Origin of the sequence: Gaetbulibacter sp. M235, from assembly GCF_043876835.1 — a bacterium.
Lineage (GTDB): Bacteria > Bacteroidota > Bacteroidia > Flavobacteriales > Flavobacteriaceae > Yeosuana.
Genome location: NZ_JBAWJZ010000002.1, coordinates 403,699 through 519,041, shown reverse-complemented (window position 1 = coordinate 519,041; position 115,343 = coordinate 403,699). Strand labels below are relative to the sequence as shown.

Below are 115,343 nucleotides of genomic sequence, written 5' to 3'. Positions count from 1 at the left end.
AAAGCTTTCAGTTGGTTTTCTCGAGTATTCATTCAAAAAGTGTTTTTGTAAAAGTACAATTATATACACTTATATTTGTGTTTACAAAACAAAAAATCCAGCTTTTTAGCTGGATTTTTCACTATAATTCCCATCTTAAATTAAGATGCGTTTTGTCTTTTAATTAAATTCAAAGCAGAACCTGCATTATACCAATCAATCTGAGATTGATTATATGTGTGATTTAATTTGATAAGATTTTTGCTTCCGTCTGCATGAACAGCTTCAAGTGTCAATTGTTTACCTGGAGCAAATTCATTTAAATCAATAAAGTTGAATGTATCATCTTCTTGAATTAAATCATAATCAGATTCATTTGCAAAAGTCAATCCTAACATACCTTGTTTTTTAAGGTTAGTTTCATGAATACGAGCAAATGATTTTACAATTACTGCCGCTACACCCAAAAATCTAGGTTCCATGGCAGCATGTTCTCTTGAAGAACCTTCTCCATAGTTATGATCACCAACAACGATCGTTTTAATTCCCTTTGCTTTATATTGACGTTGCACATCTGGCACACCACCATACTCACCCGTTAATTGATTTTTCACAAAGTTTGTTTGTTGGTTAAACGCGTTTACGGCACCAATTAAACAGTTATTAGAAATATTGTCTAGATGGCCACGGAAACGTAACCAAGGTCCGGCCATACTAATATGGTCTGTAGTACATTTTCCAAAAGCTTTGATTAATAATTTGGCACCATTGATAGTATTCCCAATAGGTTCAAAAGGTTCTAATAATTGTAATCTTTCAGAAGTTGGAGAAACATTTACTTGCACATGGCTTCCATCTGCTTCTGGTGCTAAATAACCATTATCATCTACAGCAAAACCTTTTGGTGGTAATTCCCATCCTGTTGGCTCTTCAAACATAACTTCTTCTCCATTTTCATTGATTAACTTATCAGTCATAGGGTTAAAGTCTAATCGCCCTGCAATGGCAATTGCAGCAGTGATTTCTGGTGAAGCGACAAAAGCATGTGTGTTTGGATTACCATCAGCACGCTTAGCAAAGTTTCTATTGAAAGAATGTACGATGCTGTTTTTTGGAGCATTTTTAGGATCACTATAACGTGCCCATTGTCCAATACATGGTCCACATGCATTTGTAAATATTTTTGCGTCTAATTTTTCAAAAACCTGAAGAATGCCATCACGTTCTGCGGTATAACGAACTTGTTCAGAGCCTGGATTGATTCCTAATTCTGCCTTCATTTTTACACCTTTATCTAACGCTTGTTGAGCTATTGAAGAAGCACGAGATAAATCTTCATATGATGAGTTTGTACAAGATCCAATTAGTCCCCATTCGACAGCAATAGGCCAATCGTTAGTTTTTGCTTTTTCACTCATAGCTTTACCAACAGTTGTTGATAAATCTGGAGTGAAAGGACCGTTTAATAATGGCCCTAATTCTGATAAGTTGATTTCTATAACTTGATCAAAATATTTTTCTGGACTTGCGTAAACTTCAGCATCAGCAGTTAGATACCCTTTTATAGCATTTGCTGCATCAGCAACATCTGCTCTATCTGTAGAACGTAAATAACGTTCCATAGATTCATCATAACCAAATGTAGATGTCGTTGCACCTATTTCTGCACCCATATTACAAATAGTTCCTTTCCCTGTACACGACATAGCTATAGCACCAGGTCCAAAATACTCAACAACTGCTCCTGTTCCTCCTTTTACGGTTAAAATTTCGGCTACTTTTAAAATAACATCTTTTGGTGCAGTCCATCCAGATAATTTTCCCGTTAATTTTACACCTATCAATTTAGGGAATTTCAATTCCCAAGCCATACCAGCCATAACATCTACGGCATCTGCTCCACCTACTCCGATGGCAATCATCCCTAAACCTCCAGCATTTACAGTATGAGAATCTGTACCAATCATCATACCTCCTGGGAAAGCATAGTTTTCTAAAACAACCTGATGAATAATCCCAGCTCCTGGTTTCCAGAAACCAATACCATATTTATTTGAAACCGATTCTAAAAAATTAAATACTTCACTACTTACTGAATTGGCATGTTTCAAATCGATAGTTGCTCCTTCTTTAGCTTGTATTAAGTGATCACAATGTACTGTTGTTGGTACTGCAACTTTAGACTTTCCAGCTTGCATAAATTGCAATAAAGCCATTTGAGCTGTTGCATCTTGGCAAGCTATACGGTCTGGAGCAAAATCTACATAATCTTTACCTCTTTCAAATGCTTTAGCAGGATTACCATCCCAAAGATGAGAATATAAAATCTTTTCAGAAAGTGTTAATGGTCTACCTACAATATTACGTGCTTTATCAACGCGTTCAGCCATTTTGGTGTAAACACCCTTAATCATATCGATGTCAAATGCCATGAGTTTTGTTTTATTTTAATTTTGTTTATAAAAAGTACTGCAAATTACGAAATTAATACAAAGTTTTAAAAATAAACCCAGTATTACAGCCATGAATTATGCTAATTTATTATAGTTATATAAAATAATTATATCATTGGGTTTTTAATAATTATTGATATAAAAAATTGAGTAATTAATAATTTAATCGTCAAATTTTTGCTTAATAATTTGTAAATCTCTGATATCTGTTATTGGTTTTTCAAAAAACTTATATAAAATGTAAGATAAACTAAAGGTCAAAATCCAAAATAAAATCAAAACAGAGAACTTGATAAGAATTGATGCTAGGTTTAAATCAATAAAATATTGAATTGTCAATAAAACTATAGAGTAATTAATTAGATAGATTGCATAGGATATTATACTTATAAAAGTGATTTGCTTTTTAAAAAAATTTCCCTTTAACCACGCAGAACAAATAGGAAAAATCTAACGTATTGATTTAAGCAAAAAATAAAACACATTGTAAAATTACATGGAATTACAGGTAGAAAACTAACCCAAAAATTCTATGTTTATAATCAATATACATAGAGTTTTTTTAGAGGTTTTATATTTAAAATAAACTTTTTATAATAAAATCATCTGTAATTCCTTCAGCTTCTGCCTTATAATTCTTTATGATTCTATGCCTTAAAATACTGCCAGCTACAGCCTGTACATTCTCAATATCTGGAGAAAATTTACCGTTTATTACTGCGTGTGTTTTGGCTGCCAAAATTAAATTTTGTGAAGCTCTTGGACCTGCTCCCCAATCTAAATAGTTTTTAACCAAACCACTTGCTGATTGACTATTTGGACGAGTTTTGCCAACCATAGTAACCGCATATTCAATAACATTATCGGCTACTGGAATACGACGAATAAGATGCTGAATATCTACTATTTGTTGTGCAGTGAAAAGATGGGTTATTTTTTCTTTACTATCAGTTGTTGTTGACTTAACTACCTGAACTTCTTCTTCAAAAGATGGATAATCTAAGTTAACTGCAAACATAAACCTATCTAATTGTGCTTCAGGTAATGGATAAGTACCTTCTTGTTCAATTGGATTTTGAGTAGCTAATACAAAATATGGTAAACTTAAATCATAGTGATGACCCGCAACTGTGACAGAACGCTCTTGCATGGCTTCTAGTAAAGCTGCCTGGGTTTTTGGAGGTGTTCTGTTAATTTCATCTGCCAAAATAATATTAGCAAAAATAGGACCTTTAACAAAATGAAAATGCCTGTTTTCATCTAATATTTCACTTCCTAGAATATCACTAGGCATTAAATCTGGTGTGAACTGAATACGTTTAAAATCTAAACCTAAAGCTTGTGCAATAGTGTTAACCATTAAGGTTTTTGCTAGCCCAGGAACACCTATAAGTAACGCATGACCACCGGAAAAAATTGAAATTAAAATTTGATTTACAACTTCTTCTTGCCCAACAATTACTTTGGCTATTTCAGATTTTAAATCTTTATATTGTTTTACAAATTTTTCTACAGCAGTTACGTCTGACATATTTTTACTTTTTTAACCAATTGCTAGCAAAATCACAATCTCTATAAGAACCACTAATTTTTATATAAGTATCTTTAATTTTTTCATTTTGCCAAGCTTCGATAGCTTTTAATTTTTTCTCATTAAGAGCCTGGTTTTTAATTTTCAAATAATCACGTGCATAGTCAGCTTCATGCTCATTAACTCTATCGGTTACAGTTAAAATTTTAAATTTTATTTTGTCTGTTCTATCTTTTTCTGTTTGTACCAAACTCACTTCTCCATCTTTTAAATTTTGAATTTGAGCATATAATTCAGGATCCATTCTGGTTAATTCAAAATTATAGTCTTGAGTTTCGGGATTTATAAGTTGTCCACCGTCATTTCTAGTTTCCTTTTCATCACTTGATTCTTTTGCCGCATCAGCAAATGAAATATCGCCATCAACTATACGCTGTCTTATTTTATCTATGCGCTCCTTTGCTTCTTTAATGGCCTCTGTTGATACTTTAGGAATTAAAAGAATGTGGCTTACATCATATTCTTGTCCTCTAATTTTTTCGCAATACACAATATGAAAACCAAACTCTGTTTCAAACGGCTCTGAAATCTCTCCTTCTTGAAGTGAAAATGCCGCTTGCCTGAATTCTTTAACCATTCTTGGTTTCTTTCTATTTAATGTATATTTTCCACCTGTACTAATAGATGCTTTATCGTCAGAATATAAAACCACTTTGGAACGGAAACTAGCACCATTTTCTAAAACATCTGCCCTAAATTGTTTTAACTGGTCAATAACACGTTGTTTTTCTTCTTGAGTTACTTTTGGTTCAACAACTATTTGGGCCACTTTAAGCTCTGTTCCAAACGTTGGGCGTTCATCTTTTGGTATTTTATTAAAAAATTCTCTAACCTCTTCTGGAGTCACCTCAACATCTTCAACAATTTTAGCTTGCATTTTTTTGGCTAATTCATTGCTTTTATTGATTTCAAAAATTTCATCTCTCAAGCTTTTTTCGTCCTCTTTTTTATAGATTTCTAAAAGTTTTTCCATAGAACCATTTGTTGACTGCAAGAACTGTTGGACATAATAGTCTACATTTTGACGAATTTCAGCATCTGAAACAGGAATACTATCTTGAATTGCGTGATGCGCATATAATTTATCTTCCAGTAATTTACCAAATAACTGACAACGCGTAATATCGGAAGTATTGACTCCTTGCGCTTGTAATTGTAAATAAGATTTATCGACATCAGAATCTAAAAGAATATAATCTCCAACAACAGCAGCCACACCATCAACTTTTTTGGCAACAAATGTGTTGGTTGTGTCAATTGATTTTGTAATCTCTGTTGGTTTTATGTCTTCTAAAGCTTTAATACTATCATTTACTGCCTCTTGAATAATTTCTTGAGCAGATATAAAATTTACAGTAATAAAAGTTAAGAATAAAGCTAGTATGTGTTTCAAATTAATTGTAAACTTCAAATTGTTTGTTTTTAATGGCATCCTTGGTGATATCTTTTTCTAATTCTTTAATAAGTTCAAGTTTTCTTTTATTAATGACTATTTGGTCTATTGTTGGTTTTACATACTCTAAAGGTGCTGTGTCACTTCGCAATAAAACATCATTAATCTGCATCAAATATACTCCTAATGAATCTTTGAGTTGTACAAAATTAGATTTTTTTAACAGTTCATTTTTATTTTCAGGAGTTATGATTGAAATTTTATCAATTACTTGACTGACTTTTATCCAAATGGAATCATTTAATGAATACGATTTAAACTGAATTGAAATGGAATCTAACTCTTTTTGGTCTTTTTTATTAAAACGTTTAAACTTTTCCTGAATTTTTTTAAAGTCAAACATGTTTTCATCAACATGCACGTACCTGAATTTTATGAGGTCTTCGTTTAATTTAAAAATTTCTTGATTGGCTAGGTAATACTCTTTAGCTTCTTCACTAGTAACTGTTGTATCAATACTTCTTTTTACCAAGGCTTCAATATAGGCTTTTGTATATAAATCGTTTTTGTATTGATTTACCAACTTATTGAAAGTTTCTTGCTGGGCTTCACTTAAATTTATCTTAGCGCCATCGACAAATAATTGTTGAGTTGCCCATCTATTAATAAAATTTTGAACCAATAAAATACTGTCTTCTTTGGTGGTACCTTCAGAAACTAAATCTTTTATATCGTCATAATACAAATAGGTATCATTAACTCTAGCTACTTTAATCCTGTCGTCTGTTTCTTTAAAAAAAAAGGTACATGAAGTTAAAGATATAATTAAAAGCAGTATGTAAATTTTACTTTTCAATTATTGATTTTTAATTAATGACTTAACGTGATTTAAAGCCTCTTGATTTACAACTACTTTATACTTATCTCTTAAATCCTGCATCCAAATATTTTCTTTATAAGTCTGATAATCGCCAACCACATTTCCTTTAGCTTCATCAAATAATTTTTGTGCAATTGGATATATGTCTTTTACCTGAACTACTACAAAACCATCATTATGCTTATAAATTTTTGAAACTCCTTTTTTAAATTCAAAATTAGATGGCAATGCCTGATCTTTAGCATCCATAAGACCTGAAGTAAAGATAACATTAACTTCATTATTTATATTCAACTTGGTTTTTATAGCTTCTGGATCTGTTCCTTTTTCTAATAATTTAGCTGATTTTTTTAAAACGCTTTCATTTGAAGAAGAAGCCACAACTGCATGCACTCTTTCTGGCCACATGTAACTACTTTTATGATCATTATAATAGTTTTTAATAGCTACTGAATCTGTTCTGGATGCATTCCAAATAGTTGATTCCATTAAATCAAACAACAATAATCCATCTCTGTATTCTTGAATTATATTGGCATAATCTTTATTTTCTTCTTCTAAATGATCTTCTTTATATTGCATTAAATTACTATCTAAAAAAGCTTCATACTGTGTAGAAACAATATTATCGAAAGGAGATTTTCCCTGAACACTACGTTGGTTTTTAATTAAGTAATCACCAAAATCCTGATAAGTAAATTGCTTATCACCAATTTTAACCAAAGGTTTTTCACCTTTAAAATCGATAGGTAAAGTCCAAGAACGTTTAAAATAATCGTTATTTAAAATAGATGAAAAATATTTTAAAGCTGGTTGTTCATTACTTACATGATAATGTTCTTTTAATTTACTAACCAAAGCATCATCAATTAAACGAGAACGTTCGTCGCGTTTCACTTTCATTTCTAATTCTGGCTTCATATCAAGAAAAGGCTGCACTGGTTTTTTATCATATAGTTTTAAAATATGCCAGCCATATTGTGTTTTTATGGGTTTTGAAATATCTCCAATATGTTCTAAACCAAATGCGGTATCTTCAAATACCTGAGAACTTAACTGACCAGCAGTAAATGGTGGAAGCAAACCACCTTTATTAGCTGTACTTGCATCTTCAGAAAATTGTCTGGCCAACGACTCAAAATCTTCTCCTTGGGATATTTTTTTATAAATGTCATTAATTCTTGCTTCTGCGCTATCAGAAATCGAATCTTCTGGTTTGGATTTAACCATTATATGGGCAATTGTAACTTCTCCTCTTGATTTTCTTTTATCATACACTTTAACAATATGATAACCAAAACGCGTTCTAAAAGGTTGAGAAATATCGCCAATTGGTGTATTATAAGCGGCATTCTCAAACGCATAAACCATTCTGAAACCTGAAAAATAGCCTAATTCTTCACCGAAAAGTGTTTGCCCGTTATGGACTTCTTTCATAACTTTTTCAAAACCTTCATTTATGGCCCGTTCTCTAATTTTTAATATGTTATTATAAGCTACCAAAGTATCTTCCGGACTCGCATTTTCAGGCAAACGAACCAATATATGATTTGCTTTTACCTCATAAGAAACTCTATCGTAAGCCTCTTCTACTAAAGCATCAGTAACCTTATTGTCTGTAATAAAATTTTTGGCTAGTTGTTTTTTATAACTATCTAATTCACTAATATATGATTGCTTTTTTTGAAGTTCTAATGCGTTTGCTTCTTTAATTTTTAGCTTATAATTTGTGAACAGATTTAGGTACTCATCTACATTTTTTTGAGATTCATCTTGAACAAGATCTAAATTTTTATTATAAACTCTAATAAATTCTGACGTATAAACAGGCTCTTCATTAATAGTAAAAAGCACCTCATCTATAGACTTTTGGGCATTTACAACTGATACTAATAAAATAAGCAATGCTGTTGGGAAATATCTTAATTTCATTTAAAAAAATTTAAATAGGATTACAAAAATAGCAATATAAAGCTATATAACAAGTTGCTTTAACAAACGGTTTAAAGATTACTTTAGTATCTTTATTTTTACAAATTTAATATTAAATATTTGATGAGGAAATTAAAACTTATTTGGGATTTTCGTGGTCCAGATGCCACTAAAATTGCTCTACACCATGAGATTCATTTAAAACAATATATAGAGTTAGAAAAGTTAGATATACCTTTAACAGGGGTTGAAACCATAAGTGATCTATATACTATTGCTTACCTGGTTGTGGATGAAAAAGACATGATACCTATAAGAGATGTTTTAAAACCACATCGTGGCGTAGTTTATTCTGAATAATTTAATTTTTATATATGAAAAAAGATAATGACATAAAAGACATTCTAAATGCAGAGAGTGTTCAAATTAAGAAACTTCAGGAAATTGTTAGAAAAACTATTGAGGATGAAAATTTAATTATTCAAAATTTATTAAACCCTCCTAAAGAAATTTTAACAAAGGGACAAAAAATATCAGATAAAGTAGCAAGATTTGGTGGTAGTTGGGCTTTTATTATTTCTGCATTGATATTTTTATCTCACAAACAAATAAAGACATATTTAAATAAATCTTAAAATGATGATTCAGCTTAAGAAAAAAAAATAGATGGTTACCTTGAATAATTAGGAGATTCATTAGTAATAGTTACATCATGTGGATGACTCTCATTAATACCACTAGCTGTAATTTTAACAAACTGCCCTATTTCCTTTAATGTTTCAATATCTTTTGCTCCACAGTATCCCATTCCAGCACGTAATCCGCCAACAAATTGATGAATACTTTCATACAAATCGCCTTTATATGGCACACGACCTACAATACCTTCAGGAACTAATTTTTTAATATCATCTTCCACATCTTGAAAATATCGGTCTTTACTACCTTGTTTCATTGCTTCAACAGATCCCATTCCACGGTACGATTTGAATTTTCGCCCTTCATATATAATAGTTTCTCCTGGCGATTCTTTAGTACCTGCCAAAAGAGAACCTAACATAACACAATCAGCACCTGCTGCAATTGCTTTAGGGATATCTCCTGTGTAACGAATACCACCATCTGCTATAACTGGTACACCACTACCTTTTATCGCGGCAGCTACTTCTAAAACTGCTGAGAATTGAGGAAATCCTACACCTGCAACAACACGAGTAGTACAAATAGAACCTGGACCAATCCCTACTTTAACAGCATCTGCACCCGCTTCAACTAAATATTTAGCTGCGGTACCTGTTGCTATATTTCCAACAATAACATCAAGATTTGGGAATTTTGATTTTATTTCTTTTAAAACTGTCACCACTCCTTTTGTATGTCCATGAGCTGTATCAATAACAATGGCATCAACACCTGCATTTACCAAAGCTTCTGCTCTTTCTATAGCATCAGCAGTTACACCAATAGCTGCTGCAACACGCAATCTGCCATAAGCATCTTTATTTGCCATTGGTTTCAATTTAAGTTTAGTAATATCTCTAAACGTAATTAATCCAGAAAGTTTAAAATGCTCATCGACAATAAGTAGTTTCTCTATTTTGTATTGCTGAAGAATAATTTCAGCATCTTTTAAAGAAGTTCCAACAGATGCTGTAACCAGATTTTTACTGGTCATTACCTCAACTATAGGACGTTTGTTATCATGCTCAAAACGTAAATCACGATTAGTAACAATTCCTTTTAAAGTACCATTATCATCAACAATTGGAATACCGCCAATACCATGCTCTGCCATACTTTTTTTAGCATCATTTACAGTAGAGGTTAACGGTAAAGTAACAGGGTCTATTATCATGCCACTTTCGGCACGCTTTACCTTTCTAACTTTTAAGGCCTGAGCCTCAATAGTCATGTTTTTGTGCAATACACCTATTCCACCTTCTTGCGCCATTGCTATAGCCATTTTGCTTTCAGTAACCGTATCCATAGCCGCTGAAATAATAGGCACATTAATAGTAATGTTTCTTGTAAATTTTGTTTGAATATTTACTTCTCGTGGAAGTACTTCAGAAAAAGCTGGAACTAAAAGGACGTCGTCGTAGGTTAAACCTTCTCCTACTATTTTATTTTGATGTGAAGTCATGATGCAATTACATTATAATTGCGTGCAAATATACAATTAAATCTAAGAATAACTATAATTTTAAACTGTTCTTAACATAAAAACATAATACTTACAAAAAGTTTTGCTATAGCCTTTTTTGAAGCAATTGCTTTAAAATAATAACAACTGAAAGTATAAAGGAAAGTGTCATTAAAGTTCCAGAAAACATAACTATATATTTCATCCAGATTAATCCTGTCCAAAGAAAATATAACCCACCAAAAGTTAAGATAACCGATACCAAAGGCTCAACCATTAAAAACGTTTTCAGTTGCTTTTTAATATTAGTTATAGACACTATAAGTGCTAAAATGAAAAAAATAATAGACATTGATAATACATGAGAATGCACTAGTGACAGCATTTCCTGTTCACTTTTTTTAAATTTCATGACTTCAGCATCCTCATCATGTTCATTTCCTAAATATTGTTCTTCTATACCATTAGGATTGGCAGATGATGTTTCTCCTACAAACAATAATCCAGAAAAAAAACCGATGCTTAAAACAATAATAAAGACCCCAATCAAAATCTTGATTTCTTTTGGTAAACTATATATTAAACCATTGATTTGCATTTATAATATGTTTTTGGAATGAAGTTTTTTTAATGAAATTAATAAATTATTTATAGCATCTGTAAACGATTTAACCGAAATAGTTGCTCCAGATATAGCCACAATATTGTCACCATATCTTAAATCATCATTTTGGGTTTTACCTATAAATTGTTTTAGCCAGCGCTTACTACCTATTTCACCTCCATAATCTTCGCGATACACCAATACTTTGGTCTTTATAATTATCAATTCGGGATCCAATAACACCAAATAATCAAAATTATCTGTTTTGCTTGGAGCTTTTGAGACATAAGCATAGCCTAACAAGGAATCTTTGGATTTAATCTCAAACAAGTTATCATTTCCAAACTTTGAAGGCAGGTCTTTTCTTTGTTCCAAAGGAATCGATACTCCTGAAAATTCAAAAGTCTCAATATGGAACGTTTCCTTAATTTCACTATCTACCTTCTTTTGAATAGCCTTAGGAAGACCAGAAGAAATCAATAGCAATGATGGAACCAAGAAAAGTATATGTTTGATATTCATGAAGTAAAAGTAAATATTAATTTTTAAAATGTCACGTCATCATGATGAACAAAAAAATTCTATCACAATGACGCTTCATTTACCTATGCTCTTTGTCTTTTAAAACCAAACACCCAATCCAAAATTTAATTGATTAGGCACATCAATAGAAGATGCATTGTCCTTAATTTGGTAATCTGCTTTTACAACAGCACCTGGAGCTATTTTATAACTCAATCCAAAAGTCAAATCATTTCTATCATAAGCGCTATTTTTTACTAAACTTCCTTCAACCCCAGCCTGTGTATTATAATCTTCATAACGTGCAAATGCAAAAAGTTGTTGCGCCTTATCTTGAGGTAATAAATTATAAGCTCCTTCTACATACCATCCTTCAAGCTTGCTTCCTAAATTAGTTCCGTTTAAATTATTATATGCTTCTGTATCTGAAATGTTTGCAGTAATGAATTGGCCTCTGGCTGTAAAACGTTGAAAAGCATAACGCGCGTCAACGCCAATCATAGAAATTCCAACATCTGCGCCATCAATCATATCAACATCATCGCCTGCTTGAGTACGTCCAAAATAACCTGATAATCCTAAACGCAACCCAGGTAATCCATAATAATCCAGTTTAGTAGAAAAAGTTGGTTTGTTTATGGTTGATTCAATACCTTTTTGGCGACCACCTCTTAAACCATTGCTGCCGCCCAATAATCCTGCTGTTATATTGCCATTTCCATCAGAATTAACGGATTTAAATCCGTTGAAAACATAGGCTTGGTACCCTAATGATATCTCATTAAATCTTCCAGACACCCCTACACCAACTTCTCTCCACGTTGATGGTACTATACTTTTATCTACACTTGGTCTATCTACACCATTAAATGTTGTAGGTTCGTGATACTCATTTACAATTCCCATTGGCACTAACATTAAACCTCCTCTAAGATTCACATAATCATTAAGGCTATATTGTAAAAATGCTTGTTCCACATAAACTTCTTCAACATGCTCCAGTTCTACTTCTGTCACAAATTGCACTTTATCATTAAACTTATAACCAAAAAGCAAGACCAAGCGATGTACGTCTAAAGTACCATTATCTCCTTCTGGTTGGTTATAAACAATTTCTCCATAACCTCCCACTGTAACACCACTATTAATATTGCCAGACAAGATACGCTGAGCGGCATTTTGTTGATTTTGAGGATTGGTTTGTAAAGAATCTGGTACTGTTTGTGCAAAAGTAAATGCACTTATAAAAATTACTAAAATTGTTGTAGTTGTTTTCATTTGTTTTTATTTAGACTAATTATAAATAGGTTTAATTTTCGATGACAAATATAACACTGAAAAACAATTTACGCAACACTATTTAGAATTATTTTAAATAAAATTAATGATACACAGAAAAAATCTTGGTAGCCTCATTAAAAGCACTTTCAAAACTTAAAGCATCGAGATTATTGTTTTTTTTAGAAGTAAAATAAGACAATAACTTTTCTGTAGGCATATTACCCGTTAGTTCATCTTTAGCCATTGGGCAGCCACCAAAACCCTGAATAGCTCCATCAAAACGTTTGCAACCAGCAAAATAAGCAGCGTCAATTTTTTCAAACCAGGAATTTGGTGTTGTATGTAAATGAGCTCCAAATTCTATGCTTGGATAACGTGGAATTAAATTTGAAAATAGATAACGTATGTTTTCAGCATTTGAACTTCCGATAGTATCACTTAAAGAAATTATTTTAACACCCATTTTGCTCAATTTTTCTGTCCAATCAGCAACTATATCAACATTCCAAGGATCGCCATAAGGATTTCCAAATCCCATGGAAATATAAACCACAACTTCTTTTTGCGATTTATCTGCTATATTTAAAATATTATCTAAAATTAAAACCGATTGTGCAATGGTTTTATGAGTATTTCTCATTTGAAAGTTTTCTGAAATTGAAAATGGATATCCTAAATAATCAATTTGTGAATGCGTTGAAGCATCTTCTGCTCCTCTTTCGTTTGCAACAATAACCAATAACTTACTAATGGTTTTCCTTAAGTCTAGTTGCTCTAATACTTCTGCTGTATCAGACATTTGTGGAATGGCCTTGGGAGACACAAAACTACCCACATCAATGGTATCAAATCCAACCCTTAATAAAGACTGAATGTATTGCACTTTACGCTTTGTTGGAATAAAGTTTTTAATACCTTGCATGGCATCTCTTGGGCATTCTATAACCTTTATGTTGTTGGACATTACTAAATGAAATAAATGATGATAAAAATAATATTATTGCTTAAGAAAACACAAAAACTATCGATTTATTAAATTTTAAGCTTTTTAATAAGCATGTAAAGCCTTATAACTTAATCAAAACGAAAAAATTAGCTTATTAACGTTTTTATTATAAATAGCATTTTTTTGCTTTTACATTTGAGTAAATGTTTCGCCCCAATGAAGATTTTCACTCAATTCTTTAGCAATTTATCTTTTTTAATTCTACTAACGACATCATTTTCTATGTTTTCACAAGTAAATTCTGAACCAATTTGTGGAACAATAACTACTGGTAAAGACCTTAAATTATTCGAAGAATTAAAACCTGTATTTAAAAAGTATCAATCTAATTTTTTGAGTTCTAAATCTACTAATAGCAAATCAAATTCTATAGCAAAAAACTATATTCCTATCAAGGCACATATAATCAGAACTTCTAATGGAAAAGGTGGTATTGATGAGTATGAACTAAATGAAGCTATTAACGACTTAAATAATACGTTTTCTGGAGCATTTTTAGAATTCTTTTTGTGCAATGATTTAAACTATATTGACAATAATAATTTTTATAATTTTAAAAGCAGTGATGAAAAATCATTGGTTGAAGCAAACAATGTCCCAAATGTTATTAATATTTATTTTACAAACCATATTGTAAATTCATCCGATGAAGATATTTGTGGGTATACATATAACAAACCCAACTATGATGTAATTATTATTCAGAATGAATGTGCAACAAATAATTCTTCATTGGCACACGAAGTTGGTCATTTTTTATCCTTAATACATACTCACGGTGCAGACAATACTTGTTTAACCAAAGAGTTGGTAAATGGAAACAATTGTAGTAGCGAAGGCGATCAAATTTGTGACACTCCTGCCGACCCAAAACTGACCAATAAAAATGTAAACAACTTTTGTAGGTATATTGGCACTGAAACCGATGCCAATGGCGATTCATTTTTGCCGGACACTAGCAATATTATGTCGTATTCTATGAAAGGTTGTCGCTCACATTTTTCTGATCAACAACTAGCAAGAATGTATGCTTATTATATGTCTACCAAAAATTATTTGACTTGTGGGGATTCTTCAGGTGTTGCCGATTCATATGAACCTGTTTCTTCTGATGATTTAGATTTCAAAATCTATCCAAATCCAATTTCAGGAGATGTTGTTTATGCAAAACCTATGAATACAACAGAAACTTTCTCTTATAAAATTTCAAATTTAATAGGACAAACCTTTTCATCTGGCACACTTACAAATCAACCTATTAATGTTGGGTATTTAGCTTCGGGAACATATTTAATGACAATAAGCAATAATCATTCAAAGATTATAAAAAGAATTATTAAATAAGGTTATACCCTTTTTAGTAAGGATTTATTGATTGATTTAATAAGTTGAGGGCCTTCATAAATAAAACCGGTATACACCTGGATTAAATCTGCTCCAGCATCTAATTTTTCTAAAGCATCTTTAGCAGAATGGATGCCTCCAACACCAATAATAGGAAACGCTTTATTACTTTTTTCTGAAAGATATTTAATAACACGTGTGCTTTTATCTTTAATTGGCTGACCACTTAAGCCTCCATTTCCAATAGTTTCTAAATGCTCTTGAGATACTTTTAATCCACTTCTGTCAATTGATGTGTTGCTGGCTATAACGCCATCTAATTTTGTAGCAATAACCAATTCAACAATTTCATCTAATTGATTATCATTTAAATCTGGTGCTATTTTTAAAAGTATTGGTTTTTGCTTTTCAAAATCTTTATTAACTTGTTGAACCGCACCAATAAGCTCTTCTAAATAATCCTTATCATTTAATTTGGCATGACTACTAACATTGGGACAACTTACATTGAGCACAAAATAATCAACATATGGATGCAATGCCTTAAAACATTCTAAATAATCCTGTGTATAATCATCGGGCTTTGTATGAGTATTTTTACCAATATTTCCGCCAATAATTACATGGCCTTTATTCTTTTTAAGATTACTAATTGCTGCTTCTAAACCATCATTATTAAAGCCCATTCTGTTAATTATACCTTGATCTTCTTTCAGCCTAAATAATCGTTTTTTAGGATTTCCAGCTTGCCCTTTTGGAGTTACAGTTCCAATTTCAATAAATCCAAATCCAAAACTTGATAATTCATTATACAACACAGCGTTCTTATCAAAACCGGCAGCTAATCCAACAGGGTTTTTAAAAGTCAACCCAAAAACTTGTTTTTCTAATCTTGCATCTTCGATTGTATAAAGTTTTTTTATTATTTGGGACACCAAAGGGATTTTATTTAAAATCCTAATAAGAGAAAATGTAAAATGATGTACTTCTTCAGGATCGAACCAAAATAAGATAGGACGTATAAGCGATTTGTACATATAGGTTGAATTGCTGTGCAAAAATACTATTCATTTCTCAAAAAATACCAATAAGCTTTTTAAAAATTAGTAGTATTTTTGATAGAACAAAAAATAACGTCATGCAAAACATTATAGATAGATTTATTAGCTATGCAACTATCGACACGCAATCAGATCCAACCTCTAAAAGTACTCCAAGCACAAAAAAGCAATGGGATTTAGCAAACAAGCTCGTTGAAGAACTAAAAGCAATAGGTATGAAAGAGGTAACTATTGACGAGAATGCTTATATCATGGCTACTTTACCAAGCAATGTTGATCATGAGGTTCCAACCATTGGTTTTATTTCTCATTTTGATACGTCTCCAGATTTTACAGGGACAAATGTTAAGCCTCAAATAATTGAAAACTATGATGGAAAAGACATTATTTTAAATGCAGAACAAGATATTATCTTATCTCCAGACTATTTTGAAGATTTACACCTTTACAAAGGTCAAACCTTAATAACAACCGATGGAACGACCCTTCTTGGTGCCGATGATAAAGCAGGTATTTGCGAAATTGTATCGGCTATGGAACATTTAATAAACCATCCTGAAATCAAACACGGAAAAATACGTGTTGGTTTTACACCAGATGAAGAAATTGGCCGTGGAGCACACAAGTTTGATGTTGCAAAATTTGGAGCCGATTGGGCTTATACTATGGATGGTAGTCAAATTGGAGAATTAGAATACGAAAACTTTAATGCAGCTGGTGCAGTTGTAAAAGTAAAAGGAAAAATAGTGCATCCTGGTTATGCCAAAGGTAAAATGATAAACTCCATGTACATTGCTCAAGAGTTTATAAACTCATTACCACGCTTGGAAACACCAGAACATACTGAAGGTTATGAAGGCTTTTTTCATTTGTGTTCAATGAAGGGAGAAGTAGAAGAAACCGAGTTGGAATATATTATTAGAGACCATAACAGACGTCATTTTGAAGCCAGAAAAGAAGTTATGCAAAAATTAGCTGATGATATTAATGAACAATATGGAAGAGTAGTTATTGAGATTAGTATTAAAGATCAGTATTTCAACATGAAAGAAAAAGTAGAACCTGTCATGCATATTGTAGATATTGCTGAAGAAGCTATGAAACAACTTCATATAAAACCATTGATTAAAGCCATTCGTGGCGGAACAGATGGCTCTCAACTAAGCTATATGGGTTTACCTTGCCCTAATATTTTTGCTGGTGGCCATAACTTTCATGGTCGATACGAATATGTGCCAGTTGAAAGTATGCAAAAAGCAACCCAAGTGATTTGTAAGATTGCAGAATTAACAGCACTAAAAAAATAGCATTGAATTAACTTCGTTTAAAAGTTTATAAAATAATTGTACAAACTAACCTAATAATTTAAAACCCATGATAAGACCTTACATATTGGCCGAAACAAACTGGAAACATTTAAAAAATGCCAAGTTTGAATTAGCTGTTTTACCTTGGGGAGCAACAGAAGCTCATAACTACCATTTACCTTATGCCACAGATGTTATTGAAGGGGATTTTATTGCAGCAGAATCAGCAAAAATAGCTTGGGAAAAGGGTGCGAATGTAATTGTTTTACCTTCCATTCCATTTGGCACTAACACTGGGCAATCAGACATTTATTTAGATATAAATTTGAATCCAAGTACGCGATTTGCTATTTTAAGTGATATTATTGAAGTGTTAAATAGACAAGGAATCTATAAATTAATGATTCTCAATAGTCACGGTGGCAACGACTGGAAATCGATTGTTAGAGAGCTAGGATTAAAGTATCCGAAAATGTTTATTTGTGTTACTAATTGGTTTAAATCATTAGACAAAAATCTTTATTTTGAAAACTCAGGTGACCATGCTGATGAAATGGAGACAAGTCTTATTCTATACTTAAAACCTGAATTAGTGTTACCAAAAAAAGAATGGGGAGAAGGAAAGGAAAAAAAGAACAAAATTAAAGCATTTTCTGAAGCGTGGGCTTGGACCGAAAGACCTTGGTCACAAATAAGTGAAGACACCGGTGTAGGAAATCCAAAAGCGGCATCCAGCGAGAAAGGCGAGAAATTCTTTAAAGATGTTTGCGAAAAAATGGCAGAGTTGTTAATTGACATTTCAAAGGCCGATACTAACGACCTATATAAATAAAATTTTACATCTTTGATTTGCTTTATATTGAAAAATCATTAGCAATTTTTAAACAATCTTCTTAAAACCAACTTTTATGAAAAAACCAAATTCAGTAGAAGAATACATTGAGGACCATGAAAAATTTAGAGATGCATTAACAATTTTACGCTCTGTTATCAACTCTGCTTCAGAATTAGATGAAGCCATCAAATGGAACGCTCCAATTTATTCTCTTAATGGGAAAAATATAATTGGTTTAGGGGCTCATAAAAACCATTTTGGCATTTGGTTTTTTAATGGTGTATTCTTGAAAGATGAGCAAAAACTATTGGTAAATGCTCAAGAAAAAACCAAAGGACTTAGACAAATGCGCTTTGAGTCAATTCATGATATCGATAAAAATATTGTGTTGGCATATGTTAAGGAAGCTATAGAAAATCAAAAATTAGGCAAAGAAATTAAACCAGAAAAAACTAAAACGGTAGTTATTCCTGAAGCATTAAAAAATGTTCTCAAAATTGATAAAGAATTTAATAATAGCTTTAATGTGTTAACCCTTTACAAACAAAAAGAATACTGTGAATTCATTGAAACGGCGAAAAGAGAAGCAACCGTTTTAAGTCGTTTAGAAAAAATTAAACCTATGATTTTAAATGGCATTGGTTTAAATGACAAATACAAAAATTGTTAAATAAAAAAGCTTCCTAAATGGAAGCTTTTTTTATAATATGCTTTTTTAAATTAAGCTGTTTTTGATGGTGCATTTACAGCAGTGCTCAATTCCATTGAAATCGCTGAGCGCTCAAACTTTACTTTACCAGACATGGTTTCAATAATACAAGTATTATCTTTTTCTCCAAGTTCTAGTATTTTACCATGCAAACCACTTTTAGTAACAATTTTGTCGCCTTTTTTTAATTCTGCAGCAAACTTTTTTTCTTTTTTAGCACGTTTCATTTGAGGTGCAATCATAAAGAAATACACTACTACAAACATTAATATAAACGGTAAAAACTGTCCCATATCACCCATTTTTTATTTTTTTTATTTTTTAATTAATTAGTTGTTACTGGAGCTGGTTTTACAAATGCTGTAATTTTAACAACTTCAGAACCTTTTTCTGTATTAGCTGTTACAGTAATTGTTTTAGTAATTTTATTAGAACCACTTCCATTAAATTTCACTGAAAATTTACCTGATTCTCCTGGAGCTAATGGCTCTCTACTCCAATCTTTCGGCACTGTACAACCGCAAGAACTTTTAATATCTGTAATTACTAACGGAGCATCTCCTGTATTCGTGTAATTAAATTCTGTTTCAACAGGTGTGTGTGCTTCAATTTCACCAAAATCATGTTCCATTTTGTCAAATGAAATAATTGGAAACTTTGATGCGTTGGCATCTCTTTCAGCAGCAGCAACTACATTGTTTTCAACAATTTTTTTAGTTGCATCTTCTTTACATGAAGTAAAAGATAATATACTTAAAGCAGCTAAACCTAATATAACTTTTTTCATAATATATATTTTTCTAATTGGTTTGTAAAAGTAACAATTATTTAATCTATTAAAAACTATTTAGTCCTTTCTTAACAGAAAATTACATCAATCCTCTGCCTATTTTTTTAAGTTTTCCATCGTTTTCATATTCCTTAACCAGTTTATCTAAAATACCATTTAAAAAAATACTGCTTTTTGGTGTGGAATATTCTTTGGCAATTTCTAAATATTCATTTATGGTAACCTTTACTGGTATGGAAGAAAAATTTTGAAGCTCACAAATGGCCATTTGCAGCAATACAAAATCTACATTGGCAATTCTATCTGAATCCCAGTTTTGGGTTTTTAATTCAATTTCTTTATTTAATGCTGTTTGGTTTAAAATTGTTTTCTTAAACAAATCAATAGCGTATTGCTTATCGTCTAGATCTTTGTATAATTTAGGTGTAAAAAAACTATCTGATGATGTTGGTTTAGCCTTACGCAATAACTTTAAAATGGTGGTGTTTACTGTAGGAAGATCGTCAAGCCAGGTAAGGTTTTTATCTTCAATATATTCATAAAGTTTTTCGTTTGGCGCTATAATATCTTTAAAAATATCAACCATAAACTCTTTGTCTTCCTTAAAATCAGAGATTCTGGTTTTCATGTACTCTTTGTACAAATCACTGGAAATAATGGCTTTAAAAATAACATCAACATATTCACTATCCAGTTCCCAATCAACAGATTTAAAGTTCTCTAATTGATGTTTTAATTGAATGTTTTCTTTAATGATTTGTAACAGTTCGTTGTTTACAAATTTCCGGTTTGGATCTTTGTCTTCTTGAGTTGCGAGATGCTTTTTTTGTTTTTTACTTATATCATCTTCAGCTCTTTTTTGAACTTCAAGTAATAACGATATTAACAACAAATACAGATTGTACATATTATCAATACTGAATAATAAAAACTTTTGATTTTTACTCAAATCATCGCTTTCATTTCCTTTAAACGCATAAATGGTTTGCATCACTTTTACACGAATATGTCTTCTGTTTAGCATATATACAAAGAACTTAATTTTAATTAAAAGGTAAAAGAATCATTTCTTTTGAACGGCAAAAATAATACTATTTTAAAAAAGTATAACACCTTATTTTATTTTTATTGCATCAAATTTAGTTTAAGTAATTTTTAACAGCTTAGATAGGCTTTCCAACTATGTAATTGTTTTTATTGCTGTATCTTTGTGCCTGCTCTTTAATAAAATTGCAAAACCAAAGAAAAACACTAAACCTGTAAATGAAAGAATTACAGCATTTAAATAAATATTTTTTAAAATATAAATGGCACCTTGTAATTGGTACTATCATCACCATTATAGCAAGAATATTTTTACTTTTCACGCCACGTTACGTAAGAGAAATTTTTGCGGTTGTAGAAAAGTACAAAAAGGGGTTACAATCTGGCGAAAGCACACTTCAAGCAGAATTAGCCGAAATAATTTTTTATATTATTGGAGCTGCTATAATTGCTGGCTTGTTAAGTTTTTTAATGCGCCAAACTATCATTAATGTTTCAAGATATATTGAATATGATTTAAAAAATGAAGTGTACGAACACTACCAAAAACTTTCTTTAAATTTTTACAAAAAAAACAGAACCGGCGATTTAATGAACCGTATTAGTGAAGATGTTGGAAAAGTAAGAATGTATGTTGGTCCCGCTTTAATGTACAGCATCAATACCATAACACTTTTCATTATTGCAATCATATATATGTATAATGAAGCTCCTACACTTACACTTTATACCATTATACCTTTACCAATATTATCCATTGCTATCTATAAATTAAGTAAAGAAATTCATAAACGCACTACTATTGTTCAAGAGTATTTATCAAAACTATCAGCTTTTACACAGGAAGCATTTAGCGGTATTTCGGTTATTAAGGCTTACGGGATTGAACAACAAACATCAACAAATTTTGATGACCTTTCAACAACAAGTAAACAAAATCAACTTAACTTAGTAAAAGTTGAGGCTTTCTTTTTTCCTATGATGATTTTACTAATTGGGGTAAGCAATTTAGTAGTAATTTATATAGGTGGTTTGCAATACATTAATGGGCAGATTGAAAGTTTAGGAACCATTGCTGAGTTTATTATTTATGTGAATATGCTTACTTGGCCTGTAGCTACTGTTGGTTGGGTAACTTCAATTATACAACAAGCAGAAGCTTCGCAAAAACGAATTAATGAATTTTTAAAAACGGAGCCGGAAATTAAAAATACGGTTAATGAACACACAATAGTTACTGGTGATATTATTTTTGATAATGTAGTTTTTACTTATGATGACACGAATATTAATGCATTAAAAGGCATTAGTTTTAACATTAAACAAGGACAAACTCTTGCCATTTTAGGAAAAACTGGTGCAGGGAAATCAACAATTTTAGAATTAATAGGAAGACTCTATGACATTAAAGAAGGTTCTATTCTAGTTAATGGAATTGAAATAACCAAGCACAATTTAACAGATTTAAGAAACAGTATTGGCTATGTACCACAAGATGCCTTTTTGTTTTCTGACACCATTAAGAACAACATTAAATTTGGCAAAGAAGAGGCAACCGATGAAGAAGTTATTGAAGCCGCAAAACTAGCACATGTACATAAAAATATAGTAAAGTTTAATAATGGCTACGAAACCATTCTTGGTGAACGGGGCATCACGCTTTCTGGTGGACAAAAACAGCGTATTTCAATTGCAAGGGCACTTATAAAAGATCCAGAAATTTTATTGTTTGATGATTGTCTTTCAGCTGTTGATACAGAAACTGAAGAAAAAATATTAAAAAACTTAAACAAAGCATCAAAAGGAAAAACGACCATAATTGTTGGCCATAGAGTTTCTTCAGCAAAAAATGCCGATAAAATTATTGTGCTCGATAATGGAAAAATTGTTCAGGAAGGCACACATGACTCTCTTGTAAATGAAGAAGGTTATTACAAACACCTCTATTTAAAACAGTTAAGCGAAAATACTGTTGTTAATAATTAATCTGTCCCTTTATTTTATTTTAATTTAAGATTAGATAAAATAATTAATAGAATTTGATATTAAAAGAATCTTAATAAATTGTTGTTTAGTATCTGTTTTTTTTAGATTTTTGATACATATAATTATAATCCTATAAATTTTAATACAACTATGAGTACAAATGACATGATGGAGAAAGAGGATATTTTTTCTAAAGTATTAAGAGCCGGAAGACGCACGTATTTCTTTGATGTAAGATCAACAAAAGCAGACGATTATTATCTTACAATCACAGAAAGCAAGAAATTCACTAACGATGATGGTTCTTTTCACTATAAAAAACATAAAATATACATTTACAAAGAAGATTTTTCTGAGTTTAAAGATATTTTAAATGAAATGACTGATTATATTATTAATGAAAAAGGTGACGAAGTGATTAGTGAACGTCATCAAAGAGATTTCAAAAAAGAATATGATTCAGAATCTGTAGAAGTTGAAGATGATGAAATTAAACCACCTGGAAGTTTTACTGACATTGATTTTGACGATATTTAATCTTCAAATACATTTTAAAATTTTAAACCGTTACAAATTGTAGCGGTTTTTTTATGCGTATTGTTATTGTTTTACTGTAATTAATGCCAAAATCAATACAGCGAACAAATAAAATAAGGCATAAGGCCAACCAATATTTAAACCCAATATTACAGTTATTGCCAACAAATAAATTGGGACAAGTGTGATTCCAACAGCAAATCTAAAAGTTGAAACAAATTCAATTTCTTTAATTTTAGGCACAATAGCCTTTTTCCAAATCAAATAAGGAAGTAATACATTTATAATAAGAACAGCTTTAAGAAATCGCTTTATTAATGAAGGTTTTTCAAGCCCTTTATTAGTACAATTCTTAAAATTACTTGAAAGACAAGCATTAACAGATTCTGGATTTAAAAAATCAACATGCAAATCTTTTAATTTCTTTAAAGAATACTCATAATCCTCGTGTGGAATATGGGTTGTAAGTTTTGATAGAGATTCATGCACAGTTTCTTTCAATTTTAAAACATCATGATTTCTTTTATTAAAAACATAATCATTGGCCGCGATTGGCTTTCCAATGTATATAGCAACTTCATCAGCAAAACTTTCAGGGTTTTTATAATTAAATCCAATAGGAACTAACTGTAAATTCAAATTGGAATATGTTTCAAGAGTATCAAAAACAAGTCTTGTAAACCCTTTGCTTAAAGGCCTAACAGTTCTTTTTAAATTATGATTCCCTTCGGGGAAAATCACAATGGAGTTATTGTTATGAAGTAACTGTGAACACCATTTAAAAATGGTGTTATTTTTAGTAATTGTTTGAATCCCGTCACGCATTCTATAAACCGGAAGCATTCGCAAACTCCTTAATAACTTAGCAAAAAAAGGAGAATTAAACACTGAAGCTCTAGTTAAAAAATATGAAAAGCGATTGCATGTTGCTGCTATTATAAGAGCATCTAAAAGTGCATTTTGGTGATTAGCTAAAATTAAAACAGGTTGGTCTTTAGGGATGTTTTCAAGACCAAAAACATGAATTCTTTTATAATAAAAAAATAAGCCCAAACGAATATAGGCCCTAACACTGTGCAACCATATTTGTTTTAACACGCTATAAGTTTTTCAGATTTTTTTGACCAAAACAATGCCAGAATCAGTCCAGACACTATATGCCAAATACCCCAGAATGCTGCCATGATTGCCATTCCGCCTAAACCATTGAAAAAAGTAAAAATCAATAATAATCCCAATCCTGAATTTTGAATGCCCGTTTCGATAGCGATCGTTTTTTGGTTTATAAATGATAATCCAAACAATTTAGCAACAAAAAGTCCAAGAAAAATCGCTAAAGCGTTATGACTGATTCCTAAAATTAAAACGTGCTGAATATAATTTCTAAATACATCTAAATTATTTACAAACGCAATAACAACAATAAACACAAATAGGATAATAGAAAATGGTTTAAGTATTTTTGACACTTTATTTGCAAACACTTCATTCTTACTTCTTAAAAACATACCAAAAAACAAGGGTACTCCTAATATTAATAATACCAGTTTAACAAGTTCAAAAGGGTTTAATTCTACACTTTTTATAATTTCAGAGGTAGGCTTATATAAATTGCCATAAAATTCAAAATTAAAAGGTGTCATAAATAAAGCCAAAAATGTGGCAAAAGCTGTTAAGCTAACAGATAAAGCAGTATTGCCTTTTGCTAAATGCGTCATAAAATTAGAGATGTTTCCACCAGGACATGCTGCAACCATAATCATTCCCAAAGCTATACTGGGTTGTGGCTTAATTAAAAGAATTAATAAATAAGTAAAAAATGGCAATAGTACAAATTGTGATAAAACACCAATAAGAACCAATTTTGGTTGTACTAACAGCCGTTTAAAATCGTTTAAAGAAATACCTAATGACACACCAAACATAACAATAGCCAATGAAAAATTTAAAATCCAGAGGCTGTTATTATCAAAATGTATTTGAACACTATCAAGTTCATTCATATAATCTTACACTACGGTTGAACCATTTTTTACTTTATTTTCTGGATTTAAAAGAATGACATCTTTCCCGTTAACTGCTCCAAGTACTAAACATTCGCTCATAAATTTGGCAATTTGCTTATTTGGAAAATTTACAACAGCTACAATCTGCTTATTCAGTAAATCGTCTTTAGTGTACAAGGTTGTAATTTGTGCCGATGATTTTTTAATTCCTAATTCCCCAAAATCAATAGTAAGTTGGTAAGCAGGATTTCTCGCTTCGGGAAAATCATTAACTTCAATAATGGTTCCTACACGCAAATCTACTTTAGTAAAATCTTCAAAGGTTATTGTCTTAGTCATTTTTTAAAAATACAAATAATCACGAACTTAGCATAAAACTTTTAAATTATGGCACAAACGCCTTCAAACATGCTTCCTTTAGGAACTAAAGCTCCAGATTTTTTACTTTTTGATACAGTTTTTGGTGATACTTTTAACCTAAATGATTTAAAAGGAAAAAAAGGAACAGTAATTATGTTTATTTGTAACCACTGTCCTTTTGTAATTCATGTGAATCCCGAACTTGTGAAAATCGCTAAAGACTATTCAAAAAAAGGAATTGGATTTATAGCAATTTCCAGTAATGATGCTATAAAATATCCACAAGATGGACCAAAAAACATGAAAATCCATGCTAAAAACGAACATTATCCTTTTCCTTATTTATATGATGAAACACAAGTAGTTGCCAAAGCTTATAATGCAGCCTGTACACCAGATTTATATTTGTTTGATGCAGATTTAAAGTTGATATATAGAGGTCAGTTAGATGATTCCCGTCCCGGAAATAACATCCCTCTTACAGGGAAAGATTTGCGTTATGCTCTGGATTGTTTAATTGAAAACAAGAAAAATACAAGAAATCAAAAACCAAGTATTGGCTGTAACATTAAATGGAAACTTTAATTAAAATGTTAATTGCCAAAACCCTACATCCTGCCAATTGCCAAATTTTAAACCTACTTCCTTTAAATGTGCCACTTGTTTAAAACCAAATTTTTCATGAAGTTTTACACTGGCATCGTTTGGCAATGTTAAAACCCCTAATACCACATGAACATGCTTTAATTTTAATAAAGACAGTAATTCACCATATAATTTAGAGCCAATTTGTTTTCCTTGTTCACCGTGTTTTAAATAAATAGTAGATTCCACAGTATCATTATAAGCTGGTTTAGGCCTGAACTTACTGCCATAGGCATATCCTAAAATTTCATTGTTCTCTTCATAAACAATAAAAGGATAATTGGCACTAATTGTTGTGATTTTCTCTTTAAAGGCATCTAATGATAACGCTTCAAGATCGAACGTAACAACCGTATTTACAACATAATAATTATAAATATCCAGAAGTTTTTGAGCATCATTAATGTGAACATTTCTAATCATAAAAACACCATTAAATCCAGTTATTTCGCTTTAACAGGTTTTCAATATGTGCATAATGATGATTACTATGCCATGCATAAATACCAATATTTTGTTTTAACAAAACTTCCTTTTTAGTTTCAGGATGAATAAACAATTTGTTTAAATCATTTTCGTTTAAACGTTTCAACAAATAAACCAGTTTAAAATGAATAGCTTTAATATGTTGAATGGACATGTCAATCGGTGCCGTTTTAGAATCTATCAATTCCGCCCAACGATCTTCATAATAGGCTTTAATAACAGGCTTATCTTCAGTTAAAGCCCATTTAAATCTTGAGTAACTATGATGATGGCTATCGGAAACATGATGTACGACTTGCCTAACTGTCCAGCCATCTGGCCTGTAAACTGTATCCAGTTGATTATCAGTTAAATTTTTAACTAAACTCTCCAATCTGTTTGGGAAATGCTCTAAAATTGAAATCCAACTTTTAATCTGGCTTTGGGTTATTGAAGTAGGAATTTCAAATTTCCCGATAGGATACTGCAATTGATGTAATTCTTCTTGTGTCATATAACAAATATAAGATTATGTCGACTTAAATAAATATTGACTATTTACTTTTTTTATTATAAAGTTCAACATAATTTTTTGCTCTTTTGTTTCCCGAATTGTATTCCAAAGCTTTACTATAATTAACAAATGCCTGCAAACTATCTCCGCTTCTTAAACAAGCATCGGCTAAACTATCATATACATTATCACTCTCAGGATATAGTGCCACATTCATTTTAAATACACTTATGGCATCTTGATATTGGTTCTCTCTTAAAAAATCGTATCCAAGCCTGTTAAAATCTCCTTCATTGATAAAAACACTTGTGGAATCTTGCTTTTGAATTTCCAAATATCCTAAAAGAGCTTTATCATAAACCTTGTCTTTTAAATACATACTTGGTGTTTTAAAAGAATCTGCAACTTTTAAATAATCATAAGAAACTTCATTTTCATGATCATCAGTTATTTCAGATAAATACCATTCTTTTTTTTTAGGATGCTGAACAAATTGGAATTTTTTATACATATCTGCCACAAAAAATGTGTTATTGTCTAAAGCTATCGTTTTGATTTTGTCTTCTCCTTTCCATTTTAAAAACAATTTATTATTATCATAAAACACATCAATAACAGCGTCTTGGTTGAATAAATAACGTCCGGAAGTTTGTTCTATAAATTCTGGAGAATAGTCAATACGTTTTGAACAGCTTGAAACAATAATGATAAAAAATAAAGACAATAGGAATGCTTTAGTTTTCATTTTTGATAGAATTTAAATTAGAAGTAAAATATAAGCAAAAAAAAGCGCCTCATAAAAATGAGACGCTTTTTTAAAATTATTGTTACTACTTTTTTTAAAAAATATTATTTAGCATCCATTAATTCTACATCAAAAATTAAGGTGGCATTTGGAGGAATGACACCACCTGCACCTCTACTGCCATACCCCAGATCACTTGGTATTACAAAACGAGCTTTGTCACCTACTTGTAAAAGTAAAATACCTTCATCCCAACCTGAAATGACTTGTCCAACTCCCACTTGAAAATCAATAGGCTCATTGCGTTTATATGAAGAATCAAAAACAGTTCCATCAGCTAATTGTCCTTTATAGTGCACTGAAACCATCTTGCCTTTTTCTGCCTTTTTACCAGTTCCTTTTTGGATGATTTGATAACGCAATCCGCTTTTGGTTTCATTAAACCCTTTAGCTAATTTATCCAATTCGGCTTGAGCTGCTTTTCTGGCTTCTTCAATTTTCTTTTCTCTTGCACCTTCAAAAGTTCTGAATGCTTCAACAGAATTAAAGGCTTCAGCTTCTGCTCCTACTCTAATGATTTCTAAAGTTTCAATTTTGTCACCTTGAACAATAGCATCTACAACGTCTTGACCTTTAACAACTTTACCAAAAACAGTGTGATTGTTATCTAACCATGGCGTAGCAACATGCGTGATAAAAAATTGACTTCCATTGGTTCCAGGACCAGCATTTGCCATAGATAAAATACCTGGGCCATTGTGTTTAAGGTCAACATGAAATTCATCATCAAACTGGTAACCAGGATTTCCTGAACCAGTACCTTGTGGACATCCCCCTTGAATCATAAAATCTGGAATTACTCGATGGAATTTTAAACCATCATAATAAGGTGTTCCTTGTGGTTTTACAGCATTTTCTAAATTGCCTTCAGCTAAAGACACAAAATTACCAACCGTTCCCGGTGTTTTTTTGTATTCTAAAGCAACTAAAATTTCGCCTTTCGTTGTATTAAATTTTGCGTATAATCCGTCTTGCATGGTTCTATATTTTTATTGAAGTTGCAAAGATAAGAAACTAAGTTAGAAGCACGAAGTTTGATGAAATAAGTTTATATACTTAGTTTTGTTCAAAATTTTATATATGAAATTATTTATAACAAGACTTAAAGCTGCATTTGGAAATCCTAAAACTATGGAAAAACAACATGTAGATAATTATACTGAAGATATTATTAAGAGTATAGATAATGACCCTTTTGCTGTTTCTGAACAAAATGTCATGTATGCTGGCACAAATGAATTGGGTGGTTATTATTACTTTCTAACGGTTATTGTTGGTGCTTTTAAAATAAAAACCGTAAAAGGTGCACAACTTAAAATTATATACAATAATGAAGAATTAGTACTAGAGTCTGATATGGTAGAGTTAGAGTCAGATTCTTCTAATGTTTCAAATAGATATATTACAAAAATAGATTTTATATTAAATGAAAGTGATTTACCAAAACTTGATAAATCACTTGTAAAAAATCTTATTCTTACTTCTCAAAAATGTAAAATAGTGTTTTCTAAGATTGAAGTTGTTGAAGAAATACAACCTTAATTAGCTACTTCACTAATGAATTTTATTCTGTATAAGCGAAGTTCTTCATCGTCATAATCACCATCAAACTCATTAATTGCGGTTTCAATATTATCAGTTTTCGATTCCATGAAATAATCATGGATTTCCTCTTGCTGGTCTTCATCTAAAATCTCATCAATCCAGTAATTAATATTCAATTTGGTTCCTGAATATACGATGGCTTCCATCTCTTTTATAAATTCACCCATTGACATCCCTTTAGAGGATGCTATATCGTCTAGCGGCAGCTTTCTATCAATATTCTGAATGATATATAATTTGATCGCAGAATTACTTCCGGTCGATTTAACAACTAAATCATCAGGACGAATGATGTCATTTTCTTCAACATATTTTGAAATTAATTCAATAAAATCCTTGCCATATTTTTTTGCTTTTCCATCACCAACACCATGAACATTTGCCAGTTCATTCATAGTCATCGGATATTTTAAAGCCATATCCTCTAATGATGGGTCTTGAAAAACAACAAACGGAGGTACTCCTAGTTTTTTAGCATTTACTCTGCGTAAATCGCGAAGCATACCCATAAGTACTTCATCTGCAGAGGCTCCACCTCCTTTTGCTGATGTAATTACGTTTGGATCTTCTTGATCGTTATCATAAACATGATCTTCTGTCATCATAAAAGATACCGGCTTTTTAATAAACTCTTTTCCGCTATCGTTCAATTTGATGACTCCGTAAGTTTCAATGTCTTTTTTAAGGTATCCAGCCACCAAAGCTTGTCTAAGCAATGCCATCCAGTATTTATTGTCATGGGAGTGACCTTTACCAAAAAATGGTTGTTCGTCTGTTTTATGGGATTTTATTAAGGCATTTTCCTTCCCTGTAATAACATTCACTAAATCTTTAGACTTATATTTCTCATTCGTACTTTGAATGGTTTGCATAAGTAACTTAGCATCATCTTTAGCCTCATGCTGCGTTTTTGGAAAACGTACATTGTCATCCATATCACCACCTTCACCAGTTTCGTTGTCAAATTCTTCTCCAAAATAATGAAGTATGAATTTCCTTCTGGAAATAGATGTTTCTGCAAACGCTACAACTTCCTGTAACAAAGCCTGACCAATTTCCTGTTCTGCTACAGGTTTTCCAGCCATGAATTTTTCTAATTTCTCAATATCCTTGTACGAATAAAAAGCTAAACAATGTCCTTCGCCTCCATCACGTCCTGCTCTACCAGTTTCCTGATAATAACTTTCAATACTTTTAGGAATGTCGTGATGTATTACAAAGCGAACATCTGGTTTATCTATTCCCATACCAAATGCAATAGTGGCTACAACGACATCTACATCTTCCATAAGAAATTTATCCTGATGGCTCGTACGGGTTTTGGCATCTAATCCAGCATGATAAGGCACTGCTTTAATACCATTTACTTGCAAAACCTGGGCTAGTTCTTCAACGCGTTTTCTGCTTAAACAATACACTATTCCAGACTTACCATTATTCTGTTTTATAAAACGAATAATATCTGCATCAACGTTTTTGCCTTTTGGCCTTACTTCATAATATAAGTTAGGTCTGTTAAAAGAAGCTTTAAAGGTTTTGGCTCCATTAATTGCTAAATTTTTAATAACATCCTCTTGTACTTTTGGAGTGGCTGTTGCTGTTAATGCTATAATTGGAATATTATCTCCAATTCGTGAAATAATCTGTTTTAAATTTCGATACTCTGGTCTAAAATCATGACCCCACTCACTAATACAATGAGCTTCATCAATAGCCATAAAAGATACTTTTACAGAACGTAAAAATTCAACGTTTTCCTCTTTAGTAAGAGATTCTGGTGCTACATATAATAGTTTTGTAATACCGTTTACAATATCCTCTTTTACTTTTTTTATTTCTGTTTTATTTAGAGAAGAATTTAACACATGAGCAACACCTTCTTCATTTGAAATACCTCTTATAGCATCTACCTGATTTTTCATCAACGCAATTAACGGGGATACTACAATAGCTGTTCCTTCTTGCATTAATGCTGGTAGCTGATAACATAGGGATTTTCCTCCACCTGTAGGCATAATCACAAAAGTATGTGTGCCTGATAAAATACTTTCAACCACACCTTCCTGAAGCCCCATAAACTTGTTGAATCCGAAAAACTTTTTTAGTGCAGCATGTAAGTCACTATTTGTTATTGACATAAATTTTAATAAAAATTAATTTATAAAAATGAAAACCACTCTAAACATTTTAATGCTATTAATTAATTTAGTAGTGAATTTAGAGAACCCTCTTTTTTTCGTTAGTTTTGTAACCGAAATTAAAATTAAAAACTAATTTTAATTTGACCAACTATTAAAGATAGTAAAATCTTTAAAAGCATCAATTAAAAAAAAATTAAATTTTGAGTAATAATAAGTCTATCATTAATACTGCAATACAAGCTATAGAACTTGAAAGTCAGGCTATTTTAAATTTATCTAAACTAGTAAATGATGATTTTGCAGAAGCTGTAAATCTTATTCACAAGTCAAAAGGCAGAGTAATCATAACTGGAATTGGAAAAAGTGCCATCATAGCTACCAAAATTGTTGCAACTTTAAACTCAACAGGCACACCTGCTATCTTCATGCATGCTGCAGATGCCATTCATGGCGATTTGGGTTTAATTCTTGAAGATGATATCGTAGTCTTCATTTCAAAAAGCGGAAACACTCCAGAAATAAAAGTATTGGTTCCTTTTATTAAGAGCGCTAAAAATAAAATGATCGCTATAACAGGAAATAAAGACTCCTATTTAGGTCAGCAAGTGGATTATGTTTTAAATGCTTTTGTTGAAAAAGAAGCTTGCCCTAATAATTTAGCACCTACTACAAGCACAACCGCTCAATTGGTAATTGGTGATGCCTTGGCAGTATGCTTATTAGATCTTAGAGGTTTTTCCAGTAAAGACTTTGCTAAATACCATCCTGGTGGCGCTTTAGGAAAGAAATTATACCTGAGGGTCCATGATTTGTCATCAATAAACGAAAAACCCCAAGTAACCCTTGAAACGTCTATAAAAGATGTTATTATTGAGATTACAGAAAAAATGTTGGGTGTTACGGCTGTTGTTGAAGACAATAAAATAATCGGTATTATAACCGATGGTGATTTGCGTAGAATGTTAAGTAAAGTAGATAATATTTCTTCCGTTAAAGCGAAAGATATCATGAGCAAAAATCCTAAACGAATCAATGGCGATGCGATGGCTATTGATGCCATGGATATTATGGAAACTTATGAAATATCGCAACTTTTAGTTGAAGAAAATGGCAACTATGCAGGTGTGGTTCACTTACACGATTTAATAAAAGAAGGCATCATATAATGGCAAAAAAAAATGTAAACGAGATGTCTTTTTTAGATCATCTTGAAGAATTAAGATGGCATTTAATTAAATCTGTATCAGCTGTAACAATAACAGCTACTATAGCATTTTTAGCTAAAGGCTTTATTTTCGATGTTTTAATTTTTGGCCCTTCAAAGGCTAGCTTTATCACCTACGAATTGTTATGTAAAGCTTCAAAATATTTAGGAATGGAAAGCTTTTGTTTTACAAAGCTGCCTTTTGAAATTCAAAGTAGAACCATGTCTGGTCAATTTTCAGCCCATATCTGGACGGCAATAACCGCTGGTTTTGTCATTGCTTTTCCTTATGTGCTTTATCAATTATGGAAATTCATAAGTCCAGGATTGCATGAAAACGAGCGTAAACATTCCAGAGGATTTATCATTATTTCATCGCTATTGTTTTTTATAGGTGTACTGTTTGGGTATTATGTCATTTGTCCTTTATCCATCAACTTTTTAGGAACGTATCAAGTAAGCGATCAAGTACATAATGATTTTGATTTAAGTAGTTATATTGGTCTCATCAGATCATCGGTATTAGCTTCCGGTTTGGTGTTTGAATTACCCATAATCATCTATTTTTTAACTAAAGTTGGTTTGGTAACACCTCAATTCTTAAGAAAATACAGAAAATATGCGCTTATTTTGGTGTTGGTAATTTCTGCAATCATTACACCACCAGATATTGCAAGCCAAGTTATTGTAGCAATTCCAATACTTATCCTTTATGAAGCGAGTATTTTTATTTCGCGAATAGTTATCAGAAATCAAAAACGAAGAGAAAAAAAACATGCCTGATATTGTTTCAGAATTCAACGAATATCGTTCAAGGATGAATGATAAAATTCTATCTGATAATAACAAAATTATCAAACGTATATTTAATTTAGACACGAATGCGTACACCGAAGGCGCTCTGGATGTTAAAACTAAAGAACTTTTAGGATTAGTGGCTTCAGCTGTATTACGTTGTGATGATTGTATAAAATATCATTTAGAAACCAGTTACAAATTAGGTTTAACAAAAGACCAGGTAGTAGAAGCACTAAGTATAGCAACCTTAGTTGGTGGTACCATTGTAATTCCACATTTACGTCGTGCCTATGAATTTTGGGACGCTTTAGAAGAACAGGATAAACCAATTTAAAACCATTACAGCTTTAATAGTAATATGATTTTACTATTTTTAGCGTTATCAATGAGCATATGATTTTAAGAGCTGAAAATTTAATGAAGTCCTATAATGGACGAAAAGTTGTAAAAAATGTTTCTCTGGAAGTTAACCAAGGAGAAATTGTTGGGTTATTAGGTCCAAATGGTGCTGGAAAAACTACAAGTTTTTATATGATTGTAGGGTTGATAAAGCCAAATGGTGGAAATATTTTTCTTGATAATACCGAAATCACAAAATATCCTATGTATAAACGTGCTCAAAACGGGATTGGATATTTGGCTCAGGAAGCTTCCGTTTTTAGAAAGCTTAGCATTGAAGATAATATTTTAAGTGTTTTACAACTCACTAAACTAAGTAAAAAGGAACAACATGATAAAATGGAGTCTCTTATAGAAGAGTTTGGTTTAGGGCATATCCGCAAAAATCGTGGGGATTTATTATCTGGCGGCGAGCGTAGACGTACTGAAATTGCTCGTGCTTTGGCCACTGACCCAAGTTTCATTTTATTGGATGAGCCTTTTGCTGGTGTCGACCCCGTTGCTGTTGAAGATATTCAACGTATTGTAGCGCATTTAACAAAAAAAAATATAGGTATTTTAATCACTGATCACAACGTACAGGAAACGTTGGCGATTACCGATAGAACTTATTTGATGTTTGAAGGAAGCATTTTAAAAGCCGGTATTCCTGAAGAATTAGCTAGTGATGCTATGGTACGTAAAGTATATTTAGGTCAGAATTTCGAGCTGCGCAAAAAGAAAATCAGAGATTAGCTTTTTATTTTTTAAAGATTTTAAATGACTTTTTAAATGACTCTACAATTAAAAAAGCAATAAATCCTACTGTTAAACCAACAATAGTATCTTTTATAAATAAAGGTATTTCTTCCAAAAAATGATGAAGAAAGTCTATATTATGAGTAAAAATACCACCAGCCACTAAAATCAGGGCTATCGTACCAATAACAGATAAACTTTTAATGACTACTGGAAGTGATTTAATTAGAAAATTTCCAATGACACTTAAAAAGTTTTTTTGATTTTTACTTTGCTTTAAAAGTTTAAAACCCAAGTCATCCATCCTTACAATAAGCGCTACAATACCATAAACCCCAATAGTTGCCAAAAAAGCTACAAAGGAAACAACAAGTATTTGAGATGAAATTGGCTTCCCTAAAACAGTTCCTAAAGCAATAATTACTATCTCAACAGACAAAATAAAATCAGTTACTATGGCCGATTTTATTTTCTTTTGTTCGATAACAATTGGATCTTTTTCAGTAAGACTAAAATCATTATTAGTTGCAGAATGCTTTTTGTGAGGAACAAAAAAATCAACTACTTTTTCAACACCTTCATAGGCCAAATAAACACCTCCAAAAATTAAAATTATGGTAATGGCCCAAGGTAAAAAAGAACTTAACAAAAACGCAATGGGCAATATAATAAGCTTATTAAGTAGAGATCCTTTGGTTATGGCCCATAATACCGGCAATTCTCTGGACGACACAAAACCAGTAGCTTTCTCGGCGTTAACAGCCAAATCATCTCCTAAAATACCTGCTGTTTTTTTAGTGGTAATTTTACTCATTACCACAACATCATCCATTAGGGCTGCTATATCATCCAGCAATGCAAAAAAACCTGAAGCCATTATTTATTGTGTTTAAATTTCAAAATTATTTAATCGTCAAACTATCCAAAAGAGACATGGAGATATAAAGCAAAATAATAATCGGAATGGCAGCAAATTGAAGAACAATTAAAAAAATAATGCATAGCATGATAAAAATATATCTGGATGCATTGGCCTTAAATCCCCATTCTTTAAATTTTAGTGCAAACAATTTAATATTTGAATTTAATAAATAACAACTAAGCAATGTTAAAACAATTAAGAACCATTTATTCAAAATAATGGCATTCATCAAATCACTATTTTGAAATTCAAGAATTAACGGTAACGAAATAATCAATAAAGTATTTGCAGGAGTTGGTAAGCCTTTAAAATAACTTTGTTGGTCTTCATCAAGATTGAATTTTGCTAATCTGTAGGCCGATGCTAAAGTTATAAATAGGCCTATAAATGGTAAAGGCGATATTTTAAACCCAGTCCAAAACATAGAATTGGACCACTCATTACTTGAGCCTAAAATGTCACCAGAATTAATTGTTAAACTTAATAATTTAAACATAATAACACCTGGTACCACACCACTGGTTACCATATCGGCTAACGAATCCAGTTGCACACCCAAAGGACCTTGAACCTTAAATTTCCTGGCAAAAAATCCATCAAAAAAATCAAAAAATATTCCAAGAAAAACAAAAATTGAAGCTGTAATAAAATCATTGTTTACAGCAAAAACAACAGCGATACTTCCACAAAATAAATTTAAAAGTGTTAATGCATTTGGAATATATTTCTTCATATACAGATATTTGTAGCTGTAAAAATAACAAACATTTTTCGTCTAAAATAACTAAGAAACAATATCTATTAACATTTCAAGTTTATAGGTAATAAATTATGTGCATATTTGTAAAAAAATTGCGTTTGAAGTCATTTATAACAACATTATTTTTTATAATTTCAATAACCCTTTTTAGTCAAACCACTAGAAAATATTCTAATGAGTTTATGAATATTGGTGTGGACGCTGCTGCTTTAGGAATGAGCAGTGCCGTAACATCACAATCTGCCGATGTGAATGCTGGCTATTGGAATCCTGCCGGATTGGTGAATCTTGAAGACAATCAATTGGCATTGATGCATTCCAACTATTTTGCCAATATTGCTAACTACGATTATGTTGCTTTTGCAAAACCTTTGGATGACAGAAGTACCATAGGGATATCATTGATTAGATTTGCAGTTGATGATATTTTAGACACCACACAACTTATTGATGACCAGGGAAATATTAATTACGACAGAATAAGCTTGTTTTCAACCGCCGATTATGGTTTAACGTTTTCTTACGCCAGAAAATTACCTGTTCATGGGTTGAACTATGGTGTGAATGCTAAAGTTATCCGTCGTATTATTGGTGATTTTGCATCTTCTTGGGGATTTGGACTGGATTTAGGAGTTCAGTTTGAAAGCAATAATAAATGGAAATTTGGGGTCATGGCAAGAGACATTACCACAACATTCAATGCCTGGAGTATTAATGAAGATGAATTTGCTAAGGTTCAAAATGCGGTTGAAGGTCAAAATCAGGAATTACCAGAAACTACAGAAATCACGATTCCTAAGCTTCAAATTGGAATTTCAAAATTGATGACGTTTAATTATGATTACACCTTTTTAACAGCTTTAAATTTAAATGTGCGCTTTGAAGAAAACAATGATATTTTTTCATCGTCTTTGGCTAGTGTAAATCCAGCATTAGGTTTTGAATTTGGGTATGTTGACATGATTTATTTAAGAGCGGGTGTTGGAAATTTTCAAAACGAATTGCAAATTGACAACACAGAAAAATTAAGTTTTCAACCAAGTTTTGGTGTTGGCTTTAAGTATAATGGTATACAAATAGATTACGCATTTACAGATATAGGCGACCAAAGTGTAGCCCTTTACTCCAATGTATTTTCTTTAAAAATCGATTTCAGTGTCTTTAGATAATTTCATATAGCTTATGTTTAAAAAATTACTTTTTACAGCTTGTTTTTTCTGTTTAACCTTTACGTTTTCACAGAATTACAAATTATCTCCTGATACAGAAATTAGCATCATTACTGTTGGTCCTGGAAATTCATTAAATGATGCCTTTGGCCATAATGCCATTAGAATACAAGATGCAAGTGGTCGTTTGGATGTATGTTTTGATTACGGCCGATTTGATTTTGATGCTCCTAACTTTTACCTAAATTTCGCTAGAGGCAAATTAAATTATTCCATTGGAGCCGTTAACTATTATGATTTTATAAGGTTTTACGAATGGCAAAACAGGACTGTTGAAGAACAGAAACTAAATTTAAATCAGGAACAAAAACAAAAACTTTACGAGTATTTAGTAAACAATTATAAACCGGAAAACAGGAACTATTTATATGACTTTTTTTATGACAATTGTGCCACTAAAATTAAAGAAGTACTGGATATAGCTACAAATAATGCTTTAAAATATAACAATCCAAAAGATTTTAAAGCGGAAACATTTCGAACCTTAATACAAAACAAACTCAATCGCAACTCTTGGGGTAGTCTGGGTATTGATGTTGCGCTGGGTTCTGTAATTGACCAAAAGGCAACACCCGAAGAACATATGTTTTTGCCATCATTCATACATGCCTTTTTTGATGTTGCAACTTTTAAAAGTAGCAATGAGCCTTTAGTTAAAGAAAGCAACACGGTTTACAAGGAAAAACCAACACCAAAATCAGGCAATTTCTTTTTAAGTCCATTATTTGTTTTTGGAATTATTGGAGTTTTGATATTATTCATAACCTATAAAGATTTCAAAAAGAATCAAAGAACAAAATCGCTGGATATCATTTTATTCTTACTTACCGGAATTATTGGGGCTCTTATTGTATTGCTTTGGTTTGCTACAGACCACAAAGCTACGCACCAAAACTACAATTTACTTTGGGCCTGTGTATTAAATCTACTGGTTATTAAACAGGTTTTTAAAACTAGAATAAGTCCTTGGTTTATAAAATATCTAAAGTTTTTGGTGATCTTATTATGCCTTTTAACATTGCATTGGGTTATTGGGGTCCAGATTTTCGCTATTGGATTAATCCCCTTTCTAGTGGCTCTTTTTATACGATATATATATTTAATAAAATACTACAATCAACACTTATTGCCCTCTGAAGTAGAACAGGGTCGTTAAGGTTTTTATTAGAATGTTTATATCCAGAAAAAAACCTCTGTGTTTGATATAAAACAAATCATATTGCAATTTAACCAGACTATCATCAACCGATGATCCGTACCGTGTCTTAACTTGTGCCCAACCGGTTAGTCCTGGTTTAATAATGTGGCGGGTTTCATAAAAAGGCAATATCTGGGATAATTCCCTAACAAAATAAGGGCGTTCTGGTCTTGGACCAATCAAACTCATCTCATCTTTTAAAATATTGATAAATTGAGGTATTTCATCCAATCTGGAATGCCTTAAAAATTTACCAAAAGCAGTGATTCTAGAGTCATTTTTTTTAGCCCAAACGGCACCTCCTTTTTCGGCATTTTCAATCATGGTTCTGTATTTTACCATTTTAAAGGTTTTCCCGTTTTTACCAACACGTTCTTGAACATAAAAAAGCGGTCCTCTATTTCCAATAATATTACCTAATAAAATAAAAGGCAGCAAAACCAAACCTATTAAAACACCTACGAGAGATATAATAACATCAAAAAAGCGATGAAAAAACAGGTACATCTTGTTTTGGTTGTTCCTGCTAAAAGGGAAGTATTTATAAAAATCTTTCCCAACAAATTGAACAGGCACACGCAACGTCATTTCCTCATATACTTGCGTATATTCCTTAATGGAAAATCCCGACTCTAAAAGTGTTATTAAGTCATAATAAATATCTGAGGTTATGGCTTCAGAATTATAACTGGCAACCACAATTTCAGAAATGTGTTTCTCTTTAATAATATTATATATTTCGTTGGAAGGATACTCCGTGATCCCCGAAAATTTAACGGCATTGGTTTGTTTAGCTTCACAATCAATAAACCCAATAATATTATAATTAGGGTCGGCATCTTTAAAGGCATTAATAATATATTCTATATTGCTGGTTTCCCCAATAATCAAGGCGTTTTTAAAAAATCGAGGAGAGGCTATAAAAGTAATGTATGTCCAGCGCCAGATAAAAATAGCTGTTAAAATAGCAAAATAAAAATACAGGATTTGCAACCGGTTAGCTGGTAAAAAAGGCGTATAGATGGGTGTTAAAAAATAAAATAACACGGTAACAGACACGGTAAGAATGATGCCTGGAATAACCTTCTCTAACTTACTGGATTTCTGCAGGTCGTATAACTCAAAAACGGTTCCAAATATGGACAAATAGAGGATTAAAACAAAAACCCATGTCCAGTTTTCTTTTGCTATTGTAAAGTAATCAAAATCAAAAGCTGTACTCACCAAATACAATAAAGCAAGCGTAAAAACAATATCAAAAATACGCAACAAAATTTTGCGTTCAGAAATATTGAAATGAATGCTGTGATTTGACATGTTTGAATTGGGTGTTTTTGAGAGACTATAAATATAGTGAGTAATTCCTAATGAGCCATAAAATTATTGAAATAGTGCTAACCATTGTTGTTTTACAATGTCCCGGTCAAATTGCTCAACCTTTAACCTGGCTTGATGTGTCATCTTTATGGCTTTTTCTGGATGATGAATGATGGTTTTAATGGCATCCACAAAAGCATCCACACTGTTGGGGGCAATAAGCAACCCATCAACCTCATTTTCAATTAAAAAAGGCATGCCACCAACGTTTGTAGAAACTACCGGAAGCCCTAATGCCATGGCTTCAATAACACTTACGGGCATATTATCAAAATTGGTCGTATTAATAAAAACAGTATAATCTTGTGAAAGGGCGATCCATTCTGGTTTTGTAAGCTTACCTGTAAATATCACGTCCACGTGTAGTTTGTTAGCCAATGCTATAACCTCAGCCAACGATCCATCTGCATCGGGTCCTACCATACACAAGGAGGTCTTTATACCTTCGTCTTGCAATGCTTTAAGGATTTTTACAGCCAATGTCGGATTGTAAATGTTTGAAAAAGCACGCACCCAAAACAGCTTGACCTCTTGTAAATCACGTTGTTTAAAAACGTATTGCTGTAATTCTATGGTGTTAGGAATATAAATAATGTTTGAATAACCAAATGCTTCAAAAGCTTTCTTCAAATATTGTGAGGGCGACACATTCTTATAGGCGTTATTAAAAATGAGTCGACAAAATAAGGGGTTTTCTCTCAGGCGTTTTGGTAGATTGCCGCCATGAAGAATTGGAATGTACTTTAATTTTAAAATTCTGCATAACTGGGAAACGAAAAAAGCATAGAAAAAATTTAAGGTACTATAGGTGTCTATTAAAACAACATCCACTGTTTGTCTCAGTTTAAAACAAGTCCATAGCATATCCAAAAACCGAACAAACTTATTAGTCTTTGCAGAGGCATAAAACACCTGATACCCTTCTTGCTTAAGTAAAGGGCACAGGATATCTATAGAAGTTAGGTTCCCTGGCTTACTGCTTAACTTGTTTCCTATGTAAAGGATGTACTTCATAAGTTATATGTAATAAAGCCAAAGCATAAATGAATGCAGGAGCTGCTATGCGCATTGAAGAATGATTAATAGTCGCAAACCAAAAACATAAAAAAGCATAAAAATAATAATTGCTTTTATCCCTGGTTCTAATATCCAAAGGTTTAAAAATCAAAATTAACAAGATTATAATACCTAAAATGCCATGTTCAGCTAAAGTTCTACTTACTTCATTATGCGATGTCACTCCTTGTCCCTCTATTTCAAAACGCATATCTTTAGCGCGGCTAGAACCTATTCCAAAAAAAGGACTAGTAATAAACCCTTCTAATTCATTCATAAATAGAGTACCACGACCAGTTGTTACATCTGTTTTTTCTCTTCCTAAATGATCTTTATTACTATACCTTAAATCTATAAATCCATCTGTTTGATAAGAGCTAATAACCCAAGTAGCCATCAAACTAAAACTCAAAAGCATGAACATCATAAAAACTTCATTTTTCTTGCGCCTAGAAACCTTAAAAAAATATATGAATAAAAAAGCTACAATAGTAATTATGGCTGTAACCACCCCACCACGACTAAAAGTAACTATCGCCCGGAATGAAATTAAAATAAGCAAAACAGTATTTAAAACCTTTAAGCCCAAAGTAGGGGATTTTGTAAAAAGACGAGTTGTCAAAATAAACATCCCCAAACCCAAAGCCGTTGCTACTTGATTGGGGCCAAACCCACCAGAAGCTGCTCGATTAGACTCTGTACTAGATAATACATCCCTAACACTTGGGTTATAAAAAAATATATAGGCAGTTAAAGAAATAATAGGTAAAAGCACATACAATAACACTTCAGACAATTGGTTATTGGATATTTTTTTTTCATACGTAAATAAGGATGCTATACCTAGACATACTGGGCCACTCAGCACAAAGGCAATATTAGTTCTAAAATGGGCATCAAAACTTAAAGTTGTTGATGCTACAAAAATAGAAGGAACTAAAAACATTAAATAAATAAAATAAGGGTACGCTTTACCAGAAATGCCTTTATAATACATGCCCATCATCATAAACAAAATGACCAAATACTTTGAAGCCTCATAAGATATATTTGCTTTAGTCATACGTAGAAGCACTTCAGCTCCTACAAAATAAGCACACGCTTTTAATATTTCAAATATTTTTAAAGCATTTGGTGATAATACAATACGGTAAATAAAAAATATCAAAGCCAAACCAAAATAAAGTTTTCCTAATGCTTCATTAAAATAGATAAGTATTCCTATTAAAACATGCAGTATTATGGCGCCTATATATGTAATATTATAATTCAAAAACTTCTATATAATTATAATTTTTTTTTAAAAGTAAATATAAAATAATCCCTGTTTACAATTGGATTTATATTTAAAGAATATGCCTTGAAATGAAGACAAAGAAAATCTTTAAGAAAACCTTTAACCCTTAAGAAAATATTTTTTTATAGTCGTCCAACGGAAATCGATAATGATAACTACGTTGCATAACGAAAATCAAAAAATGAATTACAAATATTGGAATATAGGGTCTGGTAAATTTTAAAAATCTGTCATAAACACTGTTTCTATAATCACAAATTAAAAATGGGGCAATATTAGGATTCAAATAGTTATTTTCAATTGTTGTTATTTTCACAACATCGTCAATATAAAAAGACTCAAAATGTACCTCTTTATTAGCACGTTTAAGTTGATAGACTTCTATAACAGATAAAGGATTTTTCATATGATCATAAAATAAAAAACACCAATACACATCCACCAGCAACCATTTACCTAATTCCTTACTATATATTTCATTAAATGAATGCCCTCCAAAGTCTTTGTTAAAAGGAGCGCTCGTAGTACCCCATTCACGTACATATATATTGTTAATGACACAAAAATTATTAAATACCTGGGCTATATCACTACAAACACCTCCTTTGCCAGACAACATGGTATGCAAAGATTTTGCTGAAGGTTCACTTAAACCGGGACCTCCCTTAATGTTTGTTTTTAACCATAAGCTTATTTGTTTAACAATATCAATATCTGCATCTGGTTTTCCTTTCTTAAAAATAAGTTTATTAATTTCGAAAAAGTACGAAGGAATATTCTCTTTAGTATTTAGTTGATTGTAATGAAAGCTTTCAATCTCTTCTATATTAGAGTTTTTAGATAATAAACGAAACCTCGAAAGATATAGAAAAGGATGGCGTCTAATTGCTTTTTGAAGTTTTTTTAATATCATTAACTAATTGTCTTATATAAAATTAGCTCTAAAAATATCACTTATTTTTTTGATAGCCAGTTATTATTATGCAAAAAACAGCTAAATTAAAATTTCGTTTAGCAGATGTTTATTGTAATACGAATAACTAAATTGCTCAATAAATTCCAGAGAAGTTGTTTTTATGTTCAAATATTCATGTGGTTTTAAAATAAATATAGCAGAAATACAATTTTTTAAACTGGATACATTAAGCTGCTTCAACAAAAAACCATTCTCATTATTTTTAATATAATGGCCAAGGGATGAAATATCAGAAACTATTGGGATACATCCGTAATTCATCGCTTCTGCAATAACCTTCGGAAAACCTTCGGAAGCCGATGGTAGTAAAATGACATGAGATTTTTTATAAATATCATGAACAGCAGCTCTCGATAAAAAACCATGAAATTTAAAATCTATACCACTATCTAAAACTTTGTTTTTATATTCTTGCTTTGCTTTTCCATTGCCAACTATATGAACAGTCTTCACTTTTAATTTTTCTTCGCTAGATAGTTTTTTAAATGTTTCAATTATTAAATCAAGCCCTTTGGCTTCTTCCAACCTACCAACAAAACAAAAACTAATCGCTTGTTTAGTTAAATCTTTATTTCTCATAATTGTTTGGCCTTGGCTAATTTCATCTTCAGTCAAACAAGGATTTTCAAAAGTCAAACAATGGTTTGGTTGGTCTGGCCATCTGCCATTAATTGTAACGGTTCGCTTTTGTTTCTTTAGCAACCAACGCTGAAAACTATAAGCTAACGGTGCATTATGCTGCTTCCAATTACCTGCATATTTAAACCATCCTTTTTTAGTACAAAATAAAATCAAATACGGAATAACATATACACCAATGCCTGTAGGCGCTCTAAATTGAAAATAATCCGTTTGATCAATGGCTTTTTTTATTGTTTTTAATATTTCTGGAGCTTTAAAAACTATAGCTAGTTTATCTCTAAGGCTTGTTCCGCCAACTGCTGGTAATGCTATAAATGTAATTTTATTAGAAACATAAGGTAAAGCACTTAAAGGTGCAGGTGTATTGTGCAGCATCGCAACATGAATAATCGCATCAAATACTCCTAATAAATGGTTAATTTCTGTAATTGTCGAACCCAATCCAACAATGTTACCATCCGTTTTTTTATAATGTTCTGTATGTGAAATAATAGTTAACGTTCTCATGGTAATAAAGCAATATAACGTTTAATAATATCTGACCAGTCATGCTGTGTTGCCCAATGTTTAGATCCTTTTTTATAACTGTCTTTGGCTTGTAATATGTTCGCTATACTTTTTATTAGTTGCTTCGTATTTCCAGTATCTATTAAAACACCGGAAACATTAGGTTTTATAGCATCTTCAATGCCACAATGCTTTGAACCAATTGCTGGAATACCTAAAGCATTTGCTTCTAATATCGCAATACCAAAACCTTCAACATCACCTGTTTCGCTTTCCGAACTTAACATCACAAAAATATCTGTAACATTAAGTATTTGTTTTAACACTAAATCTGTAACACTCCCATGAAACGTAATATGCGTTTCCACTCCCAACAATTTAGCCTCTTCAAGAAAAGTATCAGCCTCTGTTGGAATGCCAACACAGTGATAATGTAATTCTGGAAAAATTTTTATAAGTTCGGGCAACTGCTTAATAACATTTAATTGTCCTTTTCTTGAACTTACTCTGCCTACTGTGGTTAAAACGGGGTTGCCTTGTAAGGGCATTTCTTCTAAATCATGCGTAATCCATTGTTCTAGTTGTATGCCATTTGGTATAACAATAATTTCTCTTTCTAAATGCTGCATTAAACTTTTTGTATAATGGGAAACGGCTACAATGGTATCAAATTGCTTTAAGGCTAAATCTATAGAGTGTCTTAACAGAAAGGGGTTAAAGTTGACTTCAGAACCATGAACTATGGCTAACGTTTTGTTTTTATGAAACAGACTAACAAAAGCAACATTCCAAAGTGAAAACTTTCCAGTCGCTAGCACATGAGATGCATCATTAAAACACTTAAAAGTGACCGCTAATCGTTTTAAATACATTCTAAATCGCAAGGAATAACGCTTTATCCTAACAACAGCAAAAGGTAAAGTGGCATCAAATAGTGCTTCTTCCTCACCTGTTAACGAACGTTGATCTGCAATAACTCGTACACTATAGTTTTCTTTAGATAAATACAAGGCTAAATGATACGCATGATTGCCTATCCCTCCGGGTTGAGGTGGGAATTCTGAACTCACAATAAGAATGTTTTTTTTTACAGAACTCATTCTAATATTTTTATTAAAGGCCCTTCCCCTATTTTTTTACTTGCCAATTGCCAAGACCTATAAACTTGTACAAATACGATTGGTAAAATTATAAATGAAATAATCCCTCCAAAAACTAGCATGAATCTATTTCTTTTAAAACGATAGGGCAATATAGACAATGGAATTGATTTTAGTAATTCATATCTTGATTGCACATTCCCAAAATAAGTACGGAAAAAATAAAGAACACTTGGAATAGGCCTAGGGGCAAAAAGCTTTGTTGGTCTAAAGGCATCCCAACTACCCATTTGGCGCAAACCACCAGTAGAAACTTTTAAATGTAAGCGCTTTGCATAGGGATTAGATATGTTTAAAAAACCATTTAAAAAAGCTCTTAGCCCAAACTCACCATCTCCCATGCGTTCCTTCTCAAATTGCCTATCAAAAAGACCAATTGCTTTAAACACCTCTTTTTTAATAAGCACATTACCAGTATCTATTTGATCTGAGACTCGAAATAAAGAATATTTCTCGGGTATTTCTGCACCAACAACAGATAAGGATATTCCCGAAGAGATATCAGCATTAAAATAATCTAAAGTTTTTAAATGCGCTACAATCCAATCAGGATCAATTAACGAATCATCATCATATAACAGGATATAATTGCCTTTAGCAACCTTTATCGCTTCATTTCTTGCCTTCCATAAGGCTTTCTCTTCTTGAAACCAATATCTTAAATCCAATTTCCACTCCTTGTAAAAGTCTGCTCTAAAATCGTCTGTTTGATCCACAACAATAACTTCAAAATTTTTATAAGTCTGTAGCTCTAAATCCCTTAAAACATCTTTTAAATAAGTATACCTGTTTAAGGTTGGGATTACCACAGATACCAAAGGTGCAGATTTTAACAGGTTACTTTTAAAATCGTTATAGGTGCTATAGTCTATTGGCTTTTCAGTATAAATAATTCGCTTTACGTTTCGGGTTTTAAAAAACCCAACAATATCTTTAATTGGATTTTGAAAACTCAACAATCTGAAAACAAATACATAAAATACCCATGCTTTATTAAAATTTTTTCTAATAAAGCGATAATTGTCTTGTATAGATACTTTTTCAAAAACAGAATAAGTTGGTGTTTTCCCAATATAACCTCTTTGAATGGCCTGCCATGACATATCATATGTTTGTGCAAGTATAGATTCGTAACCGGCATCCCTAATTAATTCATTAATAATTGAATCTGGCAATAAATCAACATTAGGAAATACAAAACTTCCTGCTTTTGTGCGAAGTTGAAAATAATGTGTTGGCTGCAAATATTTTAAAAAACTAAAAGGCATATTAAATTCTATAATAAGTTACTAATTCCACACACATAATACATTGATTATTTCTATTTAGTCCTTTCTTTTAAGAGTAAATTTTTAATCTTTAAATAAATCTCATTTTTGTTAAAGTTTTCTCTGTATAAATTTCTGAATTTTTCCTTTTCAATACCATGACCAATAAAATAAGGAATTAATTTATCTACAAGTGACTCAACAGATTCTGGATTAAAAGTAATGTTTTCTAGTATGTCTTTGTTATCTTTAATAAACATTAAGGCCCCAAATCTAGACGACACTATAACTGGAACTCCTAAAGCCAATGCTTCAATTAACACCAGCCCAAAGGCTTCATGTAAACTTGGTAAAACAATAATATCCATGCTTTTATAAAAATTCACCATTTCCCCAGGGGAAAGCGATCCTATAAAAGAAACTTCGTCTGTTAAATTTAAGTTTAACACCAATGTATTCAAACTGTTTTTATTATTGCCGTTTCCAGCAAAATATAAATGAAACTTATGGTATTGGTTTTCCTTTATTCTTGATAAAGCCTGTACTACAATATTTTGATTTTTATGAGTTGTTAATCGTCCAGGACAACCGATCTTTAAAATGTCAGAAGAATTATAAATTTTAGTACTAACATATTCTTTCTGCTCTGAAATGTTTGTCCAGAAAGGCACCACTTCAAGCTTTGGTTTAGGTACTTTATAGACTTCGTTTAGCTGAGTCTCAGTAATAAAAGAATTAGCAATAACGGTATCTGCTAATTTTAAAAATTGTTTTTTTATAAAAATATTTTTGAAAGAAGTATTCATTTGCTCATTTAAGGAATGAAACCAAGTAAGATTATGTCTTACGCCTAATAATTTACCAAAAAGTAACGCAGGATTAGAATAACTAAAATTTGAAAGAATAACATCTGGTTTTTCGCTTTTTATAGTGGTATAAACGTTATAATAATTAGTGAAATAACCTTTTTTTTTCTTTACAATTACTTTTACACCATCTATAATACGTTCACTAGCAGATGTTTTCCAAGAAAAGTTAACTACTTCATATCCTTCTTGAGTTAGCTTAACAGAAAGCTCATGAAAAAAATTGGAGAGGTATCCTTGATTATAGGTATGAAATAAGAGTATTTTCAAGAGTGCTTTTAATAGTTTTTTTTAAAATTCCAATACAGAGAACGTAAATCTCGATATAACTTATAGTTTGGTAATATCCTTTTACTATGATGTCTTTCATGAGGAAAATTTTCATTAGGCAAATTCTCAATACCCAAAAAGTAGCATAAAGCTTCATAATTAAAATTTTGTTTCGGCTCCATTAATAAGAAATTATTCTTGTCACTAAAAAAATTTAAAACGTCCATATTATGCTTGTTGTAAATGGCCTTGTATTCTTTTTCATAGCCTTCGGCACAAGGTACTCCATAAATCTTTTTATGAAATGGAAATCTAATACTTCCAAAAAATCTAACTACACTATTAAACCATTCTTCACTATCTCTATATGTGAGAATAAACTTAGCTATAGGATATAACTTATATAAATTTTTATAAATTAATGGCCAAGGCATTTCTTGTACAGCATCCCATTTTTCCAGTTTAGTTTCTATATATTCATTTAAATCTTCTTTATTTTTAAACTTCAATAAATTCTTATCAACACCGCATACCTTAAAACCCAGTTGCTTTAAAGCCAATTCAAGTGATGTAGTTCCCGTTTTATGAAACCCAATAACAAAAACTTTAGTTTTCATAAGTGTCTAATGTTCTATTCTCATCAAAGGGTTGAAGGCATTAAAAAACAGGCTTTTGTTTAATTTTTTAATTAAGAAACTATCTTGTTTATTTACACAAATCCAGTTTTTATTTGATCTTACTTTAAAATCGTTCAAAACAACTTTATGGATTCCTAAGCGTCCTATATAAAAACAAAAATAATTCAGAGAAACTAAATAATCATAGAGTTCAATTAATTTAATTCGCCCTCTCTTCTCTAAATAAGATTCATTAACTTCCAAAATTAATACAGGTTTATTTTTTTTTATTAAATCTTCTCCTCCCTTTAAAACATGATACTCAAACCCTTCAACATCTATGGCAAGTAATGAAATTATTTCGTTTGTAAATTCAGAATCCAAAGTAGTTACTTCAAACTCTTTAGCAGATTCGGAACTCTTTTGATGAGTTATATAACCTGAACCTGAATTGTTACCAGAAGGTATGTTAAAAAAAGTTCGCCCTTTTTTATTAGATACAAGACTATTGTAAATATCAAGATTCTGTATGCTACTTTTATTTTTATTTAGAATAAGAGATTGTACATTTGAAGGAACAGGTTCAAAAGCAAAAACTTTTGAATCATACTTTCTTGCGATATCACAAAAGGATATAGTTTCAGTACCTATATTAGCTCCAACTTCAATAATATTACCAATTTTATGAGCTAAAATTTTGTTGGTCAAAACAATATTTCTCCAATCAAAATAACCGTGAACACTAAATATAAACGCATGAAAATCAGATGTATTTCCAAAAAAATAACTTCCTGTAAAACTTTTCTTAACAAAATCTATGTTTAAAACCTCTCCTTCAGAAATTGAAATAATTTTATTACGAATCGTCTGCGAAATTATAGGAGGTAAAAATGCACATATCAACTTTGCAAATTTATATTTAGTAATCATACATCATCAGGTCTCTAAAAAATTTAAAATTTCGGTATTAGTCTGCTCATAAACTTCTTTATATCGATACTCATAGCCTTCAGTACAAGGTACTCCATAAATCGTTTTATGTAATGGTATTCTAATACATGCAAAGTAAGTTAACACACTTCTAATCCATGTATTAGTATCTTTAATAGTCAAGATATACTTGGCTTCAGGGTAAATCTCATAAAGTTCTTTATAATATAAAGGCCAGGGCATATTTTGCACAGCGTCCCAGGAATCTATAGTTTTTCTTATATACGTTTTTAAGTCGTCCGAATTCGTATATTTCATTAAGTTTTTATCCCCTCCATAAACACGATATCCTAAAAACTGTAAGGCATGTTCTAAAGAAGTCGTTCCCGTTTTATGAAACCCAATAATAAACACTTTTTGTTTCATGTTTTATTTATAACCAATAGCAATTAAATGTGCGGTTTCTTTCGAAGTGTTTTCTATGCCTTTAGATTGAAACCTGTTTACAATATTAGAATAAATAGATTTTAGGGTTTGCAGTGGTCTTTTCAAACTATAACTTTTTAAGCCTTGTACACGATACGTTCCGGTCTTTACACCATAATGCACATCTACTTTATCAAAATAGGTTTCTAACAAGGTTTGCAATTCAAAGCGTGTATAGTGCCTCACATGATCTGGATTTTTATTTGGCCCTTCATTTTTAATATAGTCACCATTGGGTGTCGTAAAATAGGCCCAACCTCCCTTTTTTATAACTCTTGAAATATGTTCTACAAAAACATCATCGTCTTTAACATGCTCAATGACCTCAACACAAATTAAAGCATCGTAAGATTCATCCTTTAAAGTGGATTTTGTCATATCTTGAATTATAATTTCAGAAATATTACTCCTCCTTTTTTTAATAAAAGATAAGATACTATCTGTTAAACCTAAATTTAAATCTTCTTTAGTACCACGTTCTTGAGGTACATCCAGCAATGTAATATCAGCCGGAATGTTTATGGTATAGGGTGATTTGCGTCCTCCAACATCTAATATTGACATTTTCGCCGTCCCCCTTTTAATATAGGCTTTTATAAGCTTTTTTATATCGTTTCTTACCGTTACTAGATGGGTTGGCATAATCGGAAAAGTAATCCATCGAATAAATTCGTAGTTTGTCATATAACCTTCTCGTATGATATTTTATTATCTAAAACTACAATATTAGACATAATGAATTAAAAAATATTAAAGTTTAATTAAAAGCTGTTTCTATTTTAATCGTTATAAAAGCCAGCAAAAGCTTTATTCTGGCTTTCCAAATTAAATTCTTGTCTCACACGACTAATGGCAGCTTCTCTAATATTTTGTTTTTCTTGTGAACTCAAAAGAATCACTTCTTCAATTTTTTGTGCCAATAGTTTTGGTTGTCGTTTTGGCACTACCCAGCCCGTTTTACCATCCAATACATTTTCAGCTAAGCCTTCGGCATTAGACACTATACATAATAAACCCATAGCTTGAGCCTCTAATACGGCATTGCAAAACCCTTCCTGAATACTATACTGCAAATAAATATCTGTGTTCTGTAAATGTTCCTTAACCTCGTCATGATTGAGCTGGCCCTTAAATTCAACGTTGTGAATTATCCCTAACTGATGGGCTGCAAAAATAAGGCGCTCTCGTTCCTCACCATCACCAATTATAGTAAGTGTAAAATCAATGCCTTGTTTTTTTAATAGAGACAATGCTTCTAAGGTGTACTCCAACCCTTTTTTCCAATGTAAGCGCGCTACCGTGGTTAGCCTTAAATTCTTATCTGACCTAAGAACACTTTTGTTTTTAAAAAAATGAACATCTATAGCTGGAGTTATAACTTGAATAAGCTTTTCATTAACCTGATAGGCTATAAGTGTTTGTTTCATTTCTTGAGACAATACATGATATTTTACAGCTTTAGTAAATAACAGATCATAACAGTTATTGTGCTTTAAAGGGGTAAGATATAAGTCTGAACCTCTAAAACTCACCGCCATTTTAGCGCCAATGGCACAAGCCACATTCTCTCTTTTTATAGCATGCATACCAAATCCAAAATGCAACCAATCCAAGCTTTTTGTAAATAAAAACTGATTGAGAATGATGTTTTTAATTCTATGAGTAAACGAAATGTCATCGCGTTTATCGAGTTTGTAAAGATTAATGGATTTTTTGGGATATAGAATAAAAGCTTTAATTAGTGAACTAAAACCATTAATTAAAGCTGTAAAAGTATTGCCATAGAGTTTAGGTGCATAAACTATGTCACATTCAAAATGATAATCGTCTGGTTTTTTATAATCTACAAATAAAATAACACGATAGTTGCTTTTTTGCAGCCCTAATATTTTATTCTTAAAAAACGTTTCAGAATATCCTGGAACATACGACAAAACAAGACCTATAGTTTTTATATGTAAATTTTCAGTTTTCAAATCAAATCAATATTAAAATAGGGTTGTGTATAGATCAAGCATACGGTCTACCATCAATGTCTCGCTATGATTGTTGTTAATGGTTTCAAAAGCATTATTAAGAATTGTTTCTTTCTCGTTATCAGATAGGGTCATCACTTTTTCTATAGCCATAACGATTGCTTCAGAATCTCGAATCGGGACTAAAAAACCATTATATTCATTTGTAATAACTTCTTTCATACCGCCACAATAGGTACTTACAACTAATGTTTTTAAGGCCATGGCTTCAAGAACGACATTGGCTATACCTTCTTCTAAACTAGGCAGCAATAATAAGTCTGATGATTGAATTTGATCAACCACATCTTCAAATGCCAACTGTTTTGCTAAAGTCACATATTGTTCCAATTCCAAATCTTTTATTTGATAAGCCAACTCAATATTATTTTTTCCTCCAACAATAGTATAATGAAACATTAAACCATGGTTCTTCAATAATTTAAAAGCATCTAAAGCATATACATATCCTTTTTTCCAATGAGGTCTCCCAACAGATAGAATTTTAAAAACTTTATTTTTTGTTTTAGGCTGTTCTGGAAATGTTTCTAAATTAACCCCACTATAAACCACCTTAATGTTGTCTCTTATGGCGCCATACTTTTGTGCTTCTAAACTAATGGCTTCACACACAGCATGAAAGGCGTCAACATTAGGAAAATATGTGTTATAAATAGAGGCTAATGTTTTATCTGCTAAAGGAGAGTAATTAATATGGGCGCCTCGTAAACTCACAACCAATTTCATTCCAAATGCTTTAACCCACATCCAGTCATCAATACCTTTGGCCCACTGCAAATGAAAAACATCAGGTTTATAATATAAAACCGGATAAAACTTTACTTTATAATAAAGCGTATTATAATGTTTTTGCTTTAATAATACATCCAATTGTCTTTTGTTCTTTGGCTTAAATATTAATAATAAAATGGAATATTTAAGTAGGACAAATAGTTTGCTCAATCTACCGCTATAGGTCTTATAAATTATGTTTTCTGATGATTGATTTCTACCATTATCCAACCCAAAAACATAAACAATCATTTTTTTTTGGGCTAATCCACTAATTAAACGCTCAATAAAAGTAGTACTGGTGCTAACACCAGAATATATGGCTATTTTATTTCTTTTACTCAACGTGTTTATCTTGATTTTTTGAACATATTCCCTTATATAAATCTGTGTGTGATTTTATAAACCTTTCAATAGAATAATTTGTTTCCACTCGAGTTCTCATTGCTTTTCCTAATTGAATACACTCTTCTGTGCTCATGTTCAAAATACTTAAAATACTATCTTTTAAGCTCTCTACATTATTGGGCTCAAACAAACAATTCTGAAAAGGGTTTAATATATCTTTTACACCACTAACATTTGAACCAATCACAATTTTTCCTGAAGCCATAGCCTCTAAAGGGGCCACAGGAAGCCCTTCACCTAACTCCAATGTTGGAATAACAAATACATCGGCAATAGCATGGTACGGTCTAACATCGGCTTTCTTTCCTAAAAATTGAATTGAAGAAATCCTTTCAGTCATTTTTTTCAATGAACAGGCATAGTCTCCTTTGTCATGTCCAACAATAAGCAACTTTATATTGGGTTTATCTAATGCTACTACTGCTTTTATTAATACTTCTATGCCTTTAACGGGAATTAAATTCACTACCGAAACAATAACAAAATCACTTGTTTTAATATCGAGGTCTTTCAAAAGTGTTATATCTTCTTTTGTTCGAGGAGTATAATAATTGGTGTCAACGCCTAAAGGAATCTCTTCAACTTTTTCAAGAGCTTTTACAGAGTAAAATGATTTCATATCCAAATTGATCGTAATAATTTTAGAACTTAAGGCAGTTCTCCATCTCCAAGCTTTATTACCCCATCCCATAGATTTTTTAGTATAAATCCAAGGAATACCAGCTAATTTTGCTGCTAAAGGTTCTGAAAAATCACTACTCCAGTGCCAGGAATGTATCAAATCAAAATTGTGTTTTCTAAAAAAGCGAATGGTGTTTATAAGCCTAAACGGAAACGTTAAAAATGGACGGTAATTAATGGCAAAAGGAAACAAATGGATTTTTACATGCAACGCTTCAACCTCCTTAAAAAAAGCACCTCCATCATGATAACAACAAATTTCAGGCTCAAAAAATCTTTTGTCCAAATTATTTACTAAATCATATACTACTTTACCGCTGCCTGCTGTATCAAAATTAGGTATAGTAAATAATATTTTGATTTTCTTCTGAGCCATATATATAAAGTATAAATATAAAATTAATTTAGCTCAAAAATGTTTTATTAGCATCTAATAATTGCTTGTTTATAATTACTAAATATTAAATTTTTCCTGAAACAAAGCCAATGTGAGCAACATACTTACAGGATGAGAATAAGTAACCGCATCTCTCTCTTTAAAATTATCATAAAATTCCTTTATGGTCTCTTTTGGAACAAGATCCTTTAATTTCGAATCAAACAACCATGTCTTTAAATGTTTATCATTTTCTTTTCCTACAAATTGCAACTCCCAATTTCTTGAGATATAGGGGTTGCCAATAAGCTCATTAAATGCTCTTTTTAATTTATTGGTTATCTTATATGGTAAATTATAGGGTGACTTATTTAAATGATAAGTATTTAAATTGAAAGGCCTGTTTCCCTGCCAAGTAATCCTTGCTAAATCGGGAGCATGTTGCTTAATATATGCAATCTGTAATTGTCGATTAGCTAAATACTTTTCAGGCACTGAACACATAAATTCAAACATTCTAGTATCATAATAAGGTAATGTTACGGGATGTATGGCATCGAAAACCGATAAATTATTAGATGACCATCTTGCAACAGAATAATGTGTTTTAAAAGCACGCAATTTGGCATTTGTGTTTTCAATTTTAAATGCCTTTAAGGATTCTGTTATTCGAGAAACCATATATTTTTCAAATGTACCGTCCAAGCCCCAAGTTGTCCATAACGAGCTTGCTAATTCAAGCCCTCCCTTTTTTACTAGCATTTTAACAAGTACATCTACTTCTTTTTCAAAAGATAATTGTGGCAATCCAAAGGAGTCAAACATAAGATCACCCATATGTCCTAAAGAAAAAATATCTCCCATGGTTTTAAAACTATCAAAAAAAGCCATCTGTCGCGGATGTGTAAATTCAGAAAAACATTGATTGATTTCTGCTAAGTCTTCTATACAATCCCACAAATAGCCCCTTTTAACGGTAAACGATGTAAATGGAAAATGACAGGCATCAGCAATGTTCTTTGCTATTTTGGTTTCAGGATAACCTCCTTCAAAATCATAACTATACGAGGTTAAATTAGGGTGATTCCTTAAAGCAACAGCTTGGGTCCTACTATCTAATCCTCCAGACAGTGGTAAAATAACCTTCTTATCACTTGTCTGCTCTTTAACAATGGTTTCAAACAAATTGGTGAATTCGCCAAGTGTGGTTTCAAAACTAATGTCTCTGGGGCTATAATGCCATTCAAACCATTTTTCAGAAGAAATTACATTATTTTGGGCATCTAACTGATATTTTTTTCCTGGTGATAGAGCCACTTCATCTTTCCAATAGGTATCTGTATCGAAAAAAAAACCAAAAGCAATAAATAAACAAATAGCTTCAAGGTCTAATTCATGGTTCCCTTCTACCTTAGCTAGGGTATTTCTTATTGGTAGTATAGGTGTTTTAATTGTTTTCATTACAACGGTTTATGCATAAAGTTTGGCATTTTAACTCACCCTACTTTAAATTTAACTCTATGTTAATTTATTACTATCATCTCCAATTTTATCACTAACTCCCAAATGCAGTATTTTTTTTGTTGTGTGCTTTAATTTTCGATACAACCTTATAAAACTAAAATTATACGCTTTACGATGTTTTACATTTTTTTTTATTTTATTATAATGAAAAATTGCTTCTGCCATTATACCAGTTAATTCTTTGTAATTATTAAGCATCGTATTATTTGTAACTCGGTCTTGCATTTCATTCCTTACTATGTTCAAAATTTCATTTTTTGAATACTTTTTTGATAGTGCAAAATAGCTTTTATCTAAACCATACTTATTACAAAAATTAAGATTTGATTCATAAAAATAAGAATCAATATATTCTTTAAGAGGAATTATTAGCGTATTGTTGAAATCAATATTTGTATTAATAATTTTTGAAATATCTTGGAGAATATTATTATCCTCATCTGGACCAGGAACTTTAAATCCAAACTCAAGTGCATTATTTATACTTTCAGTCAAATGAGAGCTAAACTGAGTGTTTGATTTTATATCAATTGATTTATATTTATCTTGAAGTGTTAAATCAGCTTTATTACAGAAGTCTTGTATTAAGGTTTCAGATGAATTTCTATTTGAAAGAATACCAGCTCTCATTTTAACTTTGTACGGAGTAACAAGTTTCTCTATTTGGCCATAAGATTTGCCCCAATCCATTTCTTGAGATGTTAGTAAATTAAAATCGTTTAGGATTGATGAAATTAAATGCCTCTCAATTCCATAAAAATGTAAGGGATTGATTTCATTTTCCAACATTATTTTTTTTGTTAACTTACATACATATGGGTTTCTAAACCCCCATTGATTATATTCTGAAACTACAAAATCTGATGATTTTCTACTAAAGCCAATAATAATAATTTTGGATACTTTGTTTGATGAAAGGCTACATATATTTTTAATTGCGTAGGGTTTTATAAAAAGTGATTCGTGACTTAAAATCAACGAATCATTATTCTCAAGGTTTTTATCTAGAAGATTAATAAAATCTGTATTATCAATTTTATTATTTGAATTTAAACTATTAATCATTTGGGGATTCAGCATTACGAACCTTGTTTTTTGAGCACAAGGATTTTTATAAGTTTCGAAGAACTGTTGAATCGATGATGATCCACATTTTGGAGGACCTACATGAATTATTAATGTTTTCATCTTAGTTTTAATCAATATTGCTCACAACAGGCTTGTATAACATTAGTAGCGTTGTTTAAGTTCCTAATTTAGCAAAAACAAACTGAGTAGAAAATCTGCCAAGAGTTTTGTTAGTATGTTTGTATTAGCCATTAATTTAATTTACTGTTAAACAAATATTTTAACTTTTTTTATTTTTTGATTTAATCTCTTTATAATGGCTAATAGTCTATTTGTAAAAATATCTATTCAATCTCAAAAACAAATCACTGGAGATTAAATTGCTTTTATATAACTTCAAAAAAGATAAAGCTCTTACATAACTGAAATACGACATATAGCTTTTCTTAAAAAACAATTTTAAACTGTTTTGAACATACTCAATAGCTTCCTTATTATCAGAGCGGTTAAAATAACGTATGCATAAATAATAATAACCAGTTACCAAATTTCTTTGGCGCTTATCCAATTGGTAATTATCATCCATATAAGTAATTAAATAATCGACGGCTCCACAAATTACTTGGATGGGCTTTTTATTAATATCTATAGGCACAACATTATAAAAAAAGTCAACTTTATTGTCTATTACTTTATAGTTAGTACTTAAAATAAGGGCTCGAATAAATAACTCAACATCTTGCAGTCGTTTTAAATTAGTGTTAAATTTTCCAATCTCAATAAAAAAATCTTTGTTCCATAAAATAGCAGACGTTTGCCAAATAAATTTTGCTTGTAAAAAGTAATCTAAATAATTAGAATCTGCTGAAGGTGCAGGTTTATTATTTCCTTTCTCATCTAAAAGATTAAAATTCTTAAATACTACAAAATCTTCAACTTCTATTGCTCTGTTACTTACAAAATCATCAGATATAATATCATCGGCATCTAAAAACACCAAATGGTTATAAGTTGCTTGGTCTGCACCAATATTTCTACAAACAGATCCTGTTGTTTTTTCATCATTTAAAACTAACTTAATGTTTGGGCTAGCATATTGTTCAAAATATTGAACTATCAATTCTTTTATAGAAGCATCCGAAAAATCATCAACAATAATCCATTCCCAATCTTTAGAATCTTGCTTCAACAAACAATTATAGATTTGTTTTAATCCTTCAAAGTCGTTAAAATGTGGGGTTATGATACTAATACTCATAATTGTGAATATTTTTCTGCTCTAAAAATTATATTAAAAATATGCTTTAAACTTATTGATGTTTGTAAGTCATAATAAAGACTAAAAAAGCTACATATTATGGTTAACCGATTCTTCTAATATCTGTTGAATACCATTGATATGCTTTTCAAAACTAAAATGAGATTTTATGCGCTCTTTACCTGCATATCCTAGCTTTTTTGCATAGTCTTTATCATCTAATAATTTAATAATGTTTTGACTCATAGCATCTACATCATGTTCTTTACAAAGTAATCCTGTAATTCCATCTTCTATTACATCAGAAATACCCGCATGAAATGTTGAAATTACCGGTAGACCAGAAGAACTTGCTTCTAAAATTGAAATGGGCATGCCTTCCGTATCACCATTCTCGGCAGTTATTGAATGTTGTATGTATCCAATTGATTCCTTAAATAAATTGCATAACTCATTTGGAGATATAACTCCTAAAAATTGAATACTACTTTCAAGCTGATAATGTCTAACTAGGTTTTTACAAACCTCCAACAATAAACCATCTCCACACATTAATAACTTGGCATCAGGGTGCGTTTTTAAGGCTTTTTTAAAAGCCAAAATCGTGTAATAAGGTGCTTTCTTATTAGCAAATCTACCTACAGAAATTAACTGTTTTGATTCGTAACTTGATTCAATGTTAATGAAATTTGACTGTGCAGCATTGGCATTGTAAATTAATTTTTCTCTCGGACAACCTATGTTTAATAATTGATTTTCCATTGCCTTCGAAACAGCAATTATTTTTGAAGCATACTGAAAGACTTCTTTGTAACTATTATGTTCTTTTATAATTTTTCTAACTGTGGCATCAAAACCATGAAAATGAACCACTAAGGGCAAATTAAGATATTTAATTGCAGGTAAAATATGATCGGCGTGAATTCCATATTCTACAAGCACAACATCTATCTTATGTTTTTTTAATGATTTAGATAATAACTTGACTAAAACGAATGAATTATTTTTTTTAAATATAATTTTAATTGCTTTTAATAGTTGTTTTTTTAATTTACTTGCTAATGGTGGATGGTTTTCAATTGTAATATCTTCACCTATTCCATAATAAAAAAATATATTTCCTTTTAAACCTTTTTTATGTGCTTGAATAAATGTCTCAGAATAAGGATCCTTATTAGGTGAAAACAGCGCTATATTAAAATTATTTTCCATTCTTTTATATATGTTCTTATGAAAAAATTTGATACTAGTTTTAATAGCCTAGTAATTTATACTTTATACCATTTATAAATTATTTACTTTTCTAAAAATACCCACATAATTCTTTGGATACCCACTTTTAGTATACTTAACTTTCACTTCTAATTTGTGGAAAAATATTGACAACCCCCAGCTAAATATTTTCAAAAAGAACATTATTGGACTCATGAAGTAGCCCATAATTCCCTTTCCCAAATCTTTAGGATTGGTTGGTAAGTATATTGCCATTCTATTTAATTGATAACCTATGGTTCCAAAATACCCTTCCAACCAATCCAATCGTTCAATTTCAAAACCTGACTCAGAAAACATTTTTTTTAAACTAAATTGAGTATATCTAAAAAAATCATATGGAATTTCATGTTCTTCATAGAATAAAGGTCCTGTGTAAATAATTTTACCATTGGATTTTAAAACTCGATTAAGCTCTCTCAAAACTTTATTCGGTTCTGGGAGATGCTCCATCACCTGATTAAATAGGATATAATCAAAATGGTCATTTTCAACAGGTATATTTTTTAGATCACAGACATAAGTTGATTGAGCGTACTCTTTGTCTACTTTTTCAAAATCAGCAGATTCATATTGAGCATGCTTCAATAAATGTTTATAAAATTGGGATCCTGCACCCGCATCTAACACGATGGATTTTTGGGGAATAGACTTTGCAAAATTCCTGTTTTCCTCATAAAGTCTAAAGCGAGAAGAATTGAATAAAGACAGTCTTTTTAATAATCTAATCATAAGTATTTAAAATTATGTTCTACTTGTTGACTAGCCTCAAAAATTATATTATCAATTTTTTTTAGATAGTTATTGTAATCATCTATGAAATAATCAACTTTAGTATTCCACACATCTAATTCTTCTTTATATGAAAAACAATAATCATCTAACCCTAAAGATTTAAAAATCCCTAAACTCTTATCTTCATAAGCAATATTTAATGCTGGAATCCCTGCTAACAATGAAAGTATGGCCCCATGTAACCTCATTCCAATATATCCGTCTTGTTTACTTAAAGTTACTATTAATTCGTCTAGTGAAAACTTTTCTTTTAATACAACACATGTTTGTTTCATTTCAGCTGGTAATAAATCAACTACTTTCTCAGCATATTTTGAATCATCCATATAGTCTTCTACTCCTTGACAAGTTGAAATAAAAGTTAATTGAAAGCCTTCATTTAATAGCTTTTCGCATAAAGAAGATGCTTTCTTTAAATTCTCTTTACTCTTATCCTCATACTTCCAAACTCTAAAATTAACGGCAATACTTTTCAATTTTTTGTTTAAATCTACTTTCTTAGCATACTCTTTATACAGATAAAAAGCAATATCGTTGGCAACCACTACATTATTACAATGATAGCCAATTGCTTTTAAATGGCCTAAAGAATAGGACTCTCTCAATATAACTTGCTTTGCATTATTAAAAACATGATTTAGCATTGCAAAATTTTCAATTTTCCAAAATGGCCCAACAGATTGAGAAAATATATAATATGGTTTTTTTAAATGGGAGTGAATAAAATCTAAGGTATCAACTCTTTTTTTATATCCATAAAAATCATGAAAATAACCTCCTGCTGAAACAATTACTTTATCACATTGTAATAAATGTCGATAAACTCTTTTTTCACTTTTAGATGCAAACATTCTAGAAAGAGTACTAAAGTATGAAACCTTAAAGAATTTATTCAATAAATGTCTGACACGTTTTTTAACTTTAAAAGTAAAGTAGTCTTTAGCATTTGGAGATTTTAAATAGGTGTATTCCCAATCCCAATCTAATTCTAAGTCTGGAAAAAACTTCTTATATAACTTAGGGTTATCACATAAAACCAAAATAGAAGAGTTTTCAAAATACTTTTTTAACCCCAATAATGTCGCTTTTAGTAGAGCCTCATCGCCTCCATTAATTGGTACTGCATTTATAATTACTATTCTCGTCATCAAATGCTTAAGGGCAGATTATTTTTAAAAAAATTATTTTATTTTTTAGGTATGTATAAAAATGTTTGAATTCTACTCTCCCTCTATTAATATTACTTATGTTTTATTATTCAAATAAAACATATTTTCTTTATTTCAATAAGCTTTTTGCTTTACAATATAATTTAAATTTTGTCCTGATTAAATTTAATGTAATTAGTGATTTAAAAAAACTCCTACGGTAACTTTCTAATATCGTTTTCCTTAATGTATTGGCCAGTTCTATTGAAAAATATTTTTTGCACATCAGGTAAGTATGAACATCCAACATTAAAGTTCTGCTACCAACATCTCTCGATCCCCCGGTAGTCGCCCCTATATGATACAATTTAGCGTTGGCATTGTACCAGGTCATATAACCTTTATTAAAAAGCCTTAAAGCAAGATCCCTATCTTCCCCTGCCCCAGTAGGATCAAATTGTTCATCGAATCCTCCAATTTCATCAAAAACGTTTTTTAATATAGCCGAACAACATCCTGGAAATGAAATACAGATTCTAGATGTGTTAGAGTTTGGGTTTCTAGTTAATGCTTTTATAAAATTGTCAACTTTATAATTAAAATAATCATTGTTATTTGACAAATAATTTCCATTAATATCACAATTTGCACCTGCAACAGCAGCAAATTTATCATGTATTATAGGATGTGTAATTTCACGAATAAAATTCGGTTCAATTCTGGCATCATCATCTAAAAAAACTAAAATATCACCTTGAGCTTCTTTCGCCCCAATATTTCTAGAAACACAAGGTCCAGTTGAATCCAATACGATATGCTTACAATTTTTAATTTCAATTGGGTTTTCCGATTGATCTACAACAAGTATTTCAAAATCAGAAATATCTTGGTGTAATAAATCCTCAACTAGTTGATTAATATAATGTATTCTATTTCTAGTAGGAATGATAACACTTATATTCATGTTTTAACTTTTATTTACTACTCATTTTAAAATACTTATCGCTTTCTTATTAATTTTTCTAATCTATAACTCCTAATATGAATACTCAAAACAACTTTTAAATAACAAATTAACAACCCATATTTAAAAACTCCTATATCTTTATAATACTTTCTAATGCCTTTTAAAATAAAATTATAAGTGTTTTTATCTTCATTATCCATTGCAAGAAATAACAGGTTTAACAACGCTTTATAAATAAAATGTATCATGTCTCTATCACCGATAGTTATAACGCGTTTAAGATTTTCATATTCAACATAACTTTGCGAAAATCTATTTTTAAAATTATAGCTTCCTATTTTATCGCTCCCAATAGAATTATCATGTTTTCTGTATAAAAATAATTTGTCATCAACATATACATACTCATCTGCTTTTAAATTAAAAAGAAATCTATGAAAAAAATCGGTCTCTTGGGCATCTGTTAAATTAACATTGAACAACTCTCTAGAATTTAAGGCTGTTCTTTTAAATAAAATGGAAGGTGTCAATACATCCGATTTTCTTAAAGTAAATGCTTTAAATAAATTCCCTTCATTAAAATATGCTGTTGGTCTTAAAATATTCAATTTAGGGTCTGTTAAAAATCCCGAACAAATAATGGCCTTTATATGTTCTGAATGTAATAACTGCATTTTTTTTTCTATAAACTCCTTCAACATGATATCATCACTATCAAACCAATTAATATATGCTCCTTTACTTACTTCAAATCCATAATTCCGAGCTGCATTCCCTCCTCTTGGCAAATCTTTTGGTCGATGATGATATTGAAACCGGGTATCTTTTTTACAATAGGCTTCTAAAAGTGCCATGGTGTTGTCTGTTGAGCCATCATCTACTACAATACACTCCCAATTAGTATAGGTTTGGGCCAATATAGAATCTAAGGTTTCACCTATTAAATGCTCACGGTTGTAGGTAGGGATAATAATAGAAACTAAAGGCGTTTTCATCTTTTAATTATAGATTCAATAAAAATAGCATAATAATACAGGTTGAACAAACCAAAATCATGAATGAATCAATTAACCCGTTGCTCTTTTTGAATAATCTAACCCAATCGAATGTCAGTTCGAGTGATTTTTGATAGAAAATTCGAACTGACAAATTTTATTCAAAATACACAACGGCTAATTATTTTTTAGGAAATTAAAAAAGAATAGGGTTCTATTAAGATTTGAAAAATTTATTTACTACAACTCGTATCTGAAATTTAAAAAATTGCAAAACATAAGCATTTGTTAAATAAAATTTACTTAGTAAAAACCAAAATCTAAATGAAATAGTATTGGAACGATATACAAGTTTTTCATAATATCTAAATAATTTGTAATGCTGTTCTTTTTTAAACTTGTTGATAAACTTTTCAATAATTAATGTAAAATAAAGATATTTCGCTTTTAGTTTTTGTTCTTCTCTATAGCCTTTTCTTGAAATACTTTCAGAAGAAATTCTTATATAGGCAATGGCTTCGTTTATGGTATAAATATTTTTAAACTCTGTAAATTCTAGCCATGCAAAATCATCAACTCCCCAAGCTAATGGAAAGTCTCTAAAGCCATGCTTTAAATAGGCTGTTCTTTTAAATACATGCTCTGAAAGAGAGCTTCTGGAGGAATTAAAAATATTGCGGTAAAACGAATCTGGGGACGTTTCAATTTTAGGATGCATAAACACTCTTGATAATTTATCATCCATTTTATCAATTTGAGTAGCATATCTAACTACATGTACGTTAGAGGCATGTATGTCTCCAATCTGCTTGTAAAACTCTTCAATAAAATTTGCACTAATATAATCATCATCTCCTAATAACATGATCCATTCTTCATTAGCTGACAGATCAATACATCTTTCCCATTGTTTAACTAATGATACATTTCCTATATTAGAAGCAAACCTTTTATATACAAAATCAAATTGATGCTTATAGGTCTCCAACAATGCCAAAGGGTTTGTAGGGCTTGCATCATCACCAATATAAACTTTAAACCGTTTATCTGTTTGATTTGCCAACGAATCTAAAGTAGCATTAAAATAGGAATATTTATAATAAGGAATAACTATCGCTAGCATAATTTTTAAAGGTTATTATTTAAGTCTTTTCTAAAATACCAATCATCCCATTTTGAAATGCTGGAATACTTTCTAACATAACCTTTACTCGTTAAAAGCTTATAAATATTTTCTCTATCAGAACTATAATTATGCTCACAACTTATTATATTAAATTGATATTTGCTAAAATCAAAATTCCTCAATATATCATATTCACTTCCTTCAGTATCAATTGATAAATAATCAATTGTTTTTGGTGCATTATATTTTATTAACAAATCCAATAATGAAATTGTATTTACATTATAATTCTTACCATTTTCTCTTAATTTATAATTATTATCAGAATTACTAAAAGTATTAATTGTAGATAATTCCGCAATCTCAACTTGATTAAAACTAATTGTTGAATTAGAATCCTTCCAAACACAATCAGTTTCAATGTTGCATTTTCTATTTCTTTTTAACTCTTCTTGCCAACATTTTGCTGGTTCAGCTAATATACCATCCCAAAATAATTTTTTTTCTAATAAATAGGTATTACTCAAATCAATTCCATTTGTTGCACCAAATTCAACAAAATATCCTCCTTGCTTAAAATTTAATTCAGTTAGCACTACTAAATCTTGATATAATTGTGCCTTTGAATCTTTTACATATGTATTAAATTTAACTCTATCAACTTTCTTTAATCTCTTATTTATTAATTTAATATCATTTTTAAGTTCTTTATACGATTCAAGTTTAGAATAACTAGTTATACCAATATTGAAAATTTTGAAAAATGAATTTATAAATTTAATTAAGGCTTTTTTAATGTACATGTCTTTTTAATCGATTTTTTAATCTTTCTCTAAACAGATAATATTTTTTCTTTAATTTATAAACATCTGGCCAATATGTTTGGGCTATTGGCTTTTTATTTGACTCAATAACATTTATAATATGTTCTAAAACTAGTGTTTTTTCAGTCTCATAATCAATTCTGTCTTTGGCAAAAATGGGCTCTTTTAAAATTTCTAAAGCTAAATCTGGATTGGATTCTATCTCCTCTAACCTTTTAAAAAGCTCTTCTTCCGATTCAAAATCATGGAAATTTATAAAGCGTTTGGTATTAAATTCTAAATCTATCTTTTTATTGCCCCAATAAATTGGGATACAATCCATCAAAATGGGTTCTAATATTTTCTCGGTTGTATAGCCATCAAAAGAGGCGTTTTCAAAAGCTATAACAAATTTGTAATCGTTTATAAATTCCATTTTGTTTTTAACTCTACCGCCCACATTATTTAATACCGCCCCACCAGAATCTATCTGTCTGAACTTCGACAAATTTTCAAAAAATTTTATGCGATCTTTAGCCTTCGGATTAGACACAACCATGCAACAAAATTTGTTCTTTTTTGCCCAAATATTTTTTAATGTTTCTTCATTCTTATTGAGCCAAAAATTTTTATACCCTTTATGGCGCTCTATATATAAAGAATATAAAGGCAATCGAAAATGATTTTTTCTGGAGAGATAATCAAAAGAAAATACAAAATCACTTAAATAAAAATTAGGCCTAAAATTTTCTCCGGTATAGTGAATTCTTTTACACTTATATTTTAAATAATCTTTACCAAAACTTGAGAAAAAAAGTAAATCTGGATTTTCATCGATAACAACAGTATATTTTTGAACTAGTAAATTATAAAAATAATTATCCTTCTTATCGAAATCAGGCCAAAAGTCTGTAAAATTTATCTTTATCTCCATGGTCTTAAAACTTAAAATAATTCTTAAAGCCTCTTTTTATTTTAACTAGTTGTTTAATTAATGGATGGTGCTTTTTTAATAATTTCAACTGTATGTTTTTATTAAGTAGATAAAAATAGTGTTGATAAATTAATGCATCGTATTTTAAGAGATCTGATTTCACATGAATCATGTTAAAATTTGTTGCTTGATTAATATGTAATCTAAATCCAACTAATTTTTCATCCAAAACTGCAATTTTGTATTTTCTCAAAACCCTATTATAAAATTCAAGATCCAATACTTGAAATAGATCTTCTTTATAAAAACCAATATCTTTTACAATCTCCTTTCTGAAAAGTATTACTGTAGGTTCTCCAATTTTATTTTGAGGCCTTTTTAAAAATAATTTAGATTTAAAAATAGATTTGTCTAAATATTGAATACCATCAACTATTGGTAAGTTTAAGTGCTCTTGCAAATCCCCATAGGTCTCAATCCATGATTCTGTTTCGTCATTTAAATAAGTTTTATCTATAATAATGTCTCTTTTGCAAGCTACTAAACCAACTCTTACATTATTTCCGAACACTTTTACCATTTTGGAAATACAAGTTGGATATAAAATATCATCTTGAAACAGAAATTTTATATAACTCCCATTGGCTTTTTTAATACAATGGTTCCAATTAGCTCCAATACCATTTGGGATATGTTTATATATTTTAATTGGAATTTCTGTTTTAGACTTATAACTTTCAATAATATCTAACGTATAATCACTTGAGGCATCGTCCGAAATAATAATTTCTAAATTAGGATAGGTCTGAGCAATGGCAGAATCTAATGCTTCAGCAATAAACTGAGCACCATTATAAGTAGGGATACAAATGGAAACTAAAGGGTTATCCATAAAAATATTTCTTTAACCTTTTTAAAACTTGAACAATGTTTGCTTTATTAGCTTTTGTTAATCGTTTATTCTTTTTTAGTAATTCTTTGTTTTGTTCCAATAAAGAAGGAAAAGAACCAAAATTATGCACATATAATTCAGAATGTTTTATACTTATATATTTAAGAACCTCTTCAAAATCATTTTCAGAAATCTCAACATTTCTTGATGTTTCTTTTATTCGGTAATAAAAACAAACTTTTGGAATTCTATATACTTTTCCGCCATCTTTTAAAAAATTAATCCAAAACTCCCAATCTTCAAGACCTATAGATAAATTTATATCATACCCTCCACTCTTAACAAAATCGTCTTTTTTTATCAGGGCAGAACAAAAAATAATATTATTTCTTAATAACTCCCTAAAAGAATAATTGGGTAATTTCCAAAGCTTATTGTATTTCCCGAAAAATTTGGCCTCACAATAAACAACTTTCAACGCATTATCTTTATCAAATTCTTTTAATCCTAATTCTATATAGCTTGGTGCAATTTTGTCATCTGCGTCCAATGGTAAAATATAGTCGCCATTAGCTTCTTTAATGCCTACATTTCTGGCATGACTTACACCCCCATTTTTAATGTCTATATATTTAAATCGGTTATCCAATTTCAAAAACGTATTTGCCACTTCTTCAGTATGATCAGTACTTCCATCGTTAACAATAATGCATTCCCAATCCTTATAAGTTTGTTTTAAAACCGATTGTAAGGCATCGTCCAAGTATTGGGCCTGATTATAACAAGGGACAATAACAGAAACTTTCATAAAATTAATTTAATAAGCGTTTAAGATAGAGCTTTATTTTATAAACCATAAGTTGCCAATAAAACTCATTTCGCAATACATTTTCACGTTCAAGTCTTACTAAATCAGGCGAGGTACAACTAATACCATCTAAATTAAAGTTGGAGATAACGGCATCAATATACTGATAAGTAAACTTCTTTTTACAGATACCAATCATAAAAAACTTCCAGTCTGAAACTATTTTTAAATCTTCATCATATTCAAAATCAGTAAAACAACGTCTATAAATCAATGTAGCTGGATGGGGCAAAGTGTCTTTCACAAAATACTTAAAATCCAATACCTCAGGATAGGTCTTAATCCATTTGGTATGCGATATCACTTGAATATTACCATAAATAATAGCTCTCGGAAAATCCTTTAAAACATAAGGTTGAAAATGACTCAAAGCATTATTGGAAAAAAAAGAATCGCCACTATTCAAAAACAAAACATAGTCACCTTTGGCAACCTTAACACCCTTATTCATGGCATGATAAATTCCATGATCAGGCTCACTTACCCAATAGGCAAGGTGGTCTTGCTGCTTTTCAATAAAAGCTTTGCTTCCATCAGTTGAACCACCATCAATAACAATATACTCTATGGTATTATAGGTCTGTTCCAAAACACTTGCAGTGGTTTTTTGGAGACCTTTTAGGTTGTTATAATTAACAGTTACAATAGATATTAGCATATATCAGAATTAAACTTTACGTGCTAGTTTTAAAATATAGTGCCCCAATTTCTTCATTCCTTTTTGGAGCATTGATGTTTTTTTAGAATCTTCATTTAAACGCATAGACACAGGATAAGCATTTGGTATATCTTTATAATCATTATAACGACATGTCATTAAAACATCTTTGTATTGATTATACAACATTTTTAGTAACGGGAAATCATCCAAATTAAAACGATTAAAATCCCTTGAAATATCAGTGTCATTTTCTGCTAGCTTACTAAAATGATAAAATACCAATTGACTTTGATCGTTGAGCAATATGTTACCATTATCAATACTAATAATACGGCGCTCATGCAAATTCCAAGGGGCCATATTATAATTATAAGTAGTCAATACTTCAATATCTTTATAAAAAATTGGGGCATAAATCATCCATAACTGATCTACAAAATAACCTTCATTTACTTTATCATAACCAAATTTCAGAGTTCTTTCTTCCCACCAGTCAAGCATGGTTTTTGTCTCTTTACTTTTTGCGTTTAATCCTAAAAACCCTAAATTATAAATGCCATACTTCATAAATATATTTTCATCGGGTAATTTACCATCTCTAGGTATTGGCGTTAGGATATGAGGTGTCAATACAGCTGTTTTTGTTTTTAACTTATCATTTAAGCCTGATATCGAATCAAAAAAATATAAATCCGGATCCAAATAGTAAATAGCTTCTACTCTTGGGTGCTTGTTTATTAAATATTTAAAAACACTAGGTTTAATACAGGTATTTAATGCAATAATATAATATCGAGAAATAAGGTCTTTTAGGTCAACACCATCTATATCAGCTATTGTAATAATCGTACTAGGTTCAAAAGCAGAATAATCTGCCTTATCTGAAAATTGATCCACTAAAATAATATAAAACCCAAAATTTGGATTATGTTTTAAAAACGATTGTTTTAGTGCAAGTGCTTGACCCAAATAATTATTGGAACAAATGGTAAATGCTATATAAGGAAATCCTTTCATAAACGCTTTATTCTTTTTGATGTCATTTTTTTCAAATACTCAAAGGCATGTCTAAAAGTATAATCTTCGTTTTGCTTAATAAGCACTTGGTTATAATAAATAAAATCTGGCCTATTAACCAAAGGGTGAAAGGGTGATATCTTAAAATATTTTAAAACGTTTCCAACAAAGTCAGTTTCTATAGAGGCATCATGAATATTGGATGAATACCCCCCAGCAAAAAAATGGGCAACAATCAAATCCATATAATCAAATGTGGCTTTGGCCCAGCAACGTATATTAAAATCCCAATCACTGCTCTTCTTATAAGACAAATTAAAATAGCCTATACTTTTCCTTATAAATTGAGTCTTATAAAACATCGCCTGATGGCAAATATTTTGATTCAAAAGTTTCTCTAAACTAAACTCTCCTGCATAAATATCACCGTCATTGGCCCAATTAGTATTTCCAACAATCTTAGCATTTCCATAAATTATATAATGCTTTGTTTTAGTAATAAATGTAGCAACATACTTTAATACATCTTGGTCATATAGGGTGTCATCACTACCCATAAAAAAAAGCCATTCTCCTACAGCCTTGTCAATACCTTTGTTCATCGCATCATAAATACCCTTATCTTCTTCCGAAATAACATTTATATTCAAACCATTACTTTTAAAAGGGGCTATTAATTTTAAAGTGCCATCCTTAGAAAATCCATCTATAATCAAGACCTCAAAATTTGTATAGGATTGATTGGCAAGACTCATTAAAGCATTCTCAATGGTTTTCTCTGAATTTAAAGTTGGTATTATTATTGAAAAAGTTATATTGGTTTGAGCTTGTTTCATTTACTTTTTTGTTTTTCGTAACAATTTAAGTGGCCCTAATAAAAATGTTCCAATTCTAAAAGTTTTCGAATGCCTTAATTGATTCATTTGCCTTTTTAATCTTGCATTTTCATTTACCAAATAATCATCTAAATATTTTGAATACAAACAGTTTTCGGTCAATTCTGTATGAAAACCGTCTGCATTCGATTTGGTACCACTTAACCCAGTTTCATTAAAAACGGCAATAATCTGGTCTATATATTTTATCCTTAATTTATTATCTATAAAACATCTTATGTTAAAATCATAATCGGCATGAATAAAATATTTTAAATTAAAATTTCCAATTAGCTCAAAAACACGTTTTGAGTAAAAAATGGCCTGATGACAAATACTTATTTGATCATAAATAAGTTTTTTCAAATTAGACTTACCAGAATACAGTAGCTTACTTTCCTTAAACAGTACATTCCCATAAATAAAATCATCACCTTCATTAATACTATTAAAAACCTGTTGTAAAGTATTGGTGTCATAAAACACGTCATCTCCTCCCATAAAAAACAAATAGTCTCCTTTCGCTAATTCAACTCCTTTATTCATGGCATCATAAACGCCTTGATCTTTTTCTGAAATCAAATGAATATATGAACATTTTTTTTGAAACTCTTTTACAATCTCACAAGTATGATCCTGAGAAATTGAATCCAAAAGTAAAACCTCTATATTTTTATAGGTCTGATTAATTATGCTGTCTAATGTAGCTCCAATAGATTCAGAAATGTTATACGTAGGTATAATTAATGTAAAAAAAGGACTATTCATTATTTTTCGAGATTATATCTAACCAAAATTCACGGTTACCTTTATAATGACCGTCGTCTCTAAACCAAGCATGACAAGCAAAGGGTATTAAACCATATGTTTCATGCAGGAATTGTGGATGTTTGTCCCATGAAAAACTTAATGCTTCTTCTACTTTAGGTGTTGTTATTTTTTTAAAAATTAAACAGGCTTCCATAAAAAAAACATCCTCATTAATATTATAGGTTGATGCAAAATAATTGAAATTATTTTTATACCCTAAAAAACTATTAGTCAATAAAGAGAGTTTTCTAAGCAAATTTATTTTTCTTTTATTCTCCAATTGTTTTTTCTCTTTTATTAACTCACTCAAAGACTTCAATGGTTTCTTTGATGTTAATATTAAAATCATTTTGTTTACCTTTCTCAACGACAAGCCTCCATTTCCTGCATGCCATATTTTAGCCCCAAAACTAGGGTCATCATGATAATTGTCAAACCAAATTCCACCAGTATAATCATATCCTTTATTGGCCCATAATAATAATTCATCCCTAAATACAAAACAATCCGTTTGATAAATAAGCATGTAATTAAATTTTTTAAATGCCTTATAAAATTCAGGACTTAACATTAAACAATTATATCCTGTTACGTCTTGAAAATATTTAGAATCAAAAAAAATATAATGTTCAATTTCAGGAAACCTAAGTTTATAAAAATCAAGATCTAATTTATCCGAACAAATAAAATGAATAACATAATCTGAAAGTGTTTTAATGCATTGCCCTACCGACTGAACTTCGAAATCATTCAATTTTTCCTTGTAAATCGGGATAACAATACAAATTTGATCTTTAGTCATACTATTAATTTTCACATTAATTCATTACACTCAGTCAGATTGCTTTGAATAACTTTTTGATTTTATGTATAAAATTAGTTTTTGTCTTAATTTTAGGCTCTTTCTTTTGAACTGAAACATTTAAAACAGAGCAAATTTGGGCATCAAGTATTTTACGAACATCAGTATTAAAATGAGGCTTGATTTTTTTTAAAAAAGAAACCCAAAGTAAATTTTGCTCCTTTTGTGACTTAGATGACCAAACGGATTTCTCATGTTTACGATAAACACCCATTTTACTATTTATACATTTTATGTTTCCAGTACGCGCATTAAGTAAATGCAAAAAATAATCACCAACTAGGGCTTCTTTAAAATATTTAGAGAGTGTATCAAGTCCATTATTTCTATAAACCACACTACAGGTATGCATATAATTCCTTTTGGCCAAATTCAAGATAGTTGTTGTTTCTGGTATGTTTACAGATATGTCATCTGCTTCTAATACTTCATTTTTTAAAACATCAACTTCATGAAAACAAATACTATATTCTGCATTAGCCTCCAAAAAATCAACCTGTTTTTGCAATTTCAAAGGGTCTGTCCAATAATCATCTCCATCAAGTAAGGCAATGTATTTTCCTTTACAATTTTCTAGAATATTAATAAAATTACAGAGCCTTCCTTTTTTCTGTCGCTGTTTCCAATAAGCATCACCTTCTTTTCTATCAAGTAACTTATATTCAATTTTAGAGTTCTTAGAGTTAGAGATAAATTTTTTAATAAGTTTAACATTATTGTCTGTTGAAAAATCATCACCAATAACAACTTCAAAATTAAAGCTCGTTTCTTGGTCTTCTATTCCTTGAAGCGCTTGCTCTATAAAATCTTGGTGATTATAGGTTTGTAATCTAACACTAAGTAACATATCTATATTTTTTTAACACGCTATAAGCAATGCCATTAAACTCATGTATTTGCTCTTGTGTCAATATGGTTTTAAATTTATTAAAATTACTCTTATCAATAGGCTCTAATGTTTTTTCTTTCCAGTTTAAGGTTGACTTAGGTTCGTTGCTATAATTAAAATATTCTAACATTTTAGTTTCAAACCGTTGTCCTAAAAAGTCACAAAGTGCTGTTAATGTTTTCACTGGCTCTACAAGTAAATCTTCATACTTAACAATAAAAGCATTTTTATCTTCTATAAATGCATCTGTTTTTATAATATTACTGCACCACTCATTTGCAATCTCACTTATATTATTTGACACCTTCGGCAAATACTTTAATCCTTGATCTAAAGTTTTTAATTTTAAATAAGAACAAGTAACATCTCTGCCATCTCTTACCAAATGAATATACTTTGTATCAGGATATATCTTATGTATTTCCTGTAAATGATGTATGTAGTAATTGTTTTTATCTCCTATAATATCTTTACCTGTATAGTTTCTATATAAAATATCGAAAACATTGGCATAACTCTTAGGATTATTTTTAAAAACTTCTGAAATATCTTTTTTTGTTAAATTCCAATCTTCTATCTTTTTAGAAGAATAAATATCATTAATAAATTCGCTTTTATCAATTGTATTATCAGTTCCAAATTCACCGTACTTTTTAAACCACCATTGTATCATCCCGCATTCAGGAGGTACTCCAATATTTGAATGCGTATTTAACATTAAACGAAGCAATGTTGTTCCAGAACGAGGATTGCCTAAAATAAAAAAGTCCATATTTTTAAATGTTGTCTTTGATTATTTTACACACTAAATCAATTTCAGATTTTGAAATTCCTGCCCATAATGGTAAACATAAAACTGTTTTAGATATGGATTTCGAAATAGAACAATTAGAACCATTTACATAAGACAAACTATCCAAGCTTGGAAAAAAATACCTCCTGGCATATATTTTTTTTGATTCTAAAGCTTTTTTAACCCTTAATAATTGTACCTCATTATTAAAAATTACAGGATAATAGCTATTGTTCCACTCGGTTTCCTCCCGCAATTGTAATGTTCTTACCTTTACATCCTTTAATATTTCATTATATAATAACACTCCTTTTTTACGTTGCTCTAAAATAGTACCCATATATGGTAATATAGCCAACCCCATGGCGGCTTGCAACTCACTCATTTTAGCATTAATGCCTAAACTTCGAATCACATCGGGTCCATCATGTCCAAAATTATGATGCAAATACATACTTCTAAAATATTTTTCCTTACAAAACAAGGCACCTCCCTCGCCTGTATGGAACAACTTGGTGGCATGAAAACTACAAGTGCTCACATCGCCATAATTAAAAATAGATTGCCCTTTATAGCTTACCCCAAAACAATGGGCAGCATCGTAAATCACTTTTAACTGGTGTTTTTTAGCAATGGCTTCAATAGCTTCTAAAGCACATGGATTCCCAAAAACATGGGTTGCTAAAATAGCGGAGGTTTTATTGGTAATGGCAGCTTCTATTTTGGTTTCATCAATAGTTAAATAGTCAGGATGAATATCTACAAAAATCGGCGTACAACCTTCCCAAACAATACTGCTTGTAGTGGCTACATAACTAAAAGGCGTGGTAATGATCTCGCCTGTTAATCCCAATGCCTTGATGGCTATTTGCAAGGGCAACGTGCCATTGGTGGTGGCAATAATATTTGTAACACCCAAATAGGCTTTAAGTTTAGCTTCCAATTCTTTTACCAAAACACCTCTGTTGGTTATCCACCCAGCATCCCAAGTGCGTTTCAGAATAGCATCATATTCTTGTTGTGGTGGTAAAAAGGTTTTGGTAACGTTAATCATTATTCTTTTAAATAATTTATATCTAAAACTCCTTTTTTCTTAATAAATACAAATTCGCACAACCATAAAACATTATTCTCAAATGGTCTATTTAAATCTGTTATATCAAAAAATCTAAAACCTATTTGGTCTAAATACTCCATTACTTTTAGTACAGAATTATTAATATTCTTATTCATTACTCCAACTTCAATCATAATGATTTCTGTTTTTTGAACAAGATTTTTTGCTCCCTGTAAAACTTCTAAATCTAATCCTTCCGCATCTATTTTTAATATTGAAGGATATATAAGTTTTTTTTCTATTGCAAAATTATCTAATTTAACTATTGGCACTTTAATTTGTTTAAATCCCCTTTGTATTGCTTCTTCTTCTAAAAACCTAAAGGAACAACTATCATCTCTTTCGTGAATAGTGAAATCTAATTCACCGCTAGTATTTCCAACTCCAACAGAAAACAATTGGATATTTTTTTTGTCAGAAAACAAGAAATCAATATCTTTTTTTAAATTTATTTGAGGTTCAAATAAATAGTATGTAGCGCTAGGAAAATATTTTAAACATTCTTTTGTCCAAGTCCCTTTATTTGCTCCTATATCATAGATAGTCATTGGATAATAATTTTGATTAATTAAAAGATTGAAAAAATTGTCCAACAAATTATTTTTAGCATATGTATTTGATATTCTATTAACTACTAATTCATTATAATTTTCATTTTTTAAAATCTTATAACCTATCCTATTTATTGTTTTCTTAATTGTTTTTTTTAATAATTTTTTCATTATTAATATATTTCACATTAATTAACTTTGAATCCATTAAAAATGGCGTCCATATTTGTTTGTCATGCTCGATTTTTATCGTTATCGCTTTATGAATTTTATAATAGACATTAAACCCAAAATCTTCTGAAGCCGAGAATGTAATATTATAAATACCCTTTGATAGATAAATATTTTTTAACAGAAAAATAAAGGTGACTTCCTTCTTGTTTTTAATTATTTTTAAATCTTGGTCAACTGGCAATACCTCTGCTATACCTCTTTGTTCTTTGTCATAAATTGCCAAAGAAATATAAGGCTCTTTTAACAAGCTGTTGTTTTTAATAGTAAAATTCAAATTCACAGTACTTCCCCAAGGAATAATATAAACATTATTTATTTTATCAACACCTTCAACAAAAGCCTTTTTTAATTCAATAGAATTATCTGTAAATACAACCTGTGAATCTTCGTTTGTCATAAATTTATGATAGTATAAATCTATTCCTCTTGACACATTTTCTCCTTGATAATGGACTAACCCTTTTTCCATCAAAATAACTTGATTACAAATTCTAGAAATCATAGGCATATTATGAGATACAAAAACAATAGCCGTATGGGGTAAAATGGTATCAATACGCTTAAAACATTTTAATATAAAACCTAAATCCCCTACGGCCAATACCTCATCAATAATCAAAACATCAGGTTCCATTTGGGCAGCCACGGCAAACCCCAATCGCACTTTCATCCCACTGCTATAATTTTGTACGGGCATATCGATAAATTCGCGTAGTTCGGCAAAATCTATAATAGCTTCTAATTTACCATCAATCTCTTTTCGGGTAAACCCCAAAATAGCGCCATTATTATAAATATTTTCGCGCCCGCTCAATATCGGGTTAAACCCGGCTCCCAGCTCAATCAACGCACCCACACGGCCCTTAATGGTAGCTTTCCCGGCATCGGGATTAATAAGGCCGTTTAATATTTTAAGCAAGGTAGATTTTCCTGCACCATTATGCCCTATCAACCCCAAACATTCCCCACGTTTTAATTCAAAACTAATATCCTTCACGGCCCAGAATTCTTTGGGGCGTAATAGGCGTTCGTGCTTGTTGCCCCTAACGCCTGTAATTAAATCCTTAATACCATACCACAAGCTGGTTTTAAGATCCTTGCAGAATTTTTTGCTTAGGCCTTCTACTTTTACAAGTAATTCTTGCTCGTTATTTGTATGTTTTGTCGTTTTGGTCATTTATTTTTTTCTATCAAACGGTTCTCGATACACTTTCGCTATGCTCAAGCACTCGAACTGACAAGTTGAGTATATGGTTTTTTAATTATTTCCTTTTGCATTTTTTTTTCACAATTCACTACTCACCACTCACTATTCACCACTCACTATTCACCACTCACTATTCACCACTCACTACTCACTTCTCACCACTCACTCCTCACTATTTCCGTTTCAAATAATTCCTATAACCCAATAGTAATTTTTTAACCTCTGACAATAAATGCTCTAAATTTTCATTTTTATTAGCAAATGTCAAACGGACGGCAATCAAATATTGAGTTTCTAATTCAGAAACCGAACCAATAGCAATATTAATAAATTGTATCAATTCTTTGTCTCCTTTTCTGGCACTTCCTTCAGCAATATTACTAGGTATAGAAATAGAAGCGCGTCTCATTTGAGAGGTCAAACCATAACGCTCTTCATCAGGAAACCCTTTAGTAAAAGCATAAATAGCCTCAACCAAGTCCATCCCCTTTTTCCAAACATCTAAATCTTTATGATCCATTTCTATTCACTTTTTACTACTAACCACTCACCATTCACGACTCACCACTCACTCCTCACCACTCACTATTCACTATTCACTCCTCACTCCTCACCATTCACTCCTCACTCCTCACCATTCACTATTCACCACTCACCTCTCACTTTTTACACTCCTCACGCACTTAAACGTTCTACAATGACAGGTATAGATATGCGATAAAATACCATGCCTATAAAAAACAAAGGAATACTACAGCCAAGTACAATAAAATAAGAGCCCAAATACTCTGGCATGGTACCAACGGCCACAGCTCTTCCGGTTAAAATAAGGGATGTAAATGGATTAAGTTCCATTAGGGTTTTCATAAGTCCACTTTTTGGGATAGCATAAACAACTGGAGTAATATACATAGCAAAACTTAAAATAAATCCTATAAATCGGCTTACATCACTATACAGCATACCCAAGGGCGTGATAAAGAGTCCAATGGTAATACCAATAAAAACAGTTATAAAAACAGCAACTGGAAACAGCAGTAAACTCCAGTGAAAACCAATGCCAAAGGCAAAGATAAGTACAACTAAAAGCATAATTTTTATTGAACTGTTAAACAGGAGCTTATACACTCCAGAAACCACCAGGGCTTCTTTAGGGAAATTTATTTTAGTAAGAATAGAGCGTGCACTATTGGTACTCGACATGGGTGTATTAATGGATTCTTTAAGGATTGCCCATAACAAAGTACCCGTAAAGGCATAAACAGGATAAGGCACCCCGGTATCGGTTAAACGTATGGTCCCTGTGATACTTAAAAATATCCAGACAATGCCAGTGGTCAAAGGGGTAATCAATACCCATAACATACCAAGATACGACTGTCGGTATTGCGATTTAATATCCCTTACCGCCAGCTGTTTGGCCAAAAACCGCGAATTGTAAATATCGGTTAGACTGGCTTTTAAATGCTTAAAAAAATGAGCGTTATTTTCTTTTTGATAAACACGGGTTTCTAGGGACATAATAAGCTAAATCTATAATTTTTAACTAGGGCTAAGATAACAAATACGTACGAAAACAACCTAAAAACCTAAAATTTTAAAACAATCACTCACATAGGGTCATTGCGAACACCGCGAAGCAATCAAAAACCGTCATTGCGAACACAGTGAAGCAATCTTTCACTCTTTTGTTACAATGAATAGAATCACCCCGAGCTCGCCGAAGAGTCGAAAGGTCTGGAGGTTGGAGAATTGATCTTATTGATCATATTAAAAACTTCATCATATGGCAATCCAACATATTCACAAAATTCAGAAATCGAAACAAGTTGATGAGGCTCCTTATGGTGTAACAGTCGGATATCTCTCAAAATTTCACGGGCATAGGTCTCACCACGTCCTGTGATCCAGACAACATCTTGGGGATAAATACAAATACGGTGCATAGTTAGGAACAATAGAGTTATGTTAAACAATAAATTGGTTGTCAACAATAATAAAATCCCTCAAATAATGAAAACCATGATAATGTCAGAAAAACAGTACTAACAATTCATTGCAAGTATAGTAAAAAAATTAACACAAAATACAGAACAAACTTTACCCAACACATAAATCCAACATCAACAACTCATAGCCTTATCCCTAACTTTCCTCTGTCATCCTAAACCCCACAATCTGTCATCCTGAACTCCTCATCTGTCATCCTGAACTTGTTTCAGGATCTAACTAAACCTGAATCCCTCTATCACCCTAAACCCCTCTGTCACCCTGAACTCCTTATCTGTCATCCTGAACTCGTTTCAGGATCTTACTAAATCAGAATCCCTCCTTTGTCATCCTGAACCCCACAACCTGTCATCCTGAAGATGTCATCCTGAGCTTGCCGAAGGGTCGTTTCAGGGTCTATAACCCAACCCTCCTCTGTCATCCTGAACTTGTTTCAGGATCTTACTAAACCTGAATCCCTCCCCAGTCATCCTGAATCCCTCCTTTGTCATCCTGAGCTTGCCGAAGGGTCGTTTCAGGATCTAAGACAACCATCTCTTAACCTTAGAAAACAAGGATTGCTTCTTCTGCCCTTCCATATAAGCCTCTCCATAAGTACCATAGCCATAGCCGTACCCATAACCGTACCCATAGCCATAATTCTGATTGGTCTTGTGCTTATAAAAATTTAAAATAAAGTTAACGTTCTTGATTTCACCGGTTCGGTACTTGGCATTAATCAGTTGTAACATGCCCTTTTTAGTATAATCCAAACGGACTACAAAAAAAGTAATATCAGCAAATTGCGATAATTCCAGAGCATCGGTCACCAAACCAATAGGGGGCGTATCCAAGACTATCAGGTCATAAGTTTTCCGTAACTCAGCAATAAGGGTCACCAGTGAACTCCCCATGAGCATCTCCGATGGATTGGGAGGTATAGGCCCCGAGGTAATGACATCCAGGTTTGCAATATGGGTGGTATTGGTAATGTCGGCAATGGAATGGTCTCCTAAAAAATAATTAACAATCCCTGTCTCATTTTTGATATCAAAATCATTAAAAATCTTGGGCTTCCTCAAATCCAGTCCTAACAAAATCGTTTTCTTTCCTGATAAAGCATAGGCAGTAGCTAAATTAATGGCACAAAAGGTTTTGCCTTCCCCACTCACTGAAGAGGTCATCATAACTGTACGCCCGCCAGCTTGCTTATTTTTTTTATAAAGAAATTGCAGGCTGGAACGGATGGCTCGGAAGGACTCAGCAACGGCCGATTTAGGTTTTTCAAAAACCACTAGGTTATTTTTATACCGATATTTACCAACCAGTCCTACAATGGGAATAGTAGATAAACGCTCCACTTCGTCCGAGCCATGAATGGTGCTATCCAGCAAAAAGACAACAAAAATGACAAATAAAGGCACAAAAAAACCAACCATAAGGCCCATCATATAATTCAGGCTCTTATTAGGACCTATACGACCGCCTCCAATATCCTTTGCTTCATCAATGGTATTGATATCCGACACATTAGCCGCTTTTACAATGGCCGCTTCACTGCGTTTGGATAGGTAAATATTATAGGCCTCTTGGCTCATATCCAGTTTACGCTGGATTCTTAAAAACTGCTGCTGGTCTTCTGGGAGACCATTTAATTTAGATTCCAAAGTCGCTATTTGACTATTAATGGTGTTTAATTGAATGCCAATGGTTTTTTTAGTAGCATCAATGGTTTCCAAGAGTACATTCTTCTCCGCGTCAATGCGGCTATCCAGTTCTTTAAACAAACTAGTGCCTTCACGGGTGGTCGCTTCTAATTGTTGACGCTCAATGGCCAAACTGGTAATTTTACTGACACTGTTTAATATGTTGCTATTAGTAATTCCTACTGAGGAAGGGGCTGCAATATTACTGTAGTCGGTTTTGGTTCTTAGATAGTTTTCCAGTAAATTCAGATAATTCAACTGCCCTCGAATACCTTCCTTTTCCAGATCATACTCTTTTAATTTAGCCGATACTTGCTTAATCTCATCATCCAAATCAAACACATTATTTTGTTTTCTAAAGGTATTCATCTCGTCGTTAACATCCTTTAAATTAACGTTAACAGCATGTAAACTACTATCAATAAACTTGATGGTATTGCTGGCATATAAATTCTTACGTTCCAGTTCCGTTTTACTTAAAATGGCTGTTGTTGTGTTTAAATAATCGACTATTTTTGCTTTATTGGTGCCTACTAATTGTAGTTTTAACACCGAAGAATTTGAGCCTAAGGGTGAAGCACTCACAGCATTTTTATAAGTATTGACAACACCATCAAAAGATAGGAATTGTATGTAAAATTCTGATTTTGGAACAAGAATAGCGTCTGGCTTTTTATGAAGTGTAACATGTAAAAAAGGGAGTACAACAGGGGTTCCTATGGTAAAGGTTTGCTTAAAGGAACCTTTAGGAACTTGAACCATTTGAGTCGTTTTATCACCGTAGCGTTGGGTGTTTGCTCGATCGGTTTCAAAGTCTGCAAACAATTCATATTGGGTAGCACTAATGAAGCGAACACTTATGGGTGTATATAAAATTTGACCTTTGGTTTTATCAAGTTCTAAGTAAAAAGGAGCCTTTTTATAGATATCCTCCTTTCTGTATTTACCTTGCACCAGATAATTGACATAAAATTGCAGGGAATCGACCACCTTTTCATTATGGGTGCGTGTATTAATCGTGGTTATCACCTTCCCTACCTGACCAGAAACACCTCCCCAGTTAAAGGAAATACTGGTATTGGCTGTAAAAAATGGGTTTTGGTCATTTTCAACAGAGATCAAAGAATCTAATCGATAAACACTCTCCTTTCTAACGTTAATGGAATACGCTATAATGAGTCCGACCGCAATACTCAAAACTAGCAACTTCCACAAGTGCAGAACCTTAAATAAAAAACCCTTAAAATCAAAGGTTATGCCTTTGGTTTCTATGCGGTCAAGATCTTCAAATTCGTTATAAGACATAGGTTAAAGACGTTGTGAAATTAAAATAGTAGCTGTTATTAAAGATAAAACAGAAGCAATGGCTCCAAGATTTTGAATTACTGTGGTTCCAGTGCCCCATGATTTTTGTTTTAATGGCTTAACATAAATCATATCATTAGGCTGGATATAATAATAAGGGGAGTTCATCACATCTATATCGGTTAAATCAATATGGTGAATTTTTTGTCCTTGAGGATATTGTCGTATAATCATAACATCCTTTTTGTCACCGGTAACAGGAATATCCCCGGAATTCGCAATGGCCTCAAAAATATTAACCCGCTCTTTATATATAGTTCTGGTGCCTTTACTCCCAATCTCACCGGTAGTTGTAAAATTCAAGCCTGTGAGTTTTACGGTCACAAAAATATTGGCAGTTTCCTTAAACTGCTCTTCTAACAGTTTATTCTTAATAAGGGCTTCAACCTCCTCAGTGGTATAGCCCAGAACATTCATATAACCCAGTTCTGGAATGCGTATATTACCATGTAAATCTACAGTAAACCCATCAAAATAAGCGCGTTCTCCAGCAGTAGCATTTAAATTCCCTTCACCTATGGGGTTAAAAATCTGTACATTATCCTGATCGGTTACTTTAATACGAATATTTAAAATATCATTGATTTGTACTCGGTAGGGCTTTTGTGTTTCTACAAGAACCTGTGTAGAATCGGTAGCCTTACTTTTGTTCTGAAAATAAATAGTATCCTTATATGGAATACAGGACACCAATAAAGCATTAATAAGAATAATAACAACTAAAAGACTGTTCTTCATATGGAGACATTTTGGCATAAGACAAATCTACATAATTTTTTTATTTTACGGGTTTGACTTATAAACAATAGCTTATTTATACAGAAAGCATAAAAAAGTTAAAGATCAACGATAAAAAAAATGAAACGGTAGCTAAAAATTAGGATCTTGGCTTCCTCAAAATAAAACAACTAGGTTTCAAATGGTACCCAAAGTTTTCATAAGATAGAGATAGCGTCACCTGCTGGCGCTTCCAGAGAGATTGGGCAATACTTAGTCTTTAGGATTATATGCCAGTTTGCTTGTAATGTGGTTTAAAACCAACGCAACAGAGTCCTCAATAGAAAGTAATTCTGTTAGTTCAACATCCGGATTTTCGGGAGCTTCATAAGGTGCTGAAATCCCAGTCATATCCTTAATTTCACCTGCTCTGGCTTTTTTATACAATCCTTTAACATCTCTGCGCTCACATTCTTCTAGGCTCGTGTTGACAAAAACTTCTATAAAATTGTCTGAACCAACAGTGGCTTTAATAAGCGCTCGGTCTTTTTTATAAGGCGCAACAAAAGCAGCTATAACCACAAGGCCCGCATCTATAAATAATTTTGAAATTTCGCCAATCCGTCTATTATTCTCCGATCGATCTTCTGGTGAAAAACCAAGATTCTTATTGATACCCTTTCTAATAGTATCACCATCTAAAACATAACAACGAATGTGTTTTTTAAATAAACTCGCTTCCAGTTCGTTGGCAAGGGTTGATTTTCCTGCACCAGACAAGCCAGTAATAAGCACTAAAAAAGAATTTTGCTGATTCAGTTTTCTTCGGTCATCACATGATATGTTATATAAGTGCTCAGTAATGTTTTTCTTCATAAGTTGAAAGTAATTAATAGAAGTTTGATGGTTTCATTGGTATAATTCTTGGCAATATATCTTTTATGGACGTATCAGCCATTTTTAGTGACTAAAAAATGATTGTTTAATAAATTCTCCCTGTTATACAGCATACTTTTTTTTGTTTCCATATCTATAACATGCACACCTACAGCCTCGCAGATGGCCTGACCTGCAGCCGTATCCCATTCCATGGTTGGGGCAAATCTGGGATAGATATCCGCTTTCCCTTCTGCTACCAAACAGAATTTTAAGGAGCTTCCTTTGGAGAGGGTAGTAACGGTATCATATTTAGATTTTAATTTAGTAATAAATTTAAGGGTAGCGTCATTAAGATGTGATTTACTTGCTACAACATTTATAAATGCTTTGGAAGGTTTAGAGGGAGTTATTTTATCCTGCGCTTTAAAAAGTCTCGTCTCCAGATGGTCTGTAGTCGTTATATGCAATTTATAAGCATTGGTTTTGGTGGCATCTGTATAATACAAATCATACAATGCTGGGGCGTAGATGACCCCAAAGATTGTAATACCATTTTCTACCAAAGCGACATTAACTGTAAATTCTCCGTTCTTTTTTATAAACTCTTTGGTGCCATCAAGAGGATCAATAATCCAGCACCGATTCCACCTTTTTCTAATAGCGTAGTTTGCTTGTACAAGTTCTTCACTTATTATGGGAATGCCCGTCTGTTCTAAATAACCCACAAGGATCTTATTAGAAACAAGATCAGCTTCAGTCAAAGGAGACTTATCATCTTTGTAAACAGTTTTAAAAGGTTGACTATAAATTTTTAAAATTTCCTGACCCGCTTCTATAGCAGCTCTAATAGCAATATGTAAATAGTCCCTTTCCACTTAATTCATTCAATGGTTGTACATTGTTAAAACTTTATCACGCAATATAAATATAATATTCGCACACTAACAAGTAGATAATATGTTAAATATGGATTATTTATAGAAGATTCTATTTTAGTTTTTAATACGTTTTTTATTATTTAGCTTCAGTAATTCATGATTGTTTAAAAAATCAATTAAAAAGAAAAGGAGTAATAGAAATTCAAAACTAAACTAGTAAGTATTATCTATTTATACGTTCTTTGCAAAAAAAGACGCGTTTGAACTATTTAACTGTTGAAAATATATCAAAATCTTATGGAGAACTCACGCTTTTCGAAAACATATCGTTTAGCGTTCATAAAGATGAAAAAATAGCCTTTGTGGCAAAAAATGGAACGGGTAAAACATCTATCTTAAATATCATTGCTGGTGATGATGTGCCCGATTCTGGAAACATTACGTATAGAAAGGGTATTGCCGTATCGTTTCTACCGCAGGACCCAAAACTGGACGCTGCATTAACAGTTGAAGAAACCATATTCGCTAGCGAAAATCCAATCCTAAAAGTCATTTCAAACTACGAAAAGGCACTGTTGAATCCTGAAAATGAAGAAGCCTACCAAAAAGCCTTTGAAGCCATGGAACAACATCAGGCCTGGGATTTTGAAACGCAATACAAACAGATTCTATTCAAACTAAAACTAGAGGACTTAAGTCAAAAAGTAAGCACACTGTCTGGTGGTCAAAAAAAAAGACTATCATTAGCCAATGCCTTAATAAATAAACCCGATTTATTGATTCTTGATGAGCCAACTAACCATTTGGATTTGGAAATGATCGAATGGCTGGAAGCCTTTTTTGCCAAGGAAAATATCACCTTGTTCATGGTAACACACGACCGCTATTTTTTAGAGCGTGTATGTAATGAAATCATTGAATTAGATGAAGGGGAATTGTTCAGTTACAAAGGAAACTACTCCTATTACTTAGAGAAACGCGAAGCAAGGATTGAGCGTGATGCAACCGAAACTGGTAAAGCCAAACAACTCTTCAAAAAAGAGTTGGAATGGATCAGGCGACAACCAAAAGCAAGAACCACCAAATCAAAGTCAAGGATTGATGACTTTCAGGACATAAAACATCGTGCTAGCCAGCGCAGAAACGACCATCAGGTGCAATTGGAACTCAACATGGAACGTTTGGGCAATAAAATTATTGAGCTGCATAAAGTTTCTAAATCTTATAAAGACAAAGTTATTTTAGATGGTTTTAATTATATGTTCCAAAACGGGGAACGTATGGGAATCATTGGAAAAAATGGCACAGGTAAAACAACATTCCTTAATTTAATAACGCAAACCATAAAACCCGATGCTGGTAAAGTGGTGATTGGTGAAACGGTAAAATTTGGCTACTACACACAAAATGGCATTACCATAAAACCCGACCAGAAAGTTATTGACGTAATTCGTGAATTTGGTGATTATATACCCTTAAAAAAAGGACGTCAAATAAGTGCCCAACAGCTATTGGAGCGGTTTCTGTTCAGTAGAAAAAAACAATACGATTTTGTTGAAAAACTAAGTGGTGGAGAACGTAAACGCTTGTATTTATGCACTGTTTTAATTCAAAATCCTAATTTTTTAATTCTTGATGAGCCTACCAATGATTTAGATATTGTAACGCTTAATGTTCTGGAAAGCTTCCTACTTGATTTTCCTGGGTGTGTCATTGTGGTATCGCATGACCGATATTTTATGGATAAGGTTGTCGACCATTTATTTGTGTTTAGAGGCGAAGGTGTTATCGAAGATTTCCCTGGAAATTATACCGATTTTAGAGTATATGATGATAGCCAGCCTGCAAGTTCAGATACTTCGGAAGACAAAAAAGAAAAAGTGTCTTGGAAAAAAACAGAAACCAATAAGTTATCATACAACGAAGAAAAGGAACTTAAAAACATTGAAAGCAAGTTAAAATCATTGGCCTTTGACAAAAAAGAACTTGAAAATAAATTCAATGATCCCGAACTGTCCCAGGAAGAGATTTTTAAACTATCGGAATCTTTACAAAAGATTATTGATGAAATGGATACTAAAGAAGAACGCTGGTTTGAATTATCATCTAAATTGGAAGATTGATGTTAGTGTTCAGTGGGCAGTATTCAATGGGAAGTTTACAGGGAGCAGTTAAAAAAAGTGATTTAGTCATTTCGAACGCAGAGAGAAATCACATTATTTGAACTTTGAAACTAATTATTTGACCTTTGAAACTAAAAAATGTTTTACCAAATAACTCAATACATTAAATTCCTGTCCAAATCAACCAATCAGCACGGTGTGCATTCTCCTTTTGTTTACGACTTAATTACTAAATGTTTTTATGACAAAACAAATTACGAAGCCTATAAAAACATGTCTGAATACAGAAAAGAACTGTTAAGCAATAAAATGCTTATTAGTGTAACTGATTTAGGAAGTGGTTCTCAAAAACTAAAATCCAATACCCGTTCTGTTTCAAAAATGGCAAAACATGCTGGCACCACTTACTTTAGAGCCAAACTTCTTTACAGGATTGTAAAATACTTCAACAGTAAAAACATCCTAGAGTTAGGCACCTCCTTAGGAATTGCAACCCATGCCATGCAATTAGGCAATCCAAAAGCTATGATTACAACTGTTGAAGGGTGCAATAACCTAACGGCGTTTACTAAGGCTAATTTTTTAAAGTATCAATTAAACGGCATCACACTTATAAATGACAATTTTCAAAGTGCTTTTAAAAATGTAAACAAAAACTCATTTGATTTGGTATTTTTTGATGGCAATCATCAAAAAGAATCAACATTACAATATTTTGAGGCCATGTTACCCTCAATTCATAATGATGCTCTCTTTATTTTTGACGATATTTACTGGTCGAAAGAGATGACCGAAGCTTGGGAAACTATAAAACAACATCCAAAAGTGACAGTTACTATTGACACCTTTCATTGGGGATTGGTTTTTTTTAGAAGTGAACAAAATAAAGAACATTTTATTATCAGAGTGTAACAACTCCATAACATTTGCGTCAAACACCATAGAATTCTTCTTATGAGTAACGTTATTAAAATTAGAAATATCATTCGCGACTTCAAATTAGGTCAGGAAACCGTTAACGTATTAAAAGGCATTGATTTAGATATTGAACGTGGTGAATATGTGGCAATTATGGGACCTTCTGGGTCAGGAAAATCTACCCTCATGAACATTATTGGATGTTTGGACACGGCTACCGCTGGCACTTATGTGCTAAATGGTAAGGATGTTAGCAAAATGTCGGATGATGAATTGGCCGAAGTTAGAAATACAGAAATTGGTTTTGTCTTTCAAACCTTTAATTTACTACCACGAACCACTGCTTTAGATAATGTGGCATTGCCAATGGTGTATGCAGGTTTTTCAAAAAATGAACGAACTAAACGTGCCAAAGAAGTCCTGGTAAGTGTAGGTTTAGAAGACAGAATGGATCACAAACCCAACCAGCTTTCGGGTGGACAAAGACAACGTGTTGCAGTTGGTCGTGCTTTAGTTAACCGGCCATCCATTATTTTAGCCGATGAACCTACAGGGAATTTAGATTCAAAAACATCATTGGAAATTTTAAATCTTTTTGAAGACATCCATAAAGCAGGAAATACGGTTATAGTAGTAACCCATGAAGAAGAAGTAGCTGCTCGTGCTAAAAGAATCATTCGTTTAATTGATGGTATGATAAGTACCGACACATTGAACCCTCATTAATTGCATATATTTGTTTTAAATTTTTAACAGATGAAAATTTATACCAAGACCGGTGATAAAGGAACCACTGCTTTATTTGGTGGAACTCGTGTTCCAAAACATCACATCCGCATAGAAAGTTATGGAACGGTTGATGAGTTAAATTCACACATAGGCTTAATTCGCGATCAGGACATCAATCTCCATTATAAAGAGTTACTTATTCATATTCAAGACCGATTATTTACCGTTGGGGCTATTCTTGCTACAGATCCCGATAAGAACATCTTAAAAAATGGAAAAGAACGCTTAAACATTCCAAAAATTTCTTCTGAAAACATTGAGCTTTTAGAGAAAGAAATAGATGTAATGAATGATGCATTACCACCAATGACTCATTTTGTATTGCCAGGTGGTCATCAAACAGTGTCATTCTGTCATATTGCACGCTGTGTTTGCCGTAGAGCAGAACGTTTAGCGACTGCTCTTAATGACATCTCACCCATTGACTCACATACTTTAATATATCTAAACCGCCTTTCTGACTATCTTTTTGTGTTGGCACGGAAGTTGTCATTTGACTTGAAAGCAAATGAAATTAAATGGATTCCAGAGAAACATTAATTTTTGAGAAGCTATAATAAATTTTGATGCTTTTTCAAAAATTGTTTTTAGAAAACAAAGCGTTAATATTTTAAGTTAGAAAAAACACTTTTAGCTTAGTATTTAATCTTTTTAATTTCAATATGTTGAAGCAAAAAAATACGTTCTTAAAAATAATATATAAATAATTCATTTTTTTCTTGTCTGTTTAAACTAAAAAATTATTTTTGCAAAAAATTTAAACGAATATACAATGTATTGGACATTAGAATTAGCATCATATTTAAGCGATGCACCTTGGCCAGCAACTAAAGACGAGTTAATAGATTACGCTATTAGAACTGGTGCCCCTTTAGAAGTTGTTGAAAATTTACAATCAATTGAAGATGAAGGTGACTCTTATGATTCAATTGAAGAAATTTGGTCTGATTACCCAACTGATGACGACTACCTTTGGAATGAGGATGAATATTAATAAAGCATAAAGAAAAGTTAAAAAGTCTCGATTAGAGACTTTTTTTATGCCCTATATTTATAAAACAACATAACAAAATGTATCTTTGAATGCTTTTAAATAAGCGCATAAAAAATAAATAAAATCACACTTTGTGAAAGCAACGTGTTAACATAAATATATTACCATGAGTTTTTTAAATTCAGTACTTAAAGTATTTGTTGGCGATAAATCTAAACAGGATGTAAAAGCCATCACCCCAATTGTCAATAAAATTAAAACATTTGAAAAAGCTTTAGAAGCGCTATCTCATGACGAATTAAGAGCTAAAACCATAGAATTTAAAGCTGCTATTGCTGAAGCCAACAAACCTGTAAACGATAAAATAGAAGCGCTTCTTGCTGAGGCTGAGGCTACAGAAGACATTGACAAACGGGAAGATATTTATCAAGATATTGATAAACTTAAAGACGAAGCCTACCTTATTACAGAAGATGTATTAAACACCATTTTACCAGAAGCCTTTGCGGTTGTAAAAGAAACTGCAAAACGTTTTGTAAACAATACCGAAATAAAAGTTAAGGCTAATACTTTCGACAGAGAATTATCTGGAACCAAAGGCTATGTAACGCTTGATAATGAATATGCTATCTGGTCAAATTCTTGGGATGCCGCTGGAAAACCAATCACTTGGGATATGACACATTATGATGTTCAGTTAATAGGTGGTATTGCATTGCATCAAGGTAAAATCGCCGAAATGCAAACAGGTGAAGGTAAAACCTTAGTGGCTACACTTCCTGTATATTTAAATGCCCTTTCTGGTAAAGGTGTGCATTTAGTTACTGTAAACGATTATCTGGCAAAACGTGATAGTGCGTGGATGGCTCCTATTTTTGAATTCCATGGATTGAGTATCGATTGTATTGATTATCACCAGCCAAATTCTGAAGCTCGTAAAAAAGCATACAATGCAGATATCACTTATGGAACCAACAATGAATTTGGTTTTGATTATTTGCGTGATAATATGGCACATTCGCCAAACGATTTAGTACAACGTCCTCATCATTATGCCATTGTCGATGAGGTCGATTCTGTATTAGTTGATGATGCCCGTACACCATTAATCATATCAGGACCAATTCCTCAGGGAGAACGTCATGAATTTAATGAGTTAAAGCCAAAAGTTGACGATATTGTTGCTGTTCAACGTAAATATCTTACGAGTGTTTTAGCGGAAGCCAGAAAATTAATTTCAGAAGGAGATACTAAAGAAGGTGGGTTAAAATTACTTCGTGTGTATCGTGGTATGCCTAAAAACAAAGCACTGATTAAGTATTTAAGTGAAGAAGGCATCAAACAACTACTTCAAAAAACCGAAAACTATTACATGCAAGATAACAACCGTGAAATGCCAAAGGTTGATGTTGAGCTATATTATGTAATTGACGAAAAAAACAATCAAATAGAGTTATCCGATAAAGGAGTTGAATATCTTTCCGGTAAAGATGATCCAAACTTTTTCGTGATGCCGGAAATTGGTTTGGAGATTGCAAAAATTGAAAACCAAAAACTACCGCTTGAAGAAGAAGCTAAATTAAAAGAAGAATTATATAAAGATTTTGGTGTAAAATCTGAACGCATTCACACCCTTAATCAATTATTAAAAGCGTATGCGCTTTTTGAAAAAGACATTCAATACGTAGTGATTGACAATAAAGTAATGATTGTTGATGAGCAAACCGGACGTATTATGGATGGTCGTCGATATAGCGATGGGTTACATCAGGCCATTGAAGCCAAAGAAAACGTAAAAATTGAAGACGCTACACAAACCTTTGCTACGGTAACGCTTCAAAACTACTTTAGAATGTACAAAAAACTGTCTGGTATGACAGGTACCGCTGTTACTGAGGCTGGGGAGTTTTGGGAAATATACAAGTTGGATGTGGTTGAAATACCAACCAACAGACCAATTACTCGTGATGACAGGGAAGATTTGGTATATAAAACCAAACGTGAAAAATACAATGCCGTTATTGATGAAGTTACCCAACTTTCTGAAGCAGGTCGTCCTGTACTGATTGGAACAACATCGGTTGAAATAAGTGAGTTATTAGGAAAAATGTTAACCATTAGAAAGATTCCTCATAATGTATTAAATGCCAAACTTCACAAAAAAGAAGCTGATATTGTTGCTGAAGCTGGTCAACCTGGACAAGTTACCATTGCAACTAACATGGCCGGTCGTGGTACAGATATCAAGTTAGCAGAAGCAGTTAAAAAAGCAGGAGGTTTAGCCATTGTTGGTACAGAGCGTCACGATTCCAGACGTGTTGACAGACAGTTGCGTGGTCGTGCAGGTCGTCAAGGAGATCCGGGAAGTTCACAGTTTTATGTATCACTTGAAGACAACCTGATGCGTTTATTTGGTAGTGAGCGTATTGCAAAAATGATGGATAGAATGGGATTGAAAGAAGGTGAAGTGATTCAACATTCCATGATTTCAAAATCTATTGAGCGTGCACAGAAAAAAGTTGAGGAAAACAACTTTGGGGTTCGTAAACGTTTATTGGAATATGATGATGTTATGAATGCGCAACGTGAGGTTGTTTACAAACGCCGCCGTCATGCCTTACATGGTGAACGCCTTAGAGTAGATTTAGCAAATATGATTTTTGATACGTCTGAAATCATTTCTGAAACCAATAAAGCTGCTAATGATTTCAAAAATTTCGAGTTTGAATTAATCAGATATTTTTCTATGCCATCGCCAATTTCTGTAGATGAATTTGGAAAATTATCAGCTCAGGAAATAACATCAAAAATTTACAAAGCGGCATTCGATCATTATAAAGAGAAAATGCGTCGTAATGCGGATATGGCGTTTCCAGTAATAAAAAATGTATATGAAACCCAACGCGATAAATTTAAGCGTATTGTAGTACCTTTTACTGATGGTATTAAAAGTTTACAAGTAGTAACAGATCTTGAAAAAGCTTATGAAACACAAGGGAAACAGTTAATTACAGATTTTGAAAAAAACATTACGCTTGCCATTATAGACGATGCCTGGAAAACACATTTACGCAAAATGGATGAGTTGAAACAATCGGTGCAGTTGGCCGTTCATGAGCAAAAAGACCCGTTACTGATTTATAAGTTTGAAGCTTTTGAATTGTTTAAAGCTATGATTGATCAGGTTAATAAAGATGTAATTTCATTCTTGTTTAAAGGTGAATTACCTACCGAAACCCAAAATACCATTCAGGAAGCCAGAGTTAGAAAGCAAGAAAAATTGCAAACCCAAAAAGACGAAATTCCAAATATGGATGAACGTTCTGCACAAAACAGAGCAGCTGGAAACACACAACGTCAACAACAAGTAGTAGAAACTATTGTTAGAGATAGGCCAAAAATTGGACGAAATGACCAGGTAACCATTAAACATGTTATGAGCGGAGAGAATAAAACCGTTAAATACAAGCAAGCCGAACCTTTAATTAATAAAGGTGAATGGGTTTTGATTGAAGACTAGTAAACCATCGTCATTACGAGGAAGTATGACGAAGTAATCTGTTCAAGTTAAATAATTGCCCCATAAATTAAAATTTGATTCACAATGACAATAAAAAAGTCCTGATATAAAAATGTATCAGGACTTTTTTTGTGACTAATGAGAACAATGTTTATTGATTTTGTCAGAAAAAATAACTAACTTCGTTTAACGTCTGATATAAAACATTAAAACGATTTCATATCATAACAGTTGTAAGCAATATGAGAGAAACCTTCAGCATAATATTAATATTCATCGGAATTTCATTCTGTATTGCTCAAAACGGAGTAATTAACGGAAAAATAATTCCTGAAATTCCAGAAGAAGCTGAATTGATTGCTGGAAACACTAAAGTAATTCTTGAAATAAATGGAATTGAAAAAAGCACTGTTGTTGATAATAATCTCAATTTTTCATTTCATAATCTTGAGTCTGACTCAATCCGAATTAGAACTGAACCACATTCCTATATGCGAGAATTAACAATAATCGGATTTTTAAAACCAAACGATACAGTAGACTTAAAAATACCGTATTCATTGTCTTGTAAATATGACCAATCAAAAGAAAAAAAGACTTGTCCTGTTTGTAAAAAAGAAGACCAAGTTATTCCGATTTCTTACGGACTTATTGTAGAAATCACTAAAAAAGGCGAAGAAAAAAAGGAAAAAGAATATAAATCTGGTGGATGTGTAACAACTGGCTGTGACCCAAATTGGTATTGTAAAAGAGATGAAATTGATTTCTAAAAAAATACTGCTTACAACACCGTGTAAAAATAATTGCTTGGTTCTTGCCTACTCGGAAAATCCTGCGGATTTTCCTCTGGTTCGTTCCATTTTTAGTAAGTTAGTTGCTCGCACGCGCAACTATCCTTACACAAACACGTTAAACGAAACTTTCTAAATTTTTAACTTCAATAATAAATTAGGATCAGGACAATTGTTTAAATAAAATTCTAAATTCTTTAAACTACAAACACCTGGATAATCGCCTTTATAATCCTGGATGTCTTTAATGATTTGAAAATGTAAATGTGGCGGGTAATCACCATTAACAGATGCATACCCTAAAGCAGCCATCTTCTCTCCTTTATAAACCACTTGCCCTTCTTTAATATTCGTAATAGATTTTAAACTTAAATGCCCGTAAAGTGTATAAAACGTTATATTATTAACTGAATGCTTTAAAATTATTGTTGGTCCGTAATCACCGTGATTTGTGTTATTTTTAAAACTATGAACGGTGGCATCTAAAGGGGCATAAATGGGTGTTTCAGCTTCACACCATAAATCAATTCCTAAATGGATGTTCCGTTCATTTCCAATATCAAATTCATTAAAATGTGTACTACGCTGATAAATTCTTCTAGTTTCATTATAACCTCCAAAACCCACCAATCCGTTTTCATTTTTAATTTGTTTATTGATAAATCTTCCTAAAGTATCAGATGATGAAACATCAATATCCAGAAGTAATTTGTTTTCAGCAGATAAATCTATGGGAATGTACTTTGAAAGTGGGATGTTCCTATCAAGTACATAGTGATTCTCTTTGCTTATTAATTCTAAAATTCCTGAAAATGTATTCATAAAATAGCTTCAAATAAAATTAATAAAACAAATTTTAATTTGACAAGCTTATGAAATGGATTTTTTAAATTCCTGAGGTGTAATCAATTCCATTTTTTTAAATATTCTATTAAAATAGCTGGAATTATTAAACCCAGATTTAAATGCAATTTCAGACATCCTAAAATCCTTGCTTTCCTTTATTAATTTTTTGGAAAACTTTATTTTTTCAGAATTTATATAATCGATTGGAGAAATCCCCAAGGTGTTTTTAAATTTTTTATGAAAATGCGATGTGCTCATACATGCTTTTTTGGCAAGTAAATCGACTGAAATATCCATTTTGGTAAGATTATCTTTAATATATCTTATAGCTAACTTAATTCTGTTATCATCAAAAACGTGTTCTGTGTCATTAATTATAAGTGATTTTGCTTTGGTTTGTAATAGCCTAACAACCAGTTCTTGTATCATTAAATCCAACAACACTGCTTTTGAGGTCGTGTTATTTGTGAATGTATACACCAACCTTTGCAATAAATGGTTCACATCATTATTATTTATTAAATGTGAAGCAACATCGTCAATTAACCAGCCATTGTTTTCATTCTCAATGGCCACATAATGATTAAATTTTTCAACCACTTCATTAATCTTACTGCTTTGAATTCCTAATGCTAAACATTGGGTTGGATTTAATTGGGTAGCCATTGGAAAATCTATTACCATTTCCTTATTGGTTGGCATGACCACCGATTCACCCGGAAAGAAATTGAAAGCTTCAAAACCATCAATATGCATGATTTTTTTTCCTGTAAGCATGCTGGCAATAACGGGAAAATCAAATGTTAATGAAACCTTTTCCGCATAAGTATGTGTTTCATAAATATTTAACTCTGCATAGTCAACATTATAAGTCGTTCTGTTTTCAACCAAAGTTGTTAGTTTTCTAGTATTATGATGTTGATTTAATATTTTCTGCATAAATAATATTACAAAAAGTTAAATGATTATGATATATAATAGATATGTTCGTTAATATAATAAATATGTTCAATTTATTTGTAATTTGATAAAATATATTTATAGAAATTATCAATTAATTGATTTTAAGCATAAAAATATAATGATTTAATAAATGCTTAAATCTTAAAAAAATGATAAATATTTTGTTAAACCAATAAATAAAAAACAAATGAGCTATTCTAAACCTAAATTCAAAGACATTTACCATAATTTTATAAACGGTAAGTTTGTTGCTCCTTTAGGAGGTGAGTATTTTGAAAATACATCTCCAATTGATAACAGTCTAATTGCAAAATACCCTCGATCACAAAAAGAAGATATTGAACTGGCTTTAGATGCTGCCAATGCTGCCAAGGAAAGCTGGGGAAACACTTCTGCTGCCCATCGAGCAAGTTTATTGAATAAAGTTGCTGATATTATTGAAGCAAATCTTGAAGAATTCGCACTGGTTGAAACTTGCGACAACGGTAAACCTATCAGAGAAACATTAAATGCCGATGTTCCATTAGCAGTAGACCATTGGCGCTATTTTGCAGCCTGTATTCGTGCCGAAGAAGGTACCGCTACAGAATTGGATGCCAATACTCTTTCCATGAACATAAAAGAGCCGTTGGGTGTTGTGGGACAAATTATTCCTTGGAATTTCCCACTCTTGATGCTTTCTTGGAAATTACCTCCAGCTTTGGTTACAGGAAACTGTGTCGTTTTAAAACCTGCAGAACAGACACCATCGTCTGCCACCTTATTAATGGAAAAAATTGCGGATGTGTTTCCTCCGGGAGTTGTTAACGTGGTTCATGGGTTTGGTCCTGAAGCAGGAAAACCATTGGCTTCAAGTTCAAGAGTGGACAAAGTAGCCTTCACCGGAGAAACCACTACAGGTCAATTGATTATGCAATATGCATCTAAAAACCTGAATCCAGTAACCATGGAATTAGGAGGTAAATCACCAAACATATTTTTCAATAGTGTAATGGATGCAGACGACGCCTATTTAGATAAAGCGATTGAAGGCGCTGTATTATTTGCATTCAATCAAGGTGAAGTGTGTACCTGTCCTTCAAGAATATTGATTCAAGAAGATATTTATGACAAGTTTTTAGAGCGTGTTATAGCAAGAACGAATGCTATTATTCAAGACAACCCATATGACATTAAAACTATGATAGGTGCTCAAGCATCAAACGATCAGTTCGAAAAAATCCAATCCTATATCCATATCGGTAAAGAAGAAGGAGCAAAAGTACTTACAGGTGGTGAAGCTAACAAACTAAATGATAATTTGGCTAACGGCTTTTATATTAAACCAACTATTTTAGAAGGACATAATAAAATGAGAGTGTTTCAGGAAGAAATCTTTGGTCCTGTAGTATGTGTAACTAAATTTAAAGATGAAGCAGAAGCCATAGAAATTGCTAATGATACTCTTTATGGTTTAGGAGCTGGAGTATGGACAAGAGATGCTCACCAATTATATCAAATACCTCGTGCTATTAAAGCTGGTCGTGTATGGGTAAATTGTTACCATGCTTATCCTGCCCATGCACCATTTGGTGGATATAAAAAATCTGGTTTTGGCAGAGAGAACCATGTGATGATGCTTAACTACTATCGTCAAACTAAAAATATGCTGATTTCATACGATAAGAATAAATTAGGATTCTTTTAGAATCATTTAATATCAACTATAAAGGCTGAATATATTTAATATTCAGCCTTTTACAATTTTAAAAAATGGAACGTATTGCAATTACAGAAAGAGCCGCCAAAATAGTTGAGCAATTAAAAGAAAAACATGGAGACCTTATTTTCCATCAAAGTGGAGGATGTTGCGATGGATCATCTCCTATGATTTTTGAAGAGGGAGATATGTATCTTGATGAAAGTGATATTTTATTGGGCACTGTTGAAGGCGTTAACTTCTATATGAACCAAGATCAGTTTGAATATTGGAAACATACGCATCTTACAATTGATATTACTGAAGGCAGAGGCTCAAGTTTTTCTTTGGAAATACCTTTAGGCTTAAGATTTATCATTCATTCCAGACTATTAACAGAAAAAGAAAATTCAATTCTTAATAGCAAATGAATTCAAAGGATTAATAAAATTTAATTCAATAAATTCTTCAATGCTGGCTTTAAATGATGGTACTTAAATTCAAATCCTGCTTCTTCTATTTTTTTGGAACTTACTCGCTGACTTAAAAATAAAAGTATATGCATGTCGCCTAAAACCAACTTCATAAAGAACTTTGGAACGTTAGGCAAAAACAAAGGCTTATCCAATACTTTAGCGCATAATTTAGTGAGTTCTTGATTGCTTACCGGATTTGGTGCAACCGCGTTATAAACACCTTCTAAACTATTTTCCAATACAAAAACAAATAGTTTTGATAAATCGTTTATATGAATCCATGATTGCCAAGAATTACCAGAACCAAAAGCAGCTCCAAGTCCAAATTTTATAGGTTTAATCAGTTTTGGCAATGCACCGCCTTTATTAGACAACAACAAACCTATCCTGATTTTAGAAACAGGAATCCCTAATTCAGAAAAAGCATCAACAGCATTTTCCCATTTCTTTACAACCTGACTTAAAAAGGTGTCATCTCCTGTTGAATGATCCTCTTCATAATAATTAGATAATGAGTCCGGATAGATACCAATAGCACTTGCTGAAACTACTTGCTTCACCTTATTTTCATGCTTTTTTAAACTATCTACCAAAAGTTTTGTGGTTTGCAATCTGCTTGACAGAATTTCTTTTTTATAACATGGTGTCCAGCGTTTTGCAACCGATGCTCCAGCTAAATGTATGATTGCATCAACATCATTAAAACAATTAAAATCAATCTCATTAGTTTTAGGATTCCAATAATACCCTTGATAGTTTGTTTTTTTTGAAATTTTAGACTTTCTGGTAGTTAAATAGTTAACCTGTATGTCTTTTTTTAGACAAAGTTCCACAATTTCCTTCCCAATTAATCCAGTAGCACCTGTAATTAATACACTCATTTTCTTTTTTTATAAAGTTACAAAATGAGTAGGTGTTGTACTTAACAATTATGTTAGGTTTAACAATTAAATTAATAATAAAAAACCGTGATTTTATAAAGCAAATTATTTAATTCACTTTACTGAGTAGAATGCTACGCTTCTTCAAAAGCACATAACATTCCAATAAATCCAAATGCTCAGAGTCTCGTTGCACGAAGCATTTAACTTCAATACTACACTAATTTTAAGTCGTTGAATGCTTTGTTGCACGAAGCATTTCGCGTTTACCTGGTGGCCCTTGTAATTTTTCAACCTTAAAACCAACAGCCTGCATAGCTCTTCTCACACTTCCTTTAGCTGAATAGGTTACCAAAACACCATTTACTTTTAGTGCATCATACATTTTCTGGAATATGGCTTCTGTCCAAAGTTCTGGCTGAACACGTGCTCCAAAAGCATCAAAATAAATAATATCAAAAGTATTTTTATCATCAATCTCAAAAAAGGTTTTCTGTTGTTTTGTCAATTCAAAACCCATTGAAATTTCGGTTTTATTACCCCAAATTACTGTATGCAACCTTTCAAATATGTCGGTTTTATTATCTGCTTTTAATGCTGTTGGATAATTTAATTCCTGTATTTCATCCCTAGTAACAGGATAGGCTTCTACACCAACATAATCAATATTGATGTGTAATTGCTCTGCTTCCAGTAGTGTAATGAACGCGTTTAACCCCGTTCCAAAACCAATTTCCAAAACAGAAACTGGTTGTTTTAAATTTGTATAGGTTTCATTAAAATGATGCAGACCATGTTTAATGAAAACATGATAGGCTTCTTGAATGGCACCGTGAACAGAGTGGTATTGCTCATTCCATTCTTCAATCTGAATGGTTTTTGAACCATCTGCTGTGGTGATTATATGTCGTTTCACAAAATTATCGGCTTGTATTTATTCTATTAACAAAACGCCATCCGCTAAAAACGAGAGTGTCTTTTTAGGTTCGGTAATGGCGGCTATGTCCTCTTCTGTAGCTCCTCCATCTTCAGCATAATGGCGTTGCTCATCAACTGAAACTTCTTCAACAAAAGCCACTCCATTAATTATCACCTCTTTTCCAGCTATATCTTTAGGCATAAAAAAACCATAGTCTTTAAACTTCACCATAACCTTCTCACTATTCCCTAAATCAACTTTCATCCAACAACCTTTTGCCTGACAAACCTCATCAACTTTAGCTATCATTTTTGAGTTGATAGTATCCCCAACGTTCATTGTTTTATAATGCTGAGACATCGATGTAGCAGCTACGGCATCATCGGGAATTATTTCCTTTCCAAAGGATTTGTATTGCTTTTCTGCAACTGCTCCCATTGGAGCTTCTTTGGTTTTAGTTTCTTTTTTACAAGAATTTAACATTAAAACACATATAAATGCAAAGAAAACTGATTTCATAGGATAAAAATTTCAATATTATTAGATTTATTCAAATATACACTTTTTTAAAAGCCTTTTTATTTAAATTTGTGCTATAAAACATCTAGACAATGAATGCTATAATGAATGACATAGAAGTAATAAAAACAACGTCTTCTAAAATTAAAGAAGTAGATTTTGAAAATTTAAGTTTTGGGAAGATTATTTCAGATCATATGCTGGAATGCAATTATAAAGATGGAAAATGGCAAGCGCCAAAAGTGGTTCCTTATCACTCTATTGCATTAGATCCTTCTTCTAAAATTTTCCATTACGGACAATCTATTTTTGAAGGCATGAAAGCTTACAAAGATGCTAATGATGATATTTATTTGTTCAGACCTTTAGACAATTTTAAACGTTTGAATATTTCTGCAAAACGATTGGCTATTCCAGAATTACCAGAAAGCTATTTTATGGAAGGATTAAAAACCTTGCTAAAAGTTGATAGCGACTGGATTCCAAAAAAAGAAGGTAGTTCATTATACATTCGTCCGTTTGTTTTTGCAACCGGAAACGGATTTCATGCATCTCCTGCTGATGAATATAAATTCATAATTGCTTGTGCACCTTCTGGATCTTATTTTTCTGGAAAAGTAAAAGTATTAATTGAAGAAACATATTCACGTTCAGCTAACGGTGGTGTTGGGTACGCTAAAGCTGGTGGAAACTATGCAGGACAATTTTATCCAACACAATTAGCTATTGAAAAAGGTTACCAACAAGTTATCTGGACAGATGACAATACCCATGAGTATATTGAAGAAGCTGGTGCCATGAATATTTTTATAAGAATTAATGACACCCTAATTACCGGACCTACAAGCGATAGAATCTTAGACGGTATTACTCGTAAAAGTATTATTGAACTAGCTAAATCCGAAGGCATATCTGTTGAAGTTAGAAAAATAAGTGTCCACGAAGTAGTTGAAGCTGCTAAAAATGGTTCGTTAAAAGAAATGTTTGGTGCTGGTACAGCAGCGGTTATTTCTCCTATATCTGGTTTTGGTTACCATGGTGAAGACTATGAGTTACCAGAATTAGAACATACTTATGCAAGTGCCTTAAAAAAAAATATCACAGATATTCAAACCAACAAATGCGAAGACCCGTTTGGATGGAGATTTAAAGTTGAATAATAATAAATTCTATTATAAAAAAGAGCAGCCAAATTGGCTGCTCTTTTTTATTTCCCTAAAATATCCTCTATATTAGGTTTAAAATAGTTGGGGCCTTTTAAAACCTTACCGTCCTCACGATATACAGGCTCACCGTTTTCACCAAGCTTACTCATATTACTCCTTTGAATCTCATCAAACACCTCTTCTATTTTATGTTGCATGCCGTGTTCAATAATAGTCCCGCATAAAATATAAAGCATATCACCAAGCGCATCAGCAACTTCAACCAAATCATCATTATTAGCAGCTTCTAAATATTCCTCGTTTTCTTCCTTCATTAAATTAAAACGCAACAGGTTTTTGTTTTTTCCCAAATCTGCTTTTGGGGTTTCTCTGTGCCCCAATTTAAATGCTGTGTGAAAAGCCTTAACGGCATCAATTTTATTTTTCATGTGCAAATGGATTAACTTTCTTTTAATTAAATTTGCATAAAAATAGGGATATGTTCAGTAAAGGTCAAATCATTTTTGGTATAATCTTTTTTATTGTTTTTGCTATTGCCATAGGCTTTACATACAGAAAAGATTTAAAACTGCACAAAAAGTTTTATCCAGGCAGCATCTGGATTTTATTGGCATTTATTGCTTTTATCCTGTTTATTTCTGCAATTAAATTTTTCTTTAAATAATTTTCCCTGAATCTCGAATCTCGGGTAGGAATTATGACTTCTAATTTGTTTAATAAATAGTTGTTATTTAACGCAACCTTTTTAAAATTCTGCATCTACTTACTAGAAGTACTAACTAATCCAAATGAATATGAATATTATTATTACAGTAGCGATTCTTATTCTTATTAATATATTGCTTTTAGCTTTTAGCGTAAATAAAAAAACAGAACCTTAATGGTTCTGTTTTTTACTTTTAATATTTAGACTGTTAGTTTATTTCAGGCAAAAAATGATAGGTTTCACTGTAATCTAACATTTGTCCAGCAAAAGTTTCTGGTTGTGTTACCTTAATAGAAACAATATCTCCTTTATCATTGGTTTCTGGCACTAAAACCGGATTTACAAATCCTGAATATGGTGCAGATGTGAATTTTTTGTTTCTTTCTAAAACTTCGGCATGTAATACTTGGTCTACTTTAACACCATAAGTTTCAACTAAAGTCTCAACGGCTGCAAAATCGCCTTCAGATTTTATACGTTGTGTTTCACGTAGTAACTGGCCAAAAAGGTCGTGTAATTTAGCATAATCATTAATGTTAAAATAGGTTTTGCCATCGCGAGTTACTTTTTCAATAACATTATCGGCTTTTCCTTTTTCAAAAACCCATGCAGAAACCCACTGTCTGTTTCTCATATGTGCTTCTTCAACATCATCGCCTAAGTTCAGTCTGATTAACTGGGTCATCAAACCATTTCTTATATAACCATCATAAGCAGCCATTCCACCTTTTTTCCAATCGTCTACCAAACCTAGTTCCTGTAATTTTGAGTCGTATAAATAATATAGGGCAACCAAATCTGCACGACCTTCTTCTAAAGTAGAGGCGTAATTTTTCAAGGTTTCTTTGGTCTCTCCTACTCCTGGATTTAATTTTCCTGAGGCATGGCCAATAACTTCGTGCAAGGCAGTATGCAATTTATCGGCTAATTGTCCGTAAGTTTCTTCAAGTTGAAGTTCTTCCTCATCATCTACAAACTCTTTTAATCTGTCTGTATTTCCTGAATTGTTGTATGATTCAATAATATTTCCTAGCGAAACAGATTTACTTCCTACAGCAGCTCTAATCCAGTTGGCATTTGGTAAATTAACGCCTATTGGTGTGCTTGGAGACGAATCTCCAGCTTCACCAGCAACATTAACAACTTTGTAAGTTACACCAACTACGTTTTCTTTTTTATGAGCATCCATTAAGGGAGAATTATCTTCAAACCACTGTGCATTGTCTGATACCACTTTCATTTTTTTAGACATATCAAAATCATTGATTTGAACAACTGATTCATAAGAACCAGTATAACCTAGTGGGTCATTATAAACTTCTATAAAACTGTTTATATAATCAATATTTCCTTGAGTGGCCGCTGTCCAGGCTACATTATAATCGTCCCAAGTTTGTAAATCGCCGGTTTTATAATAGTCTATTAATAAACCTAAAGCATTTGCCTGAGCCTCATTTTCTGCAACTCCTTTAGCCAACTCTAACCATTTAATAATTTCATCTATGGCCGAACCATATAATCCACCAGATTTGTAAGTACGTTCTTTAAGTACCCCATTTTCTTTAACTAATTGTGAGTTTAAACCATAAGATAAAGGTTTTGTAGCATCTGGTGATGTTTTGCTCTTGTAAAAATTAATAACGTCATTATTGGTCACATTTGGGCCATACATGTTAACTGCTGAAAGAGCTACATTATCAATACCTTTTGATTGATCTACTTTTTTAGCGTCAACGTCATTAAAAATAACATCAAAAGGGTCGCCTTCTAAAACAGTATTAGTATCTGCTAATAATTGTTTTAAATAGTCTGGCGAAAATTCAGGCTTAATTTTATAATTTGAATAATGATGATGAATACCATTGCTAAACCATATACGTTTTAAATACACTTCAAAAGCTTTCCAGTCTGCCGTAGTTTTATCGCCTTGATAATTAGTATAAACAGATTCCAATGCTTTTCTAATGGTTAAATTGTATCGGTAATTTTGGTCCCAGATAATATCTCTGCCAGATAAGCCTGCTTGAGTAAGATAGTAAGCCAATTTTTGTTCTTTTAAAGTAAGTTGTTCCCAACCAGGTATTTGATACCTTAAAATTTTAATGTCGGCAAATTGCTCTACATTATAGTTAAATTGTACACTGTCTTTTACAGTTAAATCTTCTGTTTGTTGGTTGGATTTTTCATTTCCACAGGATGCCAAAAATAAAGCAACTATTGACAATCCTAATATTGATTTTAGTTTCATTTAATAAGTATTGATTTTTTTATGATTTTTAAAAAACGCATAATTAATAACAAGCTCATTATAGAATAATTTCAATAAAGTAGTATTAATTATTAATTATTGATTTTTATTGCATCAAAGATAAGAATTTATTAATGACTGAATAAATTTGACTACCTTTGATTTATGTTTTTTTTAAACCTTCCCTATGAAAACATTTAAATATTTACTCTTTTTATTACTTATCATCACCATAGGGTTTTGTATATATATAGCCGTTCAACCAAACAGTTTCGAAATAAGCAAAACACGAACCATAAAAGCCCCTGCATCGGTTATTTATAATAATGTTATTGATTTTAAAAACTGGGAAGCTTGGTCGGCTTGGGCAGAAGCAGATCCTGACATTGAAATTTCACTTCCCAATCAAACTAAAGGTATTAATGGCACCTATTTTTGGGAAGATAATAATGGCGCAGGAACCATAAAAACTACAGATGCTACACCTTTTTCAAGTATTGATCAAGACATGCAAATTTCTAACTTCCCAACGTCTAATCTTAATTGGAAATTCAAGTCGAATGATGATGGTTCTACCAATGTAACCTGGACCATAACAGCAAACCATTTATCTTTTAAATTTAAAATGAATGCTGTATTAATGGGCGATTTGGAACATGAAATAGAAACACATTACGAAAGGAGCCTTGAGAAATTAGATAGTATCGTGGTAACCAATATGAAAAAATACAGCATAGAAATTAATGGAATAACCGAGCATAGTGGTGGATTTTATATTTATAATTCAACCTCTTCAAAAATTGATAACCTTAAAAATTCCATTGATGACTTATTGCCGAAAGTTAAAAAATATGCCCAAGAAAACAATATAGCTATTTCTGGTTTTCCGTTTATTAATTACCATTCTTACGATGCTGAAAACAATGCCGTTATGTTTTCTTGTTGCATTCCAACCACATCAAAAGTAATCACCAACCAACCAGATATTTTAACAGGCCAGTTAGAACCCTTCAGAACCTTAAAAACCACTTTAAAAGGCGACTATACCAATTTAAAAGAAGCTTGGGATATGAGCATGAAATATATAACCAACAGTGGCAATACCGTTGCCGATAATGGCCCCATGCTTGAAGTTTATTTAAATGATAGCTCTATAGTTACCAATCCTGCAGAGTGGAAAACCGAAATTTATATTGCTTTAAAAGACTAGTTTACTTATTGTATCTGAATATTTATCATATTTTTGATATCAGAAAACAAATAAAAGTAAAGTAATGAAACAATTAATACTTGTTTTTATAGGTGGAGGTTTTGGCAGCGTACTCAGATTTATTATTGGAAAGTATCTTAACAGCCCACAAACCGGTATTCCTTACGGAACCTTTGCAGCAAACATATTAGGAAGTTTATTAATAGGTATCATTCTTGGGCTGGCAGCTAAAAACAACACCTTGTCGCAAAATCAAACCTTACTTTTAGCTACAGGATTTTGTGGTGGTTTCACTACCTTTTCAACATTTGCTTACGAAAACCATGTGTTTTTAAAATCGGGTGATTTTACAAGTTTTGCCTTTTATACCATAGCCAGTTTTGTTGTTGGCTTTTTAGCAGTGTTTTTAGGGATGTTTTTAGTAAAATAAACACCTTCTCTTTTTTATTTAGTATTAAATATATCTTGTTAACGCGTTGATTGCTTTTAGTATTACCAAACTGTAATATTAAAAAGCGTCTGGTTAATTTGCAAATCCGTGACACATATTGACACACATTAACACATATTGACACAAGTGCCTAAAAAATCAGGGGTTTTGTTCGGGTTTTGTTCGAGCCTTGTTCAGCTACTGTTCGAGTGTATTTTGTTTAGATGGAGCTTTGGCTGAACAAAGGTCGGAACGAAGTAAAATAAAACCATAAATAAGTACTTTTTTACTATAAAAACGTTTGCTCTTGTAAGAATATATTTATTATATTAGTAGTATATAATGTAGATATAGACAATTGTTTATATCCAATTGTTAGCAGTAATTTGAAACAGAAATACAGGTCAGCCGAAAACTGAATTAGAGTAGGCACAAAATTAAAGGAAACAATGATGAAAATAACTAAAGTATTTTGCATAGTGATAATGTTTATATCGAGCAGCACTTTATTTGGACAAACAAAAAGTGATTCACTAAAAATTAAAGAAACAGTGCTAAATTATCTTGAAGGTCTTAATACCAACGATTATTTAAGAGCCGAAAAAGCCATACATCCAGAACTTGCAAAAAGAATCATTTCAACAGACGAAAACGGCGATTATAAGTTGGATAATATGCCCTGGTCACACCTCTTATATAATATCAAAACAGTTGACTTTTCACAGATGTATAAAGCGGATGTAAATCTTCAAGAACCTTTCAAAGTTGAGGTAATCATCTTCGATATACAAAATAATATTGCGACCATCAAAGCTAAACAGAACAGATATGCTTTTTTTGACTACATACATCTTGGGAAAATTAAAGGCGAGTGGAAAATTATAAATATTTTATGGGCATGGACAGATTAGTACGATATTAAACCAATGCTCTGTATCTAATCTTGGAAAATGAAAAACTACTGCTAACATTTTGTATAAGTAATGGCAGGCGATGTGGTAAGTATCAATGTTTGCAGACCGCTCAAACTGCGTAGCGGTTTGACAGGAAACTACCACGCAATCTGCCACTACTCATACAATTTACCGTTGAAAACAAACTTTATGAGAAAAACAAATTTAATTCTGACCCTTATTTTACTTAACGCAATCCTATTTTCTTGTTCATCTAATGAAAGTTCTGACAATCCAGAGCCTGAGCCAACAACAAACAAACTAGTTAAAACTGAAAAAATCTCTGAAACTAGAAAAGTAGATTACACATACAATAGCAACAACTTGATTTCGAGTTTTAACGGAACCTACAACAGTTTTGGATATATCTCTGGTTTTACTTATGACTCTGAAAATAAATTAACCGAATGGGATTACCAAGAAACAGGTTCGTCATCATATAGTGACACCTATACTTATACATATAATTCAAACGGACTTCTATCAAGTTACTCTGCAAATAGTGAAGATGTAACAATAACATACAATGGCAATAATATTACATTGTCTGGAACAATTGAAGGAAATACAAGTGCCCAAGCAGAATTAGAGCTAGACAATAATGGATTGATAATTAAAGTAACAGAAAGCAATCAATACACAAACTTTGGCTATGATTCAAATGGAAATTTGGTTTCCGCCCAATCATATGACAACACAGACAATCTGCTGTCAGAATTCACAATACAATACGATAATAAAATAAACCCGTTTTATGGACAATTGGAATCCATTTATATTGAGCGGTTTATTGAGTTCTTTTCGGAATTTGATGGAATTTACATAGGCGGATTTGAAGGTTACAGTTTCCCATATCTCAAAAACAATATTACATCAATAAACGAAGTAAGTGGCAGAACAACAACATTCTCTTACACATATGACAGCGAAAATTATCCGACAAATGTTAATGGAACTTTTTCAGGAGATACTGTAATATATGATATTGATTACTACGAATAAAAAACGTTTGCCAACAATGCCTATAAGTAATTACTCGTTCTCGCCTACTTTGGAAATTCCTGCGGAATTTCCAACTTGGAGTGTACTTGCTAAATTAACCGCTAAACCACGCAACTAACCATACACAATACTGTGACATTTAAACCCAAAATTTACGAAATGAAAAGACTGAATTTATTACTTGGAATATTTATCGGATTAACAATCCTATCTTGCTCATCTGATGACGATAATCAAAACCAAACAAAATCTAATTTCACACTAAACGGAACCGAATATTCTATCCCAAATGGGTTTATTCTGTCTGCTTTTGATGGAACAAATAATAGCAGACACGCAATTTATCTAATAAACGGAATTATAATAAATAACGAATGGTACGGCGTCGCTTGTGATTATTCCAATGACTTGACGCAAGGAATCATTTTTAACATAACTTCGAGTTCTGTGACTGAATTAGCTAACGGAACTTACAATTATGAATTAATGACAACTGAACCATCACTAAATGAAACCAACATTGTAACCAATATTGTTGTGGAAAATAACTGTGTGATAAGCTCAAATGACATTAATGAAAACCAAATAACTTCCGGAAGTTTAACAGTCGAACGCACTAATAATATTTACACTCTGAATTTCACTTTTGAGACTAATGATTTTGGAACTGTTAGTGGTAGCTATGTTGGAGAATTACAATTAACGCAAGATTTGTCTGATTAAAAAACTATTTGAAACGAAACCATATCCAAACACATTATGCAAAAATCTAAAAAACAAAACCATATGAAACAAATTACTAAAATGCTGTTTTTAATAACTGTAATCGGGATTACAAGTTGTAGTCCAAAAATAACTTCAAATTTCACTAATCCACAACCTAAATTATCAATTGATGAAAATGTCGCACTTTTAGACATCGACAACAATTTGCCAGAAAACGTGGTTAAAGTTGGTGAATTAAGATTTCAAGATTCAATGTTTTCTACAGACTGCAGTTTCAATAGCTTAATGAATCAAGCTAGAGTTGAGGCAAGAAAAAATGGAGCAAACATTGTAAAAGTAATAGATAAGAAAAAACCAGATTTATGGAGCAGTTGCTATCGATTAAAAATTGAATTATATAAATATGATGGAGATGTTTCATCATTAAATCAATACAAATTAAAACTTGACTAAACTTAAAAAACAAAACAATGAAAATTATTATTAAAACCTTACTGCTTTCTTCAATTCTATTACTTTCAAGTTGTGCAACAATAATTTCGGGTTCAAGACAAAATGTGGAAATAAATTCAGAACCAACTTCAGCAAAAGTCTACATAAATGAAATTGAGGTAGGAACAACACCTGTACAAAAAAACCTAAAAAGAAACCAAGAGTATCGTTTAGTTTTAAAACTAGATGGATACCAAACATATGAAACCAAATTGGAGAAAAAATTTAATGCTTGGTATATAGGAAATATTGCTTTTGGTGGATTAATAGGAATTATAATTGACCCAATTACTGGAGCAATTCACAAACTAAAACCCGAAGAAATTGATGGCAATCTTAAAAAGGGTACAACTTATGATACAAAGGGTGGAAAATTATTTGTGAAAATAAGTATGGATATTGACCCAAATTCGGAAAAAGTTGGGCAATTAGAAAAATCAGAATAAAGCTTGCGCGCAAACACTATATAAAAAATTACTATTTTTAGCTAAACCAAAGTTAGTTGCTCGTTTGCTTTATTATAACCAACCATAACCAATGATAAAATTCTTTATAAAAATTCAATAAAACTTTAAGTCTATAAAAGAGAACATCATAATGTTTAAGAAAAAATGAAACCATCGAGCTTGACAAGAACTAAAAAAATTAACTTTCTAAATGTTGGATATTATTTTATAGGATTAATTGTTTTTTCGTTTTTAGGTTTTTGGCCTTCTTATTTTTCAAAATTCTTTGATGGAACAGCTGACTTCAATATTTATTTTCATTTTCATTTTGTAATGGCGATGCTATGGATAATGCTATTGATTATACAGCCCATACTTATTAAGAAAAAGAAAATGTCAATACACAGGCAAGTTGGGAAGCTAAGTTTTATTGTGCTACCTCTTTTAATTGTGTCTGTTATTTTGCTAAAACATAGTTTAATGAATCCAGAAACTATTGAAGGCTTAGGGCTTAGCTTATGGTTTTCAGTAAAACATATTGCTATTCTTGGGGTTATGTTTACCATAGCAATGGCGTACAGGCACAATATGCAAATTCACGCCCGCGCAATGATTGCAACTGGTATTGAGTTTATAGAGCCCGGTTTTGGGCGATTCATTTTTAACACACTATCAAAACCAGATTTTAATCTTGCGTTGGGAATTTCAATTTCGATAATGTATGCCCTTATTGCCTATCTCATTTTTATAGAGCGAAAACAAACCAGCGGCCGATGGGTGTTTCCTTTATTTTTATTAATGTCTATAATATTTCACTACCTTATTTTCTTCGAAATAAGCTTTGAATTTTGGGATTCATTTGCCGAATGGTTTGCCAAATTACCAATTACATAAATAAAGTGAAGTTTAGTTTAAAAAATATGAACATACAAAAAAATGGCAAAAAGTAATTACTTGGGGTTAAACCAAAAATTGACATCTTCGATAAAGGACACCTTCATGATGAATTATGGAATTTAGTTGATAAAAATGAGGCTTACTTATTAATGACAGGTGTTTTTGATGTAAAAGAGCACAATACAAGATGGTTTTTGGCAAAACATAAGGAATTGCTGGAATTGAATAAAAATCTAATAGGAATAGTTGAAAAGGAAATTAAACAACAACGAACCCCTTCTTTTAGTGTTTTCCAAAAGTTTTAACTCCCGCTTTAATTTTAGTTCTTAAATAGTTTTCCCTTGGTACAATAGGGCAAGAATATTTGTCATTATAAGCACAATATGGGTTGTAAGCCGAATTAAAATCTATGATAACTTTGCTGCTAGTTGGAATTCTTAAATCAATATAACGTCCGCCACCATAGCTTTCAAGTCCGTTAGTTTCATCAGAAAAAGGCAAAAACAAATAGTCTTCAAAACCTTCTTTTTTTATCAAATCTTGATTTTGATAAACGTTTAATTTGAATATTTCATCATTCAAAAAGAATTGTAAAACTCCGTACTTCACGTATTCCGGAAGTCTATCGGTAGTTGTTTTCATTTTAAAAGGCAGCTCATTTTCTGTTCTTGTAAATAAAGCTTCAACCACATATGTTGAATCGTACCTAAAAAAATCAAGGCTTTTAAATTCTTTTCTGTCTTCTTCTTTTAATGGTGATGTGGTAGCATCTTTATATTCGGCATTTATTTCTCTTTGAAATTCAGTTTCACCTACAACGGGTTCTTTCCCGTCTTTACAACTTGTTAAACAAGCTAAAAGAAAAACGATTAATATGACTTGTTTCATTTATAAAAAATATTTTCAATCCAAAAATACAACTTACAATTATTTTATATACATTTGAAAATCAAAAAATAATAAAAATGCGCAATTACGTCACCATTTATACTCAAAACTGTACATCAAAATACAGATGTTGGGCTTGCTATATAATGTGGTGATATGAAAATATTACACTATATGAAAGTCCGACTGTACAGTTGGACTTTTTTTTTACAAAAAAATCAATCAAAAAAAATAATAAACATCAATCAAAGAACAAATTAAATCAATGAAAACACTTTTTAACAAATACATAAACACTTTTAGAGGACTTTCAAAAGAAGTTTGGTGGATAGCTTTAATAACACTTATAAATAGAGCTGGCACAATGGTTATCCCCTTTTTATCATTATATCTTACCAAAAGCCTAAACTTTACATTGGCTGATGTTGGCTGGATTATGAGTGCTTTTGGGTTAGGCTCTGTAGTTGGCTCATGGATTGGAGGCAAACTATCTGATAAAATAGGTTTTTATAAAGTAATGGTGTTTAGTTTAATAGCTACAGGTATTTTATTTATCATCCTTCAGCTATTAACTAGCTTTGTGGCTTTTTGCATTGGCATATTTGTAGTTATGCTGGTTGCAGACATGTTTAGACCAGCCATGTTTGTAGCATTAAATTCTTACAGTAAACCAGAAAACAAAACACGTTCTGTAACTCTTATAAGATTAGCCATTAACCTTGGTTTTTCTGCTGGTCCAGCCATTGGTGGTATCATAATTACCACAATTAGCTATGGTGGTTTATTTTGGGTTGACGGAATTACTTGTATACTGGCTGCCATAGTTTTGATACAAGTACTGCATCCAAAAAAGGCTAAAACCTTAGATAATTTAAAAATTGAAAATCCGGAATCTGCATTCCTTGATTATCCTTTTTTAACATTTATAGTTGCCATGATTTTATTTGGAATCGTGTTTTTACAATACTTTTCTACCATGCCATTGTACTATAAAGATGCTCATCATTTAAATGAACTGGAAATAGGAATATTATTGGGCTTAAACGGATTCATCATTTTTGTTTTTGAAATGCCATTAATTAAATGGCTAGAAAATTCAAGGTTTACAAAATTAGGTTTAATGCTTTTTGGAGCGATTCTAACTGGATTAAGCTTTCTTGTTTTAAATATCACTTCATGGGCAGGTGTACTTATTATTGGTATGCTATTAATGACTTTTGGAGAAATGATTGCTTTTCCTTTTTCAAATGCTTTTGCAATGGATAGAGCTAAAAAAGGAAATCAAGGTGAATACATGGCTTTATACAGCATTTCATTTTCTGTTTCTCACATTTTTGGACACAACGTAGGGCTGCACTTAGTTGGCGCTATTGGTTTTGACAAAACATGGTATTTCACAACAATACTTGCTAGCTTATGTGTATTTTTGATTTTTATTTTAAAACAAAAAATGAAGCTTAAAACAATATAGATAATAATGAGTTTAGAAAAAGATGTTATTATAATAGGCGGTGGACCCATTGGAATTGCTTGTGCATTAGAGTGCGTAAAAAGAGACTGGAATTATTTAGTTATTGAAAAAGGAGCTCTTACCAATTCATTATTCAACTATCCAAAAAACATGACTTTTTTTTCAACTTCTGAAAAACTGGAAATTGATGATATCCCTTTTATCAGCAATAATCCTAAACCAAACAGAGACGAAGCTTTAGAATATTACAGACGTGTAGCCACATCAAATAAACTGAATATTAATTTATATGAAACCGTTTTAAGTATTGAAAAAGAAGGCTCTATTTTCAAAATAAAAACATCTAAGGACGTTTATGCTTCAAAAAAATTGATTTTATCTACTGGCTTTTACGATATTCCAAAACTATTGAATGTGCCAGGAGAAGATTTACCCAAAGTGTCTCACTATTATAAAGAAGCACATCCTTTTACAATGCAAAACGTAATAGTCGTTGGTGCAAGCAATTCCTCAGTCGATGCCGCACTTGAAATTTGGCGTAAAGGTGGTAATGTAACTATGGTAATTAGAGGAAAAGCTATTGGTGAGCGTGTAAAATATTGGGTAAGACCAGACATTATTAATAGAATTGAAGAAGGAAGTATTAAAGCCTATTTCAATTCTGAAATCAATGAAATTAAAAAAATTGAGGTAATAGTTTCCACACCAAAAGGAATCATTTCCATTCCAAACGATTATGTAGTTGCTCTTACCGGATACCAGCCAGATTTTAAACTATTAAAAGAAATTGGTATAAAATTATCTGAAGATGATAAAATGCTCCCCAAATACAATCCAGAAAACATGGAATCTAACATAAGTGGTTTGTATTTGGCTGGAGTAATTTGTGGTGGCATGGAAACACATAAGTGGTTTATAGAAAATTCAAGAATACATGCCAAAATAATTGCAGAACACATAGAATCGCAATTAAATTAAATTATTTCAATGGTTTAACCTCATTATATTTTACCACATGAGATAATACAATTTGAGTTTTGGTTTCTCCATACACAATAAGCTGGTCAATAAAAGACTCCAAATGTTTTTGGTTTTTAAAAACCACTTCCATCACTATATTTTCATTACCCGTAATTCTATAACAATTTAAAACCTCATCGTAGCTTTTCACTTTTTCCAAAAATGGCTTTAACATTCCCATAAAGGCACGTAAAGTAATCAATGCTTTTAGCTGGTAGCCAACATCTAAAGGTGAAACTGACGTTTTATAACCTTGAATAATTCCTGCATCTTCCATCTTTTTAATTCGCTCTGAAACAGCAGGAGAACTTACCCCAACTTTCTTTCCAATGGCAACATTTGATTGTCTGGCATTCTCTTGCAAACACTTCAAAATCTTCCAATTTAATGCATCCATCATCATTTAAAAAAAATAAACTATTAAAAATTAATTATTAAAGTAAATATACGATTTAACTTTAATATTGATAGCATAATTTGTTTACTTGTAACTAATTTTGATAAAATTGCTTTAAGAAGATGTTGCCCAGTATTCCATCACACCTATCAGATTTGCCTATTTATAAAAAGGCAATGGAAATTTATACCCTTACCCGAAGTATTTCTGCATACATTCAATATGACTTATCAAACTTAAAACCTGATGGCAGTGAATATTCGGATATTTATTTTTCCGGAGATATTATACAACAATCTGTATCATTAGCTCCTGAAATTTTGAATGCCGAATTAGAGCGCTATTCTGATAGAAAAGATAAACACATTGCTTCTTTGCAACGTCTTACAAATTTACTTTATAAAAATTCTTATCGCTTAGAAAAATCAAACAGCAATGGTAAAGATTTCTTGCCTATTTTAAGAAGTGAATTAAATAAGTTTAAAAGATTACAACGCAACTGGATGTTAACATTGTAATCCTTTAAATTTTTTGTTAATCTATAAAGTAACTTTATAATGTTTGCTTTCCAATACAAAAAAATTAATAGTATTGTTTTTCAATTGAGAAAATTTCTCCTTCTGCTTGATAATATTTTTCAGATTTTATAATATTCATTAACCAATCTAAATAACTGTCGGATTTTCTTTTAAAAGTATAGTTAAGATTTGCTTCCATAGGTTTAAGATTTAAATATTGGGGTTATTAACTGCTTAAAAATCAAC

The 115,343-nt window shown here is 31.6% G+C and carries 117 protein-coding genes (1 of these 117 running past the window's edge); 38 read left to right on the top strand and 79 right to left on the bottom strand.

Annotated elements, in window-relative coordinates:
• The 6 genes from mazG to V8G69_RS05095 form a co-directional block, all read right to left on the bottom strand.
• Positions 1-32, bottom strand: partial view of a nucleoside triphosphate pyrophosphohydrolase gene (gene mazG, locus V8G69_RS05120; protein ID WP_394880737.1) — the 5' end (the start) only. The gene continues 754 nt to the left of window position 1, outside the view; only the first 32 of its 786 coding nucleotides appear in the window; it begins with the start codon at positions 30-32; the stop codon falls past the left edge of the window.
• A 108-nt stretch (positions 33-140) separates the two neighbouring features.
• Entirely contained in the window at positions 141-2,411 is a 2,271-nt protein-coding gene (locus V8G69_RS05115; protein WP_394880736.1) for an aconitate hydratase, read from the bottom strand.
• A 598-nt stretch (positions 2,412-3,009) separates the two neighbouring features.
• Entirely contained in the window at positions 3,010-3,963 is a 954-nt protein-coding gene (locus V8G69_RS05110) for an AAA family ATPase (RefSeq protein ID WP_394880735.1), read from the bottom strand.
• 4 nt (positions 3,964-3,967) lie between these two features.
• Positions 3,968-5,455 carry a peptidylprolyl isomerase gene (locus V8G69_RS05105; protein ID WP_394880734.1) on the bottom strand — a complete coding sequence of 496 codons (1,488 nt, stop codon included), beginning with the start codon at positions 5,453-5,455 and terminating at the stop codon, positions 3,968-3,970.
• A complete protein-coding gene (locus tag V8G69_RS05100; RefSeq protein ID WP_394880733.1) occupies positions 5,418-6,272 on the bottom strand; it encodes a peptidyl-prolyl cis-trans isomerase in 855 nt (284 codons plus the stop codon). The genes V8G69_RS05105 and V8G69_RS05100 overlap by 38 nt, the downstream gene beginning before the upstream one ends.
• Entirely contained in the window at positions 6,273-8,228 is a 1,956-nt protein-coding gene (locus tag V8G69_RS05095; protein ID WP_394880732.1) for a peptidylprolyl isomerase, read from the bottom strand.
• Between the two features lie 123 nt (positions 8,229-8,351).
• Here V8G69_RS05095 and V8G69_RS05090 point away from each other — a divergent pair, with 123 nt between their 5' ends.
• Positions 8,352-8,588, top strand: a complete 237-nt coding sequence (locus tag V8G69_RS05090; RefSeq protein WP_394880731.1) for a hypothetical protein — start codon at positions 8,352-8,354, stop codon at positions 8,586-8,588.
• Between the two features lie 14 nt (positions 8,589-8,602).
• Positions 8,603-8,863: a hypothetical protein gene (locus tag V8G69_RS05085; protein WP_394880730.1), complete on the top strand. Its 261-nt coding sequence runs from the start codon at positions 8,603-8,605 to the stop codon at positions 8,861-8,863.
• A gap of 35 nt (positions 8,864-8,898) precedes the next feature.
• Here V8G69_RS05085 and guaB read toward each other — a convergent pair whose 3' ends face one another.
• From guaB to V8G69_RS05060, 5 genes are all read right to left on the bottom strand, one after another.
• Complete coding sequence (guaB, locus tag V8G69_RS05080) at positions 8,899-10,371, bottom strand: IMP dehydrogenase (RefSeq protein WP_394880729.1); 1,473 nt, start codon at positions 10,369-10,371, stop codon at positions 8,899-8,901.
• Between the two features lie 106 nt (positions 10,372-10,477).
• Entirely contained in the window at positions 10,478-10,969 is a 492-nt protein-coding gene (locus V8G69_RS05075; protein WP_394880728.1) for a hypothetical protein, read from the bottom strand.
• Positions 10,970-11,497 carry an FMN-binding protein gene (locus tag V8G69_RS05070; protein ID WP_394880727.1) on the bottom strand — a complete coding sequence of 176 codons (528 nt, stop codon included), beginning with the start codon at positions 11,495-11,497 and terminating at the stop codon, positions 10,970-10,972.
• A 99-nt stretch (positions 11,498-11,596) separates the two neighbouring features.
• Complete coding sequence (locus tag V8G69_RS05065; protein WP_394880726.1) at positions 11,597-12,775, bottom strand: porin; 1,179 nt, start codon at positions 12,773-12,775, stop codon at positions 11,597-11,599.
• A gap of 103 nt (positions 12,776-12,878) precedes the next feature.
• The gene (locus tag V8G69_RS05060) at positions 12,879-13,742 is read right to left on the bottom strand and encodes a hydroxymethylglutaryl-CoA lyase (protein ID WP_394880725.1); all 864 of its coding nucleotides are present in this window, start codon (positions 13,740-13,742) and stop codon (positions 12,879-12,881) included.
• A 264-nt stretch (positions 13,743-14,006) separates the two neighbouring features.
• Here V8G69_RS05060 and V8G69_RS05055 point away from each other — a divergent pair, with 264 nt between their 5' ends.
• A complete protein-coding gene (locus tag V8G69_RS05055) occupies positions 14,007-15,128 on the top strand; it encodes a zinc-dependent metalloprotease (protein ID WP_394880724.1) in 1,122 nt (373 codons plus the stop codon).
• 2 nt (positions 15,129-15,130) lie between these two features.
• On the opposite strand, the gene V8G69_RS05050 is transcribed toward V8G69_RS05055, so the two are convergent.
• On the bottom strand, positions 15,131-16,165 hold the full coding sequence (locus V8G69_RS05050; protein WP_394880723.1) for a quinone-dependent dihydroorotate dehydrogenase: 1,035 nt from the start codon (positions 16,163-16,165) through the stop codon (positions 15,131-15,133).
• Between the two features lie 101 nt (positions 16,166-16,266).
• Here V8G69_RS05050 and pepT point away from each other — a divergent pair, with 101 nt between their 5' ends.
• The 3 genes from pepT to V8G69_RS05035 all read left to right on the top strand — a co-directional run bounded on the left by pepT (position 16,267) and on the right by V8G69_RS05035 (position 19,001).
• Positions 16,267-17,496: a peptidase T gene (pepT, locus tag V8G69_RS05045; RefSeq protein ID WP_394880722.1), complete on the top strand. Its 1,230-nt coding sequence runs from the start codon at positions 16,267-16,269 to the stop codon at positions 17,494-17,496.
• A gap of 67 nt (positions 17,497-17,563) precedes the next feature.
• On the top strand, positions 17,564-18,328 hold the full coding sequence (locus tag V8G69_RS05040) for a creatininase family protein (protein ID WP_394880721.1): 765 nt from the start codon (positions 17,564-17,566) through the stop codon (positions 18,326-18,328).
• Positions 18,329-18,404: 76 nt separating this feature from the next.
• Positions 18,405-19,001, top strand: a complete 597-nt coding sequence (locus V8G69_RS05035; RefSeq protein WP_394880720.1) for a YdeI family protein — start codon at positions 18,405-18,407, stop codon at positions 18,999-19,001.
• A gap of 50 nt (positions 19,002-19,051) precedes the next feature.
• Here V8G69_RS05035 and yajC read toward each other — a convergent pair whose 3' ends face one another.
• The 3 genes from yajC to nusB form a co-directional block, all read right to left on the bottom strand.
• Entirely contained in the window at positions 19,052-19,342 is a 291-nt protein-coding gene (yajC, locus tag V8G69_RS05030; RefSeq protein ID WP_394880719.1) for a preprotein translocase subunit YajC, read from the bottom strand.
• Between the two features lie 23 nt (positions 19,343-19,365).
• On the bottom strand, positions 19,366-19,827 hold the full coding sequence (locus tag V8G69_RS05025; RefSeq protein ID WP_394880718.1) for a DUF1573 domain-containing protein: 462 nt from the start codon (positions 19,825-19,827) through the stop codon (positions 19,366-19,368).
• Positions 19,828-19,909: 82 nt separating this feature from the next.
• Positions 19,910-20,854: a transcription antitermination factor NusB gene (gene nusB / locus V8G69_RS05020; protein ID WP_394880717.1), complete on the bottom strand. Its 945-nt coding sequence runs from the start codon at positions 20,852-20,854 to the stop codon at positions 19,910-19,912.
• 239 nt (positions 20,855-21,093) lie between these two features.
• Here nusB and V8G69_RS05015 point away from each other — a divergent pair, with 239 nt between their 5' ends.
• On the top strand, positions 21,094-22,860 hold the full coding sequence (locus V8G69_RS05015) for an ABC transporter ATP-binding protein (RefSeq protein ID WP_394880716.1): 1,767 nt from the start codon (positions 21,094-21,096) through the stop codon (positions 22,858-22,860).
• Positions 22,861-23,010: 150 nt separating this feature from the next.
• The gene (locus V8G69_RS05010; RefSeq protein ID WP_394880715.1) at positions 23,011-23,397 is read left to right on the top strand and encodes a PUR family DNA/RNA-binding protein; all 387 of its coding nucleotides are present in this window, start codon (positions 23,011-23,013) and stop codon (positions 23,395-23,397) included.
• A 63-nt stretch (positions 23,398-23,460) separates the two neighbouring features.
• On the opposite strand, the gene V8G69_RS05005 is transcribed toward V8G69_RS05010, so the two are convergent.
• From V8G69_RS05005 to V8G69_RS04995, 3 genes are read right to left on the bottom strand one after another with little or no spacing between them, the layout of a single operon-like run.
• The gene (locus V8G69_RS05005) at positions 23,461-24,495 is read right to left on the bottom strand and encodes a lysophospholipid acyltransferase family protein (protein ID WP_394880714.1); all 1,035 of its coding nucleotides are present in this window, start codon (positions 24,493-24,495) and stop codon (positions 23,461-23,463) included.
• Positions 24,489-25,400 (bottom strand): bile acid:sodium symporter family protein, encoded by a 912-nt coding sequence (locus V8G69_RS05000; protein WP_394880713.1) that lies wholly within the window; start codon positions 25,398-25,400, stop codon positions 24,489-24,491. The genes V8G69_RS05005 and V8G69_RS05000 overlap by 7 nt, the downstream gene beginning before the upstream one ends.
• Positions 25,401-25,406: 6 nt before the next feature.
• Positions 25,407-25,742: a tRNA-binding protein gene (locus V8G69_RS04995; RefSeq protein WP_394880712.1), complete on the bottom strand. Its 336-nt coding sequence runs from the start codon at positions 25,740-25,742 to the stop codon at positions 25,407-25,409.
• 48 nt (positions 25,743-25,790) lie between these two features.
• Between V8G69_RS04995 and V8G69_RS04990 the strand changes: the two genes are divergently transcribed.
• Positions 25,791-26,348, top strand: coding sequence for a thioredoxin family protein (locus V8G69_RS04990; RefSeq protein WP_394880711.1), 558 nt, complete (start codon positions 25,791-25,793; stop codon positions 26,346-26,348).
• Here the strand turns inward: V8G69_RS04990 and V8G69_RS04985 are convergent, their stop codons facing one another.
• The 4 genes from V8G69_RS04985 to V8G69_RS04970 form a co-directional block, all read right to left on the bottom strand.
• The gene (locus V8G69_RS04985) at positions 26,349-26,831 is read right to left on the bottom strand and encodes a GNAT family N-acetyltransferase (protein WP_394880710.1); all 483 of its coding nucleotides are present in this window, start codon (positions 26,829-26,831) and stop codon (positions 26,349-26,351) included.
• A gap of 10 nt (positions 26,832-26,841) precedes the next feature.
• On the bottom strand, positions 26,842-27,387 hold the full coding sequence (locus tag V8G69_RS04980) for a YfiT family bacillithiol transferase (RefSeq protein ID WP_394880709.1): 546 nt from the start codon (positions 27,385-27,387) through the stop codon (positions 26,842-26,844).
• Positions 27,388-27,427: 40 nt separating this feature from the next.
• The gene (locus tag V8G69_RS04975) at positions 27,428-28,132 is read right to left on the bottom strand and encodes a tetratricopeptide repeat protein (protein ID WP_394880708.1); all 705 of its coding nucleotides are present in this window, start codon (positions 28,130-28,132) and stop codon (positions 27,428-27,430) included.
• 104 nt (positions 28,133-28,236) lie between these two features.
• Positions 28,237-29,169, bottom strand: coding sequence for a peptidylprolyl isomerase (locus V8G69_RS04970; protein ID WP_394880707.1), 933 nt, complete (start codon positions 29,167-29,169; stop codon positions 28,237-28,239).
• Positions 29,170-29,272: 103 nt separating this feature from the next.
• On the opposite strand from V8G69_RS04970, the gene V8G69_RS04965 reads away from it, so the two are divergent.
• Positions 29,273-29,734, top strand: coding sequence for a hypothetical protein (locus V8G69_RS04965; RefSeq protein WP_394880706.1), 462 nt, complete (start codon positions 29,273-29,275; stop codon positions 29,732-29,734).
• On the opposite strand, the gene V8G69_RS04960 is transcribed toward V8G69_RS04965, so the two are convergent.
• Positions 29,731-31,935, bottom strand: a complete 2,205-nt coding sequence (locus tag V8G69_RS04960) for a RecQ family ATP-dependent DNA helicase (protein WP_394880705.1) — start codon at positions 31,933-31,935, stop codon at positions 29,731-29,733. The genes V8G69_RS04965 and V8G69_RS04960 overlap by 4 nt on opposite strands.
• 203 nt (positions 31,936-32,138) lie before the next feature.
• Between V8G69_RS04960 and V8G69_RS04955 the strand changes: the two genes are divergently transcribed.
• The 4 genes from V8G69_RS04955 to lptB are packed head-to-tail and all read left to right on the top strand — an operon-like array spanning position 32,139 to position 35,074.
• Positions 32,139-33,104: an SIS domain-containing protein gene (locus V8G69_RS04955; RefSeq protein ID WP_394880704.1), complete on the top strand. Its 966-nt coding sequence runs from the start codon at positions 32,139-32,141 to the stop codon at positions 33,102-33,104.
• Positions 33,104-33,925: a twin-arginine translocase subunit TatC gene (tatC, locus tag V8G69_RS04950; RefSeq protein WP_394880703.1), complete on the top strand. Its 822-nt coding sequence runs from the start codon at positions 33,104-33,106 to the stop codon at positions 33,923-33,925. The genes V8G69_RS04955 and tatC overlap by 1 nt, the downstream gene beginning before the upstream one ends.
• Entirely contained in the window at positions 33,918-34,274 is a 357-nt protein-coding gene (locus V8G69_RS04945; RefSeq protein WP_394880702.1) for a carboxymuconolactone decarboxylase family protein, read from the top strand. The genes tatC and V8G69_RS04945 overlap by 8 nt, the downstream gene beginning before the upstream one ends.
• A 59-nt stretch (positions 34,275-34,333) precedes the next feature.
• On the top strand, positions 34,334-35,074 hold the full coding sequence (lptB, locus tag V8G69_RS04940) for an LPS export ABC transporter ATP-binding protein (RefSeq protein WP_394880701.1): 741 nt from the start codon (positions 34,334-34,336) through the stop codon (positions 35,072-35,074).
• A 4-nt stretch (positions 35,075-35,078) separates the two neighbouring features.
• Here lptB and V8G69_RS04935 read toward each other — a convergent pair whose 3' ends face one another.
• Together V8G69_RS04935 and V8G69_RS04930 are read right to left on the bottom strand one after the other, a co-directional pair.
• Positions 35,079-35,954 (bottom strand): DUF808 domain-containing protein, encoded by an 876-nt coding sequence (locus V8G69_RS04935; RefSeq protein ID WP_394880700.1) that lies wholly within the window; start codon positions 35,952-35,954, stop codon positions 35,079-35,081.
• A 25-nt stretch (positions 35,955-35,979) separates the two neighbouring features.
• Positions 35,980-36,732 carry a CDP-alcohol phosphatidyltransferase family protein gene (locus V8G69_RS04930; protein ID WP_394880699.1) on the bottom strand — a complete coding sequence of 251 codons (753 nt, stop codon included), beginning with the start codon at positions 36,730-36,732 and terminating at the stop codon, positions 35,980-35,982.
• Between the two features lie 125 nt (positions 36,733-36,857).
• On the opposite strand from V8G69_RS04930, the gene V8G69_RS04925 reads away from it, so the two are divergent.
• Together V8G69_RS04925 and V8G69_RS04920 are read left to right on the top strand one after the other, a co-directional pair.
• The gene (locus tag V8G69_RS04925; protein WP_394880698.1) at positions 36,858-37,928 is read left to right on the top strand and encodes a PorV/PorQ family protein; all 1,071 of its coding nucleotides are present in this window, start codon (positions 36,858-36,860) and stop codon (positions 37,926-37,928) included.
• Between the two features lie 13 nt (positions 37,929-37,941).
• Positions 37,942-39,144: a DUF4105 domain-containing protein gene (locus tag V8G69_RS04920; protein ID WP_394880697.1), complete on the top strand. Its 1,203-nt coding sequence runs from the start codon at positions 37,942-37,944 to the stop codon at positions 39,142-39,144.
• On the opposite strand, the gene V8G69_RS04915 is transcribed toward V8G69_RS04920, so the two are convergent.
• The 44 genes from V8G69_RS04915 to cysQ all read right to left on the bottom strand — a co-directional run bounded on the left by V8G69_RS04915 (position 39,112) and on the right by cysQ (position 85,107).
• The gene (locus V8G69_RS04915; RefSeq protein ID WP_394880696.1) at positions 39,112-40,503 is read right to left on the bottom strand and encodes an exopolysaccharide biosynthesis polyprenyl glycosylphosphotransferase; all 1,392 of its coding nucleotides are present in this window, start codon (positions 40,501-40,503) and stop codon (positions 39,112-39,114) included. The two genes, V8G69_RS04920 and V8G69_RS04915, sit on opposite strands and share 33 nt — an antisense overlap.
• 63 nt (positions 40,504-40,566) lie before the next feature.
• On the bottom strand, positions 40,567-41,577 hold the full coding sequence (locus V8G69_RS04910; RefSeq protein WP_394880695.1) for a glycosyltransferase family 4 protein: 1,011 nt from the start codon (positions 41,575-41,577) through the stop codon (positions 40,567-40,569).
• Positions 41,537-42,892 carry an O-antigen ligase family protein gene (locus V8G69_RS04905; RefSeq protein WP_394880694.1) on the bottom strand — a complete coding sequence of 452 codons (1,356 nt, stop codon included), beginning with the start codon at positions 42,890-42,892 and terminating at the stop codon, positions 41,537-41,539. Before V8G69_RS04905 ends, V8G69_RS04910 begins: the two co-directional genes overlap by 41 nt.
• Positions 42,893-43,022: 130 nt before the next feature.
• The gene (locus V8G69_RS04900) at positions 43,023-43,829 is read right to left on the bottom strand and encodes a transglutaminase-like domain-containing protein (RefSeq protein ID WP_394880693.1); all 807 of its coding nucleotides are present in this window, start codon (positions 43,827-43,829) and stop codon (positions 43,023-43,025) included.
• A gap of 81 nt (positions 43,830-43,910) precedes the next feature.
• Positions 43,911-45,041, bottom strand: coding sequence for a glycosyltransferase (locus tag V8G69_RS04895; RefSeq protein WP_394880692.1), 1,131 nt, complete (start codon positions 45,039-45,041; stop codon positions 43,911-43,913).
• Entirely contained in the window at positions 45,038-46,141 is a 1,104-nt protein-coding gene (locus V8G69_RS04890; RefSeq protein WP_394880691.1) for a glycosyltransferase family 4 protein, read from the bottom strand. Before V8G69_RS04890 ends, V8G69_RS04895 begins: the two co-directional genes overlap by 4 nt.
• A complete protein-coding gene (locus V8G69_RS04885) occupies positions 46,138-47,469 on the bottom strand; it encodes a glycosyltransferase family 2 protein (protein ID WP_394880690.1) in 1,332 nt (443 codons plus the stop codon). The genes V8G69_RS04890 and V8G69_RS04885 overlap by 4 nt, the downstream gene beginning before the upstream one ends.
• A gap of 53 nt (positions 47,470-47,522) precedes the next feature.
• A complete protein-coding gene (locus V8G69_RS04880) occupies positions 47,523-48,605 on the bottom strand; it encodes a glycosyltransferase family 4 protein (RefSeq protein ID WP_394880689.1) in 1,083 nt (360 codons plus the stop codon).
• Between the two features lie 8 nt (positions 48,606-48,613).
• Positions 48,614-49,222 (bottom strand): sulfotransferase, encoded by a 609-nt coding sequence (locus tag V8G69_RS04875; RefSeq protein WP_394880688.1) that lies wholly within the window; start codon positions 49,220-49,222, stop codon positions 48,614-48,616.
• A gap of 6 nt (positions 49,223-49,228) precedes the next feature.
• Positions 49,229-50,152, bottom strand: a complete 924-nt coding sequence (locus V8G69_RS04870) for an FkbM family methyltransferase (protein WP_394880687.1) — start codon at positions 50,150-50,152, stop codon at positions 49,229-49,231.
• 6 nt (positions 50,153-50,158) lie between these two features.
• Positions 50,159-50,578, bottom strand: coding sequence for a sulfotransferase (locus V8G69_RS04865; RefSeq protein ID WP_394880686.1), 420 nt, complete (start codon positions 50,576-50,578; stop codon positions 50,159-50,161).
• Between the two features lie 3 nt (positions 50,579-50,581).
• Positions 50,582-51,280, bottom strand: a complete 699-nt coding sequence (locus tag V8G69_RS04860; protein ID WP_394880685.1) for a class I SAM-dependent methyltransferase — start codon at positions 51,278-51,280, stop codon at positions 50,582-50,584.
• 137 nt (positions 51,281-51,417) lie between these two features.
• Complete coding sequence (locus V8G69_RS04855) at positions 51,418-52,614, bottom strand: glycosyltransferase family 4 protein (RefSeq protein ID WP_394880684.1); 1,197 nt, start codon at positions 52,612-52,614, stop codon at positions 51,418-51,420.
• A gap of 12 nt (positions 52,615-52,626) precedes the next feature.
• Positions 52,627-53,790 carry a glycosyltransferase family 4 protein gene (locus tag V8G69_RS04850; protein ID WP_394880683.1) on the bottom strand — a complete coding sequence of 388 codons (1,164 nt, stop codon included), beginning with the start codon at positions 53,788-53,790 and terminating at the stop codon, positions 52,627-52,629.
• Positions 53,783-54,910: a glycosyltransferase family 4 protein gene (locus tag V8G69_RS04845; RefSeq protein ID WP_394880682.1), complete on the bottom strand. Its 1,128-nt coding sequence runs from the start codon at positions 54,908-54,910 to the stop codon at positions 53,783-53,785. Before V8G69_RS04845 ends, V8G69_RS04850 begins: the two co-directional genes overlap by 8 nt.
• A gap of 78 nt (positions 54,911-54,988) precedes the next feature.
• A complete protein-coding gene (locus V8G69_RS04840; protein WP_394880681.1) occupies positions 54,989-56,371 on the bottom strand; it encodes an asparagine synthase-related protein in 1,383 nt (460 codons plus the stop codon).
• A 57-nt stretch (positions 56,372-56,428) separates the two neighbouring features.
• Complete coding sequence (locus V8G69_RS04835) at positions 56,429-57,622, bottom strand: hypothetical protein (protein ID WP_394880680.1); 1,194 nt, start codon at positions 57,620-57,622, stop codon at positions 56,429-56,431.
• A 208-nt stretch (positions 57,623-57,830) separates the two neighbouring features.
• On the bottom strand, positions 57,831-58,760 hold the full coding sequence (locus tag V8G69_RS04830; RefSeq protein ID WP_394880679.1) for a glycosyltransferase family A protein: 930 nt from the start codon (positions 58,758-58,760) through the stop codon (positions 57,831-57,833).
• A 90-nt stretch (positions 58,761-58,850) separates the two neighbouring features.
• Entirely contained in the window at positions 58,851-59,972 is a 1,122-nt protein-coding gene (locus tag V8G69_RS04825; RefSeq protein WP_394880678.1) for a glycosyltransferase family 4 protein, read from the bottom strand.
• A gap of 72 nt (positions 59,973-60,044) precedes the next feature.
• Complete coding sequence (locus V8G69_RS04820) at positions 60,045-60,764, bottom strand: class I SAM-dependent methyltransferase (RefSeq protein ID WP_394880677.1); 720 nt, start codon at positions 60,762-60,764, stop codon at positions 60,045-60,047.
• The gene (locus tag V8G69_RS04815; protein WP_394880676.1) at positions 60,761-61,975 is read right to left on the bottom strand and encodes a polysaccharide pyruvyl transferase family protein; all 1,215 of its coding nucleotides are present in this window, start codon (positions 61,973-61,975) and stop codon (positions 60,761-60,763) included. Before V8G69_RS04815 ends, V8G69_RS04820 begins: the two co-directional genes overlap by 4 nt.
• A 130-nt stretch (positions 61,976-62,105) precedes the next feature.
• Positions 62,106-62,939: a glycosyltransferase family 2 protein gene (locus tag V8G69_RS04810; RefSeq protein WP_394880675.1), complete on the bottom strand. Its 834-nt coding sequence runs from the start codon at positions 62,937-62,939 to the stop codon at positions 62,106-62,108.
• Positions 62,940-62,974: 35 nt separating this feature from the next.
• A complete protein-coding gene (locus V8G69_RS04805) occupies positions 62,975-63,937 on the bottom strand; it encodes a glycosyltransferase family 2 protein (RefSeq protein ID WP_394880674.1) in 963 nt (320 codons plus the stop codon).
• A 217-nt stretch (positions 63,938-64,154) separates the two neighbouring features.
• A complete protein-coding gene (locus V8G69_RS04800; RefSeq protein WP_394880673.1) occupies positions 64,155-65,060 on the bottom strand; it encodes a glycosyltransferase in 906 nt (301 codons plus the stop codon).
• Positions 65,061-65,065: 5 nt separating this feature from the next.
• Positions 65,066-65,866: an FkbM family methyltransferase gene (locus V8G69_RS04795; RefSeq protein WP_394880672.1), complete on the bottom strand. Its 801-nt coding sequence runs from the start codon at positions 65,864-65,866 to the stop codon at positions 65,066-65,068.
• Entirely contained in the window at positions 65,856-66,800 is a 945-nt protein-coding gene (locus V8G69_RS04790; protein WP_394880671.1) for a glycosyltransferase family 10 domain-containing protein, read from the bottom strand. The genes V8G69_RS04795 and V8G69_RS04790 overlap by 11 nt, the downstream gene beginning before the upstream one ends.
• Positions 66,801-66,804: 4 nt before the next feature.
• Positions 66,805-67,692, bottom strand: a complete 888-nt coding sequence (locus tag V8G69_RS04785; RefSeq protein WP_394880670.1) for a glycosyltransferase family 2 protein — start codon at positions 67,690-67,692, stop codon at positions 66,805-66,807.
• Positions 67,685-68,500 (bottom strand): glycosyltransferase family 2 protein, encoded by an 816-nt coding sequence (locus V8G69_RS04780; RefSeq protein WP_394880669.1) that lies wholly within the window; start codon positions 68,498-68,500, stop codon positions 67,685-67,687. Before V8G69_RS04780 ends, V8G69_RS04785 begins: the two co-directional genes overlap by 8 nt.
• Positions 68,501-68,504: 4 nt before the next feature.
• Positions 68,505-69,218: a glycosyltransferase family 2 protein gene (locus V8G69_RS04775; protein WP_394880668.1), complete on the bottom strand. Its 714-nt coding sequence runs from the start codon at positions 69,216-69,218 to the stop codon at positions 68,505-68,507.
• A 9-nt stretch (positions 69,219-69,227) separates the two neighbouring features.
• A complete protein-coding gene (locus tag V8G69_RS04770) occupies positions 69,228-70,238 on the bottom strand; it encodes a hypothetical protein (RefSeq protein WP_394880667.1) in 1,011 nt (336 codons plus the stop codon).
• Positions 70,235-71,074 (bottom strand): glycosyltransferase family 2 protein, encoded by an 840-nt coding sequence (locus V8G69_RS04765; protein ID WP_394880666.1) that lies wholly within the window; start codon positions 71,072-71,074, stop codon positions 70,235-70,237. The genes V8G69_RS04770 and V8G69_RS04765 overlap by 4 nt, the downstream gene beginning before the upstream one ends.
• Positions 71,075-71,881, bottom strand: a complete 807-nt coding sequence (locus V8G69_RS04760; RefSeq protein ID WP_394880665.1) for a glycosyltransferase family 2 protein — start codon at positions 71,879-71,881, stop codon at positions 71,075-71,077.
• A complete protein-coding gene (locus tag V8G69_RS04755) occupies positions 71,874-72,725 on the bottom strand; it encodes a DUF5672 family protein (RefSeq protein ID WP_394880664.1) in 852 nt (283 codons plus the stop codon). Before V8G69_RS04755 ends, V8G69_RS04760 begins: the two co-directional genes overlap by 8 nt.
• Before the next feature lie 34 nt (positions 72,726-72,759).
• On the bottom strand, positions 72,760-73,632 hold the full coding sequence (locus V8G69_RS04750; RefSeq protein WP_394880663.1) for a glycosyltransferase: 873 nt from the start codon (positions 73,630-73,632) through the stop codon (positions 72,760-72,762).
• Entirely contained in the window at positions 73,622-74,446 is an 825-nt protein-coding gene (locus V8G69_RS04745) for a sulfotransferase family protein (RefSeq protein ID WP_394880662.1), read from the bottom strand. The genes V8G69_RS04750 and V8G69_RS04745 overlap by 11 nt, the downstream gene beginning before the upstream one ends.
• A gap of 4 nt (positions 74,447-74,450) precedes the next feature.
• Positions 74,451-75,521, bottom strand: coding sequence for a DegT/DnrJ/EryC1/StrS family aminotransferase (locus V8G69_RS04740; protein WP_394880661.1), 1,071 nt, complete (start codon positions 75,519-75,521; stop codon positions 74,451-74,453).
• Complete coding sequence (locus V8G69_RS04735; protein WP_394880660.1) at positions 75,521-76,306, bottom strand: FkbM family methyltransferase; 786 nt, start codon at positions 76,304-76,306, stop codon at positions 75,521-75,523. Before V8G69_RS04735 ends, V8G69_RS04740 begins: the two co-directional genes overlap by 1 nt.
• Positions 76,278-77,546 (bottom strand): ABC transporter ATP-binding protein, encoded by a 1,269-nt coding sequence (locus V8G69_RS04730; RefSeq protein WP_394880659.1) that lies wholly within the window; start codon positions 77,544-77,546, stop codon positions 76,278-76,280. The genes V8G69_RS04735 and V8G69_RS04730 overlap by 29 nt, the downstream gene beginning before the upstream one ends.
• Positions 77,547-77,748: 202 nt before the next feature.
• The gene (locus tag V8G69_RS04725) at positions 77,749-78,096 is read right to left on the bottom strand and encodes a four helix bundle protein (protein ID WP_394880658.1); all 348 of its coding nucleotides are present in this window, start codon (positions 78,094-78,096) and stop codon (positions 77,749-77,751) included.
• Positions 78,097-78,251: 155 nt separating this feature from the next.
• Positions 78,252-79,097 (bottom strand): ABC transporter permease, encoded by an 846-nt coding sequence (locus V8G69_RS04720; protein WP_394880657.1) that lies wholly within the window; start codon positions 79,095-79,097, stop codon positions 78,252-78,254.
• A 1,010-nt stretch (positions 79,098-80,107) separates the two neighbouring features.
• Positions 80,108-82,576 (bottom strand): GumC family protein, encoded by a 2,469-nt coding sequence (locus V8G69_RS04715; protein ID WP_394880656.1) that lies wholly within the window; start codon positions 82,574-82,576, stop codon positions 80,108-80,110.
• A gap of 3 nt (positions 82,577-82,579) precedes the next feature.
• Complete coding sequence (locus tag V8G69_RS04710) at positions 82,580-83,374, bottom strand: polysaccharide biosynthesis/export family protein (RefSeq protein WP_394880655.1); 795 nt, start codon at positions 83,372-83,374, stop codon at positions 82,580-82,582.
• Between the two features lie 252 nt (positions 83,375-83,626).
• Positions 83,627-84,229 (bottom strand): adenylyl-sulfate kinase, encoded by a 603-nt coding sequence (gene cysC / locus V8G69_RS04705; RefSeq protein WP_394880654.1) that lies wholly within the window; start codon positions 84,227-84,229, stop codon positions 83,627-83,629.
• A gap of 74 nt (positions 84,230-84,303) precedes the next feature.
• The gene (cysQ, locus tag V8G69_RS04700) at positions 84,304-85,107 is read right to left on the bottom strand and encodes a 3'(2'),5'-bisphosphate nucleotidase CysQ (protein WP_394880653.1); all 804 of its coding nucleotides are present in this window, start codon (positions 85,105-85,107) and stop codon (positions 84,304-84,306) included.
• Positions 85,108-85,370: 263 nt separating this feature from the next.
• Between cysQ and V8G69_RS04695 the strand changes: the two genes are divergently transcribed.
• The 7 genes from V8G69_RS04695 to V8G69_RS04665 all read left to right on the top strand — a co-directional run bounded on the left by V8G69_RS04695 (position 85,371) and on the right by V8G69_RS04665 (position 94,224).
• On the top strand, positions 85,371-87,233 hold the full coding sequence (locus tag V8G69_RS04695; protein WP_394880652.1) for an ABC-F family ATP-binding cassette domain-containing protein: 1,863 nt from the start codon (positions 85,371-85,373) through the stop codon (positions 87,231-87,233).
• Between the two features lie 138 nt (positions 87,234-87,371).
• Positions 87,372-88,145 (top strand): O-methyltransferase, encoded by a 774-nt coding sequence (locus tag V8G69_RS04690; protein ID WP_394880651.1) that lies wholly within the window; start codon positions 87,372-87,374, stop codon positions 88,143-88,145.
• Positions 88,146-88,187: 42 nt separating this feature from the next.
• On the top strand, positions 88,188-88,877 hold the full coding sequence (locus tag V8G69_RS04685) for an ABC transporter ATP-binding protein (protein WP_394880650.1): 690 nt from the start codon (positions 88,188-88,190) through the stop codon (positions 88,875-88,877).
• Between the two features lie 30 nt (positions 88,878-88,907).
• Positions 88,908-89,480 (top strand): cob(I)yrinic acid a,c-diamide adenosyltransferase, encoded by a 573-nt coding sequence (locus V8G69_RS04680; protein WP_394880649.1) that lies wholly within the window; start codon positions 88,908-88,910, stop codon positions 89,478-89,480.
• A gap of 232 nt (positions 89,481-89,712) precedes the next feature.
• On the top strand, positions 89,713-89,934 hold the full coding sequence (locus V8G69_RS04675) for a DUF2795 domain-containing protein (protein ID WP_166963690.1): 222 nt from the start codon (positions 89,713-89,715) through the stop codon (positions 89,932-89,934).
• Between the two features lie 166 nt (positions 89,935-90,100).
• Positions 90,101-93,454, top strand: a complete 3,354-nt coding sequence (secA, locus tag V8G69_RS04670) for a preprotein translocase subunit SecA (protein WP_394880648.1) — start codon at positions 90,101-90,103, stop codon at positions 93,452-93,454.
• A gap of 242 nt (positions 93,455-93,696) precedes the next feature.
• Positions 93,697-94,224, top strand: coding sequence for a hypothetical protein (locus tag V8G69_RS04665; protein ID WP_394880647.1), 528 nt, complete (start codon positions 93,697-93,699; stop codon positions 94,222-94,224).
• A gap of 153 nt (positions 94,225-94,377) precedes the next feature.
• Here V8G69_RS04665 and V8G69_RS04660 read toward each other — a convergent pair whose 3' ends face one another.
• Positions 94,378-95,067, bottom strand: a complete 690-nt coding sequence (locus V8G69_RS04660) for a peptidoglycan DD-metalloendopeptidase family protein (protein ID WP_394880646.1) — start codon at positions 95,065-95,067, stop codon at positions 94,378-94,380.
• Between the two features lie 48 nt (positions 95,068-95,115).
• A complete protein-coding gene (locus V8G69_RS04655) occupies positions 95,116-96,030 on the bottom strand; it encodes an AraC family transcriptional regulator (protein WP_394880645.1) in 915 nt (304 codons plus the stop codon).
• A gap of 211 nt (positions 96,031-96,241) precedes the next feature.
• Here V8G69_RS04655 and V8G69_RS04650 point away from each other — a divergent pair, with 211 nt between their 5' ends.
• Both V8G69_RS04650 and V8G69_RS04645 read left to right on the top strand, forming a co-directional pair.
• Positions 96,242-97,741: an aldehyde dehydrogenase family protein gene (locus V8G69_RS04650; protein WP_394880644.1), complete on the top strand. Its 1,500-nt coding sequence runs from the start codon at positions 96,242-96,244 to the stop codon at positions 97,739-97,741.
• Between the two features lie 65 nt (positions 97,742-97,806).
• Positions 97,807-98,163, top strand: a complete 357-nt coding sequence (locus V8G69_RS04645) for a DUF779 domain-containing protein (protein WP_394880643.1) — start codon at positions 97,807-97,809, stop codon at positions 98,161-98,163.
• A 20-nt stretch (positions 98,164-98,183) separates the two neighbouring features.
• On the opposite strand, the gene V8G69_RS04640 is transcribed toward V8G69_RS04645, so the two are convergent.
• From V8G69_RS04640 to V8G69_RS04630, 3 genes are all read right to left on the bottom strand, one after another.
• Positions 98,184-99,089 carry a TIGR01777 family oxidoreductase gene (locus V8G69_RS04640; protein ID WP_394880642.1) on the bottom strand — a complete coding sequence of 302 codons (906 nt, stop codon included), beginning with the start codon at positions 99,087-99,089 and terminating at the stop codon, positions 98,184-98,186.
• A 226-nt stretch (positions 99,090-99,315) separates the two neighbouring features.
• Positions 99,316-100,005, bottom strand: coding sequence for a tRNA (5-methylaminomethyl-2-thiouridine)(34)-methyltransferase MnmD (mnmD, locus tag V8G69_RS04635; protein ID WP_394880641.1), 690 nt, complete (start codon positions 100,003-100,005; stop codon positions 99,316-99,318).
• A gap of 18 nt (positions 100,006-100,023) precedes the next feature.
• Positions 100,024-100,527, bottom strand: coding sequence for a DUF4920 domain-containing protein (locus V8G69_RS04630; RefSeq protein ID WP_394880640.1), 504 nt, complete (start codon positions 100,525-100,527; stop codon positions 100,024-100,026).
• A gap of 92 nt (positions 100,528-100,619) precedes the next feature.
• Here V8G69_RS04630 and V8G69_RS04625 point away from each other — a divergent pair, with 92 nt between their 5' ends.
• Positions 100,620-101,687 (top strand): branched-chain amino acid aminotransferase, encoded by a 1,068-nt coding sequence (locus V8G69_RS04625; protein ID WP_394880639.1) that lies wholly within the window; start codon positions 100,620-100,622, stop codon positions 101,685-101,687.
• A gap of 47 nt (positions 101,688-101,734) precedes the next feature.
• Here the strand turns inward: V8G69_RS04625 and V8G69_RS04620 are convergent, their stop codons facing one another.
• On the bottom strand, positions 101,735-102,121 hold the full coding sequence (locus V8G69_RS04620; RefSeq protein WP_394880638.1) for a hypothetical protein: 387 nt from the start codon (positions 102,119-102,121) through the stop codon (positions 101,735-101,737).
• A gap of 50 nt (positions 102,122-102,171) precedes the next feature.
• Here V8G69_RS04620 and V8G69_RS04615 point away from each other — a divergent pair, with 50 nt between their 5' ends.
• Positions 102,172-102,357, top strand: coding sequence for a hypothetical protein (locus V8G69_RS04615; protein ID WP_394880637.1), 186 nt, complete (start codon positions 102,172-102,174; stop codon positions 102,355-102,357).
• A gap of 250 nt (positions 102,358-102,607) precedes the next feature.
• On the opposite strand, the gene V8G69_RS04610 is transcribed toward V8G69_RS04615, so the two are convergent.
• Positions 102,608-104,647 carry a dihydrofolate reductase gene (locus tag V8G69_RS04610; RefSeq protein ID WP_394880636.1) on the bottom strand — a complete coding sequence of 680 codons (2,040 nt, stop codon included), beginning with the start codon at positions 104,645-104,647 and terminating at the stop codon, positions 102,608-102,610.
• Positions 104,648-104,834: 187 nt separating this feature from the next.
• Here V8G69_RS04610 and V8G69_RS04605 point away from each other — a divergent pair, with 187 nt between their 5' ends.
• From V8G69_RS04605 to V8G69_RS04570, 8 genes are all read left to right on the top strand, one after another.
• Positions 104,835-105,857, top strand: coding sequence for a GyrI-like domain-containing protein (locus tag V8G69_RS04605; protein ID WP_394880635.1), 1,023 nt, complete (start codon positions 104,835-104,837; stop codon positions 105,855-105,857).
• A 64-nt stretch (positions 105,858-105,921) separates the two neighbouring features.
• On the top strand, positions 105,922-106,287 hold the full coding sequence (gene crcB / locus V8G69_RS04600; protein WP_394880634.1) for a fluoride efflux transporter CrcB: 366 nt from the start codon (positions 105,922-105,924) through the stop codon (positions 106,285-106,287).
• A 449-nt stretch (positions 106,288-106,736) separates the two neighbouring features.
• On the top strand, positions 106,737-107,198 hold the full coding sequence (locus V8G69_RS04595; protein WP_394880633.1) for a nuclear transport factor 2 family protein: 462 nt from the start codon (positions 106,737-106,739) through the stop codon (positions 107,196-107,198).
• Positions 107,199-107,390: 192 nt separating this feature from the next.
• Positions 107,391-108,242, top strand: coding sequence for a hypothetical protein (locus V8G69_RS04590; protein WP_394880632.1), 852 nt, complete (start codon positions 107,391-107,393; stop codon positions 108,240-108,242).
• 159 nt (positions 108,243-108,401) lie between these two features.
• Positions 108,402-108,965 carry a hypothetical protein gene (locus tag V8G69_RS04585; RefSeq protein ID WP_394880631.1) on the top strand — a complete coding sequence of 188 codons (564 nt, stop codon included), beginning with the start codon at positions 108,402-108,404 and terminating at the stop codon, positions 108,963-108,965.
• A 63-nt stretch (positions 108,966-109,028) separates the two neighbouring features.
• A complete protein-coding gene (locus tag V8G69_RS04580) occupies positions 109,029-109,421 on the top strand; it encodes a hypothetical protein (RefSeq protein ID WP_394880630.1) in 393 nt (130 codons plus the stop codon).
• Between the two features lie 17 nt (positions 109,422-109,438).
• Entirely contained in the window at positions 109,439-109,906 is a 468-nt protein-coding gene (locus tag V8G69_RS04575) for a PEGA domain-containing protein (protein ID WP_394880629.1), read from the top strand.
• Between the two features lie 180 nt (positions 109,907-110,086).
• Positions 110,087-110,800 (top strand): hypothetical protein, encoded by a 714-nt coding sequence (locus V8G69_RS04570; protein WP_394880628.1) that lies wholly within the window; start codon positions 110,087-110,089, stop codon positions 110,798-110,800.
• Positions 110,801-111,085: 285 nt separating this feature from the next.
• Here V8G69_RS04570 and V8G69_RS04565 read toward each other — a convergent pair whose 3' ends face one another.
• Positions 111,086-111,691 (bottom strand): DUF1684 domain-containing protein, encoded by a 606-nt coding sequence (locus V8G69_RS04565; RefSeq protein WP_394880627.1) that lies wholly within the window; start codon positions 111,689-111,691, stop codon positions 111,086-111,088.
• Between the two features lie 265 nt (positions 111,692-111,956).
• On the opposite strand from V8G69_RS04565, the gene V8G69_RS04560 reads away from it, so the two are divergent.
• Both V8G69_RS04560 and V8G69_RS04555 read left to right on the top strand, forming a co-directional pair.
• A complete protein-coding gene (locus V8G69_RS04560) occupies positions 111,957-113,162 on the top strand; it encodes an MFS transporter (protein WP_394880626.1) in 1,206 nt (401 codons plus the stop codon).
• Positions 113,163-113,168: 6 nt separating this feature from the next.
• Positions 113,169-114,140, top strand: a complete 972-nt coding sequence (locus tag V8G69_RS04555; protein WP_394880625.1) for a YpdA family putative bacillithiol disulfide reductase — start codon at positions 113,169-113,171, stop codon at positions 114,138-114,140.
• Position 114,141: 1 nt separating this feature from the next.
• Here the strand turns inward: V8G69_RS04555 and V8G69_RS04550 are convergent, their stop codons facing one another.
• Entirely contained in the window at positions 114,142-114,585 is a 444-nt protein-coding gene (locus V8G69_RS04550; RefSeq protein ID WP_394880624.1) for an Lrp/AsnC family transcriptional regulator, read from the bottom strand.
• 116 nt (positions 114,586-114,701) lie between these two features.
• Between V8G69_RS04550 and V8G69_RS04545 the strand changes: the two genes are divergently transcribed.
• Positions 114,702-115,097, top strand: a complete 396-nt coding sequence (locus V8G69_RS04545; protein ID WP_394880623.1) for a hypothetical protein — start codon at positions 114,702-114,704, stop codon at positions 115,095-115,097.
• Positions 115,098-115,161: 64 nt separating this feature from the next.
• Here the strand turns inward: V8G69_RS04545 and V8G69_RS04540 are convergent, their stop codons facing one another.
• The gene (locus V8G69_RS04540) at positions 115,162-115,296 is read right to left on the bottom strand and encodes a hypothetical protein (protein WP_394880622.1); all 135 of its coding nucleotides are present in this window, start codon (positions 115,294-115,296) and stop codon (positions 115,162-115,164) included.
• Positions 115,297-115,343 lie beyond the last annotated feature (47 nt).

What these genes read in the sequence shown, in the direction of transcription:
- V8G69_RS05115 (WP_394880736.1), bottom strand. Translation starts at nt 2,411, where the DNA reads ATGGCATTTGACATCGATATGATTAAGGGTGTTTACACCAAAATGGCT.
- V8G69_RS05110 (WP_394880735.1), bottom strand. Translation starts at nt 3,963, where the DNA reads ATGTCAGACGTAACTGCTGTAGAAAAATTTGTAAAACAATATAAAGAT.
- V8G69_RS05105 (WP_394880734.1), bottom strand. Translation starts at nt 5,455, where the DNA reads ATGCCATTAAAAACAAACAATTTGAAGTTTACAATTAATTTGAAACAC.
- V8G69_RS05095 (WP_394880732.1), bottom strand. Translation starts at nt 8,228, where the DNA reads ATGAAATTAAGATATTTCCCAACAGCATTGCTTATTTTATTAGTATCA.
- V8G69_RS05090 (WP_394880731.1), top strand. Translation starts at nt 8,352, where the DNA reads ATGAGGAAATTAAAACTTATTTGGGATTTTCGTGGTCCAGATGCCACT.
- V8G69_RS05085 (WP_394880730.1), top strand. Translation starts at nt 8,603, where the DNA reads ATGAAAAAAGATAATGACATAAAAGACATTCTAAATGCAGAGAGTGTT.
- guaB (WP_394880729.1), bottom strand. Translation starts at nt 10,371, where the DNA reads ATGACTTCACATCAAAATAAAATAGTAGGAGAAGGTTTAACCTACGAC.
- V8G69_RS05075 (WP_394880728.1), bottom strand. Translation starts at nt 10,969, where the DNA reads ATGCAAATCAATGGTTTAATATATAGTTTACCAAAAGAAATCAAGATT.
- V8G69_RS05070 (WP_394880727.1), bottom strand. Translation starts at nt 11,497, where the DNA reads ATGAATATCAAACATATACTTTTCTTGGTTCCATCATTGCTATTGATT.
- V8G69_RS05065 (WP_394880726.1), bottom strand. Translation starts at nt 12,775, where the DNA reads ATGAAAACAACTACAACAATTTTAGTAATTTTTATAAGTGCATTTACT.
- V8G69_RS05060 (WP_394880725.1), bottom strand. Translation starts at nt 13,742, where the DNA reads ATGTCCAACAACATAAAGGTTATAGAATGCCCAAGAGATGCCATGCAA.
- V8G69_RS05055 (WP_394880724.1), top strand. Translation starts at nt 14,007, where the DNA reads ATGTTTTCACAAGTAAATTCTGAACCAATTTGTGGAACAATAACTACT.
- V8G69_RS05050 (WP_394880723.1), bottom strand. Translation starts at nt 16,165, where the DNA reads ATGTACAAATCGCTTATACGTCCTATCTTATTTTGGTTCGATCCTGAA.
- pepT (WP_394880722.1), top strand. Translation starts at nt 16,267, where the DNA reads ATGCAAAACATTATAGATAGATTTATTAGCTATGCAACTATCGACACG.
- V8G69_RS05040 (WP_394880721.1), top strand. Translation starts at nt 17,564, where the DNA reads ATGATAAGACCTTACATATTGGCCGAAACAAACTGGAAACATTTAAAA.
- V8G69_RS05035 (WP_394880720.1), top strand. Translation starts at nt 18,405, where the DNA reads ATGAAAAAACCAAATTCAGTAGAAGAATACATTGAGGACCATGAAAAA.
- yajC (WP_394880719.1), bottom strand. Translation starts at nt 19,342, where the DNA reads ATGGGTGATATGGGACAGTTTTTACCGTTTATATTAATGTTTGTAGTA.
- V8G69_RS05025 (WP_394880718.1), bottom strand. Translation starts at nt 19,827, where the DNA reads ATGAAAAAAGTTATATTAGGTTTAGCTGCTTTAAGTATATTATCTTTT.
- nusB (WP_394880717.1), bottom strand. Translation starts at nt 20,854, where the DNA reads ATGCTAAACAGAAGACATATTCGTGTAAAAGTGATGCAAACCATTTAT.
- V8G69_RS05015 (WP_394880716.1), top strand. Translation starts at nt 21,094, where the DNA reads ATGAAAGAATTACAGCATTTAAATAAATATTTTTTAAAATATAAATGG.
- V8G69_RS05010 (WP_394880715.1), top strand. Translation starts at nt 23,011, where the DNA reads ATGAGTACAAATGACATGATGGAGAAAGAGGATATTTTTTCTAAAGTA.
- V8G69_RS05000 (WP_394880713.1), bottom strand. Translation starts at nt 25,400, where the DNA reads ATGAATGAACTTGATAGTGTTCAAATACATTTTGATAATAACAGCCTC.
- V8G69_RS04995 (WP_394880712.1), bottom strand. Translation starts at nt 25,742, where the DNA reads ATGACTAAGACAATAACCTTTGAAGATTTTACTAAAGTAGATTTGCGT.
- V8G69_RS04990 (WP_394880711.1), top strand. Translation starts at nt 25,791, where the DNA reads ATGGCACAAACGCCTTCAAACATGCTTCCTTTAGGAACTAAAGCTCCA.
- V8G69_RS04985 (WP_394880710.1), bottom strand. Translation starts at nt 26,831, where the DNA reads ATGATTAGAAATGTTCACATTAATGATGCTCAAAAACTTCTGGATATT.
- V8G69_RS04980 (WP_394880709.1), bottom strand. Translation starts at nt 27,387, where the DNA reads ATGACACAAGAAGAATTACATCAATTGCAGTATCCTATCGGGAAATTT.
- V8G69_RS04975 (WP_394880708.1), bottom strand. Translation starts at nt 28,132, where the DNA reads ATGAAAACTAAAGCATTCCTATTGTCTTTATTTTTTATCATTATTGTT.
- V8G69_RS04970 (WP_394880707.1), bottom strand. Translation starts at nt 29,169, where the DNA reads ATGCAAGACGGATTATACGCAAAATTTAATACAACGAAAGGCGAAATT.
- V8G69_RS04965 (WP_394880706.1), top strand. Translation starts at nt 29,273, where the DNA reads ATGAAATTATTTATAACAAGACTTAAAGCTGCATTTGGAAATCCTAAA.
- V8G69_RS04960 (WP_394880705.1), bottom strand. Translation starts at nt 31,935, where the DNA reads ATGTCAATAACAAATAGTGACTTACATGCTGCACTAAAAAAGTTTTTC.
- tatC (WP_394880703.1), top strand. Translation starts at nt 33,104, where the DNA reads ATGGCAAAAAAAAATGTAAACGAGATGTCTTTTTTAGATCATCTTGAA.
- V8G69_RS04945 (WP_394880702.1), top strand. Translation starts at nt 33,918, where the DNA reads ATGCCTGATATTGTTTCAGAATTCAACGAATATCGTTCAAGGATGAAT.
- lptB (WP_394880701.1), top strand. Translation starts at nt 34,334, where the DNA reads ATGATTTTAAGAGCTGAAAATTTAATGAAGTCCTATAATGGACGAAAA.
- V8G69_RS04935 (WP_394880700.1), bottom strand. Translation starts at nt 35,954, where the DNA reads ATGGCTTCAGGTTTTTTTGCATTGCTGGATGATATAGCAGCCCTAATG.
- V8G69_RS04930 (WP_394880699.1), bottom strand. Translation starts at nt 36,732, where the DNA reads ATGAAGAAATATATTCCAAATGCATTAACACTTTTAAATTTATTTTGT.
- V8G69_RS04920 (WP_394880697.1), top strand. Translation starts at nt 37,942, where the DNA reads ATGTTTAAAAAATTACTTTTTACAGCTTGTTTTTTCTGTTTAACCTTT.
- V8G69_RS04915 (WP_394880696.1), bottom strand. Translation starts at nt 40,503, where the DNA reads ATGTCAAATCACAGCATTCATTTCAATATTTCTGAACGCAAAATTTTG.
- V8G69_RS04910 (WP_394880695.1), bottom strand. Translation starts at nt 41,577, where the DNA reads ATGAAGTACATCCTTTACATAGGAAACAAGTTAAGCAGTAAGCCAGGG.
- V8G69_RS04900 (WP_394880693.1), bottom strand. Translation starts at nt 43,829, where the DNA reads ATGATATTAAAAAAACTTCAAAAAGCAATTAGACGCCATCCTTTTCTA.
- V8G69_RS04895 (WP_394880692.1), bottom strand. Translation starts at nt 45,041, where the DNA reads ATGAGAACGTTAACTATTATTTCACATACAGAACATTATAAAAAAACG.
- V8G69_RS04890 (WP_394880691.1), bottom strand. Translation starts at nt 46,141, where the DNA reads ATGAGTTCTGTAAAAAAAAACATTCTTATTGTGAGTTCAGAATTCCCA.
- V8G69_RS04885 (WP_394880690.1), bottom strand. Translation starts at nt 47,469, where the DNA reads ATGCCTTTTAGTTTTTTAAAATATTTGCAGCCAACACATTATTTTCAA.
- V8G69_RS04875 (WP_394880688.1), bottom strand. Translation starts at nt 49,222, where the DNA reads ATGAAAACTAAAGTTTTTGTTATTGGGTTTCATAAAACGGGAACTACA.
- V8G69_RS04870 (WP_394880687.1), bottom strand. Translation starts at nt 50,152, where the DNA reads ATGATTACTAAATATAAATTTGCAAAGTTGATATGTGCATTTTTACCT.
- V8G69_RS04865 (WP_394880686.1), bottom strand. Translation starts at nt 50,578, where the DNA reads ATGAAACAAAAAGTGTTTATTATTGGGTTTCATAAAACGGGAACGACT.
- V8G69_RS04860 (WP_394880685.1), bottom strand. Translation starts at nt 51,280, where the DNA reads ATGCCAACCCATCTAGTAACGGTAAGAAACGATATAAAAAAGCTTATA.
- V8G69_RS04845 (WP_394880682.1), bottom strand. Translation starts at nt 54,910, where the DNA reads ATGGCTCAGAAGAAAATCAAAATATTATTTACTATACCTAATTTTGAT.
- V8G69_RS04840 (WP_394880681.1), bottom strand. Translation starts at nt 56,371, where the DNA reads ATGAAAACAATTAAAACACCTATACTACCAATAAGAAATACCCTAGCT.
- V8G69_RS04835 (WP_394880680.1), bottom strand. Translation starts at nt 57,622, where the DNA reads ATGAAAACATTAATAATTCATGTAGGTCCTCCAAAATGTGGATCATCA.
- V8G69_RS04830 (WP_394880679.1), bottom strand. Translation starts at nt 58,760, where the DNA reads ATGAGTATTAGTATCATAACCCCACATTTTAACGACTTTGAAGGATTA.
- V8G69_RS04825 (WP_394880678.1), bottom strand. Translation starts at nt 59,972, where the DNA reads ATGGAAAATAATTTTAATATAGCGCTGTTTTCACCTAATAAGGATCCT.
- V8G69_RS04820 (WP_394880677.1), bottom strand. Translation starts at nt 60,764, where the DNA reads ATGATTAGATTATTAAAAAGACTGTCTTTATTCAATTCTTCTCGCTTT.
- V8G69_RS04815 (WP_394880676.1), bottom strand. Translation starts at nt 61,975, where the DNA reads ATGACGAGAATAGTAATTATAAATGCAGTACCAATTAATGGAGGCGAT.
- V8G69_RS04810 (WP_394880675.1), bottom strand. Translation starts at nt 62,939, where the DNA reads ATGAATATAAGTGTTATCATTCCTACTAGAAATAGAATACATTATATT.
- V8G69_RS04805 (WP_394880674.1), bottom strand. Translation starts at nt 63,937, where the DNA reads ATGAAAACGCCTTTAGTTTCTATTATTATCCCTACCTACAACCGTGAG.
- V8G69_RS04800 (WP_394880673.1), bottom strand. Translation starts at nt 65,060, where the DNA reads ATGCTAGCGATAGTTATTCCTTATTATAAATATTCCTATTTTAATGCT.
- V8G69_RS04795 (WP_394880672.1), bottom strand. Translation starts at nt 65,866, where the DNA reads ATGTACATTAAAAAAGCCTTAATTAAATTTATAAATTCATTTTTCAAA.
- V8G69_RS04790 (WP_394880671.1), bottom strand. Translation starts at nt 66,800, where the DNA reads ATGGAGATAAAGATAAATTTTACAGACTTTTGGCCTGATTTCGATAAG.
- V8G69_RS04785 (WP_394880670.1), bottom strand. Translation starts at nt 67,692, where the DNA reads ATGGATAACCCTTTAGTTTCCATTTGTATCCCTACTTATAATGGTGCT.
- V8G69_RS04780 (WP_394880669.1), bottom strand. Translation starts at nt 68,500, where the DNA reads ATGAAAGTTTCTGTTATTGTCCCTTGTTATAATCAGGCCCAATACTTG.
- V8G69_RS04775 (WP_394880668.1), bottom strand. Translation starts at nt 69,218, where the DNA reads ATGCTAATATCTATTGTAACTGTTAATTATAACAACCTAAAAGGTCTC.
- V8G69_RS04770 (WP_394880667.1), bottom strand. Translation starts at nt 70,238, where the DNA reads ATGAAAGGATTTCCTTATATAGCATTTACCATTTGTTCCAATAATTAT.
- V8G69_RS04765 (WP_394880666.1), bottom strand. Translation starts at nt 71,074, where the DNA reads ATGAAACAAGCTCAAACCAATATAACTTTTTCAATAATAATACCAACT.
- V8G69_RS04760 (WP_394880665.1), bottom strand. Translation starts at nt 71,881, where the DNA reads ATGAATAGTCCTTTTTTTACATTAATTATACCTACGTATAACATTTCT.
- V8G69_RS04755 (WP_394880664.1), bottom strand. Translation starts at nt 72,725, where the DNA reads ATGACTAAAGATCAAATTTGTATTGTTATCCCGATTTACAAGGAAAAA.
- V8G69_RS04750 (WP_394880663.1), bottom strand. Translation starts at nt 73,632, where the DNA reads ATGTTACTTAGTGTTAGATTACAAACCTATAATCACCAAGATTTTATA.
- V8G69_RS04745 (WP_394880662.1), bottom strand. Translation starts at nt 74,446, where the DNA reads ATGGACTTTTTTATTTTAGGCAATCCTCGTTCTGGAACAACATTGCTT.
- V8G69_RS04740 (WP_394880661.1), bottom strand. Translation starts at nt 75,521, where the DNA reads ATGATTAACGTTACCAAAACCTTTTTACCACCACAACAAGAATATGAT.
- V8G69_RS04735 (WP_394880660.1), bottom strand. Translation starts at nt 76,306, where the DNA reads ATGAAAAAATTATTAAAAAAAACAATTAAGAAAACAATAAATAGGATA.
- V8G69_RS04730 (WP_394880659.1), bottom strand. Translation starts at nt 77,546, where the DNA reads ATGACCAAAACGACAAAACATACAAATAACGAGCAAGAATTACTTGTA.
- V8G69_RS04725 (WP_394880658.1), bottom strand. Translation starts at nt 78,096, where the DNA reads ATGGATCATAAAGATTTAGATGTTTGGAAAAAGGGGATGGACTTGGTT.
- V8G69_RS04720 (WP_394880657.1), bottom strand. Translation starts at nt 79,097, where the DNA reads ATGTCCCTAGAAACCCGTGTTTATCAAAAAGAAAATAACGCTCATTTT.
- V8G69_RS04715 (WP_394880656.1), bottom strand. Translation starts at nt 82,576, where the DNA reads ATGTCTTATAACGAATTTGAAGATCTTGACCGCATAGAAACCAAAGGC.
- V8G69_RS04710 (WP_394880655.1), bottom strand. Translation starts at nt 83,374, where the DNA reads ATGAAGAACAGTCTTTTAGTTGTTATTATTCTTATTAATGCTTTATTG.
- cysC (WP_394880654.1), bottom strand. Translation starts at nt 84,229, where the DNA reads ATGAAGAAAAACATTACTGAGCACTTATATAACATATCATGTGATGAC.
- V8G69_RS04690 (WP_394880651.1), top strand. Translation starts at nt 87,372, where the DNA reads ATGTTTTACCAAATAACTCAATACATTAAATTCCTGTCCAAATCAACC.
- V8G69_RS04685 (WP_394880650.1), top strand. Translation starts at nt 88,188, where the DNA reads ATGAGTAACGTTATTAAAATTAGAAATATCATTCGCGACTTCAAATTA.
- V8G69_RS04680 (WP_394880649.1), top strand. Translation starts at nt 88,908, where the DNA reads ATGAAAATTTATACCAAGACCGGTGATAAAGGAACCACTGCTTTATTT.
- V8G69_RS04675 (WP_166963690.1), top strand. Translation starts at nt 89,713, where the DNA reads ATGTATTGGACATTAGAATTAGCATCATATTTAAGCGATGCACCTTGG.
- secA (WP_394880648.1), top strand. Translation starts at nt 90,101, where the DNA reads ATGAGTTTTTTAAATTCAGTACTTAAAGTATTTGTTGGCGATAAATCT.
- V8G69_RS04665 (WP_394880647.1), top strand. Translation starts at nt 93,697, where the DNA reads ATGAGAGAAACCTTCAGCATAATATTAATATTCATCGGAATTTCATTC.
- V8G69_RS04660 (WP_394880646.1), bottom strand. Translation starts at nt 95,067, where the DNA reads ATGAATACATTTTCAGGAATTTTAGAATTAATAAGCAAAGAGAATCAC.
- V8G69_RS04655 (WP_394880645.1), bottom strand. Translation starts at nt 96,030, where the DNA reads ATGCAGAAAATATTAAATCAACATCATAATACTAGAAAACTAACAACT.
- V8G69_RS04650 (WP_394880644.1), top strand. Translation starts at nt 96,242, where the DNA reads ATGAGCTATTCTAAACCTAAATTCAAAGACATTTACCATAATTTTATA.
- V8G69_RS04645 (WP_394880643.1), top strand. Translation starts at nt 97,807, where the DNA reads ATGGAACGTATTGCAATTACAGAAAGAGCCGCCAAAATAGTTGAGCAA.
- V8G69_RS04640 (WP_394880642.1), bottom strand. Translation starts at nt 99,089, where the DNA reads ATGAGTGTATTAATTACAGGTGCTACTGGATTAATTGGGAAGGAAATT.
- V8G69_RS04630 (WP_394880640.1), bottom strand. Translation starts at nt 100,527, where the DNA reads ATGAAATCAGTTTTCTTTGCATTTATATGTGTTTTAATGTTAAATTCT.
- V8G69_RS04625 (WP_394880639.1), top strand. Translation starts at nt 100,620, where the DNA reads ATGAATGCTATAATGAATGACATAGAAGTAATAAAAACAACGTCTTCT.
- V8G69_RS04620 (WP_394880638.1), bottom strand. Translation starts at nt 102,121, where the DNA reads ATGAAAAATAAAATTGATGCCGTTAAGGCTTTTCACACAGCATTTAAA.
- V8G69_RS04615 (WP_394880637.1), top strand. Translation starts at nt 102,172, where the DNA reads ATGTTCAGTAAAGGTCAAATCATTTTTGGTATAATCTTTTTTATTGTT.
- V8G69_RS04610 (WP_394880636.1), bottom strand. Translation starts at nt 104,647, where the DNA reads ATGAAACTAAAATCAATATTAGGATTGTCAATAGTTGCTTTATTTTTG.
- V8G69_RS04605 (WP_394880635.1), top strand. Translation starts at nt 104,835, where the DNA reads ATGAAAACATTTAAATATTTACTCTTTTTATTACTTATCATCACCATA.
- crcB (WP_394880634.1), top strand. Translation starts at nt 105,922, where the DNA reads ATGAAACAATTAATACTTGTTTTTATAGGTGGAGGTTTTGGCAGCGTA.
- V8G69_RS04595 (WP_394880633.1), top strand. Translation starts at nt 106,737, where the DNA reads ATGATGAAAATAACTAAAGTATTTTGCATAGTGATAATGTTTATATCG.
- V8G69_RS04590 (WP_394880632.1), top strand. Translation starts at nt 107,391, where the DNA reads ATGAGAAAAACAAATTTAATTCTGACCCTTATTTTACTTAACGCAATC.
- V8G69_RS04585 (WP_394880631.1), top strand. Translation starts at nt 108,402, where the DNA reads ATGAAAAGACTGAATTTATTACTTGGAATATTTATCGGATTAACAATC.
- V8G69_RS04580 (WP_394880630.1), top strand. Translation starts at nt 109,029, where the DNA reads ATGAAACAAATTACTAAAATGCTGTTTTTAATAACTGTAATCGGGATT.
- V8G69_RS04575 (WP_394880629.1), top strand. Translation starts at nt 109,439, where the DNA reads ATGAAAATTATTATTAAAACCTTACTGCTTTCTTCAATTCTATTACTT.
- V8G69_RS04565 (WP_394880627.1), bottom strand. Translation starts at nt 111,691, where the DNA reads ATGAAACAAGTCATATTAATCGTTTTTCTTTTAGCTTGTTTAACAAGT.
- V8G69_RS04560 (WP_394880626.1), top strand. Translation starts at nt 111,957, where the DNA reads ATGAAAACACTTTTTAACAAATACATAAACACTTTTAGAGGACTTTCA.
- V8G69_RS04555 (WP_394880625.1), top strand. Translation starts at nt 113,169, where the DNA reads ATGAGTTTAGAAAAAGATGTTATTATAATAGGCGGTGGACCCATTGGA.
- V8G69_RS04550 (WP_394880624.1), bottom strand. Translation starts at nt 114,585, where the DNA reads ATGATGATGGATGCATTAAATTGGAAGATTTTGAAGTGTTTGCAAGAG.
- V8G69_RS04545 (WP_394880623.1), top strand. Translation starts at nt 114,702, where the DNA reads ATGTTGCCCAGTATTCCATCACACCTATCAGATTTGCCTATTTATAAA.
- V8G69_RS04540 (WP_394880622.1), bottom strand. Translation starts at nt 115,296, where the DNA reads ATGGAAGCAAATCTTAACTATACTTTTAAAAGAAAATCCGACAGTTAT.